This window comes from uncultured Arcobacter sp., assembly GCF_937982575.1.
GTDB lineage: Bacteria > Campylobacterota > Campylobacteria > Campylobacterales > Arcobacteraceae > Arcobacter.
In genome coordinates, this window is record NZ_CALJLR010000021.1 from 1 (window position 1) to 100664 (window position 100664).

General features: G+C 29.7%; 105 protein-coding genes and 6 tRNA genes. 45 read left to right on the plus strand and 66 right to left on the minus strand.

Annotated elements, in window-relative coordinates; translation table 11 throughout:
* Positions 1-404: 404 nt before the first annotated feature.
* The 4 genes from hisIE to Q0617_RS12165 all read right to left on the minus strand — a co-directional run bounded on the left by hisIE (position 405) and on the right by Q0617_RS12165 (position 3556).
* Positions 405-1088, minus strand: coding sequence for a bifunctional phosphoribosyl-AMP cyclohydrolase/phosphoribosyl-ATP diphosphatase HisIE (gene hisIE, locus Q0617_RS12150; protein ID WP_298753586.1), 684 nt, complete (start codon positions 1086-1088; stop codon positions 405-407).
* A gap of 9 nt (positions 1089-1097) precedes the next feature.
* Positions 1098-1403, minus strand: a complete 306-nt coding sequence (locus Q0617_RS12155; protein WP_298753587.1) for a hypothetical protein — start codon at positions 1401-1403, stop codon at positions 1098-1100.
* Positions 1404-1446: 43 nt separating this feature from the next.
* Positions 1447-2529, minus strand: coding sequence for a prohibitin family protein (locus Q0617_RS12160; protein ID WP_298753588.1), 1083 nt, complete (start codon positions 2527-2529; stop codon positions 1447-1449).
* 106 nt (positions 2530-2635) lie between these two features.
* Positions 2636-3556: a branched-chain amino acid transaminase gene (locus tag Q0617_RS12165; protein WP_298753589.1), complete on the minus strand. Its 921-nt coding sequence runs from the start codon at positions 3554-3556 to the stop codon at positions 2636-2638.
* Between the two features lie 154 nt (positions 3557-3710).
* Between Q0617_RS12165 and Q0617_RS12170 the strand changes: the two genes are divergently transcribed.
* Both Q0617_RS12170 and metH read left to right on the plus strand, forming a co-directional pair.
* Entirely contained in the window at positions 3711-4313 is a 603-nt protein-coding gene (locus Q0617_RS12170; protein WP_298753590.1) for a methyltransferase domain-containing protein, read from the plus strand.
* 80 nt (positions 4314-4393) lie between these two features.
* Positions 4394-7867 carry a methionine synthase gene (metH, locus tag Q0617_RS12175; protein WP_298753592.1) on the plus strand — a complete coding sequence of 1158 codons (3474 nt, stop codon included), beginning with the start codon at positions 4394-4396 and terminating at the stop codon, positions 7865-7867.
* Positions 7868-8462: 595 nt separating this feature from the next.
* On the opposite strand, the gene Q0617_RS12180 is transcribed toward metH, so the two are convergent.
* A complete protein-coding gene (locus Q0617_RS12180; protein WP_298753593.1) occupies positions 8463-9473 on the minus strand; it encodes a glutamine synthetase beta-grasp domain-containing protein in 1011 nt (336 codons plus the stop codon).
* Positions 9474-9607: 134 nt separating this feature from the next.
* Here Q0617_RS12180 and Q0617_RS12185 point away from each other — a divergent pair, with 134 nt between their 5' ends.
* From Q0617_RS12185 to Q0617_RS12195, 3 genes are all read left to right on the plus strand, one after another.
* A complete protein-coding gene (locus Q0617_RS12185; protein ID WP_298753594.1) occupies positions 9608-10417 on the plus strand; it encodes an AraC family transcriptional regulator in 810 nt (269 codons plus the stop codon).
* Between the two features lie 51 nt (positions 10418-10468).
* On the plus strand, positions 10469-11065 hold the full coding sequence (locus Q0617_RS12190; RefSeq protein WP_298753595.1) for a LysE family translocator: 597 nt from the start codon (positions 10469-10471) through the stop codon (positions 11063-11065).
* 74 nt (positions 11066-11139) lie between these two features.
* On the plus strand, positions 11140-11619 hold the full coding sequence (locus Q0617_RS12195; RefSeq protein ID WP_298753596.1) for a hypothetical protein: 480 nt from the start codon (positions 11140-11142) through the stop codon (positions 11617-11619).
* Between the two features lies 1 nt (position 11620).
* Here Q0617_RS12195 and Q0617_RS12200 read toward each other — a convergent pair whose 3' ends face one another.
* The 6 genes from Q0617_RS12200 to Q0617_RS12225 form a co-directional block, all read right to left on the minus strand.
* Positions 11621-12421 (minus strand): hemerythrin domain-containing protein, encoded by an 801-nt coding sequence (locus Q0617_RS12200; RefSeq protein WP_298753699.1) that lies wholly within the window; start codon positions 12419-12421, stop codon positions 11621-11623.
* Between the two features lie 86 nt (positions 12422-12507).
* Positions 12508-13365, minus strand: a complete 858-nt coding sequence (locus Q0617_RS12205) for a hypothetical protein (protein WP_298753597.1) — start codon at positions 13363-13365, stop codon at positions 12508-12510.
* The gene (locus tag Q0617_RS12210) at positions 13358-14089 is read right to left on the minus strand and encodes an MnmC family methyltransferase (protein WP_298753598.1); all 732 of its coding nucleotides are present in this window, start codon (positions 14087-14089) and stop codon (positions 13358-13360) included. Before Q0617_RS12210 ends, Q0617_RS12205 begins: the two co-directional genes overlap by 8 nt.
* 43 nt (positions 14090-14132) lie before the next feature.
* The gene (luxS, locus tag Q0617_RS12215; RefSeq protein WP_298753599.1) at positions 14133-14648 is read right to left on the minus strand and encodes an S-ribosylhomocysteine lyase; all 516 of its coding nucleotides are present in this window, start codon (positions 14646-14648) and stop codon (positions 14133-14135) included.
* A 72-nt stretch (positions 14649-14720) separates the two neighbouring features.
* Entirely contained in the window at positions 14721-15071 is a 351-nt protein-coding gene (locus tag Q0617_RS12220; protein WP_298753601.1) for a hypothetical protein, read from the minus strand.
* A 9-nt stretch (positions 15072-15080) separates the two neighbouring features.
* Positions 15081-15644 carry a hypothetical protein gene (locus tag Q0617_RS12225; RefSeq protein WP_298753602.1) on the minus strand — a complete coding sequence of 188 codons (564 nt, stop codon included), beginning with the start codon at positions 15642-15644 and terminating at the stop codon, positions 15081-15083.
* A 140-nt stretch (positions 15645-15784) separates the two neighbouring features.
* Between Q0617_RS12225 and Q0617_RS12230 the strand changes: the two genes are divergently transcribed.
* Genes Q0617_RS12230 through Q0617_RS12245 form a run of 4 tightly spaced genes read left to right on the plus strand, consistent with a single transcriptional unit; the run spans position 15785 to position 19122 of the window.
* Positions 15785-16891 carry an ABC transporter permease gene (locus tag Q0617_RS12230; protein WP_298753603.1) on the plus strand — a complete coding sequence of 369 codons (1107 nt, stop codon included), beginning with the start codon at positions 15785-15787 and terminating at the stop codon, positions 16889-16891.
* Positions 16891-17625, plus strand: coding sequence for an ATP-binding cassette domain-containing protein (locus Q0617_RS12235; protein WP_298753604.1), 735 nt, complete (start codon positions 16891-16893; stop codon positions 17623-17625). The genes Q0617_RS12230 and Q0617_RS12235 overlap by 1 nt, the downstream gene beginning before the upstream one ends.
* Entirely contained in the window at positions 17625-18539 is a 915-nt protein-coding gene (locus Q0617_RS12240; protein ID WP_298753605.1) for an MlaD family protein, read from the plus strand. The genes Q0617_RS12235 and Q0617_RS12240 overlap by 1 nt, the downstream gene beginning before the upstream one ends.
* Positions 18529-19122 (plus strand): ABC-type transport auxiliary lipoprotein family protein, encoded by a 594-nt coding sequence (locus Q0617_RS12245; RefSeq protein ID WP_298753606.1) that lies wholly within the window; start codon positions 18529-18531, stop codon positions 19120-19122. Before Q0617_RS12240 ends, Q0617_RS12245 begins: the two co-directional genes overlap by 11 nt.
* A 7-nt stretch (positions 19123-19129) precedes the next feature.
* Here the strand turns inward: Q0617_RS12245 and Q0617_RS12250 are convergent, their stop codons facing one another.
* From Q0617_RS12250 to Q0617_RS12270, 5 genes are read right to left on the minus strand one after another with little or no spacing between them, the layout of a single operon-like run.
* On the minus strand, positions 19130-19831 hold the full coding sequence (locus Q0617_RS12250; RefSeq protein WP_298753607.1) for a hypothetical protein: 702 nt from the start codon (positions 19829-19831) through the stop codon (positions 19130-19132).
* A complete protein-coding gene (locus Q0617_RS12255; protein WP_298753609.1) occupies positions 19803-21029 on the minus strand; it encodes a VWA-like domain-containing protein in 1227 nt (408 codons plus the stop codon). Before Q0617_RS12255 ends, Q0617_RS12250 begins: the two co-directional genes overlap by 29 nt.
* Positions 21010-22017: a MoxR family ATPase gene (locus Q0617_RS12260; protein WP_298753610.1), complete on the minus strand. Its 1008-nt coding sequence runs from the start codon at positions 22015-22017 to the stop codon at positions 21010-21012. Before Q0617_RS12260 ends, Q0617_RS12255 begins: the two co-directional genes overlap by 20 nt.
* Positions 22018-22025: 8 nt before the next feature.
* Positions 22026-22214 (minus strand): hypothetical protein, encoded by a 189-nt coding sequence (locus Q0617_RS12265; RefSeq protein WP_298753611.1) that lies wholly within the window; start codon positions 22212-22214, stop codon positions 22026-22028.
* Positions 22215-22228: 14 nt separating this feature from the next.
* Positions 22229-22630, minus strand: a complete 402-nt coding sequence (locus tag Q0617_RS12270) for a hemerythrin domain-containing protein (protein ID WP_298753612.1) — start codon at positions 22628-22630, stop codon at positions 22229-22231.
* A gap of 143 nt (positions 22631-22773) precedes the next feature.
* On the opposite strand from Q0617_RS12270, the gene Q0617_RS12275 reads away from it, so the two are divergent.
* Entirely contained in the window at positions 22774-23664 is an 891-nt protein-coding gene (locus tag Q0617_RS12275; protein ID WP_298753613.1) for a formate dehydrogenase subunit gamma, read from the plus strand.
* A gap of 61 nt (positions 23665-23725) precedes the next feature.
* Positions 23726-24412: a DNA/RNA nuclease SfsA gene (sfsA, locus tag Q0617_RS12280; RefSeq protein ID WP_298753614.1), complete on the plus strand. Its 687-nt coding sequence runs from the start codon at positions 23726-23728 to the stop codon at positions 24410-24412.
* A gap of 47 nt (positions 24413-24459) precedes the next feature.
* On the opposite strand, the gene Q0617_RS12285 is transcribed toward sfsA, so the two are convergent.
* The gene (locus Q0617_RS12285) at positions 24460-24927 is read right to left on the minus strand and encodes a ferritin family protein (RefSeq protein ID WP_298753615.1); all 468 of its coding nucleotides are present in this window, start codon (positions 24925-24927) and stop codon (positions 24460-24462) included.
* A gap of 818 nt (positions 24928-25745) precedes the next feature.
* Between Q0617_RS12285 and Q0617_RS12290 the strand changes: the two genes are divergently transcribed.
* Positions 25746-27581 (plus strand): AAA family ATPase, encoded by a 1836-nt coding sequence (locus Q0617_RS12290; RefSeq protein ID WP_298753616.1) that lies wholly within the window; start codon positions 25746-25748, stop codon positions 27579-27581.
* A gap of 140 nt (positions 27582-27721) precedes the next feature.
* On the opposite strand, the gene Q0617_RS12295 is transcribed toward Q0617_RS12290, so the two are convergent.
* The 20 genes from Q0617_RS12295 to rpsT all read right to left on the minus strand — a co-directional run bounded on the left by Q0617_RS12295 (position 27722) and on the right by rpsT (position 48789).
* A complete protein-coding gene (locus Q0617_RS12295) occupies positions 27722-28678 on the minus strand; it encodes a thiamine pyrophosphate-dependent enzyme (RefSeq protein ID WP_298753618.1) in 957 nt (318 codons plus the stop codon).
* 9 nt (positions 28679-28687) lie between these two features.
* Positions 28688-29917, minus strand: a complete 1230-nt coding sequence (locus tag Q0617_RS12300; RefSeq protein ID WP_298753619.1) for a 2-oxoacid:ferredoxin oxidoreductase subunit alpha — start codon at positions 29915-29917, stop codon at positions 28688-28690.
* Positions 29917-30330, minus strand: coding sequence for a 4Fe-4S binding protein (locus Q0617_RS12305; RefSeq protein ID WP_298753620.1), 414 nt, complete (start codon positions 30328-30330; stop codon positions 29917-29919). Before Q0617_RS12305 ends, Q0617_RS12300 begins: the two co-directional genes overlap by 1 nt.
* Before the next feature lie 10 nt (positions 30331-30340).
* Positions 30341-30904, minus strand: coding sequence for a pyruvate flavodoxin oxidoreductase subunit gamma (locus Q0617_RS12310; protein WP_298753621.1), 564 nt, complete (start codon positions 30902-30904; stop codon positions 30341-30343).
* A gap of 563 nt (positions 30905-31467) precedes the next feature.
* Positions 31468-35025, minus strand: a complete 3558-nt coding sequence (gene nifJ, locus Q0617_RS12315; RefSeq protein ID WP_298753622.1) for a pyruvate:ferredoxin (flavodoxin) oxidoreductase — start codon at positions 35023-35025, stop codon at positions 31468-31470.
* Positions 35026-35149: 124 nt separating this feature from the next.
* Positions 35150-35815 (minus strand): HAD family hydrolase, encoded by a 666-nt coding sequence (locus Q0617_RS12320; RefSeq protein WP_298753623.1) that lies wholly within the window; start codon positions 35813-35815, stop codon positions 35150-35152.
* A 12-nt stretch (positions 35816-35827) separates the two neighbouring features.
* On the minus strand, positions 35828-37345 hold the full coding sequence (locus tag Q0617_RS12325; RefSeq protein WP_298753625.1) for a peptide-binding protein: 1518 nt from the start codon (positions 37343-37345) through the stop codon (positions 35828-35830).
* A gap of 85 nt (positions 37346-37430) precedes the next feature.
* Positions 37431-37820, minus strand: a complete 390-nt coding sequence (rpsI, locus tag Q0617_RS12330) for a 30S ribosomal protein S9 (protein WP_298753626.1) — start codon at positions 37818-37820, stop codon at positions 37431-37433.
* Positions 37821-37825: 5 nt separating this feature from the next.
* Positions 37826-38245, minus strand: a complete 420-nt coding sequence (gene rplM / locus Q0617_RS12335) for a 50S ribosomal protein L13 (protein ID WP_298753627.1) — start codon at positions 38243-38245, stop codon at positions 37826-37828.
* 76 nt (positions 38246-38321) lie between these two features.
* Positions 38322-39698: an ATP-binding protein gene (locus tag Q0617_RS12340; protein WP_298753628.1), complete on the minus strand. Its 1377-nt coding sequence runs from the start codon at positions 39696-39698 to the stop codon at positions 38322-38324.
* Positions 39692-40366 carry a response regulator transcription factor gene (locus Q0617_RS12345; protein WP_298753629.1) on the minus strand — a complete coding sequence of 225 codons (675 nt, stop codon included), beginning with the start codon at positions 40364-40366 and terminating at the stop codon, positions 39692-39694. The genes Q0617_RS12340 and Q0617_RS12345 overlap by 7 nt, the downstream gene beginning before the upstream one ends.
* On the minus strand, positions 40359-40754 hold the full coding sequence (locus Q0617_RS12350) for a phosphate-starvation-inducible PsiE family protein (RefSeq protein WP_298753630.1): 396 nt from the start codon (positions 40752-40754) through the stop codon (positions 40359-40361). Before Q0617_RS12350 ends, Q0617_RS12345 begins: the two co-directional genes overlap by 8 nt.
* Positions 40755-40777: 23 nt before the next feature.
* Positions 40778-41446 carry a PhoU domain-containing protein gene (locus tag Q0617_RS12355; protein ID WP_298753631.1) on the minus strand — a complete coding sequence of 223 codons (669 nt, stop codon included), beginning with the start codon at positions 41444-41446 and terminating at the stop codon, positions 40778-40780.
* Positions 41446-42219 (minus strand): phosphate ABC transporter ATP-binding protein PstB, encoded by a 774-nt coding sequence (pstB, locus tag Q0617_RS12360; RefSeq protein WP_298753632.1) that lies wholly within the window; start codon positions 42217-42219, stop codon positions 41446-41448. Before pstB ends, Q0617_RS12355 begins: the two co-directional genes overlap by 1 nt.
* 11 nt (positions 42220-42230) lie before the next feature.
* On the minus strand, positions 42231-43415 hold the full coding sequence (pstA, locus tag Q0617_RS12365; RefSeq protein WP_298753633.1) for a phosphate ABC transporter permease PstA: 1185 nt from the start codon (positions 43413-43415) through the stop codon (positions 42231-42233).
* Positions 43416-43417: 2 nt separating this feature from the next.
* Complete coding sequence (gene pstC / locus Q0617_RS12370; RefSeq protein ID WP_298753634.1) at positions 43418-44347, minus strand: phosphate ABC transporter permease subunit PstC; 930 nt, start codon at positions 44345-44347, stop codon at positions 43418-43420.
* A gap of 64 nt (positions 44348-44411) precedes the next feature.
* Positions 44412-46142 carry a GGDEF domain-containing protein gene (locus tag Q0617_RS12375; RefSeq protein WP_298753635.1) on the minus strand — a complete coding sequence of 577 codons (1731 nt, stop codon included), beginning with the start codon at positions 46140-46142 and terminating at the stop codon, positions 44412-44414.
* 95 nt (positions 46143-46237) lie between these two features.
* On the minus strand, positions 46238-47293 hold the full coding sequence (locus Q0617_RS12380) for a substrate-binding domain-containing protein (protein ID WP_298753636.1): 1056 nt from the start codon (positions 47291-47293) through the stop codon (positions 46238-46240).
* 98 nt (positions 47294-47391) lie between these two features.
* The gene (gene prfA / locus Q0617_RS12385; RefSeq protein ID WP_298753637.1) at positions 47392-48459 is read right to left on the minus strand and encodes a peptide chain release factor 1; all 1068 of its coding nucleotides are present in this window, start codon (positions 48457-48459) and stop codon (positions 47392-47394) included.
* 69 nt (positions 48460-48528) lie between these two features.
* Positions 48529-48789, minus strand: a complete 261-nt coding sequence (gene rpsT, locus Q0617_RS12390; protein ID WP_298753638.1) for a 30S ribosomal protein S20 — start codon at positions 48787-48789, stop codon at positions 48529-48531.
* 91 nt (positions 48790-48880) lie between these two features.
* Here rpsT and glmM point away from each other — a divergent pair, with 91 nt between their 5' ends.
* The 8 genes from glmM (at position 48881) to Q0617_RS12430 (ending at position 57223) form a co-directional block, all read left to right on the plus strand.
* The gene (gene glmM / locus Q0617_RS12395) at positions 48881-50215 is read left to right on the plus strand and encodes a phosphoglucosamine mutase (protein WP_298753639.1); all 1335 of its coding nucleotides are present in this window, start codon (positions 48881-48883) and stop codon (positions 50213-50215) included.
* Positions 50212-50673 carry a signal peptidase II gene (gene lspA, locus Q0617_RS12400; RefSeq protein WP_298753640.1) on the plus strand — a complete coding sequence of 154 codons (462 nt, stop codon included), beginning with the start codon at positions 50212-50214 and terminating at the stop codon, positions 50671-50673. Before glmM ends, lspA begins: the two co-directional genes overlap by 4 nt.
* A gap of 77 nt (positions 50674-50750) precedes the next feature.
* Positions 50751-52031: a 3-isopropylmalate dehydratase large subunit gene (locus tag Q0617_RS12405; protein WP_298753641.1), complete on the plus strand. Its 1281-nt coding sequence runs from the start codon at positions 50751-50753 to the stop codon at positions 52029-52031.
* Positions 52032-52631: a molybdenum cofactor guanylyltransferase MobA gene (mobA, locus tag Q0617_RS12410; RefSeq protein ID WP_298753642.1), complete on the plus strand. Its 600-nt coding sequence runs from the start codon at positions 52032-52034 to the stop codon at positions 52629-52631.
* Between the two features lie 97 nt (positions 52632-52728).
* The gene (locus Q0617_RS12415; RefSeq protein WP_298753643.1) at positions 52729-54186 is read left to right on the plus strand and encodes an FAD/NAD(P)-binding oxidoreductase; all 1458 of its coding nucleotides are present in this window, start codon (positions 52729-52731) and stop codon (positions 54184-54186) included.
* Between the two features lie 42 nt (positions 54187-54228).
* On the plus strand, positions 54229-54450 hold the full coding sequence (locus Q0617_RS12420; protein WP_298753644.1) for a hypothetical protein: 222 nt from the start codon (positions 54229-54231) through the stop codon (positions 54448-54450).
* Positions 54451-54564: 114 nt separating this feature from the next.
* Positions 54565-56022: an FAD/NAD(P)-binding oxidoreductase gene (locus Q0617_RS12425; protein ID WP_298753645.1), complete on the plus strand. Its 1458-nt coding sequence runs from the start codon at positions 54565-54567 to the stop codon at positions 56020-56022.
* A gap of 16 nt (positions 56023-56038) precedes the next feature.
* Positions 56039-57223 (plus strand): rhodanese-like domain-containing protein, encoded by a 1185-nt coding sequence (locus tag Q0617_RS12430; protein WP_298753646.1) that lies wholly within the window; start codon positions 56039-56041, stop codon positions 57221-57223.
* 72 nt (positions 57224-57295) lie between these two features.
* Here the strand turns inward: Q0617_RS12430 and rplT are convergent, their stop codons facing one another.
* From rplT to thrS, 4 genes are all read right to left on the minus strand, one after another.
* Positions 57296-57655, minus strand: a complete 360-nt coding sequence (rplT, locus tag Q0617_RS12435; RefSeq protein WP_298753647.1) for a 50S ribosomal protein L20 — start codon at positions 57653-57655, stop codon at positions 57296-57298.
* A gap of 101 nt (positions 57656-57756) precedes the next feature.
* Positions 57757-57954, minus strand: a complete 198-nt coding sequence (gene rpmI / locus Q0617_RS12440) for a 50S ribosomal protein L35 (RefSeq protein WP_298753648.1) — start codon at positions 57952-57954, stop codon at positions 57757-57759.
* Positions 57955-58091: 137 nt separating this feature from the next.
* A complete protein-coding gene (gene infC / locus Q0617_RS12445; RefSeq protein ID WP_298753700.1) occupies positions 58092-58586 on the minus strand; it encodes a translation initiation factor IF-3 in 495 nt (164 codons plus the stop codon).
* Between the two features lie 29 nt (positions 58587-58615).
* On the minus strand, positions 58616-60403 hold the full coding sequence (thrS, locus tag Q0617_RS12450) for a threonine--tRNA ligase (RefSeq protein WP_298753702.1): 1788 nt from the start codon (positions 60401-60403) through the stop codon (positions 58616-58618).
* A 129-nt stretch (positions 60404-60532) separates the two neighbouring features.
* On the opposite strand from thrS, the gene Q0617_RS12455 reads away from it, so the two are divergent.
* Positions 60533-61045 (plus strand): hypothetical protein, encoded by a 513-nt coding sequence (locus Q0617_RS12455; RefSeq protein ID WP_298753649.1) that lies wholly within the window; start codon positions 60533-60535, stop codon positions 61043-61045.
* Between the two features lie 25 nt (positions 61046-61070).
* Here the strand turns inward: Q0617_RS12455 and Q0617_RS12460 are convergent, their stop codons facing one another.
* Positions 61071-62585 (minus strand): DUF3373 family protein, encoded by a 1515-nt coding sequence (locus tag Q0617_RS12460; protein WP_298753650.1) that lies wholly within the window; start codon positions 62583-62585, stop codon positions 61071-61073.
* A 162-nt stretch (positions 62586-62747) separates the two neighbouring features.
* Positions 62748-63071, minus strand: coding sequence for a cytochrome C (locus tag Q0617_RS12465; protein ID WP_298753651.1), 324 nt, complete (start codon positions 63069-63071; stop codon positions 62748-62750).
* Positions 63072-63194: 123 nt separating this feature from the next.
* Between Q0617_RS12465 and Q0617_RS12470 the strand changes: the two genes are divergently transcribed.
* From Q0617_RS12470 to Q0617_RS12565, 20 genes are all read left to right on the plus strand, one after another.
* Positions 63195-64523 carry an NFACT RNA binding domain-containing protein gene (locus tag Q0617_RS12470; protein WP_298753652.1) on the plus strand — a complete coding sequence of 443 codons (1329 nt, stop codon included), beginning with the start codon at positions 63195-63197 and terminating at the stop codon, positions 64521-64523.
* Positions 64524-64532: 9 nt separating this feature from the next.
* Entirely contained in the window at positions 64533-65120 is a 588-nt protein-coding gene (traT, locus tag Q0617_RS12475; RefSeq protein WP_298753653.1) for a complement resistance protein TraT, read from the plus strand.
* Positions 65121-65182: 62 nt separating this feature from the next.
* Positions 65183-65941 (plus strand): phosphatidate cytidylyltransferase, encoded by a 759-nt coding sequence (locus Q0617_RS12480; RefSeq protein WP_298753654.1) that lies wholly within the window; start codon positions 65183-65185, stop codon positions 65939-65941.
* Positions 65938-67005, plus strand: a complete 1068-nt coding sequence (gene dxr / locus Q0617_RS12485) for a 1-deoxy-D-xylulose-5-phosphate reductoisomerase (protein ID WP_298753656.1) — start codon at positions 65938-65940, stop codon at positions 67003-67005. Before Q0617_RS12480 ends, dxr begins: the two co-directional genes overlap by 4 nt.
* The gene (locus Q0617_RS12490; protein ID WP_298753657.1) at positions 66995-67279 is read left to right on the plus strand and encodes a hypothetical protein; all 285 of its coding nucleotides are present in this window, start codon (positions 66995-66997) and stop codon (positions 67277-67279) included. The genes dxr and Q0617_RS12490 overlap by 11 nt, the downstream gene beginning before the upstream one ends.
* The gene (locus Q0617_RS12495; RefSeq protein WP_298753658.1) at positions 67276-67707 is read left to right on the plus strand and encodes a DUF1566 domain-containing protein; all 432 of its coding nucleotides are present in this window, start codon (positions 67276-67278) and stop codon (positions 67705-67707) included. The genes Q0617_RS12490 and Q0617_RS12495 overlap by 4 nt, the downstream gene beginning before the upstream one ends.
* A gap of 2 nt (positions 67708-67709) precedes the next feature.
* Complete coding sequence (locus Q0617_RS12500) at positions 67710-68267, plus strand: alpha/beta hydrolase (protein WP_298753659.1); 558 nt, start codon at positions 67710-67712, stop codon at positions 68265-68267.
* A complete protein-coding gene (gene tsaD, locus Q0617_RS12505; protein ID WP_298753660.1) occupies positions 68264-69253 on the plus strand; it encodes a tRNA (adenosine(37)-N6)-threonylcarbamoyltransferase complex transferase subunit TsaD in 990 nt (329 codons plus the stop codon). The genes Q0617_RS12500 and tsaD overlap by 4 nt, the downstream gene beginning before the upstream one ends.
* An 11-nt stretch (positions 69254-69264) precedes the next feature.
* Positions 69265-69591: a translation initiation factor SUI1 gene (locus tag Q0617_RS12510; protein WP_298753661.1), complete on the plus strand. Its 327-nt coding sequence runs from the start codon at positions 69265-69267 to the stop codon at positions 69589-69591.
* Positions 69592-69602: 11 nt separating this feature from the next.
* Positions 69603-70988 carry an NAD(P)H-hydrate dehydratase gene (locus tag Q0617_RS12515; protein ID WP_298753662.1) on the plus strand — a complete coding sequence of 462 codons (1386 nt, stop codon included), beginning with the start codon at positions 69603-69605 and terminating at the stop codon, positions 70986-70988.
* Positions 70985-71296 (plus strand): divalent-cation tolerance protein CutA, encoded by a 312-nt coding sequence (gene cutA, locus Q0617_RS12520; protein ID WP_298753663.1) that lies wholly within the window; start codon positions 70985-70987, stop codon positions 71294-71296. Before Q0617_RS12515 ends, cutA begins: the two co-directional genes overlap by 4 nt.
* Positions 71293-72072, plus strand: coding sequence for a thiazole synthase (locus tag Q0617_RS12525; protein ID WP_298753665.1), 780 nt, complete (start codon positions 71293-71295; stop codon positions 72070-72072). The genes cutA and Q0617_RS12525 overlap by 4 nt, the downstream gene beginning before the upstream one ends.
* A 120-nt stretch (positions 72073-72192) precedes the next feature.
* Positions 72193-72270 (plus strand) — tRNA-Pro (locus Q0617_RS12530).
* Positions 72271-72298: 28 nt separating this feature from the next.
* Positions 72299-72375 (plus strand) — tRNA-His (locus Q0617_RS12535).
* A gap of 15 nt (positions 72376-72390) precedes the next feature.
* Positions 72391-72467 (plus strand) — tRNA-Arg (locus Q0617_RS12540).
* 30 nt (positions 72468-72497) lie between these two features.
* Positions 72498-72582, plus strand: a tRNA-Leu gene (locus tag Q0617_RS12545).
* Positions 72583-72701: 119 nt separating this feature from the next.
* Positions 72702-72778 (plus strand) — tRNA-Met (locus Q0617_RS12550).
* A 73-nt stretch (positions 72779-72851) separates the two neighbouring features.
* Positions 72852-72992 carry a hypothetical protein gene (locus Q0617_RS12555; protein ID WP_298753666.1) on the plus strand — a complete coding sequence of 47 codons (141 nt, stop codon included), beginning with the start codon at positions 72852-72854 and terminating at the stop codon, positions 72990-72992.
* 115 nt (positions 72993-73107) lie between these two features.
* Positions 73108-73195, plus strand: a tRNA-Ser gene (locus Q0617_RS12560).
* Between the two features lie 172 nt (positions 73196-73367).
* Positions 73368-75494 carry a PAS domain-containing sensor histidine kinase gene (locus Q0617_RS12565; RefSeq protein WP_298753667.1) on the plus strand — a complete coding sequence of 709 codons (2127 nt, stop codon included), beginning with the start codon at positions 73368-73370 and terminating at the stop codon, positions 75492-75494.
* 62 nt (positions 75495-75556) lie between these two features.
* On the opposite strand, the gene Q0617_RS12570 is transcribed toward Q0617_RS12565, so the two are convergent.
* From Q0617_RS12570 to Q0617_RS12655, 18 genes are all read right to left on the minus strand, one after another.
* Positions 75557-75823: an acylphosphatase gene (locus Q0617_RS12570; protein ID WP_298753668.1), complete on the minus strand. Its 267-nt coding sequence runs from the start codon at positions 75821-75823 to the stop codon at positions 75557-75559.
* 83 nt (positions 75824-75906) lie between these two features.
* Positions 75907-76266 (minus strand): hypothetical protein, encoded by a 360-nt coding sequence (locus Q0617_RS12575; RefSeq protein ID WP_298753669.1) that lies wholly within the window; start codon positions 76264-76266, stop codon positions 75907-75909.
* 60 nt (positions 76267-76326) lie between these two features.
* Complete coding sequence (locus tag Q0617_RS12580; RefSeq protein ID WP_298753670.1) at positions 76327-77046, minus strand: MBL fold metallo-hydrolase; 720 nt, start codon at positions 77044-77046, stop codon at positions 76327-76329.
* Positions 77036-78265, minus strand: coding sequence for an MFS transporter (locus Q0617_RS12585; protein ID WP_298753671.1), 1230 nt, complete (start codon positions 78263-78265; stop codon positions 77036-77038). Before Q0617_RS12585 ends, Q0617_RS12580 begins: the two co-directional genes overlap by 11 nt.
* Positions 78249-78941, minus strand: coding sequence for an endonuclease/exonuclease/phosphatase family protein (locus tag Q0617_RS12590; protein ID WP_298753672.1), 693 nt, complete (start codon positions 78939-78941; stop codon positions 78249-78251). The genes Q0617_RS12585 and Q0617_RS12590 overlap by 17 nt, the downstream gene beginning before the upstream one ends.
* Positions 78925-79455, minus strand: a complete 531-nt coding sequence (locus Q0617_RS12595; RefSeq protein ID WP_298753674.1) for an AAA family ATPase — start codon at positions 79453-79455, stop codon at positions 78925-78927. The genes Q0617_RS12590 and Q0617_RS12595 overlap by 17 nt, the downstream gene beginning before the upstream one ends.
* On the minus strand, positions 79452-80090 hold the full coding sequence (locus Q0617_RS12600; protein ID WP_298753675.1) for an acetyltransferase: 639 nt from the start codon (positions 80088-80090) through the stop codon (positions 79452-79454). Before Q0617_RS12600 ends, Q0617_RS12595 begins: the two co-directional genes overlap by 4 nt.
* On the minus strand, positions 80090-81235 hold the full coding sequence (locus Q0617_RS12605) for an alpha-D-ribose 1-methylphosphonate 5-triphosphate diphosphatase (RefSeq protein WP_298753676.1): 1146 nt from the start codon (positions 81233-81235) through the stop codon (positions 80090-80092). The genes Q0617_RS12600 and Q0617_RS12605 overlap by 1 nt, the downstream gene beginning before the upstream one ends.
* On the minus strand, positions 81219-81923 hold the full coding sequence (gene phnL / locus Q0617_RS12610; protein WP_298753677.1) for a phosphonate C-P lyase system protein PhnL: 705 nt from the start codon (positions 81921-81923) through the stop codon (positions 81219-81221). Before phnL ends, Q0617_RS12605 begins: the two co-directional genes overlap by 17 nt.
* Before the next feature lie 9 nt (positions 81924-81932).
* Positions 81933-82769, minus strand: coding sequence for an ATP-binding cassette domain-containing protein (locus Q0617_RS12615; RefSeq protein ID WP_298753678.1), 837 nt, complete (start codon positions 82767-82769; stop codon positions 81933-81935).
* A complete protein-coding gene (locus tag Q0617_RS12620) occupies positions 82769-83596 on the minus strand; it encodes an alpha-D-ribose 1-methylphosphonate 5-phosphate C-P-lyase PhnJ (protein WP_298753679.1) in 828 nt (275 codons plus the stop codon). Before Q0617_RS12620 ends, Q0617_RS12615 begins: the two co-directional genes overlap by 1 nt.
* Entirely contained in the window at positions 83593-84642 is a 1050-nt protein-coding gene (locus Q0617_RS12625) for a carbon-phosphorus lyase complex subunit PhnI (protein WP_298753681.1), read from the minus strand. The genes Q0617_RS12620 and Q0617_RS12625 overlap by 4 nt, the downstream gene beginning before the upstream one ends.
* Positions 84642-85178, minus strand: a complete 537-nt coding sequence (locus tag Q0617_RS12630) for a phosphonate C-P lyase system protein PhnH (protein WP_298753682.1) — start codon at positions 85176-85178, stop codon at positions 84642-84644. The genes Q0617_RS12625 and Q0617_RS12630 overlap by 1 nt, the downstream gene beginning before the upstream one ends.
* 3 nt (positions 85179-85181) lie before the next feature.
* Complete coding sequence (locus Q0617_RS12635) at positions 85182-85607, minus strand: phosphonate C-P lyase system protein PhnG (RefSeq protein ID WP_298753683.1); 426 nt, start codon at positions 85605-85607, stop codon at positions 85182-85184.
* Positions 85607-86464, minus strand: coding sequence for a phosphonate ABC transporter, permease protein PhnE (phnE, locus tag Q0617_RS12640; RefSeq protein WP_298753684.1), 858 nt, complete (start codon positions 86462-86464; stop codon positions 85607-85609). The genes Q0617_RS12635 and phnE overlap by 1 nt, the downstream gene beginning before the upstream one ends.
* Before the next feature lie 122 nt (positions 86465-86586).
* A complete protein-coding gene (phnD, locus tag Q0617_RS12645; protein WP_298753686.1) occupies positions 86587-87462 on the minus strand; it encodes a phosphonate ABC transporter substrate-binding protein in 876 nt (291 codons plus the stop codon).
* A 155-nt stretch (positions 87463-87617) separates the two neighbouring features.
* A complete protein-coding gene (gene phnC / locus Q0617_RS12650) occupies positions 87618-88373 on the minus strand; it encodes a phosphonate ABC transporter ATP-binding protein (RefSeq protein ID WP_298753687.1) in 756 nt (251 codons plus the stop codon).
* On the minus strand, positions 88366-89091 hold the full coding sequence (locus tag Q0617_RS12655) for a GntR family transcriptional regulator (RefSeq protein ID WP_298753688.1): 726 nt from the start codon (positions 89089-89091) through the stop codon (positions 88366-88368). The genes phnC and Q0617_RS12655 overlap by 8 nt, the downstream gene beginning before the upstream one ends.
* A gap of 135 nt (positions 89092-89226) precedes the next feature.
* On the opposite strand from Q0617_RS12655, the gene Q0617_RS12660 reads away from it, so the two are divergent.
* The 4 genes from Q0617_RS12660 to Q0617_RS12675 are packed head-to-tail and all read left to right on the plus strand — an operon-like array spanning position 89227 to position 95072.
* Positions 89227-90222 carry an aldo/keto reductase gene (locus Q0617_RS12660; protein ID WP_298753689.1) on the plus strand — a complete coding sequence of 332 codons (996 nt, stop codon included), beginning with the start codon at positions 89227-89229 and terminating at the stop codon, positions 90220-90222.
* A 45-nt stretch (positions 90223-90267) separates the two neighbouring features.
* Positions 90268-91113, plus strand: coding sequence for a UTP--glucose-1-phosphate uridylyltransferase GalU (gene galU, locus Q0617_RS12665; protein ID WP_298753690.1), 846 nt, complete (start codon positions 90268-90270; stop codon positions 91111-91113).
* Positions 91103-92299 (plus strand): glucose-6-phosphate isomerase, encoded by a 1197-nt coding sequence (locus tag Q0617_RS12670; RefSeq protein WP_298753691.1) that lies wholly within the window; start codon positions 91103-91105, stop codon positions 92297-92299. The genes galU and Q0617_RS12670 overlap by 11 nt, the downstream gene beginning before the upstream one ends.
* Before the next feature lies 1 nt (position 92300).
* Positions 92301-95072 carry a DEAD/DEAH box helicase gene (locus Q0617_RS12675; RefSeq protein WP_298753692.1) on the plus strand — a complete coding sequence of 924 codons (2772 nt, stop codon included), beginning with the start codon at positions 92301-92303 and terminating at the stop codon, positions 95070-95072.
* Between the two features lie 5 nt (positions 95073-95077).
* On the opposite strand, the gene Q0617_RS12680 is transcribed toward Q0617_RS12675, so the two are convergent.
* Genes Q0617_RS12680 through Q0617_RS12700 form a run of 5 tightly spaced genes read right to left on the minus strand, consistent with a single transcriptional unit; the run spans position 95078 to position 100599 of the window.
* On the minus strand, positions 95078-96193 hold the full coding sequence (locus Q0617_RS12680; protein WP_298753694.1) for a cytochrome c peroxidase: 1116 nt from the start codon (positions 96191-96193) through the stop codon (positions 95078-95080).
* Entirely contained in the window at positions 96168-97094 is a 927-nt protein-coding gene (locus Q0617_RS12685; RefSeq protein WP_298753695.1) for a sterol desaturase family protein, read from the minus strand. The genes Q0617_RS12680 and Q0617_RS12685 overlap by 26 nt, the downstream gene beginning before the upstream one ends.
* A gap of 1 nt (position 97095) precedes the next feature.
* Entirely contained in the window at positions 97096-97983 is an 888-nt protein-coding gene (locus tag Q0617_RS12690; protein ID WP_298753696.1) for an imelysin family protein, read from the minus strand.
* Positions 97983-99266 (minus strand): di-heme oxidoredictase family protein, encoded by a 1284-nt coding sequence (locus Q0617_RS12695; RefSeq protein ID WP_298753697.1) that lies wholly within the window; start codon positions 99264-99266, stop codon positions 97983-97985. The genes Q0617_RS12690 and Q0617_RS12695 overlap by 1 nt, the downstream gene beginning before the upstream one ends.
* Entirely contained in the window at positions 99250-100599 is a 1350-nt protein-coding gene (locus Q0617_RS12700; protein WP_298753698.1) for an imelysin family protein, read from the minus strand. Before Q0617_RS12700 ends, Q0617_RS12695 begins: the two co-directional genes overlap by 17 nt.
* Positions 100600-100664 lie beyond the last annotated feature (65 nt).

Consider the following 100664-nt stretch of genomic DNA (forward strand, 5'->3'; position numbering starts at 1 on the left):
CTGCAGGGTCCCCTTGTGGAAACGTAAGTCGTCGCCAACTCTTGAGTATTTTTAAGCCTTTATCCAACTACTAGTTTCTAGTATTTAGATAGAGGCTTTTTTTTAGCCCTTTTTTTATGTCTATATAATACTTCAAACAAATCTTCACAATTGTTAAAAATGAATGCAAAGCCATCAATTTTGTCTAAAATTGTTACTAATAAAGATGCTTATAAAAGTGTTTAATAAATAAAGTTTATACAATAAGATTGATTTTTTTGATTTGTTGTAATATAATTTTAGTATTAATAAAAGGGGTATATTATGTTTTTAGATAAAATTGCAATTATAGTGGGAATTGGGTTAGTTATATTTATGGTTTTGAGTTTTATAGTAAAACAGTTTATTCGGAATAAAGAGTAAAATTACTCTTCTATTCTTGAATTTTTTTCATCAATTCCAGACATTCCAAATCTTCTAGCAAGTTCTTGTTTAATTCTATCAGGAGATATGTTTTTACTAGCAAGAGCAACCATACAATGGTAAACTAAGTCTGCACCCTCATAAACTATCTCTTCTGTATCATTGTCTTTAACAGCAAAGGTAAATTCACCTGCTTCTTCAACAATCTTTTTAAGCATAGAGTTCTCTTTCCCGTTTAAAAGCTTTGATGTATAAGATTTTTTTGGGTCATCATTTTTTCTGTCTTGGATAGTGTGATATAGATTATCTAATACTGAATATGAATTTGTTGTATTAACTTCAACATCACTAACAATATCATTTGTTTCTAAGTTAGTAAAAAAGCATGATTTTCTACCTGTATGACAAGCTACACCTTCTTGAATTACTTTTATCAATATAGTGTCATTGTCGCAGTCTAATAAAATCTCAACAATTTTTTGTGTGTGACCTGATTCTTCACCTTTTTTCCAAATTCTTTGTTTGCTTCTTGAAAAGTAATGGGCATATTTAGTAGAGATTGTTAAATTTAAAGCTTCTTTATTCATATATGCAAGCATTAAAACTTCATTAGTAGTTGAATCTTGAGTGATTACTGGAATTAAACCATCCATCTTTTCCCATGCAATATTTTCTAATTTATTCATATTATTACCTTAAAAATTTTTACCTAAATTGATTTTAACATTTTCTATTTCTTTTCTATCTTTATTGAAATCTACTGTACCATCAAAATCTACATCATTTTTATTTTTTGATTTTAAATATTCTTCTTTTTTTAAAGGTTCATTCAATAAGTTATCTTTCTTTTTATAATCTGCTTTTGTCTTTTGTTTTGATTCTAGTTCTAAATTTAGTGATTTGATATTACTTATATCAATCTCTTTTACCTTATTTTTGGCACTAAGAATAGTGGTATAACTTAACAAAATGATGATGAATATAAATAGGTTATTTAACATGTTGATTAAATATATAAAGAGTAGAAAACTACTCTTTATAAAATTATTTATTTATTGAAGAATCTCTAGATTTGTCTTTAGTATCTACCCAAATATTTGGAGTAGAACCACCAGGTGTTAAGAATATTTTTGCATCTTTATTTTCTCTAAGTGCATCATTAAACTTACCTTGAACTTCAATTTGTTGCATATGTAAAAGGTTTGTAGTTAAAGATTTTGCAATTGCCATATTAGCTGCTGCTTGCGCTTTTGCTTCAATAGTTACAGCATCTGCTCTACCTTTTGCTTCAATTCTATTTGCTTCTGCATCACCAGTAGCTTTTGCAGCTCTTTTTTCAGCTTCTTGTTTAGTTCTTAAAACTTCGTATCTAACTCTTTCAGATTCTTGATTTGCAATTTGAACTCTTTCAATTTGCTCTTTAATCTTAGTAGGTAATACGATTTCTCTTAACTGAACTGATTGTAATATAACAGGCTGTCCTTCAAGTGAAACAACCTCTTTTTGAATTCCATCTTGAATTTTAACAGCAATTTCATTTCTTTTTGTTGGTAATTCTTCTGCTGTATATACACCTACAACATTTCTTACAATATCTCTAACAACAGGATTTATGATTTTATCTTCCCATGAAAGTCCCCAGTTAGCTATTGTAGTTGGAGCACCATCTGCTGTTAATCTATATTGAACAGTTAATTCTATAGATACAGGTAATCCTCTAGCATCTAAAATATTAATTGCAGGATTTGCTCTTATACCTTCATCAAATCCACCACCCATTGTTTCAACTGAAGCATAGTTCATTAGTCTTACTTTCGTATCAACTAAGATAACCTTTTGGAATACTGGAATATAGAAGTGAAAACCTGGTCTTAATGGCTCTTCTGTATATTTACCTGTAGTAACTTTAATCCCTACTTGTCCAGACTCTACAATTACAAATGGTTTAAAAACAAATATCATAACAACTACTATAATAGCTGCATAAATGAAACCTGCTTTTTTACCAAAGTTTTTGAAAAATTCAGGTGGCTCAAAAGGTGGTTGATAACCACCACCCCCATTTGAACCTCCACCATTGCTTTTGTTTTGTTGTCTATTTTTAAAATAATCATTATCTATTGGCATTAATATCCTTAAATATCTTTAAATTTTTGTGTTCCATTTTGTTGAAACACAAAAGATAAAATAATCTATTTTATCTTTTCTATTTCAACTAAGTAGGAAAATCTACTTAGTTAATATATGTTAAATGCTTAGCATATTTTTCATTTCTACCTTGAACAATATCAAAATAGCCACTTTGAAGTTTCTCTGTTATAGGACCTCTCTCGCCTGCACCAATAACTCTACAATCAACTTCTCTGATTGGAGTTACTTCAACAGCAGTTCCTGTAAAGAAAGCTTCATCAGCAATATATATCTCTTCTCTTGTAATTCTTCTTCTTTCTACAATATAACCTAAGTCTTTTGCTAAGTCAATAACTGTTGCTTGAGTAATAGATTCTAGTGAGTTATCATTTGGAGGAGTTACAATCACGCCATCTCTAACGATGAAAAAACAAGCTCCAGATGCTTCTGCAATATAACCTTGATCATCTCTTAAAAGTGCTTCATCATAGCCAGCTTCTACTGCTTCAAACTTTGCCATTTGAGAGTTTAGGTAGTTTGCAACTGCTTTTGCTTTTCCCATACCTGAGGTATTTGGTGTTCTTGTCATTGATGCAATTTTTACTCTTACACCTTTTTTCATACCCTCTTCACCTAGATATGCTCCCCATTCCCAAGCAGAAATTGAAACATTTACTGGTGCTTCTTTATGGTATAGCCCCATAACGCCATAACCTAAATAAACAAGAGGTCTAATATATGCACCCTCATTAAGCTCATTTTTTTGTAATAATTCTACTTGAGCATCGCATAATTCTTTTTCTGTAAAAGGCACTTCTATAAGTGTCATTTTAGAAGAGTTTATTAATCTTTTTGTATGTTCTTTTAACTTGAAAATAGCACATCTTCCATCATGAGTTTTGTATGCTTTTGTACCTTCAATTGCACCATTTCCATAATGTAAAGTATGGCTTAATACATGAACTTTAGCATCATGCCAATCAACAAATTTACCATCCATCCAGATGAGTTTTGCTTCTGTCATCCTATTTTTCCTATTATAAATTTTTGATAAATAGTCTATCGAAGTTTTGATTAAAGAAAAGTGAATTGTTTATTATAAAAATTATCTATAATATTAAATAAGTTTAATTATGTTTAAATATGGTTTTTAAAATAAATTTTACTAAGAGAAAATAATGAATCAACAAGAATTCTGGAATAAAAAATTTTCAAGAGATGGATATCTATATGGAACTAAACCAAATCAATTTATAAAAAATAGCTACGATAACTTTAAAAAAAATGAAAAGGTGTTGTGCCTAGGAGAAGGGGAAGGGCGAAATGCAATTTTTCTTGCAAAAGAAGGCTTTGATGTTGAAGCTATAGATGCCTCTGATGTGGGACTAAATAAGCTTTTTGAACAAAGTATATTGGAAAATGTTAAAGTAAAAACGAACTGTATCGATATAAATAACTGGCAAGCTGACAAAAAATATGGAGCTATTCTTTTTACTTTTATGCACTTACAAATTGAAGAGTTAAAAAGTTTATTAGAAAAAATAGAGACTGCTTTAAAAGATAAAGGATTTTTGATTGTAGAGGTTTTTGCTAAAAGTCAGATTGAAAAAAACAGTGGAGGGCCCAAAGACTTAGAGTTATTATATAGTATGAATGACTTTAGAGATAATATAAAAAGCCTAAAAATCCATAAACTAGAAGAAGTAACTGTGGAACTTGATGAAGGTAAAGGTCATCAAGGAGAGGCTAGTGTTATAAGGCTAATAGCTCAGAAAGTTTAAGCTTTAACGCACTTTTAACCACTTTTTTAGTAGACTCAGACTCAAAATATATAGAAATTAATTAAGAGATTATAAATATAATGAAAAACAAAATAGATGAAATAATAAAAAACAAAGTATTGATAATAGATGGTGCAATGGGTACTCAGTTGCAAAATGCAGATATAAAAGCTGAATCTTGGATATATGAAGAGCAAGATTTAGAAGGTTGTAATGAACTTCTAAATGAAACAGCACCAGAGATTTTAGAACATATTCATGATGCCTATGCAAAAGCTGGAGCTAATTTAATTTCAACAAATACTTTTGGAACAACGCCTTGGGTTTTAGATGAGTATGGAATCTCTTCTAAAGCTTATGAGTTATCAAAATTAGGTGCTCAACTTGTAAAAAAATCTTGTGAAAAATATGAAACAGCCGATGAACCTAGATTTTGTTTAGGTTCTATTGGACCAGGAACTAAACTTCCATCACTAGGTCATATTAGATATGATGAGATGTATGAAGGGTATAAAGAAGTTGCAAATGGACTTGCTGATGGTGGGTGTGATATATATTTACTTGAAACTTGTCAAGATCCACTTCAAATAAAAGCAGCACTACATGCTTTAACAGATACTCATCCAGAAATTCCTGTGATGGTATCTGTAACTATTGAGTTATCTGGAACTATGTTAATTGGAACAGATGCTATGACAATAGCTGCTATTATGAGTCCTTTTAATATTTTATCTTTAGGATTTAACTGTGGTACTGGACCAAAACAAGTTCATAAACATGTAAAAACGTTAAGTGAAGTTTGTAAATTCCCAATTTCTGTTCATGCAAATGCAGGACTTCCTCAAAATAAAGGTGGAGTTTCATTTTATCCAATGGGACCAGATGAATTTACCCAACTACAAAATAGCTTTTTAGATATAAATGGAGTAGCATTTTTAGGTGGTTGTTGTGGAACAACACCTGAGCATATTGAAGCTTTAGCTAATAAAGTACGAGATACAAAACCAAAAGCACCAAGTGGCTTTTTAAAGGCTTCTTTAGCCTCACTATTTAATACAGTTCCTCTTAAACAGGACCCAGCACCCTTATTAATAGGGGAGAGAAGTAATGCAACTGGTTCAAAAGCTTTTAGGGAATTATTAAAAGATAATAATTATGAAGGAACACTCTCTGTTGGACAACAACAAGTGCGAGCAGGGGCACATATTATTGATGTAAGTGTTGGATTTGCAGGGCGAGATGAGACAGGAGATATGGATAAAGTTGTTGAACTTTATTCTCAAAAAGTTTCACTTCCTTTGATGCCAGATTCAACTCAAATAAAAGCCCTAGAAGCAGCACTTAAGCAAATCGGTGGAAGATGTATCATCAACTCTGTAAACCTTGAAGATGGGGAAGAGAAGTTTGATGCTGTGTGTAAACTTGCTAAGAAATTTGGGGCAGCACTTGTTTGTTTGGTTATTGATGAAGTTGGAATGGCTAAAACAAAAGAAGACAAAATAAGAATTGCTGAACGTATTTATGATTTATGTGTAAATAGACATGGATTTAATCCAGAAGATTTAGTATTTGATATGCTTACCTTTACTATTGGTTCTGGAGATGATGAATATAGAACTGCAGGAATTGAGACTATGGAAGCAATTAGAGAGTTTCAAATACTTCACCCCGAAGTAGGAACTACTTTAGGGCTTTCAAATATCTCATTTGGACTTGACATAAAAGCTAGAGTTTATCTGAATTCTATCTATCTAGACCATTGTGTAAAAGCTGGACTTACTAGTGCCATTGTAAATGTAAAACATATCTTACCACTAAATAAAATCACAGAAGAAGACAGAAAAGCTTGTGATGATTTGATATTTAATAATCAAGAAGATGGTGACCCTTTATTTAAATTTATTGATCACTTTTCAAATGTTGAAGCTCAAGAAGATCAAAGTGATGAAGAGTATTTAAAAATGGAGCCAATAGATAAAGTTAAAAAGCTTTTATTAGATGGTGACAAAGATAGACTTATTCCTTTGGTTGATGAATTAAGACATAATATAAAACCTGAAACCATAGTAAATGAATGGCTAATTGATGGAATGAAAATCATCGGTGAACTTTTTGGTTCTGGTCAGATGCAGTTACCTTTCGTACTTCAAAGTGCGGAAACTATGAAAGCAACTGTTGATGCTCTTAATCCATATTTACCAAAAGAAGAAAAAGCTAGTGAAACAGTCCTAGTAATAGGAACAGTTAAAGGTGATGTTCATGATGTTGGTAAAAACTTGGTTGATATTATTTTAAGTAATAATGGATTTAAAGTAATAAACATAGGTATCAAAGCAGATATCAATGACTTTATTATTGCAGTACAAAAACATAAAGCCCAAGCAATAGGTATGAGTGGATTACTTGTAAAATCAACTGCTGTGATGAAAGAAAATCTAGAAGAACTTAAAAGACAAGGTATAGATGTACCAGTACTTTTAGGAGGGGCAGCACTTACAAAATCTTTTGTAAATGAGTATTGTAGACCTTTATATGAAGGTCCTATTTTTTACTGTAGAGATGCCTTTGATGGAGTAATATCTATGCAAAGAATAGAATCAGGCGACTCTTTCAATACAAAACTTGCAGCCGATTTGATAAAAGATGAAGATGATATTAAAAAAGAGAAAAAAGAGGTAATTATTCCTGCTTATGAAGAGATTGAATTACCTCCAAAAGCTGAATTTACTTTTCCACCACTTTGGGGGAGAGTTACTCAAAATAAAACTTTATTAAATAAAGACTTGATTTTTTCTTGGATAAATCATAGGGTACTATTTAGACAAAGATGGGGATATAAAAAAGGTGCTATGAAAGCTGATGAGTTTTTAGCCCATGAGGAAGATGTAGTAAAACCACTTTATGAGAAATATAAAGAAGAGTTTTTTGAAAAAGACATCTTTGACCCAATAGCTATTTATGGATATTACCCTTGTATTTCCCATGATAATAAACTTTATATCTTTGATAAAGAGTATACTTTCAATAGTTTAAAAGAGGCACAAAATGTTCCATCACTAGAAAAAGCAATAAAAGTCTTTGAATTTCCAAGACAAACAAAAGCACCTCACAGATGTATAGCTGACTTTTTTGCAAATGATAGATTAGATGTGGTTGCTTTTACACTTGCTAGTTCAGGATTAAAAATAACTTCTTATGAGAGTGAATTATATCAAAATAGTGAGTTCTCAAAATATCATCAAATTCATGGATTAGGTGTTGAACTTGCAGAAGCTTTAGCTGAGGTAATTCACAAACAAATTAGACTAGACTTAGATATAGTACCAAAAGAGGGGCATACTTTATTTGATGTTCAAATGAAACAGTATGTTGGGTGTAGATACTCTCCTGGATATGCTGCGTGTCCTGATTTGGAGCAAAGTAGAGATATCTTTGATTTATTAAATCCTGAAGAGTTTGGAATAACACTAAGTGAGACTTTCCAAATAGATCCAGAGCAATCTACATGTGCCATAGTGGTGCCACACAATAAAGCATCATATTATAATATTTAACTTTAAGTAGGAATAGCCACTTTTGGCTGATTTCTGCGTTGGAGCTGTAAATTTATAAACTCACTTACTTCTAGTAAGCTCCTTTATAAATTTACAACTCCGCCTTGAACTAAACCAAAATTTACTATTCTGTAAATTCAATCCAAAAAAGGTTTAATTAAAAAAAAATAAATAGTGTATATACCAACAGATATTCCAATAGCATATAAGAAGAATAAATGTAGCATAGATTCCTTTTTTTCTTTTATTGGAAGGATAAAAGTAAATATTATTAATAATAAATAAAAGGAAATAAGAGTTAATAAAAAGCTTATTATTAAATTGAAATATATTGTAAAAAAATTAATAAAGATTAAGAGAAGTAATAATTGAATTTCAAAGCTATAAATAAAAATAGTTAGTGGTATAAAATATAAAATTAAACTGAGTTCCCTTTTACAGCTTAAACACGATAAATCACCAGAAAATATTGTACTAAATCTTATTTTTGCTTCTTTTTCTCTACAAAAAGGGCATTTTCTTTTAAACAAAATATATCCTATTTTTAAAGTCAATATTAGTATATAATATTTAGACTTGTATTTTTAATTATTTATTATAATTTCAAAGCCTCTTTAACAGTTTTAATAATAATCGCTGCTACATCATATGGATTTGCATTTGAAGCCGGTCTTCTATCTTCTAATCTACCTTTCCAACCATTTTGAACTGTTGCAATAGGGATTCTAATAGAGGCACCTCTATCTGATACTCCATATGAAAAAGAGTTTATATCTTGAGTTTCATGTTTTCCTGTAAGTCTATCTTCATTGTGGTCACCATAAACTGCTATATGTTCTTTGTGTGTATGTTTGAAGCCTTCACATATTTTATCTATTATATTTTTGTCTCCAGATTCTCTTAATACACCATTTGAAAAGTTTGCATGCATTCCTGCGCCATTCCAATCCCCTTTGACTGGTTTTGGACCCCACTCAACTTTTACATTATATTGTTCGGTAATTCTTTCTAAAAAGTATCTTGATGCCCAAATTTGGTCACAGGCTTCTGTGGCATTTTTTGAGAATATTTGGTATTCCCATTGTCCCATCATAACTTCTGAGTTTATTCCTTCTATATTTAATCCCGCTTCAATACATGTATCTAAGTGCTCTTCAATTATTTGTCGGCCAATTGCATTTGTTGCTCCAACTGAACAATAGTATTGACCTTGAGGTGCTGGGTAGCCATTTACTGGAAATCCTATTGGTCTATTTGTTTCTAAATCTATTAAGGTATATTCTTGTTCAAAGCCAAACCAAAAATCATTATCTTCATCTATAGTTGCTCTTTTATTTGAAGGATGTATTGTTTCATCGGAATTTAGAACTTCACATAAGACAATGTAAGCATCTATTCTACCTGGGTCTGGATAAAGAGCAATTGGCTTTAAAAGACAGTCAGAGTTATTTCCAATAGCTTGCTTAGTAGAAGAACCATCAAAGCTCCAAACTCCACAATCTTCTAGTTTGCCACTAAAATTGTTTACAATCATAGTTTTACTTCTAAGACCTTGTGTTGGTTCATATCCGTCTAGCCAAATATATTCTAATTTAGTTTTATTCATCAAATTCTCCTGCATAGATTTTATTAAGTACAATAGTCTAATGATTTATTGTTACGGTGAGATTACATTTAGTATGTAAAATATTATATCACTTTAAATGTGCATTAACAAACTTTTGATAAAATCTTCAAACTATGAAAAAAACATTTACTAAACTATTTAAAGATAAGAAACTTCCATATTTGCTACTTAGGTACTCCAATTCAAATAAGCATTATAAAAAACACTTTCATGATACTTTTTCCCTTGGTATAAATGAACAAGGAGTTAGTATTTATACTAACAATGATAAATCTTATACTTTAGATAAAAATATGCTTAGTGTTGTAAATCCACTTGCAGTACATTCGTGTAATTCATGTACAGATGTATTAAATATATATTATATGCTTTATTTAGATACTTCTTGGTGTAGAGATATACAAAAAAGTATTGATGATAGTATCGTAGAGTTTGTAAATATTCCTGTTGATATTTTAGAAGATAAAAATCTTTATGATGAATATTTAGATTTATGTAAATTTCTTTTTTCTGATAATTATATTTTAGATAAAGAGGATATGATAATCGATTTTTTTGTAAAGTTTTTTTCCCTTTATTTAGATAAAAGTGAAGTTCCAACTGTAAGTAAAGAGTTTGATGAGATAGTCTCTTATTTAAAAGATAATTACAAAGAAAATATTTCTATAGAAGAGTTATCAAAACTTTTTAATCTAAATATTTTTTATATAATCAGGCTTTTTAAATCAAAGATAAATCTAACACCACATGCCTATATGTTAAATCTAAAAATAAATAAAGCAAAAGAGCTATTGCAAAATGGTTACTCAATAGTTGATACTGCTTTGGAGTGTGGATTTTTTGACCAAAGTCATTTCCATAAGAACTTCACAAAAATAGTTGCTACAACTCCCAAAGAGTACAGACTCAATTTTGTACAATAAATTATTTTAAAAAACATATATACTTTTTCTAAATTTAATTTAGGAAAATATATGAGTTTTACAATTTTTTTGACAATGTTCTCTTTTGCTTTAGTGATGTCTATCTCTCCAGGTCCTGTAAATATGATGATAATAACTTCAAGTATAAACAATGGATTTGCAAAAACTTTTAGTTTTATATCAGGGGCTACAATTGGATTTATACTTTTATTACTGTGTATTGGGCTTGGATTATCTAAAATCATAAATCTTTATCCAGATATTTTATTGTATGTAGAAATCTTTGGATTTTCATTTATTATATATTTGGGGATAAAGATTCTAAGTTCAAAGGCAAGTTTGTCAATAAATACAAAAGATAAAGTAAATCTAAAATTTTATGAGGGTTTTTTGCTTCAGTGGTTAAATCCAAAGGCATGGATAGCTTGTATTTCTGTTATTTCTATGTATTCATCAGCAGAGTTATTTACTATATTTGTAATTATATATTTTATTGTTTGTTATATGTCCCTATCTTTTTGGGGAATTTTAGGAAGTAAAGTAACAAAATTTTTTGATACAGATTTAAAGTTGCAGGTATTTAATATGACTATGGGATTGGTACTTATTTTTTGTGCTATAGCAATGATTCTTGTAAATCTTTTTTAATAAGTGAGCAATTTAAATATGTATTAGTAAATTTTAGATAAAATCAACAGCAAATATAATCATTAGGAAAGAACTTGTTAGAAAAAATTTTAAATTTTTGTTTTAGTACTTCAAAACAACCGGTTTTATTAAAAGATTTATTAGTAGCAAATGTTCAACACAATGAAAAAATGCATGTAGATGCAGCAAAATTGGGATTTAGATTAAGTATTGGAAAGGCTTATATTGTATATATTATGCTTGTTTCTGTTTTTGTAATCCCTTTAGCTCTAGTGGCTCATGCACTTTTTGCAAAAATTGATGCACATGCTTCTATTGTAGTTTCTATTATCTTCACGGCAATAATTTTTATCTGGTTTAATTTTTTTAGAATTTGGATAAAAGATAAAATGGCAAATAGAGTTATCCGAAAAGCATGGATGATACATTTTCCATATTTTCCCTATGAAGAGTATAGATATAAGATCGAAGAGATTTTTCATAAAGCAATGAAAGAAGAAATCCCTAAAAAAGATTTGGAAAGATATATCCTAGATAATTTAGTTCAAAACTAAATTATTTAGTACTTTTTTTAAAGTTTACAATTTTTCTATCTTCATATAAGATATGGCCGATTAGCCATATATCAATATATTCTATTAGTTTTCTTTCAAAATCAACAACTGCTAGTTTTGGTAACTCTTTTAAGAATAGATGCAAGCCTTTTATTATTCCTTGATGTATTTCTTTGTGCTCAGTAAGTTCTGGGTAAGCAATTTTTTCCATAAACTCTTCTTCATGTGTAAAATGCGTTTTCATATATTCGTATAGTTCTTTAATAGTTATTTTAATGTGAGAGTTAATATCTGTGTTGTTGTAATCTAAGGCTTTCAATGCAATATCAAAAAGTACTTTGTGCTCTTCATCAATAGCATTTTCATGTAGTTTATAATCAGAGTGCCATTTAAAACTTGCCTTTAACTCTTCTCTATTTTTTATTTTGTGATGAAATTTTTTATCTTCAATTAAAATATGTTGAACAATACTTTTATTAATAAGTGTATAGAGTTTAGCGATTATCTCTTCGATACTTAGCTTAGTCATCTCTTTTATAGTGTTATTTAGTGTTTTTACAATATCTTTATGGAGACTTTGGTGGTAATCAAAGTCATCATATCCAATAGATTTCATAAATTTCTCTTCGTTGTTAAAGTGAAATTGTGTATATTCAGCAAGCTCTTTTATTATTTCAATAATTTTTCTTGAATCATTTTTATATTTTAAAAGTTTTGCTCCTATTTCAAAAAGCTTTTTGTGTTCAGCATCAATCTTTTCATGTCCAATTGTGTATGATTTTTCCCATTTTATTGCAATCATTTCCAAAATAGTTCCTAGTAAATAAGTAATTTATTTGATTATAATTAAAAGATATTAAATAATCAACGTTTTTGTGTGAAATAAGCCTATTTCTCTAAATTGATGTCATAATGAGTCATCATAAACTCAATGATAGATTTTACAAGGTCTTTTGCAAACTTTTTTCTGTTTTCTTCTGTATCTCTAAATCCTACTCTTGGAAGTTCTATTTGAACACCATTAATATTGCCACCATAGTATGAACCATATCTTTTTGTATTGTAGGCTCCTTTAAAATATTTGTCATCTAAGGCATAAGGGATATTTTTACTAGGGATTGTTTTATATCCTTTTTTTGACATGATTCCTGATAGGCTATTTTTACCTTTTAACTGCTCTATAAATGACTCTTTAGAAATATTTGATAAGTTTTTAATACTTGATACATCTTGATACTTTTTTATTTCACTATTGGGAAGTTTTAAAATATCATTGCTTAAGAGGTAACCAAATTCAATATAATTATTTGGATGGGAGTGACCATGTAGGTCGATATACAAACCTTGTTTGAATTTTTGATTAACTTCTTCAATAGAGTTTTGAATAGTAGAATGAAAGGTATTATAAATTTTTATTGCTTCTTGATTTTCTTGTGCTGCTTCTTTTATTTCTCTATTTGCATCAAGTTTTTTTCTTGCTAGCTCTAAAATTATGATGTATGGGTATTTACCTGTTTGTTTATGAAACTCTAAGGCAATATCTTGTGCTAAAAGATTGGTATTTCTATCTCTTCCTTTTTTCCCATATGTTCTATTGGGAATATTATCAGGTTGGATTGTCCCACCATGTGGTGCTGAAATAATAATTGGTAAAGTTCCTTGTAAATATTTTACATAGTTAGAATTTGTATACTCAAGACTTGCACTTAAAATAAAAGGAATAATAAGCAATAATAGTTTAATCATAAAATGCTTGTGCCTCTTTATTTCGAGATTTTTTAAGTTCCATGTCAATATATTTTGCATCTATTGTTTTTTGACTTTTCAAAGCTATTGTTTGTTTTCTATTTCCACTTGGATTTATTTCATATATAAAAAAACCAGCTTCATACATAGAGAGTCTTACATTTGTAGAGATAGAATAGGTAGTCATAAGAGCATCACTTTTACAAAGTTTATAAATATCTTTAAAATATTCTACGCTCCAAAGTTCTTTGTTAACATCGCTTGAAAAAGCATCTTGATATACAATGTCTATATTGCTTAGTGTTTTTATATATTCTCTTGCATCACCTATAAAAACTTTTATTTTTATTTTTTCATCTTCATAAGAGAGTTTTTTTGCAATAGAATCAATTATATGTTTTATTTTTTCAAACTCTTTTGGGAATTTAAACTCACCTAAACTTCTTACTAACTCTTCATCTAACTCCGGGGAATAAATCTCTACAGAGATATCTAAATTATTTTCTAAAATATAATAAATAGTAGAAAAAGTGTTATACCCTATACCAAAACAGATATCTAAAATCCTCAATACTTTTGCATCTTTTTTTAATGTTATTGCAGGAATAACATGTTTATTTAAAGACTCTTTAATAGCACCTGTTTTTAAATCATGAAAATGTTGATTATATTTATTTGAAAATAGAGTGTTTGATCCATCTATTGTTTGAATGGGATTATTCATAGGAGTTTTAAGAGATATGAAAATATCTCTTAAATTTACTTTTTTAGTTTCCTAAAGATGCTAGTTTATCATCAGATAAATAAAGCTCTTCATTTGACATTACACCGATTTTATGTGATAAAATATCTTTTGCAATAGCTTTTGCTTCTTCTAGGGAATGCATACTACATGTACCACATTGGAAAATATTTAATTCTGGAATATCTTCTTGTTTTTCAACTTTTAAAACATCTTCCATAGCAGCTTTCCATGCAGAAGCAACTGTCTCTTCTTTTGGGCTTCCAAGAAGACTCATATAAAAACCAGTTCTACAACCCATAGGTGATACATCAATAATTTCCACTGTGTCTGAATTTAAATGTTCTCTAATAAATCCTGCAAACAGGTGCTCTAAAGTATGAATTCCTTTTTCACTCATCATATCTTCATTTGGAACATAAAATCTTAAATCAAATACAGAAATAATATCACCAGATGGTGACTTCATTGTTTTTGCAACTCTAACTGCTGGTGCTGGCATAATTGTATGGTCAACTTTAAAACTATCTAATAATGGCATATAATATCCTTCAATTTTGTAATAAAAAAGATTTTAGCTTAAAGTTAATAAATTGATGATTATAGATAAAAATTAATAAATATTTTCTCTAACCATTTTTTTATAAGCTTTCATATGGACTTTAAGCATGTTTGGTATGATATCCTCTTTACAAGCATGAACAATATTTGCGAACTCTGGTTTAGAGTATATTGTTGTTCTATCCCGTGCAAGAAGAATTAATCTATTCATATCATCATCTAAAATAATATCTTCTCTATCTGTTATGGCATCATACACATAAAAGAACATCATTCTCTCTTCACTTGACATTTGACATGAATCATCTAGCATCTTAAGTGCTAACTTTCCTGCATATTCTATCTCTATTGGTGTAAACTCATATGTATATGCCCAATCATAGGCTTTTTTAAGTATATCCATTTTATCTCCTTAATCCATATATGGAATGTCTAAATTTGCATCCCTATCATTTGCACTAAAATCAAAACTATCATCTACGATTAGTTTTGATAGGTTTTTTTCTATTACTTTTATTTGTAGTTTATGGTAGTTGTTATTTTCTATATTTCTTTCAATCTCATTTTTATAAAAGTTTAAAATTATAGGGTGTAGTTTGGTTTGATTATTCAGTAAATTGCTTAAAAATTTATTTAACAAAGAGATATCAAACTCATCTATTTTTTCTAGTTTTCTAACTAAGTTTCTTACAAACTGTTTTTGGTGGTAACCTTCACTTAGTTCCAAAAGTTTTGAAGCAGCAAAGATATCAGCTTCTTGGGCTGAATAATTATATAAATATCTAAAATGATCACAAACTATTTCAATATACTTAGGATAATACTTTAAAACAAAAACCAACTCTTTTAAATCTCCATCAATAAGAACTTGAAAAAGTGTTGCTGTTCTTTTTTCTATCTTATCCCAATGTGAGCCATGCTCTTTAAACTCACCTAAAAAATGTTCATAATTTTCTATTTTATAATTTTCTTCCATGGGTTTTATATGCAAGATTTATACCGTTATAATATTATATTTTTGGGAATAATTTAAATGTAATCATATAATTTCTTTTTTATATAAAATTTAAATATAATACATACTAGCTAGTATTAGCAAAGGAATAATTAGTTGTTATGGAAGATTATAATTTTAAAATAAATAAAGCAGATAATAATACTCTTGAACTTTTATTAATAAATAGTTGGAAAAAAGAGACTCTTTTAAAAGATATACAAGCACTACAAAAAGCCAATATACCTAAAGACCAAGAGCTTATTGTAAACTTTGAAAGCTTAAAAGAGTGTGATTCTTGTTCTATTATTTATTTAATCTCATTTTTTAAAACTTTTAAAAATATAAATATAAAAAATCTAAACTCCTATGAAAAGATTTATAATTTTTACGAAAAACATTATCAAGACAATACCTTTAAATATGAAGAAAAAAATCAAACAATTAAAAATATTGGGAAAAAAGCTTATGAAATTTATCTATCTAGTATAAAGTTCACAGAGTTTGTGGGAAAAGTAGTTTATTTTTTTATCTACTCTTTAATGAACCCACGAAAAATGAGATTAAAGGCTATGTTTAAATACATAGATACCTCTGCTGTAAATGCTTTGTTTATAGTGGGAATCACCTCTTTTCTAATAGGAGTAGTTATTGCCTATCAAGGAGCTGTTCAGCTAGAAAAGTTTGGTGCAAATATTTTTATTGTGGAGATGATTTCTATAACTATGCTTAGGGAAATAGCTCCACTTGTAACAGCAATCGTAATTGCAGGAAGAAGTGCTAGTTCATATACAGCAGAAATAGGTGCCATGAAAATAACCGAAGAGATAGATGCCATGCATACTATGAATTTTGAGCCTACACTATTTTTAACTCTTCCTCGTATTTTTGCTCTTGTAATATCTTTGCCTCTTTTGGTATTTTTTGCAGATATTATAGGAATATTTGGTGGAATGGTTATTTCATATATTGATTTAAATATCTCTTTTTGGGAGTTTATTAATAGACTTGGACAAGAAATACCCTTAAAACATTTCTTAATAGGGATTTTTAAATCAATATTTTTTGGAATAGCCATTGCTCTTATTGGCTGTTATAGAGGTTTTCAAGTTCAAAATAACACTACAAGTATAGGTAGATTTACTACTATTAGTGTTGTAAATGCTATATTTGTAGTGATTGCATTAAATGCTGTATTTTCAGTGATATTTACAGAGATTGGAATATAATGGAAATAATTAAAGTAGATAACTTATCAACACAGTTTGGAGATAATGTTGTTCATGACAATATTTCTTTTAAAGTAAATGAAAAAGAGATATTTGGAATAATAGGTGGAAGTGGTGCTGGAAAATCTGTACTTGTAAAACAAATAGTGATGCTAAATAGGATTCAAAAGGGAAGTATCAAGGTTCTTGGCAAAGAGATATCAAACATAAGTTTAGATGAGAGTCAGATGATTAAACAGCAGTTTGCTTATCTTTTTCAATTTGGAGCTTTGTACTCTTTTTTAAATGTGATTGAAAATATTAGTGTGATGTTAAATGAGTATACAGATTTACCTAAAGATTTAATTGAAAAGATTGCTTATACAAACTTAGAAATAGTAGGACTTCCAAAGAGTAGTGCCTTATTGTATCCTTCAGAACTTAGTGGTGGGATGAAAAAAAGAGTTGCCTTAGCAAGAGCTATTGCTATGCAACCTAAGATTTTATTTTTAGATGAACCAACAAGTGGTTTGGATCCATCAAGTACAGAAAAAATAAATGAGTTAATAAGATATTTAAAAGATATTTTAGACATGACAATTATAATAATAACACACGATTTAGGAACTATAAAAAGAGTTTTAGATAGATTTATAATACTTAAAAAAGAGATTATATTTGATGGAAACATAGAAGAAGCATTTAAGTCAAATAATGAATTTACAAAAGAATTTTTAAGAAGGAAAGGTGACTAATGGATACCAAAATTAATTTTTTTAAAATAGGGCTTTTTATTGTAGTTTCAACTGCACTTCTTTTAGGCGTAGTCTTTTGGCTAGGGAAATATGGTTTTGAAGATAAAAAGTTTGATAAATATGCAATATATTTTAAAGAGTCTATTTCTGGATTAAATGTTGGCTCAACTGTTAAGTATAGGGGTTTTGAAGTTGGAAGTGTAGAAGAGATAAAAATAAATCCTAACAATTCAGAAGAGATACAACTTGATATTATAATTAAAAAAGAAGTACCAATAAAAGCTGATATTTATGCAGTATTGGGAAACCTTGGAATTACAGGATTAAAATATATTGAGTTAAAAGGTGGAAGTAATAGCTCAGAACTTTTAAAACCAAATGAATCAGGTCTAAGAGTTATCCCTTCCAAAACTTCAATGTTAGCCTCACTAGAGGAGTCAACTGCAGGTATTACAAGTGAATTGTTACTGGTTTTAGTACAAATTAAAAAAGCACTAAATGATGAAAATATAAATAACTTCTCTCAAACTATGGGAAATATAGAACAAATCTCTTCACATCTAAATGACAATCAAAAGATTTTTGATGAACTGTTTATAAATATGAATAAGTTTGTAAAAACAGGTAGTGAATCTTTTGAAACAATGAGTAGTTCAGCAACTACAGTAAAAGCATCGGCAGCTCAATTCCAAGAGTTATCGAAAAAACTTATGGATAATCTTGAAGATGGTTCTTTTGATATAAAACAGTTATCCCAAGAGAGTTTTGAAAAGTTAAATATTGTTTTGGATAGTTTGGAAAATACTATGGAAAAGAGTCAAAGATTAATTGATAATTTAAATCAAAGTCCAAGTGATATTATTTTTAAACAAAAAGATATTAAATATGGACCAGGAGAATCAAATGAGAAGTAACATAAACTTTCTTTTTTTTATACTTATAGGAGTGTTATTTACAGCTTGTAGTTTTAAACAAAATAGTTTAGAGATAAACCGTTATGCTATTGATTTTAAATCAACTGTGAATACTTTTGAAAATAGTTCAAAATCAATATATATCGAAACTCCTGATATGAATAAAAGTTTTAATACAAATTCGATACTTTATACTCTAAAGCCTCATTTATTTGAAGAGTATGCAAAAAATAGATGGATAAATTTGCCAAGTAATATGATTCATAACTATTTAGTTGAAGCTGTGGAAAGTAGCAATATTTATAAAGTTGTTTTACAAAAAAGGTCAAACATTGCATATGACTATACCTTGAAAACAAATGTCCTTAATCTTTATCATGATGTTGAAGATGTTAATTCATATGCAGTTTTAAAAATAAGATTTGATTTAGTATCAAATAAAGAACTTCTAAAAACTTACAGTTATGATAAAAGAGTTAAATGTGAAACTACCAATGCCTATGGTTTTGTAATGGCTATAAATAAAGCTTTGGATGAGGTTAGTTCTGATTTGTTAGTTCAACTTAATAAAGAGGTAAAATAAACTTCTTTTAGATTAACTTATTGGCAAGTTTTTCTAAACCTTTTTTTTGCAAAATATGTAAACTTGAATTTTGTGTCCACTTGTAGGTTTGTTCTTTGTAGTAGTTTAGAATTATCTCATCTATCTCTACTTTTATCTTTATAGTATTTTCCAATAACTCTTTAATCTCACTACTATCAAGTTCTTCAAAGTTGACAAGTTTTATATATAAGGCACTTAGAAGTTCTTCATCTAAAAACTCTTTTGCTTTTTGTATGAATTTTGTCACTTCTTTTTCACTAGCAATCATATCATTCCATTTTCTTCCATTTTTTAGCTGATCTATTGCCACAGGTAAATATACTGGAACTAAATCCAAGACTTTATTTAACTCTACAAAATCATCATCAACTAAACTTCTAAAAAGCATCCTTGCTCTATTTCTTATTTTAACTCTTAGGTTCTCATTTTCTATAACATCAATATGCAAAAGTTGAAATCTTTTTAGTGCAGAAAGTTTTGAGTGATTAAAGGCCATAATAGATACTAAAGGATTCTTATCTGCAATTTGTTCAGCCCTTGAACCATTTGGTCTACAAAATGCCCAGTAAAGCCTAGCTTCCATATCTTCATGGTTTAGATATTTTTCATCACCTAAGCTTTCAAAGTCAGGTTCATCTTTTAGTATTTCTACTTCATCTTTATAGGTTAAATTGAATAACTCTTCCATATCTCTCAAACTTCTTTATATTTTTTTTATCACTAATTATAAACATAGTATTACTAACTAAAGACTCACTTATATCAAACTCCCCATCGCTTAGTACCATAAGTAAATTATCACTTCTTATTTCACTTGATTTTTTAAGATATCTTAACACTTCATCAAAATCAGTACCTCCATCACTTTTAGGAATAAATAGTTCCTCTTGATTTAGTGGATTAAAACTATCAAACTTTATGATGTGTTCTTCTTTTACTTTTAAATCAAAGGGCAAGACGCTTACCTTGTATTCATAAAAACCATCACATACCTCTTTTACTACACCCAAAAACTTTTTATACTCATCTAAACTTACACTTGAAGAGCTATCAAGGGCTATATATACTTCTATGAGTTCATCACTTTTTTTATTTCCAGGAAGATATAAACCACTATGGATAAATCGTCTATTTGGTCTATTGTAAGTGCTGGTTTTTTCAAAAAGTGAAGCTATAAGATACTCTTTTAGGCTATCTTGCAGGGAAATCTCTGGTTTTATTAAGGTATCAATCTCAACTTGTAAACCAACATACTCTTTTGAAGTTTTTTTAGCGATAGACAAAGCCTGGATAATAATACCATCAAGTTTTTCCCTATCCCCTTGATTGGTTTTGTCATCATTTACCTCTTCAATATCTAATTTTGAGTCATCATAAATGTATGATTTAAGCTTACCTTTTTCATCTGGTTTTGTTTTTATCTCTTCATCTTCTTTTTTCTCTTGGTTGGAAGACTCACTATCTTTTTCTTGTTCTTCGTATAAAATCTCATAAACCTCTTCCACACACTTATTTTCTAAATCAAGGTCAAGAATCTCATTTTTTGGCATCTCTCCTACATTTGAAAACTTTGACATAACTAGATTGATAACTAAATCACAAGCTTGATTCCAAAGTCTTTTTTCTCTAGTTTTTTGGCGGTAAGGGTGTTTAAGAACTATATGTAAAAGGGTATGAGTATAAAGATAAGTAATCTCTTCATCACTATAAATTGAGAGTTTTTCAAGGTCCACTCCTATTTTCATACCATTTGTTTGAAAGGCACTAAACTCATTTTGAGTATAGTTTGTAGGAATAGAAAGGGCTAAGACTGATAAAAAAGGGTGATTAAATAAAAAATTTATTCGTATTTTTTGAAAAGTCTCATCATATAATGTATTGTCCATATTTCTCCATCCATGAATCAAAGGCTTCAAGTTCAGCTATATCTTCATCTTTGATGATTAAATCTTTTATTAGCATAACATTAAATTCAACTGGCAATTTACTACAATAAGTAAAAAGATTTGTAGCTTGAGCTGTCTCTTTGTATTTTTCAATGATAGCTGCACATAGGGCATATAAAGCACTTGGTTCTTCTGGCACAACATCAGATTCTCCTGCTAAAATCGCATCAATATCAGGCAAGGTTTTATAAACTTTTACAAAAGAGATAAACTCAATGCCAGCACCATAACCAACACTTCCGTAAATGATTGGATTGATTGTTTTAATATCTTTACTTTTTTTTATGATATTTGATAACATATCCCACGCTCTTGGAGTACAAAAAGCAGGATTGGTTTCAGTTGAATCTGGCACTTCACTGCTAAGTAAATCTGGCCTAAATCCTAAAAAACCAATAATAAAAGGGTGGACTTCATTTTTAATAGCCCAAATTTTAAAATCCTCATATTTTGCTTCAAGTACGATATGTACCATTCTATTTATCAAAGGACTTGGAAGTTTAAAAACGATACCTTTATCATCTATTTTATTACCAGCACAAACTATCCTCCAGCCTTTTGGCATGCTATATTCACCTATTTTTCTATCAAGAACAAGTTGATAAATAGCAGCTTGGACAGATAGTGGAGCAGAGTTTAACTCATCTAAAAAGAGTATTCCTTTAGAGTTCTCATCAGAAGGTAAAAATACAGGTGGCATCCACTTTGTTTGCTCATTTGAAATAGTTGGAATCCCTCTTAAATCTATGGCATCAAGTTGTGATAATCGTACATCAATAATCTCCAAATCATTTTGTTTTGCTATATCATTTACAATATATGATTTTCCAATACCTGGACTTCCATGGATAAATACAGGAATATCAGTATCAATCAAAGTTTGTAGTTGCTTGTATAATTCTTGGGTACCAATTGCAGGGGTTATCATTTTTATTCCTATGAGAGTTTTATATCTTTAATCAGTGTGTTTAAATCAGAGTTTAATGAAGATATCTTTTCTAAGATTTGTTGTTTTTGCTGGGCATTTAACTTAAACTTATTATCAATAGTTTCATACATCTTTAGACTATCTGCAAAAATATTTTGCATGATTTCTTGTTTTATCGCATCTTCAAAAAGTCCCATTATATTATCCTTGTCTATTTTATAGAGTTATTTAGGTGATAGACTAAATCACTATCCATACTTGTCAAATGCAAATCAAACCATTCTGGTAGCTTCTCAACATAATAAGCCTTTAACATTTTTTTTCCAAAGAGGGAGTGTGCATTTTTAATAAAATACTCCATTTCAGCAAGTACTTTATAGTGCTCATCTTTATGTTCTCTTATTGTGGGATAGTTATACTTTTCCATTAAAGTCTCTTCTTCAAAAAAATGTTTTCTACTATGTTCAAGTAGCTCTTTTGACTTTGCAAGGATACTCTCCCCTGAGTTTGTATCTACACTATTATAAATATCTAAAAACTCTTTGTGTAAAGTGTCCATTTGAACAAAATTAAGTAAATGTTTTTCATCATCGAATACCAGAGTTTTTTGCATGAATTCTTCTTTATTAAATATTATTATGACTATGCAAAATCTATACCCCGTAATTTTAGTAAAAATTTTTTTACCAAAAAGGCAAAATGCCATACTAATGACAGATATAAATCCTAAAATTAGACTCTTTAAAAGGAGACGATATGTCAAGAATATTTTTTTTATTAGTAGCTATTTTTAGCTTGGACTCATTTGCAACTGTTATAAGTGATGAAAATCAAGATCTTATTTACAATATTTTACATTATGGTAAAACAGGTTCATTAGGATTGGGATATATTTTTACGAAACTTCAATCTGAGTATTTTTCTAATTTATTTTTAGCAATTGTTGTTGCTGTGCCACTTGCTTTTTTTATTCATTATAAAATCATTGGACCAAAAATCTTTTCCCATGATAAGAAAAAACTCTATTTGTTTACTATTTTTAATAGAACTATTCATGCTATAGCTGCATTTTCATTTTTATTAATAATCCCAACTGGTCTTGTAATGATATTTGGGTCATTTTTTCATGGAGGAGCATTTGTTAGAATTTGTCAAGATATTCATGTGATTGTAACACCTCTGTTTCTTATAAGTGTTATACCTATGTTTTTAATGTGGGCAAAAGATATGCTTTTTACAAATGATGATATCAAATGGATGAAGATATTAGGTGGTTACCTCTCAAAGGAGAAAAAACCTATTCCAGCAGGAAAGTTTAACGCAGGACAAAAAATGTGGTTTTGGGTTTGTACTTTAGGTGGAATACTTATGATTATAACTGGAGCATTTTTATATTTTCAAGATGTACCAGTAGGATTGTTAGCTACTTTAGGGCTTACTAAAATAGCATTTTTAAGAATTTGCATAATAATGCACAATGTTTTAGGGATGATGGTGACAGCTCTTTTTATTACCCATGTTTATATGTCTATGTTTGCAATTAAAGGTGCCGTTCATAGTATTATAACTGGATATAAAGAAGAGGAAGAGCTTGAGATTTTACATAGTTCATTTTATAAAGAATTAAAAGATAATAAAAAAATCTAAATAAATAGTTTTAATCTTACTTCTGTATAATAATTTATAGCCAATAAATTTAGGAAGTAAGATGAAATTCCCAGACTTAATACGTGGAAAACTAATAAAAAGATACAAAAGATTTTTAGCTGATATTATTTTAGAAAATGGTGAAGAGATAACTGCCCATGTGCCAAATAGTGGAGCGATGACCTCTTGTATAGAAGAGAACTGCCCTGTGTGGGTTAGTTTTCATGATAACCCAAAAAGAAAACTAAAATATACTTTGGAATTAACCCAAATGGCTGACATCTTGATTTGTACAAATACAGGGGTGGCAAATAAAATAGCAATAGAAGCTATAGAAAATGCAACTATAAAAGAGCTTCAAGGTTACACTTCTTTAAAGCCTGAACAAAAGTATGGAGTAAATTCACGAATAGATATTTTATTAGAAAATGAAAATGAAAAATGTTATGTGGAAGTAAAAAGTGTAAGTTTAAAAATAGATGACACTTTGGCTTTTCCAGATGCGGTTACCACTAGAGGTAAAAAACACTTAGACGAACTAGTATCTATGGTGGAAGAAGGACATAGGGCAGTTATGCTGTATGTTATTCAAAGAAGTGATAATTTGCCATTTAGAATTGCAAAGGAGATAGATAAAATGTATGATGAAACATTAAAAGAGTCTATGAAAAAAGGTGTTGAAGTAATAGTATATCAATCAGATATATCCCATGAAGAGATAAGCATAAAAAACAAAGTGGAGTTTTAGACAAAAAAGAGGCTAAGTTGCCTCTTTTTTAGAATATTAAATAATAATTAGAACTCTGCGCTTGCAACCCAGTCAGCTGGCTCTTCTAAGAAAGTAACTATCTCTTCTAAAACCTTCTTATGTTTTACTTCTTCTGCTGCAATTTGTAAAAAGATTGACTTTTCAGTTACACTTTCTAGTTCTTCTGCTTTTTGTGCATAAAAGTTTTTAGAGTTCTCTTCTCTTGTTATCGCATCTTTATAGAATTGAACTTGTTCTTTGTCTAAATCAATATTGTCTTTTTCTTGAGTTAGTGTTTGAAAAATTGTTTTAGTATCAGTTATCAAATCTAATTTTTCTAAATCAATATCCTCTTTTTTCATCATATTTTTAAATATATTGTAATGTTTTACCTCTTCATCTGCCAACATAGTAAAAATTCTTTTTAAACCTGGATTTTGAGCTTTTGATACCATCTCTCGATAATAAGCTTCACCTTCTTTTTCAACCTTCATCGCATATTCATACACATTCATACTCGCCCCTTATAAATAAATATATCTTAAATAGTAACATAAGCATTTATAATTTGTTCTTATATTGAATTTGCATTTGACTTTTTAATTAAATGACTAATTATTTTGTTAAGAGTAAGGGTTATTTTGAGTTTTTATCTGATTTTTAATAGAGCAAAAAAAAAGAGGCTTCGCGGGCCTCTTTTTTAGGAGAACAAATGAAGACGTTCGTATTCGTCTTATAAGAAAATTATAACAGCTGATGATAAATGAATAAACAACCAAAGGTTAACAAAAAGACAACCCGATAAGAAATTGATAAATTTATATAAAATGAGAGATTTTTAGGCAAAAAAAAAGAGGCTTCGCGGACCTCTTTCTTTTTAGGAGTAAATGAAAAAAAAGACGTTCGTATTCGCCTTGTAAAGAAAGTATAACAAGTGATGATAAATGGATAAATAATCAATTGTTAATGGATGGATAACTGGTATATGAATCTTGCTCTTGAACACCTAAAGGTTTCCGCTCTTTACTTTCTTTTGTTGAAAAGAAAGTAACAAAGAAAGCAACTGCCGAGTTGATGAAGGCGAAGCTTCCCTCGCTTATTGATTTACTCTTTTCTGCCCTGTAAAACTCGCTAAAGAGTGCATTTAGCACTCTTCTTACGCTCAGACAGTTTCGGGCTTGTTTCGAAAAGAGTAAATCAAACGCTCGGCTTCATCAAAGGGAGAAGCAAAGTCTATAATATATATTATAATTTAGTGACACAAATATGTCTATAATTATTAGTTTTAAATTATTTTAATGTAATATATAAAATAAAAGATTAAGGTGTTTAAATGATAATCACATCAATAAAAATTCAAAATTATAGAGGAATAAATGATGAACAAATTATTCCTTTATCAAGTTTCTCTTCTATTATTGGGAAAAATGACTCTGGAAAATCTATTGTATTAAATGCAATAGCTAGTTTTTTAGATATTAAATCTTTTCAAATAACAAATTCTGATTTTTATGACGAGTCAAAATCTATAAAATTTGAAATTGAATTTACAGATGATGACTTATATAGGAAGATAGAATCTAAAGTAAAAACAAAGATTAAAAAAAATGATGGATTAGACTATTTTCTTAATGATATTATTCAAGATAATAAAATATGTATAAAAAAAGAAATAAAAAATGTTGGAAAGACATTTTCTAGTATAGAATTATTAGTGAATGATTATGAAGGAGATTTTTCTTTTTTATATGAAAAAATGGATGAAGAACTAAATCAAATTATTTCAAAACATTCAATTGAAATTCCAGTAGATGGCAAAGGTAGAAATTCAAAATTAGAAAAAATTGAATACATTAAGAAGTACTGTGAAAGTAATAACATTAAAAGAAAGTTAATTTATATTGAGGATATTTATAAAATTGATTCTCTTTTACCTGCAGTTGAATTGTTCGTATCAGATTATGGATTAGAAGCTGATACTAAATTTAAAACTAATTCTGTATCTGAAATAGAAGATTTTTTTGCTATTGAAACTGCAAGCAATGAAAGTAGATTGAAAAAAATAGAATTAGATATTCAAACAGAAATGAACAAAGAAGCTGAATCAATTAAAAGTTATATGTCTGATTATACTTCTAGTTTGAATAAAGTCCAAATTCAGCCTACTATTAGTTGGAAAGATTCTATTAAAAGTGTTGATGTTAGTTTTCAATTTGATGGAGATTCGAAACCAATTCCAATGTCTCACAAAGGAACGGGATATAGAAGACTTTTTATGGTTGCAAGGTTTAGATATTTAGCTGAAAAAAACAAAGGGCATGATGTAATTTATTTAATTGAAGAGCCAGAAACATTTTTACACCCGTCTGCTCAAGAAGATTTACTTTTATCTTTGTTAAATTTATCATTAGAAAATCAAATAATAATAACTACACATTCTCCTGTCTTTGTAGGCCATACAGATGTTAGTTCTGTAATTTTATGTCAAAAAAATGACACTTCAACTTATTCCAGTTCTAATGTTTTTAAATCAAAAGAAGAAGAGTTTATAGTTAAGATTATAGAAGATATTGGTATTAAACCTTACTATAATCTTGTTGATAAATTTGAAAAAATTGTTTTTGTAGAAGGTCCAGGAGATGCAAATTTTATTGATTCTTTATCTAGGGGACTATTTGGAAAAAAGTTAAAAGATAATGAAAAAATATTAATCTTACCTGGTGGTGGTACAAGTATTGAAAATTTTATAAATATAGATTACTTTAAAAAATCTAATAGGGAATTATATTTAATTTTAGATAGTGATAAGCAAAACTCAAAAGCAAAAGAAGAAGAACAAAATGAAATAATAGAAAAATTTAAAGGTAGTGATAAGTGTTTTGCATATCTTTTGAATAAAAGATGTATTGAAAATTATTATCATCCACGAACTATAGAAAGAATTTATGAAATAGAATCAGGAATTTTAGATTTTTTCGGTGAGGGAGATGATGTAAAAAAGATAATTAATGACTTTAAAATATCATATAAAGAAAGTACTGGAAGACAATTACAATTTCCTACAAAAAATAATATGGATATTTTTAATAATATGAGAGAAGATGAGTGGAATGAGGTTATAGAAAATGATTTAGTTGATTTTATAAAGAAATTACATAACTTTAATTAGAGGTTTTAGATTAAATAAGAAAAGCTAAAGTTTTGTTTTTAGGCAAGGCGAAGAGTGATTTTAAATTCAAGGAGCATAGTAAACTATGTGACTGATTTAAAATCGCTATTCAACGCAGTATAAAAGCAAAAATTTTGCTTTTATACTCTGGCTTCTTCTCTTTTTTGTAGGTATAGCCATTTTTCGTCTACTCTTTTTTGCCATTCTTCTATGATATGCTCATTTTCTGGTTTAAACAAGTGTTTAAATCTTGGTTGGAAACCTAAGTAATCTCTTACAGGCACTATATTTTTTGGTCTATATGTGATATTTAACTCTGTTCCATCTATGATTTCATATAGTGGGAAAACTAGTGAATCAACTGCTAAATCAGATGCTTCGATAGTTTCATGTGGTTGGAACTTCCACTCTGTTGTACATGCAGACATTGCATTGATAAATACTGGTCCTTTTGTTGCAAATCCTGTTTGGATTTTTTTAACCATATCTTTCCATTTGTTTGGTGCCACTTGTGCTACATATGGAGAACCATGCGCTGCCATGATTGAAAGCATATCTTTTTTGTTTCTTTTTTCACCATATGAATCACTTCCTGCTGGTGCTGTTGTTGTAGATGAACCAATAGGAGTTGAAGATGATCTTTGACCTCCTGTATTTGCATAAACTTCGTTGTCTAAACAAACATACATCATGTCATGACCTCTTTCAAAACATCCAGAAATCCATTGAAAACCAATATCATAAGTTGCACCATCTCCACCAAATGCTACAAATTTTGGTTCAGGAGTTGATGGGTCGATTCTTCCTTTTTTTCTTAACACTTTGTTCATAGTCTCAGCACCTGCGATTGCAGTTGAGGCATTTTCAAAGCCAATATGAATCCAAGAACAGTCCCATGACGTATGTGGATAAATAGCAGTACAAACTTCTAAACATCCTGTTGCTGCTGATACAACTAAGTTGTCATTTGTTGCATTTAATACTTCTCTTACAATAATTGAGTGTGCACAACCTGGACATAAAACGTGAGAACCCTCAAATCTTTCAGCCGCAGTTGAAAACGTTTTTAAGTTTTTGATTACTTTTTGATTACTCATATTTTTTCCTTAGTGTTCATAAAAACTTAATTCAGGACCTCTAACACCATGAAGTGTTTGAATTTTCCCATTAAGTTTTCCATTTTTTGCTTCTTCATTTAAAGAAACGAAGATATCTTTTAATTCATTTACAATAATATCTCTTCCACCTAAACCATAAACTAAGTTTTTAAGAACTGGTCTTGCTGGTGTATTAAACAAGGCTCCCGCAACTTCGTTGTATAAAGTTCCAACAGTTCCACCAGGTGCACTTCTATCCATACATGCTATAGCTTTTACATTTTGTAATTTTGAAGCTAATTGAGTAAGTGGAAATGGTCTAAATAGTCTTGGTGCAATAACACCAGCTTTTATACCAGTCTCTTCTCTAATTGCATCAACTGCAATCATAGCTGTCTCATAAGTTGTACCTAAACATACAATCACAACATCAGCATCGTCTACTTTATATGTTTCAACGATATTATATTTTCTACCACTTACTTTTTCAAACTCTGCAAAAACCTCTTCAACAACTGGAAGTGAACCCATAAGTGCTGCGTGTTGTTTTGCTTTATGTTCAAAGTGCCAGTCATGTTCAGTTTGTACACCATGAGTAACTGGTTTTGTAAAATCAAGCATGGCATTTACTTGTACATAATCACCAACAAAATCATAAGCAACTTTATCTGATAAAGGTCTTACTGTTTGAGCTGTATGAGAAGTCAAAAATCCATCTTGGTTAGAGATAACTGGAAGTCTTACTTCTTTATGTTCTCCTATTCTAAAGGCACATAATGTTAAGTCATAAGCTTCTTGAGCATTAAATGAGTCTAACTGTATCCATCCACAGTCTCTTGTTAGATACATATCAGAGTGGTCACCATTTACATTTAGTGGTGCTGCTAAGGCTCTATTTACTAAACATAAAACAGCAGGAATTCTCATACCTGAACATTGGTATAAAACTTCAACCATAAGTGCACAACCTTGAGATGAAGTAGCAGTTGCAACTCTTCCTCCTGCAGCACCTGCACCTACACATCCTGACATAGCAGCATGTTCTGATTCAACCATAATGATTTCACCATCAACATAACCATTTGAATGTAAGGCAGCATAGTTTTCAACAGTATTAGTTGAAGGTGTAATAGGATATGCAGCAACTACATCAACAGCAGCTTGTCTAAATGCTTGTGCGTTACATGTATTTCCATCCCAAACTTCTACTTTGTTTAGTTCCATTTGTTTGCTATTCATTATTTCTCACCTTTTTCTTTTTTCTCTGGCCACTTTGTGAGTGCGATTTCATTTTTTTCTGTTTCATTAAACATAAGCAATGACTTTGGATTTGTTGGACATACTTCAACACAAATCCCACAACCTTTACAGTGGTCATAATCAACACCCTTCATCTCTTTATCTCGTGAGATAATAGCAGTATCAGGACAATACAACCAACAGTTTTGACAGTCAATACATAGTTCTGTATTCCATACAGGCTTGATCACTCTCCAGTCACCTACATAAGCATTTTTAGAGTTTGTCTCTGCATATGTTCTATCTTCTGGTTGTACTTCAGCAATCATTCCATCAACTGTTTGGTCAAATGAAAATAGTGCCGCCCCAGGTACTAATTCATCCCATCCCATATCTTTAATTGATTTACTCATTCTTTGCTCCTTAATGTACTTCGTTATATGCTCTCTCAATAGCAATCATATTTGCATCGACTACTTTTTGAGGAAGTTTTTTTAGTACTGATTTCATTGCATTTTGAAAATAGTCTAATTCAAACATACCACTTATTTTCATAAATGCACCAAGCATTGGAGTATTTGGAATAGGTCTTCCAATAGTCTCTTGAGAAATTTGTAAACAGTCTAATATAAATGTTCGCTCTTCTCTACCATGTAAAGCTGGAACTGATTCTATTAGTTCATCTTTATTTAGGTGTGTTGTAATTATGTATTTAGTATCTTCAGTTTCATTAGCTGTAAAGTCATCAGTAAATACTAATGCTGGGTCTAAAATAAATACAAAATTAGGTCTCATAAATTTTTCGTGATTTATGATTTGTTGATCATCAATTCTGTTATATGCTGTCATTGATGCACCTCTTTTTGCAGATCCATAAAATGCAAAAGCTTGTACTTCTTTTCCTGTTTCAGCTACAACAGAACCTAAACCTTTTGCCCCGGTTACTGCCCCTTGTCCCGCTCGGCTGTGCCATCTAATTTCTAGCATGTTTTAGCTCCTAATTATTAACTATACTTATATTTCATAAATGATATTTTTTCAATATCATTAAAATCACGAACATTCTAGCTGTATAAATCTTAGGTGAATTTTAAAGTAAAAATAGTAATCTTATAACTTTATTTTATATTAAGAATAGTATGGTTTAAGCTATGATTTTGTAGCTTTTCAAAAGGAGCAAATGACCATTAAGTGATAAATAAGATTATATTAATGTAAAAAACATAGCAAATCTGAATAAACATTTTAGCAAATCCCCTAAAAATCGTCTTTTTTTATAATAAAAAGTTGATTATTTACAAATTTTGAAAAAAAATTGATTTGAAAATAAAATTAAGCTTAAATTGACTCGATTTTTATAATATGCTATGTTTATGCTATGATAATTTAAAGAAATTAGCACCTTCAGACTACTTTAAATGTGATTTTTGTAAGAATTTCCTATAATTTTTTGATAAAAATGAAGAATAAATGAGTTATGTTTAGTAAATAAAGAAGATATAAAATTTAAGTTTTTGATAAGTTATATTAGTGGGAAATCCCACTAATATTTATACTAATTCATCTGAATAATCAGCTGCTGCGAATCTTGTTAATTGTCTATATCTATATTGTGCATCAGATTTATTTTTAGCTAATAATTCATCTGCAAATTTAGGGTTTAATTTCTTTAACGAGATATATCTATTCTCTTGCATTAAGAATTGCTCATATTTTTCCCAGTCTGGTTTTTTACCAGAAATTTTGATTGGGTTTTTACCTTCATCAATTTTTCTAGGGTCAAATGTATAGATTGGCCAGTAACCACAATCAGTAGCTAATTGTCCTTGGTCAACTGATTTCATCAATCCACCTTTAATACCATGTGCAATACAAGGAGAGTAGGCAATCACTAAAGAAGGACCATTATACTCTTCAGCCTCTTTCATAGCTTGTGCTGTCTGTTTTTGACTAGCTCTTGAGTTGATTTGTGCAACATAGATATTTCCATATGTCATAGAGATATATCCTAAATCTTTTTTAGCACTTGGTTTTCCATCATTTGTAAAGTCTGCAATAGAACCAGCACGAGCTGATTTTGAAGATTGTCCACCAGTATTTGAGTAAACTTCTGTATCAACTACAAGTACGTTTACATTTTCACCAGTTGCAAGTACATGGTCAAGTCCACCATATCCAATATCATATGCCCAACCATCTCCACCGATGATCCATTGTGATTTTCTTACAATATATTTTTTAAGAGATAATAAGTCAGCAACACCAGGAGCGTCAGGATTTTGTTCTAATTGAGGAACTAGTTTGTCTCTTATCTCTTGAGTTTTTTTACCATCATTTCTATTTTCAATCCACTCTTTATATAGAACTTTCAATGGATTAGAAACTTCTTCCATAGTATCTTCCATAATTCTTTGCATTCTATTTCTAATAGCTTCATTTGCATGGTGCATACCATATCCAAACTCAGCAGTATCTTCAAAAAGTGAGTTTGCCCATGCTGGACCTTCACCTTTTTCATTTTTAGTATATGGAGTTGATGGAGCAGAAGCAGAATAGATTGATGTACATCCTGTAGCATTTGCAATCATCATTCTATCCCCAAACATTTGAGTAGCTAGTTTGATATATGGAGTCTCACCACATCCTGGACATGCTGAATGGAACTCAAATAGAGGTTTAGCAAACTGCGAACCTTTTAATGAATCTTTAGATACTAAATAATCTTTGTATGTAACATCATTAAATAAATAATCTGCATTTTCTTGTTCTCCATCATCTGCTTCTTGATTAAATGGAACCATTTTAAGAGATTTTTCTGCAGTTGGACAAATATCAACACAAACATTACATCCTGTACAATCTAGAATAGATACTTGGATTTTGTATTTTAAGTCTTGGTCTTTTAAACCTTTACCTGTCGCATCAATTGAGTATTTTTTAACACCTTCAGGAGCATTTTCAAACTCATTTTCATCCATTAAGAATGGACGAATAACAGCATGTGGACACTCAAATGCACATTGGTTACACTGGATACAGGTCTCTTCGTTCCACTCAGGAACCATTGTAGCAATTCCTCTTTTTTCGTATTTAGTAGAACCATTTTCAAAAGTACCATCTTCTCTATTTGTGAAGATTGAAACAGGGAGAGTATCACCTTTTGCTGCATTTACAACTTTTGCAAAGTTTTCAACAAAATCTGAACCTTTATAATTAGAGTTAAGAACAAGTGGTCCTGCTTCAATAGATGACCAAGATGGATCAACAACAACTTCTTCAATTCCACCTTCTCCTGCGTCAATTGCTGCATAGTTCATCTTAACGATTTCTTCACCTTTGTTTCCATAGGCTTTTTCAGCATACTCTTTCATATACTCTTTTGCAGTTTCATAATCAATAACTTTTGCAAGTTTAAAGAATGCAGCTTGCATAATTGTATTTGTTCTATTTCCTAGTCCAATATCTCTTGCTAATTTAGTAGCATTGATTACATAGAATTTAACTTTTTTATCAGCTAATATTTTTTTAACTCTATCAGGTATTTTAGCAACTATATCTTTTGCACTATTGATTGAGTTAAGTAAGAATATTCCACCTTCTCTAATGTTGTCAATTACTTCATACTGCTCTAAATAAACCTCTTTTGAACAGGCAATAAATCCAGGTGTTGTTACAAGATATGTAGATCTAATAGGAGTTTTGCTAAATCTTAAATGTGATCTTGTGTATCCACCAGATTTTTTTGAATCATAGGCAAAATATGCTTGTGCATATAAATCAGTTTTATCACCAATAATTTTCACAGAGTTTTTATTTGCCCCAACTGTACCATCTGCACCTAATCCATAGAATAGACACTCATTTACATCTTCAACTACAGCAACATTTTTACCTACTTCAATAGATGTAAAAGTAACATCGTCATTAATCCCAACAGTGAAGTTATCTTTAGGATTTTGTGATGCCAAGTTATCATACAGTGCAATAATTTGTGCAGGAGGAACATCTTTAGAAGATAATCCATATCTTCCACCAATAATTTTTGGTTGTTTTTTCTCATTATAGAATACTGATTTAATATCTAAAAACAGTGGCTCACCTAAACTTCCTGGCTCTTTTGTTCTATCAATAACACAAATTCTTTCAACTGATTTTGGTAACACATTCATAAAATATTTAGTTGAGAATGGTCTATATAAATGAACTGTTAATAAACCAACTTTTCTTCCTTGTGTTGTTAAGTAATCAATAGTCTCTTTAATAGTCTCTGTAACAGAACCCATTGCAATAATAATATCAGTAGCATCATTAGCACCATAGTAAGTAAATGGAGCATAATCTCTTCCAGTAACTTTTGAGATTTCTTGCATATATTCATTTACAATATCTGGAACTTCATTGTAAAATTTATTTGATGCTTCTCTTCCTTGGAAGTAGATATCATCATTTTGTGCAGTACCTCTTGTAATTGGAGATTCTGGATTTAAAGAAGTGTCTCTAAATCTTTGAACTGCTTTTTTATCTAAAAGTTTGTCAAATACACTATAATCCATAACTTCAACTTTGTTGATTTCATGTGATGTTCTAAATCCATCAAAAAAGTGTAAAAATGGAACTCTTCCTTTAATTGCAGCTAAATGAGCAACTCCCCCTATATCCATAACTTCTTGAACTGAACCAGTTGCTAGCATAGCAAAACCAGTTGCTCTTGCACTCATAACATCTTGATGATCTCCAAATATTGAAAGCGCATGCGCTGCTAATGCTCTAGCACTTACATGAATAACACCTGGTAATAGTTGACCAGCAACTTTATACATATTTGGAATTTTTAATAATAAACCTTGTGATGCAGTATATGTAGTTGTTAATGCACCTGCTTGTAATGAACCATGAAATGTACCCGCTGCCCCCGCTTCACTTTGCATTTCAATTACTTTTGGAATTCCCCCAAATAAGTTCTTTTTACCTTGAGTCGCCCACTTCTCAGTATTATCCCCCATTTGAGAAGAAGGTGTAATTGGATAAACTCCAGCTACTTCAGTAAAAGCATATGATACATATGCTGCTGCTTCATTCCCATCCATCGTAGAAAATTTTTTTGACATTCAAACCCCTTAGTCTTTTTTATCATATTATCAATCTAAATTTAGATAATTATAAGCATAATTAATAATTATAACTAATTTATAGATATTAATTTATTTTAAGATTAAAGAATTTAAAACTATATTAATTGTGAAAGTTGTTTGCAGATACTTCTTCAATTAATTTTACTGCTTCTAGTGAGTTTTTTGATATAAAACTAGTAAGTTCTTTCAGGTCTTCTTCTTTGCCATAACCGCAGAGAACGGCCACAGAGTTGACACCTGCACTATTTGCACATAAGATATCTAAGTGAGTGTCACCTATCATCCAAATATTTGAGGTTTTACTTAAATTCATCTGCTCCAAAGTTTTTAAAATTGGTTCTGGGTGTGGTTTGGGATTTTCCACATGTTCTCGTCCTGTAACAATTTCAAAGTATTTAAGTATGCCAAAGTGTTCTAATAAAGGAATAGTATATTTACCAGTTTTTGTAGTAACAATAGATAATCTTGCAAATTTACTTGCAACTTCTAAAGCCTCTATTGCATTTTCTAATAATAAAGTTTTTGTTGTAGATATTGTTTTATATCTTTGCTTATAAGTATCAACAAAATCCCAAGCAAGTTCTTGTTCAACACCTAGTTCCATAAACATGATTTCTAAGGGATATCCAATAAGTGATTTTATATCCTCATCATTTCCTTGAAAATCAAAATTCATTTTTTCAAATGAGTGATGAAAAGTTGATACAATTGCATCTGTTGAGTCTATAAGTGTACCATCCAAATCAAATAGTATTATGTTCTCCAATATTTTTCCTTTTTAATCATCTTCTTTTATCCAATCATTTTGATTATGCATAATACCCAAAAATGATGGTTCTATATTTTGTATTTTTTTACTAACTGATGTAATTGAGTTAGGAATATATAAAAATAGATATGGAGTATCATTTGCTATGATATTAAATATTTTTCTATATATTTTACCCAATTCTTCTTTGTCAACTGTTGTTGAACCTTTAACAATAAGTTCATCAACTTCTTTATTTGAATAGCCTACTAAATTAAAAGCACCAGTTTTTCTAGAGTCGCTGTGCCATAGAGGATAAGCATCTGGCATAACTGCTAAATTCCAACCTAAAACAATGGCTTCAAAGTTTCTTGGATGAACAACAGTATTTAAAAAAGCTTGCCACTCCATAACTCGTATTTTCATTTTTACACCAATTTTTGCAAGCTGATATTGAATGATTTGAGTAGCATTTAGTCTAGTTTCATTTCCTGTATTTGTTATAACTTCAAAACTTAAAGGATTGTTCTCATCATATCCTGCAAGTTTGAGTAGACGTTTTGCCTGCTTTAAATCTTGTTTTATAACTTTTATATCTTTATCATAAGCAAAAGTTCCTGGTAAGAATGGACCATTACAAACTTGCCCATGTCCAAAGAATAAGATATCAACAATCTCTTTTCTGTTTATGGCTAAAGAGAGAGCTTTTCTTACATTTAAATCTTTAAACTTTTTATTGTTTAAATTAAATCCAAGATATGCATAAGCAAAAGCAGGGCGTTCTATTAATTGGAAGTCATCTAAGAACTCTTTATCTATTTGTCTATCAACTTGCAGGGGAGTTAATCCTCCCACATCAAGTCTGTTTTGTTTTAAAAACAAAAATGAAGTCGTGGGGTCTGGCAAAAACTTATAATTTATCTCATCAATTTTAGGTCTGCCTTCAAAGTACTTGTCAAAAGCAAATAGCCTAATATCACTTCCAACTTTAAAACTATCTAGTTTATATGCACCAGTTCCAATTGGCTGCTTATTAAAATCACTTTTCATCAAATCTTCTTCATCTTTTAATAGATGTTTTGGCAATATTCCTGTCATCCATATCTCTAATGCTTTAAAGTATGGTTTTTTATAAATAATTTCTAAAGTAAAATCATTAATTTTTGAGATACTTTCTACCTCTTTATAATTGGATTTAATAGCAGTGAAAACTTTTGGGTCATGGATTTTGTTATATGTAAAAATAACATCATCTGCACTGAATTTTTCTCCATCATGCCATAATACATCATCTCTTAGATTTATGATTAGATGAGTTTTTGAAATAAACTTATATGAAGAGGCTAGTTCAGGGACTATATTTCCATTTTTATCATATTTGAAAAGTCCATTAAAAAGCCATTGAGTTATCTCACTACTTGCACTATCACTTGCTAAAATTGGATTTATTCTACTTGGACTTGATGAAATTGATAAGTTTAGTGTACTTGCATTTAAACAAGTGAATAATGAACAGTGAATAATGAATAATAGAAGAAATTTTTTCATTGAGTATTGTAATATTTTTTTATAAAAAAGTGCATAAAAAAAGGAGCAACAAAAGTCGCTCCTTTGAATATAGTAAAAATACCAATTATCTTTTCGAGAATTGAGTAGATTTTCTTGCTTTTTTCTTTCCGTATTTTTTTCTCTCTACAGATCTTGCATCTCTAGTTAGTAATCCATAAGGTTTTAAAACAGCTCTGAATTGCTCATCAAAAGCAACTAAAGCTCTTGAAATACCATGTTTTGCAGCGTCAGCTTGTGCAGAGTAACCTCCACCTAAAGTTTTAACGATAACATTTACAGAAGTTTCTTGTTTTGATACTTCTAAAGGTCTCATTACTCTTTTTTTAATAGCTTCGTGTCCACCTAACCATGCATCTAAAGATTGACCATTAATAATAAGTTGCCCGTTACCAGCTTCTAACCATACTTTTGCGATAGAAGATTTTCTTCTTCCAGTTGCGTATACTTTTGCCATTAGTCTTATCCTTTAATTTGCGCAGTGTGAGGGTGTTCGCTACCTGCGTATACTTTTAATTTTTTTAACATTGATTTACCAAGTTTTGTTTTTGGTAACATACCTCTTGTAGCCAATTTGTATAGCTTCTCAGGGTTTTGTTCAAACATATCAGACATTTTGTGAGTTTTTGTACTACCAAAATAACCTGAGTGTGTATAGTAATTTTTAGTTTCTAGTTTAGTACCAGAAAATTTTGCTTTTGTTGCATTTATGATAATTACGTTATCTCCACAGTCAACATGAGGAGTATAATTAGTCTTATTTTTACCTCTTAAGATTGTAGCAACTTCAGTAATGATTCTACCAAATACTTTATCAGTTGCATCTATAATAACCCAATCTCTTTCGATTTCATTGGCTTTTGCCATTTGAGTGAATTTCATCTACGTTCTCCGATTTAATTAATGAGCTGGAATAATAGTGTAGTAATACTTATGTATAGCTTAAATTAAGTATTTTTTAATATTTAATGATAAATTCAGAACCTTTACCATAAATAGAGCTTATTTGAAGTTTGAAATTATGAAGATTTAGAATAGAGTTTACTATAAATAATCCTAGTCCCAATGAATTGTTCCAGCCATTTTGTGATACTCTATAAAACTTTCTTGTGATTTTTAAAAGGTCAGTCTCACTTATACCAATACCTGTATCTATAACTTTTAAGTATTCCTGTGAAATTTCAACTCTTACTACACCTTCTGAGTATTTTAAAGCATTTTCAATTAGATTTGATATTGCCATACTTATTAAAGTATCATCCCCTTGAATACTCTTATTCTCTCCACTTATTTCTATGGTTCTATTTGGATATTTATCTTTTAAATCTATTGCTATAATTTCACATAAACTTTTTAAATCCAACTCTCTTTTTTCAATATTTTCTCTACCCTCTTCAAGCTTTAGTGCAAGTCTTAGTTTATCAATTATTTGAGTCATCTTGTTTGCATTTGAATCAATTTTTGTAAGAAATTTATCTCTCATTTGTATTGGTAAATCTTTATCATTTTGTAAAGTTTGTACATATCCTGTAATAATAGCAATAGGGTTTTTAAATTCATGGGAAATGGCACTTATAATTTCATCTTTTTGTTTATTTGCAAGCTTTAGTTTTGCAGTATGTTTAGCTTTTGATTTCTCTTTCTTTTGAAGTTTTATTGCTACTTTATTTAGTAGTTTATTTATTGTAAAAAACTCTTGGGTATAAAATGACGACATATTTGTAGGTTCTTTTTTCTTTGTTAAATTAATTAAAAAGTTCAATATATTATCAGTCTCATGACGAATTTTATCAGAGATATAATATGAAACAATAAATGCTAAAAGTAAAAATATAGAAAATATCCCTATAAGTTGTAGGGTTAATTTTATAAAATACTCTTTTATTGTAGTTATTTCACTTGACATTCTAATATAGTAGACTTTATCATCAATAGTAACTTCTTTTGCAATATATAAAAGGTCTTTATTTAAGGTATCTGAGTGTCTAGCTATCTCTCCATAGGTTTTATATTTTGCTGCAATAATCTCTTCTCTATTTCCATGGTTTTCCATTAAACTTTTATCTTCATCACTCTCTGCAACAACTACACCATCTGTATCTATTATGGTAACCCTTAGATTAGTAGCTCTTTTTATCTCTAATACTTTTTGGTCTATATTTTTTAAATTTGGTAGGGAAATGGAAAGAGTATCTATGTTTGATAAAATATTTTTTTCAATTTGATCAAGATATATTGATTTTGACCAAAAATAGACTACTATAGAGATAAGTAAAAGTATTGATAAAAAGATAAATATAAAACTTCGAAGAAAAAGCTGATGGATTTTTAACAAAACATGTAACCTTCACCACGTACAGATTTTATATATTTTTTATCTCCTTTAGAGTCTATTTTACTCTTTAATCTTTTCACTGCAACATTAACAGTTTTTAATTTTTTTTCAAAAGAGTCTTCCCATACAGTGTTTAGTAGATGTTCTCTACTTAAAAGGATATCTTTATTTTTGAAAAACTCTAAAAGTAAATCGTGTTCTAAAGTTGTAAGTTCAATTTTGCAATCTTCTATATAAAAACTTTTACTAGATCTTTTATATGTAATATCTTTTATTTTTTCTACTTCTACATCTTTTTTAGTTCTTTTTATAACTGCTTTTACCCTTGCGGTTAACTCTTTTAGATTAAAGGGTTTAGTTATATAATCATCTGCATGTTTATCAAAGCCTTCTAAGATATCTTCATCTTTATCTTTTGCACTAACATAAATCACAGGTATAGTGTAACCTTTTGATTTTATATCATTGATAAAAGTTGTACCTTCCATTCCTGGCAAGTTTCTATCCATAAGTATTAAATCTATCTCTTCTTCATCTAAAACTTCATAGGCTTTTTTTGATACAGTTAAAAAGCCAATAGTCTCAAATCCCTCTTTTTGTAAGGTATATTCTAAAAGTTCTAGAATATCAACTTCATCTTCAATTATTAGTAGGGTATGATTATTCACTTGAATTATTACCTTTGTCTTTTAATTTACTACTTCCTGGAGAGTATTTTATTGACATTATCCTAAAAATAAAAAATACAAATATAACAATTAGTAAAAATGATATGTCAAAATAGTCTATATTTTTGTGTGAAGCTTGAATAATAACATCTCGAATAAGAAATATAATAAAGATATCAATAACAAATCGAAGTCTTAACTTCTCTTTTTTTATAAAGTCAGAAATCATTTTTACAACTTCCATAATAACTATAAACTCAAGCATGTAGATTATGGCTTTGAAGAATTCTAAACCTGAAATAATAATAGCAATGAATAGAACCATTGCTATTAGAACCTCATAATTGTATTCGAAGTATTTTCGTATTTTAAGTAGGGCTTTTCTCATAAGTTAAATTATATCATAAAGAGTTATTTTCTCTCTAATTCTCCGCCTTTATCTGCAAAAAGTAGTAAATGTGCAATAGCAACTGATCTATCTGATATTTTTTCTAATTTTCTCAATGAAGTTAAAATATTAAAATACTCTTTTGATAAGTCTAAGTTTTTAGAGATAAGTTTTAAAATATTTTTTTCAATCATTGCATATAAATCATCAGTTTTACTCTCTTCTACTACAACTCTTTGGTATTTCTCTTCAACATGCTGTGAATTATCATCTTTTATTATAGATATTGCAGTTTGAAGAGAAAGAATAGTTGATTTTAATAAAGGAATTGCAAATTCTAATATTGTTTTTGTATTTAAATCATCAGTATATGAAGTTCTAAAAATTTTAATAAAATCCTTTGTATTTCCCCCAGCTCTTACTAACTCATTTGTAATTTTTAAATAAGATACCAATTCTCTTAAGTCTTTTGCTTCTGGCTGATATAAAGCAAGGGCAGTTACAATAGAGTTATCAATATCATTTGACTTACTTGTAAGTTTTTTTAGTGATAAATCTGCATCTTTAAGTGATTTAATATCATCATCTTTTAACGCTTTTAAAGAAGCATTTAATGATTCAACTACAACATCTCCTATTTCTAATAATTCATTTTGAATTAATTCTCTTTTTGTATCGTATACTTTTAACATTAACCAAACCTTCCTGTAATATAATCTTCTGTTTTTTTGTTACCTGGATTTACAAATATGATATCTGTTTTATCATATTCTATTAGCTTTCCAAGGTGAAAGAATGCCGTATAGTCAGCAACTCTTGCTGCTTGTTGCATATTGTGTGTTACTGTTACAATTGTATAATCATTTTTAAGTTCTAGCATTAAAGCTTCGATTTTTTCTGTACTAATAGGATCAAGGGCACTTGTTGGCTCATCCATTAAAATAACTTCAGGTTTAATAGCGATGGTTCTTGCAATACATAATCTTTGTTGTTGTCCCCCTGAAAGTGATGTCCCTGGCTGTCCCAATTTATCTTTTACTTCATCCCATAGACCAGCTTTAATTAGTGAAGACTCTACTAACTCATTACACTCTTTACCTTTTTTTGTTATACCATGTTTTAGTGGGGCATAAGCAACATTATCATAAATAGTTTTTGGAAAAGGGTTTGGTTGTTGAAATACCATTCCTACTCTTTTTCTAACACTCACTTCATCAACATCTTTGTCATAAATATTTTTATTATCAATAATTATTTCACCGTCAATTCTTACAGAGTTAATTAGGTCATTCATTCTATTTACACATCTTAAAAATGTAGATTTTCCACAACCAGAAGGTCCTATTAGGGCTGTAATTTTATTTTCAAATAAATCAACACTTATATTATGTAAGGCATGATTGTCCCCATACCAAAGGTTAAGGTCTTCAACTTTTACTTTTGTTTTATTTTCTGTATTACTCATAATTTTCCTTGTTACCATTTAACTTCGAATTTTTTTCTTAAATAAATTGCTATAGCATTTAGTGAAATAAGTACTGAAAGTAGTACCATAATACCAGCAGCAGTCTTTTCAATATACATTCTCTCTGGCATTCCAGCCCATGTAAAAAGTTGTGCAGGCATAACTGTTGCTGCATCTGTTACCATAGATGGTGCATCTGGAATAAATGCAATCATCCCTATAATAATTAAAGGTGCTGTTTCCCCCATAGCTTGTGCTAGTCCAATAATAGAACCTGTTAAAACACCTGGGAATGCCAATGGTAAAACGTGGTCTTTTGTTACTTCAATTTTATTTAAACCCAAACCATATGCCGCTTGTCTAATTGTATCTGGTACTGCTCTTAATGCTGCTCTTGAACTAACAATAATAATTGGCAAGGTCATAAGTGCTAAAGTTAAACCACCAACTAGGGGTGAAGAACGAGGAAGTCCAAAAAGATTAATAAATATAGATAGACCTAAAAGCCCAAATAGGATTGAAGGAATAGCTGCAAGGTTGTTAATATTTACTTCAATAAATCTTGTAAATTTGTTATCATCTGCAAACTCTTCAAGATAAATTGCTGTCATAACACCAATTGGAAATGCTACAAGCATAGTAACAATTAGAGTTAAAATTGAACCAATTATTGCTGAATAAATACCTGCATACTCTGGGATTTTTGAGTCACCATTTGTAAAAAATATTGTATTAAATTTCATCTCTATTTTATTTTGTGCGATTAATTCATCTACTAAATGTCTATCTTTTCTTTTTAACTTATAGTGATGTTCTTTCATATACTGATCAACTTGATCATCTGCTAAAACCCATTGAGTTTGTGTTGTATTCATAAGTGCAGGATTTTCTCTAACTAGATTTGGGATATCTCTTAACCATGCTCTTGATACAATTCCTTTATACTCTCTTGGAACAGCTTTTCTAGAATCCCTAATTGTTTGTTCATTATATACTACTTCTGTTTGTACATAAGCAACTTTAAATGCTGGAAGTCCTTTTAAAGTAATATCAACTAAAAAGAATGCCAAAAATGCAATTGAAAATATCAAAGATGTTAGTGTAAATCTTTTAAATCTTCTTGAACTTGCATGTCTTTTAGTAAGTGTTGGATCATAAAAAGGATTGTGTTTTTTTTCTTTTTTTCTTTTTCTCATAATCATAATGTATTCACTTTATATTTTTCTTTGAATTTTCTAATTAAACTTAATGAAATCATATTTAAAATCAATGTGATAACAAAAAGAACTAAACCTAAGGCAAATGCAGAAAGTGTTTCCGGAGAGTTAAACTCAAAATCACCTACTAAAGAGTTTACGATGGTAACTGTAACAGTTGTCATATCTTCTAGTGGATTCCATGATAAGTTTGGACGAAGCCCTGCAGCCATAACAACAATCATTGTCTCTCCCAAAGCTTTTGAAAGTCCCAAAAGAGATGCTGAAATGATACCTGGCAGGGCAGATGGTAAAACAATATTTTTAATAATCTCACCATGAGTCATACCAAGTCCAAATGCAGCTTTTCTTTGAGAATCAGGAACTGCTCGAATAACATCATCTGAAAGTGATGAAATTACAGGAATAATCATTATCCCCATAACAACACCTGAAGCAAGAGCTGAGTTAAAAGTAGCTTCTAAGCCAACAGCATCTGCCATCTTTACAATAAGTGGAGCTACTGTAATTGCAGCAAAGAAACCATAAACAACAGTTGGAATACCTGCAAGTATTTCTAACATAGGTTTTAGATAATCTCTTAATTTTGGACTGGCATACTCACTCATATAAACAGCACTACCTAATCCAATAGGAATAGCTACTGCTAGTGCTATAAGCGTGATAACAAAAGTCCCTGAGAAAATTGGTAAAGCACCAAATTTACTTCCAATTACACCAGGTGACCATACTGTTCCTGTTAAAAAATACCAAAAACTTCTTAGCTTGAAAAATTCTATTGATTCAAATAGTATTGAAAATAGGATTCCAAATGTTGTAAGAATAGAAATTGTTGCAGCTAAAATCAATAAAAATTTAATTAATTTTTCTATTAATAAAGCTTTTTTACTTTTAGATTCAAATGTATTCAAATTTAACCTTCCTATTTTTTATTGGGAATTATATGTAAGAAAAATTACAAGATGATTACATAATTTAAAAAGAGGCACAAATGGGTACTTCTAAATCTTTAGAGTATTTTTTCATGATGTTTAGAGTGTGGTCAAAATTAGATTTTTTTGAGTTTGAAGATATCTCAATAATTGCACAAGAGCATGAGAGTAATTTAAATACTCTTTCTTCTCCAAATCTATCTTTTCCTTCAATATAACCATTTTGTTTATCTTCTTCTTTGTAAAGATTTTTTGCAGACTCTTTAAATTCACATAAGGCTTCATTTGTTATGTCATAAACTTTTTCAATAGAACTATTTTTTATTCCAATAAAAAAGTCATCTCCTCCAATATGTGCTACAAAAGAGTCATTTGGATATTTTTTTTGTAATAATTCAGAGAAAAGCAGTATTGCTCTATCCCCCTGTCTAAAGCCATAGTGATCATTAAATGGTTTAAAGTTATCAAAATCAAAATATAAAATATGAGAGGTATATTTCTCTCTGTTTTTAAGACTTTTATAAATAAACAGTTCAATTTGTTTATTTCCTGGAAGTCTTGTAAGTGGGTTTTGATTCTCTGCAATCTCCAAATTTCTTTTGTGAGAGAGTTGTAAAAGTGAACGAAGGTCAATAAAACCGGCATATTTATTCGCTTTTGTAATAAAAATACCTGATGAGTTGGGATCATGATTAAATATTTCTAAGGCTTTATCAATACCCCAAGATGATTCTACTGAAATAACTGGTTTTACGTATTTGCTTATTTTTGAGTTGTATGATTTATTTTGTGCTAAAGATAATCCATATTGTGAATATGAAATTTGTTTGATATCAACTTCATAAATTACACCCATAAAATTATCATAATCATCAACAATTGGGACAAAGTTATTATGTCTGTAATCTTTAAAATATAAAAATAAAGAGTGAAGTGAAGACTTAATATTTAAAGGAATAATATCTTGAATAAATTCTTGTTCTATTGGAGTTGCATCATCAGCTCTTTTTTCATTGATAAGGTTTTTAACAATATCTTTATAAATATGTTTAAGTTCTTGTACCTTTATTGTAGGTTTTTGAACAAAATAACCTTGTATAAAATCTGCACCAATATTTTTGCAAGTATAAAACTCATTTAAGGTTTCAACTCCTTCTGCTACTACTTTCATCCCCATTATATGAGCCATGTTTATAATTGAAGAACAAAAAAGTCTTTTTTTAGAGTCGCTATCTATACTATCTATAAAAAATCTATCTATTTTAATTATATTTGCTTGTGAAAAATATAAAAGTTTTAGTCCTGAAACTCCTACCCCAAAATCATCAATGGCAATACAGTAATCACTGTTCTTATAAGTTTTAATCATTTCAACTAAGGCATTTTGTTCAATTAGAGTGCCTCTTTCACTCAATTCATAACAAATAACATTTTTATCAAAATTATATTTACTTAAGATTTTTTTTGTATTACCTTTTGAGTAATTTTTTGTATGAATTATTCTGTTATCTAAGTTATAAAAAAGCTGAAGATTTTCAATATCTATTTGGGCAAATTTTTCAATTGCTTTATCTCGTAAAAGCAAGTCTAGTTGATATAGATAATCTTCTTTATATGCTAAATCAAATAAATCATGAATTTGTTCTAGATTAGGTATTTTTTCTACATTTCTTATTAGTGCTTCAACTGCAAAAATCTTACCTGAATGTGAGTGTATAATAGGCTGAAAAGCGTAATCGAGTTTTTCAACTATAGAGAGCCATTTTATTTTCATATTTAATCCTATTTATAGCCCTTTATCTCTTCGTTCGCGTACAACAGATAAAGAGCTATAACTAGAATCAAAAAGAGGAATAACCTCTTTTTAATTTAGTGTTTTTTACTTAATTCTGCTAAAGTGATTTTAGTTCTTTTAGCAACACTTGATCTGATTGCATTTCTATCAGCATCTGGAAGTGGAATTAATCCAATTTCACCTAATATACTATCTTTACCAATCATTTTTTCACTCATGAATAATTCAACATATTTACTTATAGCTGGAACTTCTTTTGAATGAGAGTTTTTGATATAGAAGAATAATGATCTAGATACTGGATATTTCCCTGAAGAAATTGTATCTGGAGTTGGTTCAACTTTGTTGATTGTAGCACCTTGGATTACATCATCATTTTCAACTAAGAAAGAGAATCCAAATACACCAAATGCATCTGTATTTTTAGTTAATTTTTGAACGATTAAGTTATCATTTTCACCTGATTCTACATAAACACCATCTGTTCTAATTACAGAATATTTTTTATATTTTTTGTTAGCTTTTTTGTCAGCTTTGTAAAGATTTGTATATAGATCCATTTTTTTGAAAGTAGATTGCATAACTAATTCTTCAAAAGCATCTCTTGTACCTGAAGATTTTGGTGGTCCGTAAACAATGATTTCTCTATTTGGTAAAGATGCATCAATGTCTGACCATTTTTTATATGGGTTAGCAATTAGTGATTTACCATCTTTTGAAGGAACTTCTTTAGCAACTGCTAAAGCTAAGTGTTCTTTTGAAATATCAAATTTAGCGTTTGATTTTGCTTGTGCAAATGCAATACCATCATAACCAATTACAGCTTCAGTGATATCAGTAACACCATTTTTTTCACATAGTTTAAACTCTTTAGTTTTCATTCTTCTTGAAGCATTTGTGATATCTGGAGTATTCATATCATTTCCAGCACAGAATAATTTCATTCCACCACCTGAACCAGTTGATTCAACAACAGGAGTTGGGAATTTAGTTGTAGCTCCTAATTCTTCAGCAACAGAAGATGAGAAAGGATAAACAGTAGAAGAACCAACTATTTTGATTTGGTCTCTAGCACTTAGTGTAACAGTTAAAGCAGCAGATGCTAATAACGCGATTGCAGTTTTTTTCATATTTTTTTCTCCAATATTTTTTTTGACGAAGAAATTATAATTGCAAACGATTACATTTTGGTTACTAATGTGAGTTAATGTAGAGTAAAGCTAATGGATTATAATCCATTAGCCTCAATTGCTTTTGATTGAGCATCAGCGATTAATGGGTCAATGATTTCATCAAAAACACCATCATTCATTACTGCTTCAAGTCTGTATAATGTAAGGTTAATTCTATGGTCACTTATTCGACCTTGTGGATAATTATATGTTCTAATTCTTCCACTTCGATCTCCAGTTCCAACTTGTTCTTTTCTGCTGGCACCTTCTGAGTCCATTTTTTCTTGCATCTGAATGTCATAAAGTCTAGCTTTTAAAACTTTCATTGCTTTATCTTTATTTTTATGTTGAGACTTTTGGTCTTGGTTTGTTACAACAAGCCCTGAAGGAATATGTGTAATCCTAACTGCAGAGTCAGTAGTATTTACTGATTGTCCACCATTTCCACTAGCTCTCATAACATCAATTTTTAAATCACCCGGATCGATTTCAACTTCTACATCATCAACTTCTGGCATAACTGCAACAGTAATAGCTGATGTATGAACTCTCCCTTGTGATTCAGTCGCTGGAACTCTTTGAACCCTGTGTGTTCCGCTTTCATATTTTAGTCTTGAATAAACCTGTTCACCTTTAAATAAAGCAACGATCTCTTTGTATCCGCCTGCTTCATTCTCATTTTGGTTCATTATCTCAACTTTCCACCCTTTTTGTTCCGCATATCTTAAATATGCCCTAAATAGGTTTCCTACAAATATTCCTGCTTCATCACCACCTGCACCAGCTCTTAGTTCTATAAATATATTTTTATCATCATTAGGATCTTTAGGAATCATAAGAACTTTTATCTCTTCTTCAATAGCAGGTTTTCTAACCTCTAAATCTTTAAGTTCATCTTTTGCCAGTTCACCTAAATCTGGATCGTCAAGTAACATTTTGTTATCTTGAATATCATTTAATACACTTATATATTCTTTAGCTTTATTTACGATTGGTTCAATCGATGACTGCTCTTTTGAAAGTGTAGTCATTCTTTTTATGTCTGAAGAGATATCTGGAGAAGCTAATAATCCATTAATCTCCTCATATCTATCAATAAATAGTTGTAATTTATCTTGTAACATATTTTGTAGTATTTATAAGCAAATAAATAAAATTAACTACCATATTATTGATATGATAGTAAATTTTAATTATAGAGCGTTAACTTTTACTTGTAGTCTACTAACTTTTCTAGCTGCAGTTCCTTTTTTAAGGATACCTTTTGCAATACAGTGGTGCACGTATTTATTTGCAGTTTTCATTGCAGCAGCTGCTTTTTCTTTATCATTAGCTTCAACTGCTGATAATACATCTTTCGTTACGTTCTTAATTCTTGTTTTGTAAAATCTGTTTCTCTCAGTTTTTACTATCGTTTGTTTAGCTCTTTTAGCCGAAGATTTATGGTTTGCCATTTTTAACCTCTTTATAATTTTTTTAAGGCTAGAATACTAGCCAATTAACTTTAAAGTAAGTTTAAATTAAGTTTAATTTTAGGATTTTTCAATGAAACTATTTGGTACAGATGGTGTAAGAGGTCAAGCTGGCTCATTTTTAGACGCTATGACGGTGATGAAGCTAGCAATGGCTGCAGGAATTTATTTTAGAAAACATTCATATACAAACAAGATTTTAGTAGGAAAAGATACTAGAAGAAGTGGATATATGATTGAAAATGCATTAGTTTCAGGATTGACTGCTGTTGGATATGATGTTATTCAAATAGGTCCAATGCCAACTCCTGCTATTGCATTTTTAACTGAATCAATGAGATGTGATGCTGGAATTATGATATCAGCTTCTCATAATCCTTTTGAAGATAATGGAATAAAATTCTTTGATCAACATGGAAATAAATTGGGAAGTGATTGTGAAAAAGCAATAGAAGAACTCTTTTTTGATGAAGAGGCTAGAACAAATGGACAAAAAACTGGCAAAGAGATAGGTTCATCAAAAAGAATAGATGATGTTATTGGAAGATATATTGTATCAATCAAGAGCTCTTTTCCAAAAGAATTAACACTAAATGGGCTTAGGATTGTACTTGATTGTGCAAATGGTGCTGCTTATAAAGTTGCTCCAACAATCCTTGAAGAACTTGGTGCTGAAGTATTTACAATAAATGCAAAACCAAATGGATTTAATATCAATGAAAACAGTGGAGCAATGCATCCTGAAAATGTTGCTAAAGTAGTAAGAGAAGTAAGAGCAGATATTGGACTAGCTCTTGATGGAGATGCTGATAGACTTGTAGTAATAGATGAAAATGGTGATACTGTAGATGGAGATAAACTTTTAGGTGCCTTATGCGTATACTTAAGTGAGAAGGGCATATTAAAAGGTGAGGCTTGTGTTGCTACAGTTATGAGTAATAAAGCCTTAGAGGACTATCTAGACTCTTTTGATTTAAAGTTAAATCGAACTGATGTTGGTGATAAGCATGTTTTAGAAAATATGAAGAGTAACAATATAAACTTTGGAGGAGAACAAAGTGGACATGTTATCTTCTCTGATGTTTCAAAAACAGGAGATGGACTTGCAACTGCCTTACAAGTCTTATCTTATTTAATAGAGAGTGGTAAAAAAGCAAGTAAAGCTTTAAATGGTTTTGAACTCTATCCACAAGTTTTAAAAAATATAAAAGTAAGTGAAAAAATTCCACTTGATGAAATTGAAGGATTAAAAGAGCTTCAAGAAGAGATTAAATCTAAAGGTATGAGAGATTTAATTAGATATTCTGGAACAGAAAATAAGCTAAGAGTATTGATTGAAGGTCGTGATAAAAAATTAGTAAATGAGTACATGGACAGATTAGTAGAGTTTTTAACAAAAACACTATGAACCAAAAATTAACTATTTCAGTAGTACTATTTTTATTGCTAGTTATTATTGACCAGTATATAAAATATGGTTTTGTATTTTTAAAGTATGGTTTTGAAAGTGACTGTATTTCTTTAGTTCTTGCATATAATTATGGTGTTGCCTTTTCTATGTTTGAATTTTTAAAAGAGTATTTAAAGTTTATACAATTAGCATTAATAGTAGCTATTTTTGTATATTTATATTTTAATAAAGAGGTCTTTTTAAAATATTATATCCCAATTTCTATGCTTCTAGCAGGTGGATTGTCTAATATTTTGGATAGATTTACTTATGGGGCAGTCGTTGATTATGTCTATTGGCATTGTGGATTTGATTTTGCTATATTCAATTTTGCGGATGTAATTATTGATATATCAATTGTACTAATTCTTTATATGCAATATAAACAATATAAAGAGGATAAAAAAAGAGTCTAGACTCTTTTTGAAAGCTAAACAGATTTTAGCTATAATCGGGCAAATTAAAAAAGATAAGTTAAATAAAGAGAGAAAATATGGGTCAAACTATTACAGAAAAAATTTTTAGTGAACATGTAGGAAGAGAAGTTTACGCAGGTGAGATTGTAAGAAGTCCAATAGATATGGTTATTGGAAATGATATTACAACTCCTATTTCAATTAGAGCATTTGAAGAGGGTGGTTTTGAAAAACTTGCAAATCCTGAAGGTTTTGCAATTGTACTTGATCACTTTATTCCTGCAAAAGATATTGCATCTGCTAACCAAGCAAAAATCTCAAGAGATTTTGCAGCAAAACATGACTTAAAATACTTTTTTGATGAAAAAGATATGGGAATTGAGCATGCACTTTTACCAGAAAAAGGTTTAGTATTACCAGGTGATGTTATTATAGGTGCAGATTCACATACCTGTACTCATGGCGGATTAGGTGCATTTTCTACTGGTATGGGTTCAACAGATATCTCATTTGGTATGATTACTGGTGGAAACTGGTTTAAAGTTCCTGAAGCTATTAAAGTTGTATTCAAAGGTAAACCAGCATATCAAATCACTGGTAAAGATTTAATTCTTGAAATCATTAGAATTTTAGGTGTTGATGGTGCTTTATATAAAACTTTAGAGTTTACTGGTGAAGCAATTCAATACTTATCTATGGATGATAGATTCTCTTTATGTAATATGGCTATTGAAGCGGGTGCTAAAAATGGTATTGTTGCTTATGATGATGTTACAAAAGAGTTCTTAGAGCAAACAGCAGAATTAAATGGTGGATTAAGAGCAGAACCAAAAATTCATTATTCAGATGATGATGCTGTTTATACTCAAGTAATTGAAATTGATACAGATAAATTAGAGCCTGTAATTGCATATCCTTTTTTACCATCAAATGGTCATAGTGTTTCTCAAGCAGTTGAAGATAATATAAAAGTTGACCAAATATTTATTGGTTCTTGTACAAATGGAAGATTATCTGATTTTAAAGTAGCTGCTGAAATTTTAGAAGGTAAAAAAGTTGCACGTCATGCAAGACTTATTTTAACTCCTGGAACACAAAAAATATTAAGAGATGCTACAAAAGCAGGATATATTGATATCTTAGTTGATGCAGGTGCAGTTGTTTCAAATCCAACTTGTGGAGCATGTTTAGGTGGATATATGGGGATTTTAGGTGATGGAGAGGTTTGTATCTCTACAACTAATAGAAACTTTGTAGGACGAATGGGTTCAAGAAGCTCGAAAATTTATTTAGCTAATAGTGCAGTAGCAGCTGCTAGTGCAATTAGTGGATATATTACGGATCCAAGAAGCCTGTAAATGCTCAAGCCACAATTTGATATACCTTGTGTAATCCTTTGTGGTGGCAAAAGCTCACGAATGGGAGAAGATAAAGCTCTTCTTCCATTTTCTAACTATAACTCCCTTGCACAATACCAATATGAAAGATTGAAACCTTACTTTAAAGAAATCTATTTATCTTCAAAAACAAACAAATTTGATTTTCTCAAAGAGAGTGAGAATCAAAAGAATGCAAATATTATTTATGACAATATTAATGATGAAAGCTCACCTTTAATTGCGTTAAAAAGTATCCTTGAATCTATTAACTTAAATAAAGCTTTTATTATAACAGTAGATACTCCTTTTGTAAAAATACCCACTATTGAGAAATTAATAATAAACTCAAATATAAGTAATATTACTATTGCAACTACAGCAAGAGAACATAATTTGTGTGGAGTATATGATAAGTCTTGCTTATCTTTAATAGATAAAATGATATCAGATAATAACCATAAAATAGGATTTTTAATTAATAATATGACTTCTAATAAAATCAAATTTTATGATGAAAATGAATTTTTAAATTTGAACAAAATTGAAGATTATAAAAAAGCACTTTCTATTATAAGTTAAACTAATATTTATTATAAAATAATTTAAGTTATATTTAAGTTTTATATTACTTCAACTTTGATATTCTTCATGAAAGAAAATTTGAAAAGGTAATTTTATGAATGAAGAATTAAAAAATTCTCTTGAAGTTTTAGATAGAGAATTAAAGAAACAAGGTCTTTCAAGAAGAGATGCACTTAAATTAGCAGGTCTAAGTTCTGCTGCATTTTTAATGAATCCAAGTGAAGCTGATGCTGCAACAACTGTGAATGCAAGTGAAGCAAAGGGTAAAATTGTAATAGTGGGTGGAGGATTAGCAGGTATGTCAACTGCTGCAAGACTTACTAACTCTTTATCAAATCCTGATATTACAGTAATCGAACCTAACTCTGTTTCAGTTTCATATCAACCAGGACAAACTTTAGTTGCGTCTGGTATTTGGGAAAAAGAAGATATTGTTTACAATACAGAAGATTTTTTACCAAAAGGTGTAAAATTAATCAATGATAAGGTAGTTGAATTTGACCCTGATAATAATAAAGTAGTAACTAAAGGTGGAGAAACTATTTCTTATGATTTCTTAGTTATTGCAGCTGGACTTGCTCTTAATTATGGTGCAATAAAAGGATTAGAGGGAGTAGGGTATTCATCAGAGGCTAATTCTGAAGTATCAAATAAAATTGGTAAAAATGGTACTCACTCTATATATTATGCTGATGGTGCAGTTAATACTTGGAAAGGTATGCAAGAGCTAATTTCAGAAGCTAAAAGTGGTAAAAAGTTAAAGGCTTTGTTTACACATCCGAACACTTCTATTAAATGTGGTGGAGCTCCTAAAAAAATCATGTATCTTACTAATGCTAGATTAAAAGAAGCAGGAGTTAGAGATAATGTTGAGATGACTTTCTATCCAAATGGTGGAGCTATGTTTGGAGTTAAAGAGTACCATGATGCAATTGTTAAGCAGTTTGAAGCTAGAGATATGAAATGGGAATACCGTAATAATCTAGTTGAAATTGATGTAGATGCAAAAAAAGCTACATTTGAAAATTCATGGGAAGAAAAAGGTCCTTGGGATGCTGATTTAGAAGAGTATTCAGTTGTTAAAAAAAGTAAAATGATAGAAAGAGATTATGATTTTATTCATATCACTCCTCCTATGAAAGCACCTGATGAAATTGGAAATTCTGCTGTTGGGTCTGAAAAAGGTTGGGTTCCAGTTAATAAAGAGACTTTACAACATGTAAAATATGCAAACATTTTCTCTTTGGGTGATATTGCTGCTGTTCCTATGGGAAAAACAGGTGGAAGTGCAAGAAAACAATATAAAGTAGTAGTTGATAATATAATTGCTGCAATGGAAGGTAAAGAACTAACTTCTAAATATGCAGGGTATACTGTTTGTCCTTTGATTACTGATATTGGAAAAGTAATGCTTGCAGAATTTAACTGGAGTAAAAAGCCAACACCATCATTTCCTTTAGATCCAACACAAGAGAGATATGTATGGTGGTTACTTAAAGTATATCTACTTAAACCTATGACAATGTATGGAATGCTATCTGGAAAAGCATAATTTAAAATCTAAGCACTTAGCTTAGATTTTTTAGGAAAAGAAATGAAAAAAGAACTAATCATATTTTTATTTATACTAATAATACTTTCATTATTTTCACATTTTGATAAATTTATTACTCATCCAATTTCACATATTCAATCCTTACCTCAAAGTACTGCATATGGTCTTGGTTTTTTACACCCCATACTTATAACTTTGGTAGTATATTTACTGCTTTATCTTCCAAGATTTATTATAAAATTTATAAAAAACAAATCATAATAACTTATATACATACTAAGTAATATATTATTATTTTATAATATTTATTCATTGAATATTATAGTTAATTGTTATATACTTTAAATAAGAGATAGACTATTAAAGGAGACTCTTATGTATGATGATATGATAAATGAGATGGAAAAAGAGCTAAAAAAAAGCGGAATATCTAGAAGGGATGCTTTAAAACTTTTAGGTGTTGGGGGAGCGTTTTTTTTAACAAAAGATGAGTTAAATGCTGCTAGTAAATTACAAGCTAGTGATGTTAAAGCAAAGATTGTGATTGTCGGGGGTGGACTAGCAGGAATCTCTACTGCTGCAAGACTTACAAGTAGCTTGTCAAGTCCAGACATTACTATAATAGAACCAAATTCAAAATCTGTAACTTATCAACCAGGTAATACTTTTATTGGTGCTGGTATTTACTCTAAAGAGGATGTTATATATGAAACTAAGAATTTTATTCCAAGTGGGGTAAATTTTATAGCTGACAAAGCAGTAGATTTTGATCCAATAAATAACAACTTAACTATATCAAGTGGCGAAAAAATATCTTATGATTATTTGATTGTAACTGCAGGTGTTGTTTTAGACTTTGCAAAAATAAAGGGCTTGGAAGAAATAGGGGATATTTATACAGCTAAAGATAGTGCAAAGTTAAATCAAATATTTAAAAATAGTGGAGCAAGTTCAATTTATAATGTCGATGGGGCAGTTATTACTTGGGAAAATATGCAAAAAACAATGGAAAATGCAAAAAATGGCCAAAAACAAAATGCAATATTCTCTCATCCAGATACTGCTATAAAATGTGGAGGAGCTCCAAAAAAAATTATGTATTTAATGAATGCAAGATTAAATGAAGTTTCAAAAAAAGCTAGAGAAAATGTAGATATGACATTTTATGCAAACAGTTCAAAAATGTTTTCTGTTAAAGAGTATGAAGAGGCAATTATAAAACAATATAAAGAAAGAAATATGAATTATAATTTAAATCATAATCTAATAGAAGTAAATTTGAAAGAAAAAACTGCTACTTTTGATAAATTTTGGGATGTAAAAGGTGAGTATGACCCTGATATCGAAGAGTATACTATGATAAAAAAACATAAATTTGTAGAAGTTCCTTATGATTTTTTACATATATCTCCTCCTATGAAAGCGGCACCTGAAATTGGAGATTCAGAAATTGGATCAGCAAGGGGTTGGGTTCCTGTAAATAAAGAGACTCTGCAACATGTTAAATATCCAAATATCTTCTCTCTTGGAGATATTGCAGCTGTTCCTCTTGGCAAAACAGGCGGAAGTGTAAGAAAACAGTATAAAGTTGTTGTAGAAAATATTATTTCACTTATGGAAGGAAAAGAGTTAGAGGCAAAATATGGGGGATATACAGTTTGTCCAATAATTACAGATATAGGAAAAGTAATGTTGGCAGAGTTTGATTACACAATGAAACCAACGCCATCTTTTCCATTAGATCCTACACAAGAGAGATATATTTGGTGGCTTTTAAAATACTATATTTTAAAACCAATGACCCAGTACGGTATGTTGTCTGGTAAAGCTTAATAAAAAAGGAAAAAAAATGAATAAAAAAACTTTAATCTCAATTATAATTACAGGTTCAATGCTATTTAGTGTTAATTCATATGCCCAAGAAAACTTAACGAAACCAAGTGCAAAAGTTCAATCAATGATTGATAAGTATAAGTTGGAAATAGTTGATTATAACTATGCAAAATCAAAAGTAGCAAAAGGGACTAGAAATGGTGCAAAAGCACTCTTTATTGATGCAAGACCAAACAAAAAATATAAAGCAGGAACTATTCCTTCTTCATTAAATATTCCAGATACAGAGTATTCACAATATATTGGACAATTAAAAGATGTAGCAAAAGATAAAGAGATAATTGTATTTTGTGGTGGATGGAAATGTGGAAAATCTCCAAAAGTTGCAAATATGCTTAAAAAAGATGGTTTTACAAATGTAAAACTTTATCAAGCAGGTGAGCCTGAGTGGACAAAGTATAACTATAGTGAAGTTGATATTGCAGTTGTAAAAGGTGCACAAGCTAAAAATGCAGCATTTATCATAGATGCACGACCATATAAAATGTATTTAAAAGAGACTATTCCTGGAGCCATTTCAATTCCTGATACGCAAATGAGTGAATTAAAAGGTAGGTTTCCAGTACATCAAGGTGAAAAAATCATCACTTTTTGTGGGGGGTATAAATGTGGAAAATCACATAAACTTGCAAAAAAACTTGTAGCTTTAGGATATAGAAATGTTTCTGTATTTGCAGCTGGTATGCCAGAATGGGTTGATGCAGGATTAGCAACAACAAAAAGTGCTTCAAAAGTTATTGTTCCTGTAGCAAAAAAACAAACTATGAGTAAAAATGGTGCTAAATTAGGAAGTGATGAAGGTAGTATTGATGGTGAGTGGTTAAATGCCTTTATTAAAAAAGATAATGTACCTTCATTTATCCAAATTGTTGATGTAACAGCTCCAGATGAGTATAAATTAGGACACATTAAAGGTGCTATAAATATTGAAGCTGAAAAATTAAGTGCAAAAGAGTTATATTCAAAACTACCAAAAGATAAAACAGTAGTATTTAATTGTACTGCAGGAGGAAGATCTATTGAAGCGTGGGCAAAATTAAAAGATGCAGGTATAGATATATCTGAAATATTCTATTTTGATGCAAATGTAGATTGTAAAGGGACTGATTGTAAAATAGAGGTTAATGAGCCTATTGAGTAGGATATTATAATAAGTTCATAAAAAAAGGGGTTTGAAATTAATCAAACCCCTTTTTTATTTGCAAATTTAAAATTACTTTGCTAATGCTGCTTTAGCTGCTGTTACAACTGAAGTAAATGCTGCTGCATCATTCATTGCCATATCAGCTAATATTTTTCTATCTAGTTCAATTCCAGCTAATTTTACACCGTTCATGAATCTTGAATAGTTGATATCATTTAATCTACAAGCTGCATTAATTCTGATAATCCATAGCTTTCTAATATCTCTTTTTTTCTGTCTTCTATCTCTGTATGCGTATACTAAAGATCTTTCTAATTGTTCTTTTGCTTTTCTAAAGTGTTTGCTTCTACCTGCGAAGAAACCTCTAGCGGCTTTTAAGACCTTTTTATGTCTTCTTCTTCTAACTATACCAGTTTTAACTCTAGGCATTTTATTCCTTTCTTAACCATATATTTGTTTAAATATTGGTGTCGGCTATTGCCGAACTTGTCCACATATTTGTGGAGGGACTTGTAATTAAATTTCTTTAATTACGCTTTACACAACATTCTTTTAACTCTTGTAGCATCAGTGCTATCAACAGTTTGAGGTCCTCTTAATGCCACTTTTCTTTTTCTTGACATTTTTGTTAAGATGTGACTTCTAAATGCAGAACCACATTTAATTGAACCATTCTTTTTCACTTTAAATCTCTTTAAAGCTCCACTTACTGATTTCATTTTAGGCATGGATTTCTCCTTTCTTAAATTTGCATTCTTCTTCGATATTAGAAAAAGTCTGTGATTATATTTAAAAAAAGCTTTGAATAAGTTTAAGTTGTTTTAAAGTAAAAGAGAATAACTCTTTTACTTAAGTGTAGTGTAGGTTAGTCTTTTTTAGGAAGAACCATCATGTTTACAAATCTTCCTTCTAGTTTAGGTTCAGCATCTCTTTCTCCATACTCTTCAAGCATTGGCCAAACTCTTTCTAAAACAGCAGCTCCAGCTTCTGGATGTGCCATTTCTCTACCTTTTAGGAAAACTCTACATTTAACATGATAACCTTTTTCAAGGAATTCAATTGCATGTTTTACTTTATAGTTAATATCATTATCAGCAATTTTAACAGAAAATTTAACTTCTTTTAGAACAATCACTTTTTGATTTTTTCTAGCTTCTTTTTTCTTTTTTTCTTGTTGATACTTGAATTTACTATAATCCATGATTTTTGCAACAGGTGGTTTACCATCTGGCGCAATAAGAACTAAGTCTAAACCTTGTTCATCTGCAGTTTTTAAAGCATCTGCTGTTGAGATGATACCATAGTTAGTACCATCATCACCCATACATCTAACTTCTCTAGCTGTGATGTCTTCATTCATTATTACGTCGTCTTTTTTATTACCTCGACTCAAATTTCACTTCCTTTTTTGATTTCGTTTAACATTTGGATAAATTCATCTTTACCCATATTTGATTGTTCTCTATTTCTTCTATCTCTTAATGCTACAGTTTTATTTGCAACTTCTTCATCTCCAATTACTACAATCATTGGAACTCTTTGTTTCTCTGCCATTCTAATTCTTTTATTTAAACTCTCGTTCATATTAAAAATTTTAGAATCCATTTCATTTTGTAAAAGTTCTTTTTGTAACTCTTTTGCATACTCATTGTGAGTATCTGCAATAGGTACTAAAATAACTTGTGTTGGTGCAATTGCAAATGGAAACTCACCAGCACAGTGTTCTGTTAATATACCAATAAATCTCTCAAATGAACCTAAAATAGCTCTATGAATCATAACTGGCTGTTCTTTTTCACCTTTTTCATTGATAAATTCTGCATTAAATCTAGAAGGTAAGTTCATATCAACTTGTACAGTTCCACATTGCCATTTTCTTCCAATAGCATCTAGAATTTTAATATCAATTTTTGGACCATAAAAAGCTCCACCACCTTCATCAATACCATAAGAGATATTGTTTTCATCAAGTGCATCCATGATACCTTTTGTTGTTTTTTCCCAAAACTCATCATCCCCAATTGCTTTTTCTGGTTTTGTAGAAACTTCGATTTCATATTTAAAATCAAATAGTTTTAATAGAGCTTCAACAAATTCTAAAACCTCAAAGATCACTTCTTTTATTTGATTTTGTGTACAGAAAATATGTGCATCATCTTGAGTAAACTCTCTAACTCTAAACAAGCCATGCATAGCTCCACTCATTTCATGTCTATGAACAACACCATATTCAAAAAGTTTTTTTGGTAAATCTTTGTATGAAACCATTGAACTTTTAAATATTTGAATATGTCCAACACAGTTCATAGGTTTGATACCATACTCTTGTTCATCAATTGTTGTAAAGTACATATTCTCTTTATAGTTAGCATAATGACCAGAAATTTTCCACATTTCAGATTTTAAGATTTCTGGACCACGAACTGGCTCATAACCTCTTATTCTATGTGCTTTGTATAAAATATGCTCTAATTTTGATCTAAGTCTTGCTCCATTTGGAAGCCACATAGGAAGTCCTGCTCCTAAATCATCACTAAAAGTAAATAGTTCTAATTCAGTTCCAAGTTTTCTGTGATCTCTTTTTTTAGCCTCTTCAATCATTCTAACATAGTCAAAAAGTTCTTGTTTATCAAAAAATGCGATACCATAAATTCTAGTAATCATCTCATTTTTTTCATCCCCACCAAGATAAGCTCCTGCCACACGTGTGAGTTTATAACTTCTGATCATTCTAGTGTTTGGTAAGTGAGGACCTCTACATAAATCTTCAAAATCACCTTGTTTGTAGATAGTTAAAGTATCATCTGTAATTCTTGATAAAACGGCTTGTTTTAACTCATCATCTTTAAATTTATTTAGAATCTCTTCTCTTGAGGTTTCATATCTTTCAATAGGAAGTTTAGCATTAGCTAACTCTTTCATTTTCTTTTCAATTTTAGGTAAGTCTTCATCTGTAATTTTTGATTCAACTTTGAAGTCATAATAAAAACCTTCACTTACTACAGGTCCTACAAAAAATTTAGCTTCTGGATATAACTCTTTGATAGCTTGTGCCATAAGATGTGCACATGAGTGTCGTAAAATCTCTAAAGATTCTTTAGAGTTATCGGCTTTTATCACCTCTCCTTGAATATTTAAAGCTTCTGCAGTTTGAAGGTCGAAAATCTGACCGTCCATAAATACACCAATTGGTTCCAATAATTTCCTTTTTCTGGGTTTTTTATAAAAATTTGTATATTTTAACTTAATTAGACTTAAAAAACTTTAGAGTTATGCTTATTTAGAATTGTTTGGATAAAATTAGTCATGATTATAAACCTATCTAAAATAAAGACTGAAGCCTTATTACTTTTATGTAAAGATCTTATTTCATCATATGAAAATAGTGAAGATATAGATTTTTCAATAGATAAAAATATAAAAGATTATATAGATGAAATCTCAAAAGATATTTTAAAAGAGTTAAAAAAAGTAACAAGAGATAATGACTTTTATATAAAAAATAAAAGCTCTTCTAGGATTAAGTCAATACTTAAGGCATACAATTTTATAAATAAAGAGTTGTCTCTTGAGTTTCAAGATAGTGTAGAGTTTAATCCTTCTATGCTTTATATCTCACTACTTGCTATGTGGTTTAAAGAGTTAGAAAAAGAGTCCAAATCAAAAGAGTATATTTATTTTTTGATTTACCCTTACTCAAATGTTTATGATAAATTACTTCTCAATATTAAAGATGAAAAGTTTAGAAATTTGAATATTAAGATGATAGATATAGCTGAAAGAGTAATTTTAAAATATGATAAATATTTATTAAAATAAAAAGAGGAGTTTTTCCTCTTTTTATTTAGAATCTATATCTTATATTTGCTGTTATATTTTGAGCTTGGGTTACATATGGAGTTACTGAACCTAAATTAGGGTTCCCATCATATCCAAAGAAACCATTACTTCCATAATAATCATAATTGATTTTTGTATATCTCAAAGACCAACTCAATGCATTATTAATTTTAGAATTTCTATAAACTTCCCAAGCAGTACCACGTGTTGCTATTTTAGAGCCAACCATAGTATCTTCTCCATAGGTCATAGATCTCCAATATTTACTACCTTTATTCCACTCGATTCCAATTCTTGAATCTTCTGTATCAATAGGACATGGAGCATTAACTCCTAACCAAATAGAACTACCAGTTTTAGATTCAGTTGAACCTAACATTCCTAAAGAGTTTGGATGTGTTTTAGATGCTGCAAAAGAAGCAAAGGCTATAGTATTATCAAGATAGTCAGAAATCTCTTCTCCAATACCATCTGCTTTAAACATGATTGTTGCAAGTTCTAAATCACCAAAATCTTTAAAGGTATTATTTGAATTATTTCCATCAAACATATCAGTTTGCGTAAATCCAATCATATTCCATGCTTTTGCATAGTTTGTGTGAATTGAGTATTGTCCATTATCATATGGAACAAAAATAAATCCTGCCATATCTATGTTTGGATTTTTTGTATCATCATTTGCATAATCAAGTCCATCTGAACTAAATCTTGGTTTTGCATTAGTTAGACCACGACCTGCACAAAATTTCCACCACATACCTTGAACACCTGTGATTTTATCTAAATCAAATTTTGCAGAAAGACCATCAAACTCTACATTAACAGTATGAGAAAGTGCAGATTTTCTTGCTTGGTCAACTCTTAGGTTTATACCTAAACCATCAGTTGATGGACGACGTCCTACTGAAACTGCCCATGGTAAATCTTTATTACCCATAAATGAGTCGTCTTTATATAACCAGTACGCTTCTTTTACTTTTAAAGTATTATCATTTGCATTTTCATTTGTAACCCAGTCAAAGTTTGCATATCCAGGACTTGTATTAGCTTGAGAGTGATTTGCAGAATCTCCATATGCTTTGTTGTAAGCTAGTGTACCTTTAAATATAGTATTGTCATTTGGCATATAAGCCATACCTAGCCACAACCTATTTGTCATAAGTGCACTATTTTTAGCTTTTGTACCATTTGATAATTTATAGTTGATATTATCAACTTGTGTTCTAAAGTCAATATCCCATTTGATATTGTCATTAGCATCATGAGTTTTAACATCATTGATTTTTGTATAGTTTTTTGCTACTTTTTTCTCAACTGTTGATAATCTTTTTTCTGTATCAGCAGGGAGTTTTAACTCTGTAGTTTTTTTTGTAGCTTCATTTACTTTTGCTTCAAGTAAAGAAAGTTGTGCTTTTAAAGCTTCAATTTGTGCTTGAAGTTCATCATTAGTTAGTTTTGCCCCAAATGATGATGTACTTAAAGCTACTACTAAAGATAAAGCAATACTTGTTTTCTTCATTAAGTTCTCCTTATAATTATTGTCTCCACAATTGGATGAAGTTTACACTTTAAAGGGTTAATAGATACTTAATGTAATATAATTTTTTCTTATGATTAGTTGGGCTAAAAGTAATATATAAAGGGAGTAGTAAAGAGGAAGGCTCTCCTCTTTACTTAAAAATTAACAAGATGGAACATTTCCTGAATCACTTGCATATTCATGAGAGAAATCATAAATATGTTCTATCCAAGAATCTTTTATTTTACTAAGATCTGCATTTGGACAGATTTTTCCAATCTCTTCTTTAAACATTCCATTTCCATTTATTTTTGCCCACTCATCTTGAGTATGTTTTTTAGCAAACTCTGCACCATTAAAACCACAATCATTTTTTAACTTTTTAATAAAAAGTTTTTGCCCTTTTACTGGGTCTGCAGATACGCTTGTTGACGCAACACCTAACACTAAAGCAGAAGCTAAAGCAATTTTTAGTAATTTATTCATTATATGTCTCCTTAAATTTAATACAATTATAACTTATAAAATTAAAAACTTTATTAAAATAGTAATAGATTGTATGATGAAAATAGAAAATATAGTATAAAAAAAACTTATAATTGGAAAAAGATGAAATATTATGCAATAAAAAATATTGTTAACTATCTAAATGAAAATTGTCATACCATTAGAAATATAAAAAGAGTAGAAAATAATACGATATTTATGGAGTTTAATGAAAGAAATGTTATCTATTTTGATATGTCAAAAAGTAATAGCCTTATTTATAAAAAAGAGGAGAAAGCTTCTTTAAAAAAAGATTTTATTGCACCCTTTGACACCATATTACAAAAAAGATTTAATAATTCAAAAATAAAAAATATAACAATGCACAATGACGATAAGATTATAAGATTTTATGTTAATTCTAAATCTTCATATAAAGAATTAACCACAATTTTGCAATTAGAGTTTACAGGAAAGCATACAAATATCATAATCTTGGATGAAAAAGAGATAATTTTAGAAGCCTTAAGACATGTGGATGAATTTAGTTCCTCTAGAGTTGTAAAGGTTGGTGAAAAATTAGATGAAATTCCAAAACAGACTTTTATTCCCAAAATGGAAGAGATATCTGACACAGAAATTTTCTTATTGAACAACTATCTTCAAAAAGAAGAGAGCCTATTAGCAAGCATAAAAAAACAAAAAATCTCACAAATAGAAAAAAATCGTAATAAATTAATAAAGGTATTAAAAAGCTTACCACAAAAAGATGACTTAGAAAAAGAGTCAATTATTTTATATGAAAAAGCAAATTTGATTTTAAGTAATTTACATCTAATCAAGCCATATGATAAAAGTGCAAAATTAACAAACTATGACGGAACAGTTATTGATATAGATTTAAGCGAGTGTAGCAGTCCCTCTATTTATGCCAATGAACTTTTTAAAAAAGCAAAAAAACTTAAACAAAAAAGTCTATATATCTCAATTGAAAAAGATAATTTAGAAAAAAAGTCAGAATTTTTAAATAGAATGGTATCAAACATAAAGCTTTGTAACTCTATAGATGAAGTTGAGTTTTTACTTCCTAAAAAACAAAAAAACCAAACAAAAACAAAAAAACAAGAGCCCTATGAAAGCTTCTTTTTTGATGGCTATAGAATATTACTTGGAACTGATGAACGCTCAAATATATATCTACTTCAAAACTCAAAAGCCAGTGATTTTTGGTTTCATATGCAAAGTACTAACTCTTCACATGTAATAGTGCAAAATACAAAAAAGAGTCTGCCAATTGATGTAATATATAAAGCAGCAGAATTGTGTGTGAAGTTTTCAACAGATTTTGCTGGCAAATATCTAGTTGATTTTACCCAAAGAAGAAATGTAAAAGTTCAAAATGGTGCAAATGTTTTGTATAATCCATATGATACAATTGATGTACATATCTAAGGAGATATTTTGAAAACTCTATTTTTATCTATTTTTATAATATTTATGCTCTCTTCATGTAGTTCAAAAAATATTTCAAAAGTTGAAATTACTAATGAAATAGTGGTAAGTAAAAGTGAAAATAAAACAATTTCAATATTGTATAACAATATTACAGATAAAGAAATCCAAATTTATGAAAAACTTAGTGTCGAGTTAAAAAAACATGGTTATACCGTAGTTTCAAATGAGTATGCAAGAGAATATTCTTTGGATATAAATACTATTTTTGCCAATGAAATAGGTAAAAAAAGTACAACTAAAGATATTTTGAGTAATACAAATTTAAATATTACCATAGGACAAGTTTTTGGCAATGTAGGAGTTAGTGGAACTATTGGCTCAAAAATCGGTTCTATCTTAGGAGATAGTTTAGATACAAAATCTTATCAAATAATTATGGATATAACAATCAGAGAATTTAAAGATAATATTATAACAAATGAGACTATTACTCAAGTAGTTGCAGAGTCTACAATTATCGATGAATCTAGTGAAATAACGATAGATATTTTAGAAAATAAAATAGCAGAAAAAGTAGCAAGAATATTCCCCTAAAACTCTATTTACAAAATAGAAAGAAAACTTAAGATAAAATATCAAAAAATCAAAGGTTATTTATGAATGAGTTACTCACCTCAAGTTCAACAAGAATAAAAACAGCACTTGCCTTATTTGCACTATTTATAGTAGTTAGTTATATTGATACATTATTTGTAACTTGGATATTTCTTGGTGTTTTTATGATTGTAGGTGTTCATGAAGCAATGAATTTATTTAAAGTAGAGGATTCAAGAGTATACCAATATGCACTAATTTCCTGGATTATTGCATACTTTTATCCAAATCCAGAAGTATTAGTTTTAGTAGCACTTGTAATTTTTGCTGGAAATTTAGCTTATAAAAGAGATATGGACAAAAAAATATTTTTACCACTTCTTTATCCCTTAGTTTCATTTTTGACTCTTTTAGCTTTATACACAGAGTATGGAATAGAAGTTTTTTGGTGGATGTTATTTGTTGTAGCATCTGCGGATGTTGGGGCTTATTATGTAGGTCGAGCCTTTGGTAAAACTAAATTTTGTGAAACAAGTCCAAATAAGACTTTAGAAGGTGTTGCGGGTGGTATTGTATTAGCTGCAATTTTAGGACCTATTTTTGCTATTGATGGGATAACATATTGGGGTACTTTAGTTATCTCTATAATTGTTGCAATTGCCTCTATTTTTGGTGATTTGTTTGAAAGTTATCTTAAAAGAGAAGCTGATGTAAAAGATAGTGGAGATATTTTGCCAGGACATGGTGGAGTATTGGATAGAACTGATGGATTTTTATTCGCATCAATTATAATGCTAGTTTTATTAAGAGCTATAATTTGATAATTTTAGGAAGTACGGGCTCTATTGGGGTTAATACTCTTAATATTGCAAAAAAATTTAATCTAAATATTGATGTTTTAGTTGCTGGAAGAAGTATAGAATTACTTAATTCTCAAATAAAACAGTTCAATCCTAAAAAAGTAGTAATAGCTTTAAAAGAGGATGTCTCAAAAGTAAATCATACTAATGTATCTTATGGTGAAGAGGCAATTTTAAAAGCAATTGAAGAATCAGATGCTAAAACTGTAGTGAATTCTCTTGTAGGATTTTTAGGACTAAAACCAACACTAAAAGCCATAGAGTGTGGCAAAAAAGTAGCTTTAGCAAATAAGGAGTCCTTGGTTGTTGCAGGGGCTTTTATAGATCAAAAGAATCTTATGCCAATAGATAGTGAACACTTTGGACTTTGGTATTTACTCCAAGATAAAAAAATAGACTCTATGACAATAACTGCTAGTGGTGGTTCTTTTAGAGATTATCCTTTGGAAAAACTAAAAAATGTATCTATAAAAGAGGCACTTAATCACCCTAATTGGTCAATGGGAAATAAAATCACAATAGATAGTGCAACCATGACAAATAAACTTTTTGAACTTTTAGAAGCAAAATGGCTTTTTGATACAACAAAACTTGATGCCATAATTGAGACAAAATCACTAATTCATGCACTTGTTAATTTTACTGATGGAAGTACAACAGCTCATATAGCAAGTGCAAATATGCAGTTGCCAATTTCCTATGCAGTTTTAGGAAAAGTTGATGAAAACATACTTAAACATATAGATTTAGTAGAAGTTGGAAGTTTAGAGTTTAAGAAAATAGAAGAAGAGAGATATCCTATTTGGAAAATAAAAGATGAAATTTTAAAAAACCCAAATTTAGGAGTTGTTGTAAATGCTGCAAATGAAGTTGCCGTTGCAAAGTTTTTAAATGAAAAAATAGGATTTTTAGATATCTCAAAAATAACACTTGATGCAGTAAATCATTTCCATAATGTAAATCCGAGTTCACTAGAAGAGATTTTTGCTTGGGATAAAGAAGTAAGGGCTTATTGTGAGTCTTGATTTACTTATTCCTTTTGGAATATTGCTTGTTTTAGTAATATATCTAATAGCAAGTAGAACTAACTTTGAAAAGCAAACAGTAAAAGAGTTTGAAGAGAAGTTTGAAAATTGGAAAGTTCATGCAAAGCCAGAAGAAAAAGAAGTTAAAGAAACAAAAAAAGAGTTAGTTGGACTTGTGTTTAAAAAAAATGGTAAAATAGATATAGAACTTTTTGATGAGTTTAGTAGTGACAGAATTCAAAAAGGAAAATTTAATTCAAAGATAAGACAATGAGATATTTAATACTAATTATATCGTTAGTCGCAATTTTAAATGCCGCCTCTTTTCAAAGAGATAATCAATTACAAATCGTAATTGACACTGAACATTCTCTTGTTTGGATGGATAGTGAAGCTAATATAAAACTATATTTTACCCATGAAGAAGCTGATAAGTATTGTGAAGATTTACTTCATGGAACATATAGCAATTGGCGTTTGCCAGAGATTGAAGAATTAGAATTAATAGTAGATAAAGATAATCCCCCACGAAATATATATAGAGTTTTTAGATATAGCTTAAATGAAGGATATTGGGCTAGTACAGCTCATTGGAGAACATTATGGTTTTATGCTGATTATATGCATTTTGTAAGTGGGACACCTTATTTTGATAGTAGACATAAGAAAAAATTAGTTAGATGTGTAAGAACAGGAAAGTAAAAGTGAATAAAAGAGTTTTAATATTACATGGTTTAGGTGGAAGTGATTTTCCTCATTGGCAAGCTCATTTGGCAAGGGATTTGATAAAAGAGAACTATATTGTCTCTTTTCCAGCTTTTCCAAAAAGAGAAAATCCTGATTTAAATGAGTGGAAAGAGTTTTTAAAAAAAGAGTTAAAACACTTCAATCCTGATATTGTAGTTTGTCACTCTTTAGCAAATATTCTTTGGTTTCATACTTGTGATGAACTTGATATCAAGCTTGATAAACTGATGTTAGTAGCACCAGTTAGTAGAAATAGAGTTGTAAAAGAGGCTCAAAGCTTTTATCCATATCCAATTGCAAAAGATTTAAAAGCAAAAGAGATAATAATGGCAGCTTCAACCAATGACCCATATATGGAAATCGAGGAAGCAATTGAACTTCAATCAAAACTTAATGTGGGAATGAAAATCATGGAAGATGCAGGGCATATAAATGCAGCCTCTGGATTTGGAAAACTTGATTGTGCCTTGGATTGGATAAAAAGAGAAGAAGAGTGTGAGGAAAATGCTAAATGATACTTAGTATCGAATCTTCTTGTGATGATAGTTCTATTGCCATTACTAAAATTGATACAAACGAATTAGTTTATCACAAAAAAATATCCCAAGAACTTCAACATAGTGTTTATGGTGGAGTGGTTCCAGAACTTGCTGCAAGACTTCATGTGGAAGCTTTACCTAAAATACTTGAAGAGTGTAAAGAGTATTTCCCACAACTAAAAGCAATAGCAGTTACAAATGCACCCGGACTTTCTGTTACACTAATGGAAGGTGTCACTATGGCAAAAGCTTTATCTCTGTCATTAGGTATTCCACTTATTGCTGTAAATCATTTAAAAGGGCATATTTACTCTTTATTTATAGAATCAGAGGCAATCTTACCTTTAACAGTTCTTTTGGTTTCTGGTGGACATACGCAAATAATAGAAGTAAACTCTTTAAGTGATATGAAAATAATAGCAAGTACTATGGATGATAGTTTTGGTGAGAGTTTTGATAAAGTTGCAAAGATGTTGGAACTTGGTTATCCAGGGGGTCCTATTATTCAAGAACTATCTTCAAAAGGGGATAATGAAAAGTTTGATTTTCCAGTGCCACTTAGACAAAGTCCTAAAATAGAGTTTTCATATTCAGGCTTAAAAAATGCAGTTAGGCTTGAAATAGAAAAGCAAGAGACTCTAAGTGAGAGAACAAAAGCAGATATTTGTGCCTCATTTCAAAAAACAGCAGTTGAACATATCATGCAAAAATTAAAAAAATTGTTTAAACAGCATGCTCCTAAAAACTTCGCAATAGTAGGAGGAGCAAGTGCAAATACTTGCTTAAGAGGTGAGATTGAAAATCTTTGTGAAAAGTATGGAACAGCTTTAATGCTAAGTGAACTTAAATATTGTAGTGACAATGCAGCTATGATAGGAAGAGTTGCAGTTGAGCAGTATAAAGTGAGTGATTTTATAGACATAGATGAACTTGATGTTCAAACAAGAGTGAAGGTATTTTAAAAGGTGAGACAATGATATTTGAAATGGGTGCAAAATTAGATGGCGATAGTTTTGATACAAAAAAAGATGATAAGAAAAAAAAGCCATCAAATAAAATAGAGCCAAAAAACTCACATCAGCTAGTATTTACCTATGAGAAAAGAAAAGGTAAGCCAGTTACTTTAGTGGGTAGATTTAATGTAAGTGATGATGAAAAAAAAGAGGTATTAAAACTTCTAAAGAAAAAGCTTGCCTGTGGTGGAGCTATCAAAGAAGAGTGGATAGAGTTACAAGGTGATGTAAAACAAAAAATAATAGAAATCTTATCAAAAGATGGATGGAAATTTAAAAACAAATAAAGAAGTATGCCATGAAAAAAGTATTTGATGAAGTTGGAACTTTAGATAGAAGATGTTATGAAGAGTTTGCCTTAAGTGAAGATATACTTATGGAGCATGCTGCATCAAGCATGGCAAAATTTTGTGAAGATAAGTTTGAAGAAAAAAGTGTAGTTCTTATTGTTTGTGGTTTGGGAAACAATGGAGCTGATGGTATAGCATTAGCTAGACTTTTATATAAAAAGTTTGATGTGAAACTCTATATTCCTTTTGGAGTAAAGTCGCAAATGGCACAACTTCAACTAAAAAGAGTAAAACTTTTAGGAATAGAAGAGATAAACTTTGTTTGTAGTTGTGATGTTGTTGTAGATTGTCTTTTTGGAAGTGGTTTAAATAAAGATTTAGATGAAAGTTCAATAGAGCTTTTAAAAAGAGTGAATTATTTAGATGCTTATAAAATAGCTTGTGATATTCCAAGTGGAATTAATATCTTAGGACAAATTCATAGTGTGGCGTTTAAAGCCCATACAACTATTACAATGGGAGCATATAAGAACTCTTTATTTAGTGATAGTGCTAAAAACTATGTAGGTGAAATAATAGTTGCAGACCTAGGAGTTCAAAGAGATGTTTATGAAAGTAGTAGTAATACTTTTCTTTTAGAAAAGTCTGATATGAACCTTCCTTTTAGAAAAGATAAGAATTCACACAAAGGAACTTTTGGTCATGTGAGTATTATTATGGGAGAGAAGTGTGGAGCAGGTAGGATTGCCTGTGATGCAGCTTTTAAATTTGGAGCTGGTTTGGTAACAGCTGTTTGTCATAAGGAATTAAATTTACCATATCATATTATGCAAAGCCATTTTATACCAGATAATTGTACCTCTATTGCTATTGGAATGGGACTTGGCAATTATGAGATTGAAGAGATTAAGAATATCTTAGCTCTTAAAATACCAAAGGTAATAGATGCTGATCTGTTTTATGAAGAGTTAATATTGGAGACTTTAAATAAAGAGTTTGTATTAACTCCTCATCCAAAAGAGTTTTGTTCACTTTTAAAGCTTTGCGATATTGCAGATATTAATGTGCAGACTTTACAAAATGATAGGTTTAAGTATCTTGAGATGTTTACAAATAAATATCCAAATGTAACTTTGCTTTTAAAAGGTGCAAATACAATTATTGCAAAGGCAGAAAAAAGATATATAAATAATCATGGCACACCAAATTTAAGTAAAGGTGGAAGTGGGGATGTTTTATCTGGGCTTATAGCTTCTCTTTTAGCACAAGGATATAACTCTTTAGATGCAACTATTACAGCCTCCCTAGCACATAGTTTTGCAGCAGCTAATTTTAGTAAAAACTCTTATTCCCTATCTCCACAAGATATTATTGATGAGGTAACAAAATTATGAAACTAGTTATTGTCCAAACCACATGTGAAGATATAAATGAAGCTAAAAAAATAGCAAATATTTTACTTGATGAAAAACTTGCAGCTTGTATACAAATTTCAGATGTGCAGTCTTTGTATATATGGAAAGACAAACTTTGTAATGATAATGAAAAGCTTCTCTCAATCAAAACTAAAAAGAAAAACTTTAAAAAAATACAAAGGAAAATCAAAGAAAATCATAGCTATGATTTGCCTGAAATTATATTAATAGATATTGAAGATGCTAGTAAAGAATATAAAAAATTTATAGGAGAAAATGCAAAATGAGTGATATTTTAAAAGTTGGTAATTATGAGTTTAATAGTAGATTAATAGTAGGAAGTGGTAAATATAAAGATTTTCAAACTACAAAAGAAGCAACACTAGTAAGTGGAAGTGAGCTTATAACAGTTGCAATTAGAAGAGTAAATATTACAAACCCAAATGAAGAGAATTTATTAGATTATTTTAAAGATACAAATGTAAAACTTCTTCCAAATAGTGCAGGGTGTTTCACAGCAGAAGAAGCAATTACAACATTTAGACTAATGAGAGAAGCTACAGGAATAGATTTGATTAAACTTGAAGTTATTGGTGATGCTCATAAAACTTTATATCCAGATGTAATAGAGACAATTAAAGCTTGTGAAATTCTAAAAAAAGAGGGTTTTACAATTATGGCATATACAAATGATGACCCAATCATTGCAAAAAGATTAGAAGATGCTGGTGCAGATGCTATAATGCCACTAGCTGCACCAATAGGAAGTGGTCTAGGAATTCAAAACAGATATAACGTAGCTTTTATTAAAGATGCAGTAAAAGTTCCTGTAATCGTTGATGCAGGTGTTGGGTGTGCTAGTGATGCAGCTATTGCAATGGAACTTGGAGCAGAAGCTGTTTTAACAAATACTGCAATTGCACAAGCTCAAGATCCAATAGCAATGGCAGAGGCTATGAAGTATGCAGTAATAGCTGGAAGAATGGGTTATAAAGCTGGAAGAATTCCTAAAAAACCCTATGCAACAGCTAGTTCACCAATTGATGGATTAATTCAGTTTTAGGAGAGTAAACTAAAATTTAGCTAAAATTGGAGAATTTATATATCTTTTCCAATTTTACCCTTGACAAATAGTAAAAAACTTAATATAATTCCGTCCACTTTTCGTAAGATTAGTATGTTTCGGGGCGTAGCGCAGTCTGGTTAGCGCACCTGGTTTGGGACCAGGGGGCCGGAGGTTCGAATCCTCTCGCCCCGACCATTTTTTTAAAGTATAAAAAAATATGATGGTAGGATTAGCTCAGTCGGTTAGAGCGTCTGGTTGTGGTTCAGAAGGTCGTGGGTTCGATTCCCATATCTTACCCCATTTTTATTTTTAAGTGCTTCCTTAGCTCAGCTGGATAGAGCAACGCCCTTCTAAGGCGTAGGTCAATGGTTCGAATCCATTAGGGAGTACCACTTTTTTGTCTTATTTTAAGACTCGTATACGCGGATGTGGTGAAATTGGTATACACGCCAGACTTAGGATCTGGTGCCGCAAGGTGTGAAGGTTCAAGTCCTTTCATCCGCACCATCTACATTATTATAAAATCGGTATTTATAACCTTTTTGTTCTCTTTAATTGTCCCTTTGGATATTCAAGTTTACTTCAATTTTATTCTTATTTAATTTGTAGATAATAAAAACTCAGAACGCGGAATAGAGCAGTACGGTAGCTCGTCGGGCTCATAACCCGAAGGTCACAGGTTCAAATCCTGTTTCCGCAACCAATTACTACAATATGAATTTATTTACTCCTCAATTTAAATGATTATCCTAGGTAGAAAAAAAGAAAGGATATATATGTCAATTACAAATATTAAATTAACAGATAAAGTTGAAGTATTTATTAGATTAATTCAAAATAATGAAAATCTAAAAGATGCTTGTAGCAAAGCTGGAATAAAAATATCTACAAAATCAATTTGTACTGCTAAACAATAGCAATAGTTAGAAGTCTCTTCTAATTATGGCATCTTAACTCAAATATAAGTCCATAAGAATCAATTTAAAACTTTATTAATCTTTTTAAAAGTATACTTGCGACTTACTAATACATAGACAGGTGTCTGAGAGGTCGAAGGTACTTCGTTGGAAGCGAAGTGTAGGTCAAACTACCGTGGGTTCGAATCCCATCCTGTCTGCCAGATTAACTCCTTATTTTATGGTCTTGTATAACTTTTATATAAATAATAATTAAACTCTAAAATTCTTTACTTAACACCTCAAAATGCATGCTAACTTGTAATTGAAATTATGTAGTTGAAATGCTATACTTTAATTGTATAATTTTTTTATATTAAAATTAAAGAGAAAATAATGATAAAGAATTTCCTATTTGATAAAAATCATCAATCAAAATTTATTCTATTTTTATACTCAATCGTTATTATTGCTACTTTTATATTTATTGATAGAATATTCTTTAGTATAAATATGAAAAATGCAATATTGAATAGGGGTCTTGAACAAATAACAGAAAGAGAAAAAGTATTAAAAAGCTTTATTAAAAAAGCTGAGCTTACATTGGAAAGTATTAGAGATAATGAAGTATTTAATAAGTATGTAAATAATCCTAATCAAAAAGATTTATTATATTTAGAAAAACAACTTCTGCTTATCTCTCAAATCAATACAGACTTTATGCAACTAAGATATCTTGATAAAAATGGTATGGAATTAGTTAGAATTGATAGGGATAAAGAGTTCGAAAAACCTTATATAGTAAATAAATTACAAAATAAAAGCAATAGATATTATTTCAATGATTCAATAAATAAAGAAGCTAATAAAGTTTGGTTTTCACCACTAGATTTAAATATAGAAAATGGAAAAGTTCAAAAGCCATATAATCCAACAATAAGAGCTATATTACCTATAAATAAGAATGATAAGTTTGATGGTATCCTTATAATCAACTACTTTATGAATGATTTTTTAAATAAGTTTATTGATATAACATTGTATAAAATGATATTGGTAGATATTGATGGAAATACATTACTTCATTATGACAATGATAAAAGTTGGGGATTATTTAAAAAAGAAAAATATAATATACTAAATGAATACACTGATTCTAAAAATATTTTTAAAACAGATATTTTTAAAACAGACAATTTTATTTCAAAAAAACTTGATATTCCCATTGCAAATAAACCAATTATAATCTTAGAACCAAAAGATGATTATTTAGAAAAAGAGATTAAAAGTCATTATATCCAATATGGATATGTTGTTTTTATAATACTTATTTTAACTTTTGTAGCAAGTTATTTTGTATCAAAAATATTGGGTAATACATTAAGAGAATTAGATACTACTAAAAAACTCAATAAAAAATTAGAAAGTTTACAAAATAGACTTTCTTCAATACTTAATACAACGCATGACATTATTATTGTATTGAATAATAAAAAAGAAATAGAGTTTGTAAATCATGAAGGAGTTCAAACAACTCTTTATAAAGAAGATGAACTTTTAAATAAAAGTATAGATTTACTTATAAAAGGCAATAAAGAGTTTATAGAAATATTTGAACAAGTCTTAAACAACAATGAAAAGAGTATATTTGAAATTAGCTGTTTTAATAAAGATGGCAAAAAGATTGCCCTTTTAATTTCATTAATAAAAATAAAAGATAAAGATAATGTTTTATTTATTGGAAGAAATATAACTGAACTAAAGAAAAAAGAAATAGAGTTACTAGAAAAAGATGAAATACTTTTACAACAAAGCAAAATTGCTACGATGGGGGAGATGCTAGAAAATATAGCTCATCAATGGAGACAACCATTATCTATTATCTCTACTTCAGCAAGTGGATTACAATTAAATTTAGAAATGAAGAATTTTGATGAAAAAATTTTAGATGAAGGATTAGATAATATTATTCATACAACTAACTATTTATCTCAAACAATAGAAGATTTTAGAAATTTCTTTAGTAATAAAAAACTTGTTGAATTGTTTGATGTATCTTCAGTAATTGATAAAACTTTATATTTAATGACTTCAAGGTTTACAAGTAGTGAAATTAATATTCAAATCAATAAAGAAAAGAGTTCAAATGTTAAAGGCGTAAAAAATGAATTGATTCAGTGTTTAATGAATGTTTTTTCTAACACAAGAGATGAGTTTGAGAAAAAAGTATCAATAAACCATATAAAACTACTTGTGATAAATATATATAATGATAAGGATAATGTAATCATAGAAATTCTTGATAATGCAGGAGGAATTCCTGATAATATTATCTCAAAAGTATTTGATGCTTACTTTACAACAAAAGAAAAAAGTGGAACAGGAATAGGACTTTTTATGACTAAAAAGATTATTGAAAAAAGTTTCAATGGAAAAATTGAAGTAAAAAATAAAGAGTTTGATTATGCTAATAAAACATATATAGGAGCAAGCTTTAGAATTATGATACCTATGGGAGAATAGTCAAGGTTACTCAATAAGAGGTTTATACACAGTATCACAAGTATTTAGTACTATTAAGATTATTATCTTACTTCAAATCCATTATTGTGTAAAGAGCCTAAAGAAGACTGTTTTATATCACTTACTTTACTAGTTGGACTACCACTTTTTAATATAGTAATAAAATCATTTAATCTTTTTTCATGACAGGTTACTACTGCTTCTACTTTACCATCTGGCAAATTTTTAATATATCCACTAAGTTTTGCTCTATTTGCATTGTCGGCTATGCTTTTTCTATAGCTAACACCTTGTACTTTTCCACTAATTATAAATTTATAGCTTTTCATTATTAATATTCACTTTATGTAAGGTTAAGATTTATCTTTTATATTATTCTACCATATCCATAAGCATTTTAGTGATTTTATGCTTATTTAATAAATCTTTTCTCTATATCTTCATTAGTTAATTCTATATTTTCTTCATTTATAAAACCATAATAGTAAGTATCATCTTTATCAGATACCTCAATTACTAGAATATTTTCATCAGAGTGATTTTTTACAAACTTATCTACTGCTTCTAGTGCTGAATCTTTCCAATACTTTTCAATTTCATCATTATTTCCTGCGTCAAAAAAAAGACAATCTTCACACAATGAAAACAGGTAGTTTCCTGCACCTTCATATATTTCAAAAGAGTTATTATCATTATCAAGTTTTTCATTTGTAAAAGGGCAATATAGACTAAACTTTTTCATCTCTTTAGGTTTTAAGGTAACTTTGTTCATTAGAAATCCTATTTTATTAATTTTTCAAATTATACAATTTGATTCTTAGAAATAAAATAATTAAATATAAAATGGATACTTTAATTCTATATTGTTTATTTTCAAATAACTTAAAGTGTGATGAGAAGCATGTATTAGATATGACTTTCTTGCATTGATAATATCTAAGAGTTTTGTTGCCTCTTCATAGTTTAGGTGATTTCCATTATTTAAATTTGGTGCAAGTCCAGCATCTATATAACACTCATCAATCTCTTTTGATAATAAAAAGTCCATTGATTCTTTTGATATACCCCCACAATCAGTCAAATAAGCAATAGTTTTATCTCTACTCTCTATTAGGTAACCAGAAGTATTTTTTGAGTGTTTAAGGGGTATGGGAGTGAAACTAAGCTCATTTACTTTTATTGGTGCAAATAGAGTGTTTTCAATATATCTTATTGCTTTTGTATGTTTAAAAAGATCAGCAAAACCTTTCTCATCTTTTGGATGATAACAGTCAATATTATCAGCGCTATATCTAAGGCGTAAAAGTCCTAGAGTATGATCTGGATGAAAATGTGTTAGAAATATAGCTTTGATTTTTCTCTTATCAAATATTGTTGCAATATTTTCGATTCCTGCATCAAGTAAAATGATTTCACCATTTTCACACTCAATGTAGGCACTTGTAGAAAGATTAACTTTATTTTTACTTCGATACTCTTGACAAATAATACACTTGCAATTATGTGTTGGAATTCCTCCACTATCTGCTGTTCCTAAGAAGTTAATTTTCATCTAAAACTACCTTTGTCTTTTGGATTAAAATATATAATAATATGAGTGAGATAAATGATATTACTATTAGCATGAATACAGCACTTTTAGCACCAATGCTATCCATAACTAATGCAAAACCAAATGGTACAGTTGCAACAATTGTATTTCTAAATAAGTTAATATCTCCTGTAATTTTACCATAACCAGTTCTGCCAAATAAATATAAAGGTATAGAACCTCTAATTATGGCTAAAAGTCCTTGTCCTGTACCATATAAGATTATAAAAAGAAGTGCAAAATAATAGCTATATCCACTAAAAATAAGAAATATCAAACCAATACAAACCACTAAAATAGAGTAAAAACCTGATTGTAATGGGGTAATCTTTTTTGCAATAATTATCTCAAATATTCTTGCGACAACTTGTGCAGGACCAATGATTGCGCCTAAGATTACCGCACTTGCAATCTCAAATCCAAATTCAGCTAGTAAGCCCATAAAATGTGTTTGCATAACAGTTACTGGAATTGCAATTAATGAAAAAACAAGAATCAAAAAGATTTTAGCTTCTTTTTGATTTTTCCCTTTTATATTTAAAGTATCTGGTAAATGCTTTATTGATTTATCTTTACTTGCATTATCTATTAATAAATTGGGTTTTAGAACAAAATAGTGTATTGGCATAGCAATAAAAATATGAAATAGTCCAAGAGTAACATATACCTCTCTCCAGTTCATAGTGGTAAGAAGATAACTAATTAGTGGCCAAAAAATAGTTGAGGCAAATCCTGCAATAAGTGTGATTTGAGTTATGGGCGTTCTTGCTTTATCTCCTGCTAACTGGGAAAAAGCTACAAATGCAGATTCATATAAAACAAGAGTTGATACAACTTCTAAAAATAGTATTGATATTATATAGTGCCACTCATTTTGAATAAAAGAGATAGAGTATAATCCTAAAAAACATAAAAAAGAGCCTATTGTCATAATAATTCGTGCACCATGGTGATCAAGTAGTTTTCCTACAGTTGGAGCTAGAAAACCTCCAAGTAAAATCCCTAAAGAGAATATTCCAAATATAAAAGATTTACTCCATTCAAATTCATTTTGAATTTGCGTAGACATTATAGTAAAAGAGTAAAAAAGTGTTCCATATCCAATAGTTGTAGTAATACCCAAACCAAGAACAGATTTAATTGTTCCTGCTACAAAAAAGTTACTACTTATTTCTTTCATTTATCCAGCTAAAACTATTTTCTAAGCAGTAATGATCACTTAAATTTTTAATACTTATTTTTGATTCTACCTCTAGGTTAAAATTACTTTTATAAAAAATATAATCAAGTACTAAGTCCTCTTCATATGTGGCTAATTCATTTACAGAGCTATATCCACATCTCTTAATCTTTTTTATCTCTTTTGAGTTGGCATTTGAATTCATATCTCCACAGATTATTGTCATATCACTATTATAGTTTTCAAGTTTATATCTAATAATCTCTATTTGATTCATTCTTCCTTGGTGACTCAAATTTGTTAGATGAGTATTTATAATGAGTAGTTTTTTGTTATTGATTTCAATTTGAATAAATTGAGCTCCTCTCTCATCTTCTTCACCTTTATTAAAGTAGATATCTTCAAGGTGAGATAGTTTATATTTGGACAAAATTGTAAGATTTGAACTTGATTTTTTTCCATTTCTTTTTTTTGCACGTAAAGGTAAAGTGATTTTATAAAATCCTAATGATTCATTTATATTAGCACTACTTGAGAAGTTTGTATCTTCATAATCTTCTTGTAAACAAATACAATCAAGGTTTTCTAGTTTTCGTCCAATATCATGGATTCTTTTTGGAAATTTCCCACAGTTCTTCCAGAGGTTATAAGTTGCTATATTAAAAAACTGTTTCATTTTTAATTCTTTTTAATAAAGTGATAAAATTAGCACAAGAGAGTTCTATTGAATTTGAATTATCAAATTGTATGATATTTGTAGCTTCGATTTTTTCATATACTCTAGCTAGTCTTTTTTGTATCTCTTCTTCATTTTCTCTAGCTCTATTTTTTAATCTTTTATATAAAACATCTTTTGGAAGAGTTATCTCTATAGTGATTACATTTTCAAACTTCTCTTCAAAATCTTTTATTGCACCTCTTGAAATAGAGATTATATTAAGCCCCTCAATAATCTGGTTTTTAGCTATACCATATTTATTTGTATGAGCTTCCCATGTAGAGATGAAAAAACCATCTTTTTGTAATCTTTGGAAGGCTTCTGTATCAATATAATAGTTCTCTTCATTACTATCAGGTTTTCTTGTAATGTATCTTTTTACAAAGTTAACTTCTACTTTATTTTGAATACTTCTTAAAAGTGTATCTTTGCCAACTCCACTTGCCCCAACAATCAAAATTATCTGTTTCATTTTTTATACTTTTCTATAAATAGTTCAATGCTTTTAAAATCATCAATACTATTTTTAATTTTTTCATAATCCCAATCCCACCATGCAATAGTTTTTAAAGCTTCGATTGTCTTTTCATCAAATCTATATCTAATAATGCGAGCTGGATTACCAACAACTATTGCAAATGGTGGTATATCTTTTGTCACAACAGAACTACTTCCAATACCAGCACCGTCTCCAACTGTGACATCACCCATGATTACAACATTATGTCCTATCCAGACATCATTTCCTACTTCAACTCTTCGCTCTTTTCTCCAATCAAAAAAACTCTCATCATCAATCCCAAATCCAAACATCTCTTTTCGGTATTGCATATGATGTTGACTTGCCCATGACATAGGATGTTGACTTGGATTTAGTCTTACATAAGAAGCTATATTAACAAACTTTTTGATTGTACTATGAATGATTTGGCAGTGTTCACTTGTATATGAGTAGTCATCAATTACTGTATCTTGAATATTATTGTTAGAGGCAATTTCTATATACTCTCCAAAACTACAATCTTTTATTGTAGATGTTGAATCAATATTTGGCTCTTTTGTTAATACCTTTTTTTCTTTTATATTAAGGGACTCTATTTTATACATTATATTTTGAAACCTCTAATTCCATTGTAAACAATTTCTCCATTTTTTAGTGTAAGTACCACTTTAGGAAAATGAGATTCATCGATTACTACAATATCTGCAATTTTTCCCTCTTGTATCTCCCCTCTATCATTTAGGTTAGCTAATCTTGCAGGAGTTGAACTAATCATTGCAAAACCTTTTTCAAGCTCTAAATCAACATCTTCTTTTAGTCTGTAAGGGCTTAACAGCAGTGATGCAGGATGATAGTCACTGCAAAGGTAATCACATACACCTTTTTTGATTAATTCACGAGCAGCGATATTGCCACTTTGGCTTCCACCTCTTACTACATTTGGTGCACCCATTCCTGTACTAATACCTAACTCTTTTGCTTTTTGTGCAACTTCAACACTTAAAGGAAATTCAGAAAAAGTAACACCTAAAGCCTTCAAAGTATTTAACTTATCTTCACAATCATCATCATGACTAAGCACTGCAATATTGTTATCTAAGCCAAACTTTACTAAATCTTCTACAATTCCAACTTTGTCTTTTGCTAATTTTTTTTCAATATACTCTTCAACATCTTCATCATCAATTGTATATGCACTTAAGTGATACTTTTTCCATGATTCTAAGGTTTTAAATTGTCCTTGTCCAGGGCTGTGATCCATAATAGATAACATATCAACTTTTTTGCTAGAGATTAGATTTTTTATAGTTTCAAGGGAACTTTCACTTGTGATTTCAAATCTTGCGTGTATTAAATTATCAACACCAAGATGAGCCTTATTTGCTTCATAAATCTCTTCAATAAGTTCTTTAGAACGTTCTGTTCCTCTTCCTTTACTTAGCTCTTCATCATTAAAACCAATAGCATGGTACATAGAAGTAACACCTGCCATTGAGAGTTTCTTATCTAGTTCTATTACTGCCATTTTTGTAGGAAATCTTGCCCCTGGTCTTGGTTCTAATTCTTTTTCAATAGCATCACCGTGTAAATCCACAAACCCTGGTACAATTCTTCTCTCACCTAAATCAATAGCAATATCTACACTTTTGTAAGGACAAACAGCTGTTATTTTATCTCCTTGAATTACAACATCAGCCCCTTGAAATTTGCCATCAATTAGTACATTTGTACTTCTAATGATTGTTTGCATATCTTTTTTCCTTCATATCAAAAATCTTATCACTAATTCTTTTCATGCAATCCATATCATGGAAAATCCCAATCATGGTTACCCCTTCTTTTTTTATTTCCAATAACTTGTCAATAACTTTATTGGTATTATTTTTATCTAAAGAGGCTGTTGGTTCATCAAGTAAAAGTACCGATTTTGGTGCGATGATTCCTTTTGCAATATTTACACGCTGTTGTTCTCCACCACTAAAAGTCAAAGGTGAGATGTCAAAAAGTTCTTCTTTAATATTTAAAAAACTCAACATCTCTTTTGCTTTATTTTTTGCTTTATCTTCACTTTCACCTTTTTCAATCAAGGGTTGTGCCACAATATCTACTGCACTGATTCTTGGTAGTACTTGTAAAAACTGAGAGACATAACCTAAGTGTTCTTTTCGTAAATTTAATATTTCACTTTCACACGCTTTTGCAATATCTAACGAGCTTCCATCATCATAATTAAATAAAATCTCACCACTCGTTGTTGTATAGGTTCTATATAAGGCTTTTAAAACAGAAGATTTTCCTAATCCACTTGGTCCATATAGTGATAAAAACTCACCTTTATTTAGTTCAAAAGTTATATCATAGTAACCATTGATTTTAAGTCCACCTCTTGTATGTACTGTAAACTCTTTATGTAAATTTCTTATTTTTAATTTTTGCATTTTTAAACCTTACAATATACTAGATACAAGAAGTTGAGTATATGGATGTTGTGGGTCTTCTAAGATTTGATCTGTAAGACCTTTTTCAACGATTTGTCCATTTTTCATTACAACTGTTATATCTGTGAGATGTTTTATAACACCCAAATCATGAGATACGATTACCATAGAAAAGCCAATCTCTTTTTGAAGTACCTTTATCAAATCTAAAATCTTAGCTTGAACTGATAAATCAAGTCCAGTGGTTGGCTCATCCAAAAGCAGAAGTTTTGGATTACTTGATAGGGCTTTTGATATTTGGATTCTTTGCTGTTGACCTCCACTAAATCTATCTGGATAATCATCTATTCTACTTACTGGTATCTCTGTTTTATCTAAAAAGTATTTAGCGATATTTCTTATCTCATCATACTTTTTATTTCCACCCATGATAACCTTTTCAGCAATATTCCCACCAGCACTAAATCTATAGTTTAGTCCTAATCTTGGGTTTTGATAAATCATTGACATTAAAGTATTTCTTAGATAATTCATGTCATTTAAACTAGCTTTATTGATATCTTTTTTATTACCATTTTTATCTGTGAAGTTTTCTATAAAAACTTCACCCCTTGAGGCTTTTTGGTCTTGATAAATAAGTTGTAAAAGGGTAGATTTTCCACTTCCACTCTCTCCCACTATTCCTAAAACCTCACCTTTTTTTAACTCTAGGTTTACGTTGTTTACTCCAACAACTGCATTACAATGTGGACAAATAGATGAGTTAGTTTGAGCTCCTGTATCTTCTAAACACTTAGGACAAGAAACTCCAAATATTTTTGATAAATCTTTTATTTGTAGTACCATTATTTGCCTTTTTTCTCTAATGTTTTATCACAATATGAAGTGTCACTACAGTAGTAGTTTACTTTTCCCTCTTTATCATATACTTGGTCTAAAAAGACTCCACTATTTCCACATCTTTTACAAGACTTATCCTCAAAAGTTTCTACTTTAAACTCTCTATCTTCGAACTTTAATGGTTGGACATCACTATATGGAGGAATAGCATATATTTTTTTCTCTCGTCCTGCTCCAAAAAGTTGTAGTGCTTTTGAGTTACCTAATTTTGTTGTGTCATATTTAGGAATTGGACTTGGATCCATAGCATATCTATTTTCTACAATTACTGGATATCTATTTGAAATACGACTATCTCCAAAAAGTGAAGTATCTTCATATAAAAGTACCCACAGTTTTGAATAATCAGCATTTGCATGCATTACTCTTGCTTTATAAGTATCTGGTTCAACTGTCTCTAAAATATCAGGCATAGGCACTTGAAATACTAGTATTTGTCCTTCACTTAAAGGCTCTTCTGGAATTCTGTGTCTTGTTTGAATCAGCGTTGCTTTTAATGTATCTGTTGTGGTCTCATTATGTGTAACAGAAGTCACAAAGTTTCTAATGTTTACTGCATTTACACTACCATCACAACCTTGGTCAATAACTTTTAAAGTATCATCTTCTTTTATAAGTGAAAGAGTTAGTTGAATCCCACCTGTTCCCCATCCTCTTGCTATTGGCATCTCTCTACTTGCAAAAGATACAATATATCCAGGAATGGCTACTGCTTTTAGAGTTGCACGTCTTATCTCTTTTTTTGCATCTTCATCTAAAAAGGCATATCTCATTTTTTATCCTTTGCAAAATCAGCAGCATTTGAAAATACTTGTAAATCTGATTGAAATGTAACATAATGTGGAAGTTTGAAGTGGTTTGTAAATCCCATGGAGTCAACTCCATCAATGTGATGAATAATCATCTCCACATCACTTGCAAACTCTTTTTCTCCAACACTAAATTTGGCACTATAAATACTTAAATCTAAAATACTCATGCTGATTGCTTTTGTTTCATTAAAACCAAAACAAAAACCAAAGCCAGTAGTAAGTTTAACTTCACCATTTTCTTGTTTTTCAAATGTTCCTGCACTCTCACAAGCTGTAACATCTAAAGTGGCTACCTTTACCTCTTTTTTTGTAAAAGGGTGTGTAAATTTAACGGTACTTGTCCCTGTTCTAATATCTCCAATAGTTGGATGAACGTCCCCATAACCTCGAATAGATGTATACGCAAAACCTAACATCGAACCAGCTTCTCCCCTAGCCATCGTCTGCATAACTGCACTTCTTGGATATGGAGGTTCTGGAAAAACTCTTGTAATATCAGAAGTTTCTTCATCAGTTTTTAATTTTTTAACTAAATTTTTTGCTCTTAGTGGCTCTAGGGCACTTTTTATAATATTGTCTTCACTACTATAGTGTTCCCATTTTTTTGTTTGGTGAATATTGTTTAGGATAAGTTTTACTTCATAGTCATTTGAAGCCCCTAAAATCTGTCCACCTTGGATATCTTTAAAAGCTGATGATATTCTTCTTTGAATATGCATCTCATTTACATCTATAGTTTTTGCTATTCCTATTCTTTGGCAAGAACTTCTGTGAGCTCTTAGGAAAAATGCAGCATTAAGTAAATCACCAGCACTTTTTTTGATGGCAACTGAAGCTAGCTTTTTACTATAAAGTGAGCCTTCACTCATAACCTTATCAACTGCAAATCTCAAACCTGTAGTTACATCTTCTGTTTGAATCTTATTTGAGTTTTGAAGAGTCTCTTCATAAAAATTCAAAGAGTTTTCAATGGCCTCTTCTCCGCCTTTAATGGCAACATATCCCATTATGCAATCTCCAGTTTTGTTGTTCTACATAAAGACTTGATTTGTCCATTGTTTTTATTTAAAAATACTATTTCATTTCCTAATGGATAAGAGATATTGTTATTATTAAACTCTTCTATAAACTTTTTATTTACAGGATAGTTTGTATCTTTTTGTACATCTATTCCAGGACCTTTTAAAGTAATTGTCTCTCCATCAAAAGAGTCGCAAATATAAATAATGGTACACGAATAATCAGGGTTTAAATGGGTACCTTTTTTAACTACATTTAAAATATCTGTCAAACTATCACAAAAGAGATAATCTGTATTTTTTATAGTGTCTACTTTTGAGTTTGTTATTGCATCAATAACTGAAAAATCCTCTTTTGTATTATTTAAATAAGATACTTCTGAATATAAAAGTACACTTGCAATTGCTAAAGTGTAAGAGTCAAAGAGTTTGTTTATAGTTTTTACTGTTCCTGGCATTGAAAAGGTATCTAGTAAATATCTAAAATTTTCTCTATTATTTTGTTCTATGTCTGTTGTATTCATCTCTTATCCTTCCATCAAATCAAAGCTAACTTTTGTTGAATTAACCTTTTTATTTAACATACTTTTTTGTTCTTCTATATATTTGTTTGTATCTGTACATAGGGTAATAATCTCATTTTTAAAAATCTCTTCTTCAAAAACAGCATCAAAAGTTGCAATATAAAGGGATAACTGTTCATTTTCATCTTGAACCATCGACCAACCTTTGTTTTTATTTATCTCTACAATAGTACTGGTTACAAGAACTTCTCCCGCATAAAACTCTCCACCACTAATAGGGTCTTTTACTGGTACAAGTAGGGTTTGGCTTGAAGGTTGGCTCAATACCGTAACTCCTAGTTTTGCATCAATCTTTTTATAAAGTTCTTCTAACTTTTTAAGTGGTGCTTGCTGTAAGATATAATTTAAATCTTCTCTTTGAAATTCCATTAAATAAACCTTTTTCTAATCATAGCACTTAATTTGTCAAGTCCCCAAACTGTTACAATAATAAAGATGAGGATAGTACAAACATCCCCATTTTCAAAACCTCTTAATTTGTCAAATAGGTAATACCCAATACCACCAGCCCCAACAAACCCTAAGATAGAAGCACTTCTTACATCACTTTCAAATCGATATAAAACCATTGATACAAAGTGAGGCATAGTTTGTGGAATAACTGCATAAGTTAAGATCTTGATAAATCCTGCACCACTGCTTGCTAAGGCTTCAACGGGACCTGGGTCAATGGATTCATTTCCTTCACTTAAGAGTTTACTCAATACTCCTGCTGTATGAATACCAAGTGCCAAAATACCTGCCATTGGTCCAAGACCTACAGCACTTACAAATATCAAGGCCCATACTAATTCATTTACAGAACGGCAAACATTGGCAATAAATGTACCTATTGCATAAAGACTTTTTCTTAAAAGTTCATGCCACCAAGTCTTTCCAGGTATTAAAATTAAAAGTATATTTCTAGATGTAATATATGATAAAGGAATAGCTAAAATAATAGAAATAATGAGTGCAATAATTGCCATTTGTACAGTTTCTAGCATGGCCCAAAAATAGACAATCAAATCTTCACTATATGTGTTTGGTGGAAAGTATGAGCTTCCTTCTATCTCTGGATTTCCTTGCATATATGAGAGCATGTATCCCCATCCATCAACAAGTCCCATAAAGCTCATCTCAGTATCAACCCAGCTTTGAGCTACTATAAACATAAATATGAAGAGTAAAACTACATTAAACAGCTTAAAAGGGTTTGACTCTTTTTTTAATTGGTCAATTGACATTATATTTCCTTATAAAATTAAATTTAAAAAAGGCAATACAAGGGTATTGCATTTTTTAAATTAATGGTTTGATATGAAAATCAGCTGAGTTATTCAGCTGATTTTGTTCTATTTTTGTGTGCTTATTTTTTCTTTTTTAGTTCTTTTTTAAGTTTGATTAATTCTCTTACAGAATCATAATCACTGTCTTTAGCAGGTGCAAAACCTTTAAGTTTTAATTTTTTAAGACCTTCTTTATCGTTATATGATAAAAACGCACCCATTACTGCCATTTTAAATGACTCTGGTAAATCTGATCTAACTGTCATAGGAGAACCTGGAATAATGTCTGATTTCCAAATAACATTAAAATCATCTGCTGTCCAGTTTCTTCCAAGACCTCTGTTATAATCAAGATTGTTTGTAGATGCAGCATCAATTTTTCCTGCTTTTATAGAAAGAATAGAAGCTTCATGTCCACCTGAGTATAATACTTTTGAAAAATATTCTTGTGGATTGATTCCTTTTTTAGAGAACATTACAGTTGGAACTAATGTACCACTTGTAGAGTGTGAAGATGTAAATGCCCATGTTTTACCTTTAATATCTTCTAAAGATTTAAGACCACTTCCTTTTTTTGTAAGAATCATTCCATAATAACCTGGTAATCCAGTCTCTTCACCAACCTCCACTGCAACGGCTTGTGCTTTTGCTCTTTTTTGAGCCTCTACATAAGATTTTGGTCCAAAGTAAGCTATCTGTACGTGATTGTGTTGCATAGCAGTAATAACACCTGCATAATCACCAGCAGTTTGTAGATTTACTTTAATACCTAGCTTTTTTTCTAAATATGTTGACAATCCACCAAATGTATCTTTCATAGAAGTTGCACCTGCAACAGGAATAACACCAAAGTTAACCTCTTTTGGCCAATTTTCTGGGTTTGCACTTAAAGTAGATGCACTTAATGTTAATGCTAATGAAGCAAGTCCAAGTTTTTTTAAGAAGTCTCTTCTCATAGTTTATACCTTTTAAATTTGAAATTAGGTACACTACAAATTCTATTTTGTAGTGTAATTGTTCAATTATTTTGCAATAATTCACCAAAGTAGCTGTGCGATTAGCTCTTGCTTCATGATTCGCCAAAATTCTCAAGTAAGAGCTATTAAATAAATCAGTCTGTGTCGTTTTCTTCTGCTTCACCTTCATAGATTTTTTCTAAAATTTTTTCATTTAATTCATTTGCTTTTCCATCAAAAATTACTCTACCACTATTTATTCCGATAATTCTTGTACAATATTTTTCTGCAACCTCAAGGTGATGTAAGTTTGCTATGATGGTTACTTTTATTTCTTTATTGATTTTTTCTAATATTTCCATGACTTTTTTTGCACTTTTTTGGTCAAGTGCTGAAATAGGTTCATCTGCAAGTATTATTTTAGGTTCACTTGCAAGGGCCCGTGCTATAGCTACCCTTTGTCGCTGACCTCCGCTAAGTTCATCACATCTTCTTGAAGAGTGTTTTTGGATATCCACTATTTCGAGGAGTTTTTGTACTTTTGTTAACTCTTTTTCTTTATAATATTTAATAACAGCTCTTGCCATTGGAATATCTTTTAACATTCCACTAATTACATTATCAAGTACGCTTAATCTATCCACTAAGTTATATCCTTGAAAGATGATTCCTATTTGTTCTCTTAATTTCACCAAATCTTTTTTCTTGATATTGTCCATGTTATAGTTTAATACTTCAAACTCACCATTAAATACTTTTATACCACCAACAACAGACATAAGAAGAGTTGACTTTCCTGCTCCACTAGGTCCTATAATCCCAACAAATTCACCCTCTTTTATTTTTAGGTTTAACTTGTCTAATATTTTCTCTTTTTTATAACCTAAGGTTAGGTTCTTCATTTTAATCATTTAATTTGTCCTTATAATCAACTACAATTTTTGCCATGTCACTTCTAAAATAAGAGTAACAATAATCAATAGTTTGATTTGTTTTTTTATCAGTAGTTTTTGTAGAAATTTTAATTATCGGTAAATCATTTTGTACATTAAAAATCTGTTTTGATATATAGTTTGTAGAAGTTATATCAATATCTGAACTCTCTCTTTGAGGATTTAGTTTATAAATATCTTTATATAGTTTTGAAATTGACTTTGTTGTAGGAATAATGCTTTCTATATCTTTTAATAGTGATTTATTCATATAATATTCTGCAAATAAAAATGGTACATCATCAACGAATCTCATATTTTTTATATATAAAACTTCTTCTGCTTCTCTAATGTTTAATTTTTTTGCAACTTCTTCATCTGCTTTAATTGTTTTCATTTCTAAAAGTTTGATAGAGGGAACTTTTTTTAGTTTTAATATCTCATTTGTAAAGGTTGTATTTGAAGAGATTGTGTAAGTTATTTTTTTAGGATTTACAAAGTTTCCACTACCTCTTTTTGAATATAAGTAGCCTTCATTTTTAAGTTTATTAATCCCTTGTCTTACAGTTAATCTAGATAGAGAAAATTTTTCACATAAAGTGTTTTCAGAAGGTATTTTATTATGTTCTTCTAGTTCGTTATTTATCAAATTTAATAAATAGTTATAAACTAATTCATAATCAAATATTTTTGACATCTTCACTATCCTTTCTCAAGTTTTGTAGTGAAAGTATAGGTCTGAAAAGTTACAGGGAAATTACAACTTGTATATACAAGTTGTAATTTCTTTGTAATATAATATGATTAATATTTCATAAATAAAGGATTAAAAATGAAGTACAATCAACTTGGAACAACAGGGTTAAAAGTCTCTAATATAAGTTTAGGGACAATGACTTTTGGAGCTGAAGCAGATAAAAAAGAATCAATAAAGATGTTTAATATTTGTAAAGATAGTGGAATCAATCTTTTTGATTGTGCAAATAAGTATGCCAATGGAGAGTCTGAGATAATATTAGGAGAGTGCATTAGCAGTTGTCGAGATGAAGTTATAATAACAACAAAAGCTGGAAGTAGAGTTACAGATGAAATAAATAGTTTAGGAACTTCAAGAAAACATCTAATGCTTGAACTTGAAAAGAGTCTAAAGAGATTAAACACAGACTATATAGATATATATTTTTTACACTATTTTGACTCGTATACTTCCATTGAAGATAGTATGAGGTTTTTAGATGAAGCAATAAAACAAGGGAAAATTTTATATAGCGGAGTTAGTAATTGGGCTGCATGGCAAATAATGAAAAGTATTCATATCTCTAAAAGTAACTTACTTAACAAAATTGATTGTATTCAGCCAATGTATAGCCTTATAAAAAGGCAAGCCGAAGTAGAAATTTTCCCTTTAGCCCAAGACCAACAACTAGGTGTTATGACATATAGTCCTATTGGTTCAGGCTTATTAACTGGAAAGTATGAAGAGATTGATAAAAATAGTAGTGCAAGATTATATGACAAAAAATATTATAATCAGAGATACTCTAGTGAAACTTATTATGATACTGCAAGAAAATTTTGTAAATTTGCAAAAGAAAATGATTATGAGCCATCTGCATTGGCAATAAGTTGGGCAGCAAGTAATGAAGCTGTTAGTTCATCAATTATTGGAGCAAGAAATTGCGCTCAACTTAGCCCTAATCTTGAAAGTATAAAAATAGATATGACAAAAGAGTTAAGAGATGAGATATCAAGTTTATCAATAGAACCTACTCCTGCAAATGATAGATTAGAAGAGATTGTTGATGAAAAAAATAAATTAAGATTTTAATGCTTTTTTGTTACAATCTCTTAAATTTATAAAACGAGATAATCAATGAAACAAAAACTTATAAAAAAGTGTCTTTTCCCCGCAGCAGGTTACGGGACAAGATTTTTACCTGCTACAAAAGCAACACCTAAAGAGATGTTACCAATTTTAACTAAACCACTTATTCAATATGGTGTAGAAGAGGCAATTGCTGCTGGAATGAGTACCATGGCTATAGTAACAGGACGAGGGAAAAGAGCTATTGAGGACCATTTTGATATATCTTATGAACTAGAACATCAAATAAAAGGTACAAGTAAAGAGCACTATTTAACTGAAATTAGAAGTGTAATAGAAAAATGTACTTTTTCTTATACTAGACAAGTGGAGATGAAAGGTTTAGGCCATGCTATTTTAACTGGCGGTGAAACTCTAATAGGAGATGAGCCCTTTGCTGTGATACTTGCAGATGATTTGTGTGACCATGAAGGAAGTGGAGTTTTATCTCAAATGGTAGAGCTATATGAAAAGTATAAGTGTTCAATCGTAGCTATTGAAGAAGTACCTAAAGATGAAACATATAAGTATGGAGTAATAGAAGGTAAAGAGATAGAAGAGGGTATTTATATGATAAGTAATATGGTTGAAAAACCAGACCCAAAAGATGCTCCCTCAAATCTTGCAATTATTGGAAGATACATTTTAACACCTGATATTTATGAGATAATAAAAAACACAAAGCCAGGTAAAAATGGTGAGCTTCAAATCACTGATTCACTTATGATACAAGCAAAAGAGAATATGGTAATAGGATATAAATTTAAGGGTAAAAGGTTTGATTGTGGAAGCATAGATGGGTTTGTTGAAGCTACAAACCACTTTTATAATAAAGTAAAAGCAAATGAAATATAATAAGAATTTTTATCAAATCAAATCAAATCAAGAGATATTTGAAAGAATAAAAAAAGAGAAAAGCTACATAGGTTATTATAACCTTCCTTATCAAGATACAAGTGAGATAAAAGAGTTTGCTAAAACTGTAACTCAAAAAGATATAGTAGTAGTTGGTATTGGTGGAAGTTCTTTAGGAACTTTTGCTATTCATAAGTTCTTACAACACAAAGAAAATGAAAAAAAACTTCACTTCTTAGAATCTACTGACCCTTTAGACTTACAAAGAAGAATTAGTAAAATAAATCTAAATGATGCACTATTTATAATCATAAGTAAATCAGGAACTACAGTTGAGACGGTTAGTATCCTAAAATATTTACACACTCTCACAACTATTGATTCATCAAACACCATATGCATAACAGAAAATGATAGTAAACTAAATAGTTTTGCAAAAGTAAGAGATATAAAAACTTTTGACATACCTAAAGATGTTGGTGGTAGATTTTCTGTATTTTCTGCAGTTGGATTAGTGCCACTAGCTATTATGGGTTTGGATATAGATGAGTTATTAAGAGGTTGTAAAGAGGTAAGTAATAGCTTTTTCTCACAAGATGAATATTATGCTTTACTTATGGAAAAGGCTAGATTTTTAGTTGAAAACAAAAATAGATTTAATATAAATGTTGTATTTTCATATTCACTTTTACTTGAAGGTTTTAATAAGTGGTATGTTCAACTTTGGGGAGAGAGTCTTGGTAAAATAAACATAAATGGCACAAAGCAAGCCCTTACTCCTATTGGCTTGGTAGGACCAATTGACCAACACTCTTTTTTACAACTAATAGTTGAGGGTAAAAGAGATAAGACGGTTACCTTTATAAAAATAGAAGACTTCCAAGATGAGATGACCATTCCTGATTTATCCCTAGAAGGTTTAGAAGAGTTGGATTATTTAAATGATATTAAATTTAAAGATTTGATAAATAAACAGGCAGATGCGACTATTGAAGCAATAGAGGGCTTAGATGATATACCATGTGATGTGATAACTATCCAAGCTCAAGATGAATACAACATAGGTAAACTAATGTTTTCGTATGAGTTATTAACTTCTATTGTAGGAAAATTTGTACAGATAAATACCTATGACCAACCAGGTGTTGAAACGGGTAAAATCATCTTAAAAGAAAAACTAAAATAAAGTGAACTCTCTTATTACAAATGGGTCCAATAGTAATTTTTATACCCATTTAACAAAACTTTTAAGAGAATGTAAAAGCTACTATTTTTCTGTAGCTTTTATAAACTTCTCAGGAGTTCAACTTTTACTTGATAGTCTAGAATTTTGCCAAGAGAATGGAATAAAGGGTAAAATACTTACATCTACATATTTAAACTTCACCCAACCAAAAGCCTTAGAAAAACTACTTGAATATGAAAATATTGAGCTAAAAATTTATGATACAAATCACTTCCAAAAAGGCTTTCATACAAAAGCATATATCTTTGAGTTTGAAGATGATTATAAGATACTTCTTGGTTCTTCAAATATAACTGCAAGTGCTTTTAAAAGCAGTGTGGAATGGAATATAAAAACAGTCTCAAAAAAAGATGATATTTTTGCAAATGAGATATTAAGGGAATTTGATATTTTATTTAAACAAAGTTTTGAAGTTGATAGTGGATTTCTAAATGAGTATGAAAACTTTTATCATAAAAACAAAATAGAAGAGTTTTCATATAAAAGTAGTTTTACCCTAAATAGTATGCAAGGAGAAGCTTTAAATAACTTGCAACATCTAAGAGATAAAAAACAGACTAAAGCCTTAGTTCTTGCAGCAACAGGTACAGGAAAAACATATCTTGCAGCCTTTGATGTGAAAGCCTTTGAGCCTAAAAGAATTCTGTTTATAGTTCATAGGGAAAATATCTTAATAAAAGCAAAAAATAGTTTTGAGAAGATTATTTTAAATAAAACTATGGGTTTATATACAGGAAATAAAAAAGAGATTGATAAAGAGTATCTATTTACTACTATTCAAACTATAAGTTCAAATTATGAAAACTTTTTAAAAGAGGAGTTTGATTATATAATAGTGGATGAAGCTCACCATATTACAAGTCCTAGTTATGAAAAAGTTTGTGATTATTTTAAAGCTAAATTTTTACTAGGACTTACTGCCACTCCAAATAGAAGTGATGAAGGGAATATTTATGAAGTATTTGATGAAAATATTGCTTGCGATATAAGACTTAATGATGCCTTGGAGCATAGTTTAATCTCACCTTTTCATTATTATGGAATATGCGATATTGAATCAATTGATTATGAAAATATTGATATTTTAAATATATCACAGCTATCCAAAGCTTTGATGGTTAATAAAAGGGTTGATTATATTATTGAAAAGATGGATTTTTATTCCTTTGATGGTAAAAAAAGAAAAGCCTTAGCCTTTTGTGCTTCAAAAGAACATGCAAACTTTATGGCAAAAGAGTTTAGTAAGAAAGGTATAAAATCTCTTGCTTTAACAAGTGGTGACTCCATAGAAAAAAGAGAAGAGTATATTAAAAACCTAGAAGATGATAATCATGATTTGGAAGTGATTTGTAGTGTTGATATTTTTAATGAAGGAATTGATATTCCTTCAATTAATAGTGTACTTTTTTTAAGACCAACAAACTCTTCAATAGTTTTTGTGCAACAATTGGGTAGGGGGTTGAGAAAACATAAAAACAAAGAGTTTGTCACTATTTTAGATTTTATTGGTAATCATAACAGAGCTTATATGGTGGCCTTTGGATTATTGGGTGATAAGATTATAGATAAAGAGAGTTTGAAAATTGCACTTTCAAATAATTTTGCAAATATTGCTCATGCTTTTATTAGCATGGATGAGATATCTAAAAAAAGAGTATTAGAACAAATAGAAAAAGAGAATTTTCATTCGATGAGGTATTTAAAACAAAAATACTATGAATTTAAATCTTTACTTTCAAATAAAATTCCTATGCTAGAAGATTATATTGCTTTTAGTGAGCACATTAGTCCTCTTGATTTTATCTCTGAGTCAAAATCATATATTGAGTTTTTACAAAAAGTTGAAGATAGAAGTGAAATTAAAACTTTATGCCAAGATGAAAACTTTATAAAAGCAATAAGATTTTGTGAGTTTTTATTACCTATAAAAAGAGTTTATGAGTTTGTTATATTAAAATATTTATTGACTCATAGTTCTTGTACGCAAAAACAGATTTTTGATTTACTAAATAAAGAGTTAGATTTTGTCTGTAAAGATACTATAAAGCACTCTTTTCGTTACCTAAATCAAGAGTTCTTTGATAAGTTACAAGTGCAAAGATATCTAAAACTTGTGGATTTAAAAGAAAACAAACTATTTATTACAAAAGAGTTTGAAAAAGTATTGGAAAAAGATGAAGCAAAAATTTTTATGGAACATAGTTTAAATTATGGAATCATAACTTATAAACAAACTTTTAAAGAAGAAGATTATGGCTTACCATTTTTAAAACTTTATGAAAACTACAATATGCTAAATATCGCCTTAGTATGCAATCTTGATAAAATACATACTTCCTTTAGGGGAAGTGGTTTTCTAAAGCATAGGGATGATTTTTTCTTATTTATAACCCTACAAAAAGACAAGATATCTAAGTCATCAAAATATAAAAACAATTTCTTAGATAAAAACTTAATTACCTATGTTAGTAAACCAAATATGAGTAGTGATAAAAGTGATGGATTAAGACTCTGTGAAAATATCAAATACAAAACAAGACTGCATCTATTTGTAAGAAAGATTTCCCATGAAGATAAAAAGGTTCAGCCTTTTATTTATCTTGGACTTTGTAATAGTAAATCTTATGAGGGAAATAAACCTATAAATATCATACTAGAACTTGAAAATGAAGTTTGGGATGAGCTTTATGAAGAGTTCACAAAGCTTCCCTAAAAAGATTACTCTTTAATTAAATGTTCATACTTTTTATCAGTAAGAAGTTTCATAAAAGCCACAAGTGCTTCAACTTTTCTATCTGTTAATTTTTTGGCTTTTAACTCTTCTTTTGAAATTGTATCTTCAATCTCAGGTTCTGCCCATTTTTTACCAGTTTCTGGGTTTATTGAACGTTGCGTGTTATTATATTTATCATAAAACTCAACAACAGTTTTTAAATCACTAAAAACACCATTATGCATATATGGACCTGTGACTGCTACATTTCTAAGTGTTGGAACTTTATATTTTCCTCTTTGTGTTTTATCTGTAACAGCAGGATTTGCTAATAGACCATCATCAAGTCTCTTTGCACCATTTTTTGTTCGTAAATCTTTATTTACAGGTGTTCCTATATTATGATATTGGTAATTTGTAAATGTCTCACCCTCTTTATCTTCACCTTTTAAAACGTGACAAGATGAACAAGAGTTATTATTGTTTGAGAAAAATAGTGCTTTACCTAAGTCTTCTAATGCTGTTAAGTCATATTCATCTCTTAAAAATCTATCGTATTTAGAATCAAAAGGTGATACTTCATCACTTCTTTCAAAACTTGCAATAGATTTTGTCAGGGCTTCAAAGGCTTTTTCAGGATTATTAAATATCTCATTTCCATATAGTTTTTTGAAACTGCTTACATAATATAGGTTTTCTAATAATCTATTTACAACTTCTTTTTTTCCCATCATTCCCATTTCATCTGGGTTTAAAGGAGGTCCTCCTGCTTGGTCTTCTAGTGTACTAGCTCTTCCATCCCAAAACTGTCCACCCACATAGGCTTTTTCTTTTTTGTCATAATGAAATAGAGGCGAAAACTTTGCATAAGATGCAGTTGGTGCACTTCTATCTCCAATGGAAGTACCATTATCTCCCATAGAGGCCATTTTTGCTACGCCATTATCTCTATCATCGATAAATCCACTATCAGGATTGTGGCAAGTTGCACAGGCCTGTGTTCTATTTTGAGATAAGTTTTTATCAAAAAATAGAGTTTTCCCTAGAATCTGTTCTTGTGTTAACTGGTTTGCATAGATGTTTACAAAAAGTAAACTAGCTATCATAATTATTTTTGTCATATTGTCTCCTATTAAATATTTTTTTGAAAGGAAAAATTAAAAGAGATAAAATAGTCTTATACTCTTTCATTTGTTCCTCTCTTAGTCCAAACTTTAAAACTTTTACATCCTTTGAAAGTTTTAAACTTCCAAAAAGATAATCCCATACTGCTAAGTAACCACCATAGTTTTTATCGAAATGTTTTTTGCTATGATGTATTTGATGCTGTTTTGGTGAAATAAATATTTTTTCTAGATACTTTCCATATGAAAATGGAATATGGCTATGTCTCAGGTTTGATCCAAATATAGAAAAAACTACTATAAAAATATTTGCACCAAAGACCATATATATATCAATCATTGCACCAAAAAAGTACAAAAATATTCCCGTAATAAAACCAATACTTAGACTATATCTTAGACCAAATAGTATGTTTTCAACTGGGTGAACCCTATAAAAAGTGAGTGGATTTAAAACTTTTGCACTGTGGTGAACCTTATGAAACTCCCATAAAAAAGGTACTTCATGTAAAATTCTATGTAAAATATATCTTGTAAAATCACTAAAAATAAAAAGTGATAAAGTATATAAAAACAAAATTTCTTTATATGAAAATATACTATTTTCAATCATTCCAAAATGTAAATACAAAAACTTAGTGATGCTATAAGCTATAGTTTTTGCACTAATTATTAATGGTATTAGTAAAAATGCATTTATCATATATCCTAAAAAAAAGTAAGAGTAATCAAGCTTTGCACTAGGGTGTAACCAGAGCTTTGAAGAAAATATAACCCTATGACTTTTTTTAGTATATAAAAAATATAAAAATGCTAAAAATATAGATGAAATAATATAAATCCAAAAGACTCTTTTGTTTGGATTTATAAAATATTCAAATACCATTAAATCGTTCAAATTAATCTCCGTCAGCGTCTAATATTTTTGCTGTGATACTTAATTGCTCAATTAAAGATAAGAAATAAGAAACATGAAGCTTATTTACAGCTTTATATAAATCTTTTGGGTTGTTTTTTAAAGATTCAATTGCATTATTTAATAAAGTTTGTGCTTGCACAGTCTCTTTTTTTGCACCACTTTTTTTAGCCATATTTGCAAAGTTATAATAACTTTGATTTCCAATTATCTCTTTGTTTGCTTCCAAAATAGCCTCAATTGCAAAATAGGTATTATCACTTAAAATATACTCTTGCTCTTTTTTAGCTACTTTTATTCTCCACTCTTTTAATTTATAAGTACTAGAAATAAGAGCATTCATGATTAAGCCATTTTCCCATTGCTCATCTTTTTTATCACGACTTAAATACTCTTCGTAAGCACTTTTTATATCTTCTAAATTAGAGATAATAGTATTTGTAATTACATTTGCTAACTCTTTTTCTCTTTTTGTGATTGTGTTATCATTGAATAAAACATATTCTAAGGCATTTACTGTTTTAAATGAGTGTTTAAAAAGTGCAATTTGAGGCTCATCTTTAGAGTCTATAACCCGTTGCATCTGTTCATTTAAATTCTCTTTTAAGTTGTGAAAAACATCGATATATCTTGGTGTATCAAGATAGTTTTCATCTATATCTCCTGCAAAATAAAATGCTTCAACTTTTTTCCATGAGATAATGAAGTTTTTGAAATTTTTTGCATTGTAATTTTTTTGTAAAATCTGAGCATTTTTAATTGTGTCATTTACATTTACAATTGAAACATTTTTTAGTATAGAATCTAAAAGAGTCTCTTTTGCAAATAGTGTCATAACACTTAAGCTAACTAGTAAGATGATTTTTTTCATTATAATCCTTTTAAAAACTCTATTAGAAGTTTTTTATCTTTTTTATTTAAAGCTATATAATTCTCTTTTGCACGGTTAGCTTCTCCACCATGCCACAAAATTGCTTCTTCAAAAGTTTTAGCTCTACCATCATGTAGAAGTCTATACTCTTTTTTTTCTGTTTTAAATCCCCACAATGGTGCTGTTCTAAATTCATTTCTTTGCGCTTGAAACTCAACTCTTCCATCACTTAAACCTTTTCCCATATCGTGCAATAAAAGATCTGAGAAAGTATAAATATTTTTGCCTTTTTTACTTTTTAGTGAAGGTACATGACAAGAAGTACAAGCAGTCTGTGAAAAGATTTTAATTCCCTTATCAAAAGATTTACTTTTTGTAGGCTCATAGCTTGGAAGATTTTTTAAATAATATGTAATAGCATCAAGTCTTTCATCAGTAATATCAATCTCATCTCTAGCCTTTGGTGCTTCATTACACTCTATTTGAAACTCTGTACAGTTTTCACCTTGGTTTAAAGAAGTTGATAAACCCATATCGTTAAATGCTGCATTTGCAACTTGCTCTTTTAAAAAGGCAACACTAGCTTTATATGTATATCTCCCTAACTCTTTTTTTTGAGTTATTTTAGAGTAAACAAAATTTGCTTTTCCACTTATTCCATCATTATTTGAGTCATTTTCATCTACATTTTCAAGTATAGAATTTTCATCTATTTCATCAATTAAGCCCATGCCATAAAGTGTTGGAGCAAGTCTATATGTGATATTTGTAGTTTTATGAAGGCTTCCATAGTTTAGATTAGTTAAAGTATATTTTGGTTTATAAATAAAGTGTTCTTCATCATCAAAATAGAGTTTGATTTTTTCAAAATCAATATTAACTTTTGCCTCATATGGAACATCATTAATACTACTTATTGCAATTTGTTCTCCATAGATTGGTTCTGGGATTAAACCTTGATTTTCTAAAATACTTTGATGTAAATTTGTATTGTTTGAGTCAATAGAGAGTTTTGGGATTAGTGATTTTGAAGCACGGTTTGATTTGCTGTATAGAGTTCCTCTAGCATTATTAGGGTGACAGCCAATACAGGTATTTGCATTAAATAGTGGTCCAAGACCATCCCTTGCAGTTGTGGCACTAGGTGCCTCAACCCAAGGAATTGTAAAGAAACTTCTACCTAACATAAATTTATCATATTCTTCATTATTCATCTTTTGTGATGAATATAGATTTATTGCAAAGAATAGAATTAAAATTAAGAAATTAAAGTTTTGTTTCATCTGCGTCAGTAACATCCTCTGTTGTTAAATTTATTCCATTTGAAACAGCAACAGGAACCATCATATCTCCAAGTTTTCTCATCTCATTTTTAAGCTTGACAATAACTTTTGACATAGGACTTGTTGGTCTTATTTGATAATCAAAATGTTCTTTTGTTTTTGCAGTTGTATCTATTAAAGCAATTTTTTCTTCAATAGAAGTCATAAGTTTTTCTATTTTTGCTTTAGATGTTGCATCAACTTTGTCTAATAAAGAAGGACCATATTTTTTTCCATCATAAGTTGAAGTTAAAATATTTTTGAACCCTTGATAGTTTGTTGCAATATCTCTATGTGTATTATCCGAGAAACAAGAGTGCTCATCTTCTTCTGATGGTGTTAAAACAGCAACTGCGATTCTTTCATTTGCAAGTTCTGATTTTATAAATACACCAAGACCAGAAATGATTTGTTTAAGAGCTTCATCTTTTCCTATATTTTTTGATGCATTATCACCTGATAATTTACCTAATAGTGCAGCATTATAAAGACCTGCTGTTCCTTTTACCTCTTTTTGCCAAGCTAATGTTACAGTTTCTAAATCATTTACGATTTTTTCTGCTGCTGCTTTTAAATAAGCAAATCTTCTTGGAGCATTTACTTCACTTGTAAAATCACTTAATGGTCTTTGACCTGCAGTCATAGGTCCATTTGTAATTGAATCTTTTAGGAAGTTAGAATAATCCTGATCTTGCCCCCATAATAAAAACTCAATTGCATGGTATCCACTAGCAACATTGGCATCTCCACCGTTTTCATTTAAATCTGAGATTGCTTCAGGAGTGATTTTAGTTACATCAACAACTTTTGGATCTTCTCCACCTGGATTAAATTTTCCAACTGTATCAATGATATTTCCAGATGTTTTAGCACCATTTGCATCAATTGTATAGTCAATCATATTTTCATCTAATGGCCAAGCATTAATTTGTCCTTCTAATGCTCCATAAGTTTCAGAAACCCAACCTTCTTCTGCATCAATTGGACCATTTGATAATCTAAATGCTTCTGTTTGTCCATAAGATTCTCTTGAAACTCGCCAAGCGTCTTTTGCTTTTTCTAAAGTACTTTCAGTAGGATTAGCTGCAAATTTTTCAATTGCTTTAGTTAAATCATTTGCATCATTTAGTGCAGTAGAATAACTATCAAGTGCAATATTTGAATATGCTTCTAATATAGTTTTTGATTGAGCAACTTCTTGTTTTGTTGCAGTGTTTGATTCCATAACACAACCAGTTAATGCAATTGCAGTAACAACAGAAAGTGAGATTAGTAGTTTTTTAGTATTTTTCATTGTAGTCCTTTATTAAAATGCGTAAGTAACACTAGCAAATAGTTTGTCATAATCATTAGCAGTAG

What these genes read in the sequence shown, in the direction of transcription:
- hisIE (WP_298753586.1), bottom strand. Translation starts at nt 1,088, where the DNA reads ATGAATAAATTAGAAAATATTGCATGGGAAAAGATGGATGGTTTAATT.
- Q0617_RS12155 (WP_298753587.1), bottom strand. Translation starts at nt 1,403, where the DNA reads ATGTTAAATAACCTATTTATATTCATCATCATTTTGTTAAGTTATACC.
- Q0617_RS12160 (WP_298753588.1), bottom strand. Translation starts at nt 2,529, where the DNA reads ATGCCAATAGATAATGATTATTTTAAAAATAGACAACAAAACAAAAGC.
- Q0617_RS12165 (WP_298753589.1), bottom strand. Translation starts at nt 3,556, where the DNA reads ATGACAGAAGCAAAACTCATCTGGATGGATGGTAAATTTGTTGATTGG.
- Q0617_RS12170 (WP_298753590.1), top strand. Translation starts at nt 3,711, where the DNA reads ATGAATCAACAAGAATTCTGGAATAAAAAATTTTCAAGAGATGGATAT.
- metH (WP_298753592.1), top strand. Translation starts at nt 4,394, where the DNA reads ATGAAAAACAAAATAGATGAAATAATAAAAAACAAAGTATTGATAATA.
- Q0617_RS12180 (WP_298753593.1), bottom strand. Translation starts at nt 9,473, where the DNA reads ATGAATAAAACTAAATTAGAATATATTTGGCTAGACGGATATGAACCA.
- Q0617_RS12185 (WP_298753594.1), top strand. Translation starts at nt 9,608, where the DNA reads ATGAAAAAAACATTTACTAAACTATTTAAAGATAAGAAACTTCCATAT.
- Q0617_RS12190 (WP_298753595.1), top strand. Translation starts at nt 10,469, where the DNA reads ATGAGTTTTACAATTTTTTTGACAATGTTCTCTTTTGCTTTAGTGATG.
- Q0617_RS12200 (WP_298753699.1), bottom strand. Translation starts at nt 12,421, where the DNA reads ATGATTGCAATAAAATGGGAAAAATCATACACAATTGGACATGAAAAG.
- Q0617_RS12205 (WP_298753597.1), bottom strand. Translation starts at nt 13,365, where the DNA reads ATGATTAAACTATTATTGCTTATTATTCCTTTTATTTTAAGTGCAAGT.
- Q0617_RS12210 (WP_298753598.1), bottom strand. Translation starts at nt 14,089, where the DNA reads ATGAATAATCCCATTCAAACAATAGATGGATCAAACACTCTATTTTCA.
- luxS (WP_298753599.1), bottom strand. Translation starts at nt 14,648, where the DNA reads ATGCCATTATTAGATAGTTTTAAAGTTGACCATACAATTATGCCAGCA.
- Q0617_RS12220 (WP_298753601.1), bottom strand. Translation starts at nt 15,071, where the DNA reads ATGGATATACTTAAAAAAGCCTATGATTGGGCATATACATATGAGTTT.
- Q0617_RS12225 (WP_298753602.1), bottom strand. Translation starts at nt 15,644, where the DNA reads ATGGAAGAAAATTATAAAATAGAAAATTATGAACATTTTTTAGGTGAG.
- Q0617_RS12230 (WP_298753603.1), top strand. Translation starts at nt 15,785, where the DNA reads ATGGAAGATTATAATTTTAAAATAAATAAAGCAGATAATAATACTCTT.
- Q0617_RS12235 (WP_298753604.1), top strand. Translation starts at nt 16,891, where the DNA reads ATGGAAATAATTAAAGTAGATAACTTATCAACACAGTTTGGAGATAAT.
- Q0617_RS12240 (WP_298753605.1), top strand. Translation starts at nt 17,625, where the DNA reads ATGGATACCAAAATTAATTTTTTTAAAATAGGGCTTTTTATTGTAGTT.
- Q0617_RS12245 (WP_298753606.1), top strand. Translation starts at nt 18,529, where the DNA reads ATGAGAAGTAACATAAACTTTCTTTTTTTTATACTTATAGGAGTGTTA.
- Q0617_RS12250 (WP_298753607.1), bottom strand. Translation starts at nt 19,831, where the DNA reads ATGGAAGAGTTATTCAATTTAACCTATAAAGATGAAGTAGAAATACTA.
- Q0617_RS12255 (WP_298753609.1), bottom strand. Translation starts at nt 21,029, where the DNA reads ATGGACAATACATTATATGATGAGACTTTTCAAAAAATACGAATAAAT.
- Q0617_RS12260 (WP_298753610.1), bottom strand. Translation starts at nt 22,017, where the DNA reads ATGATAACCCCTGCAATTGGTACCCAAGAATTATACAAGCAACTACAA.
- Q0617_RS12265 (WP_298753611.1), bottom strand. Translation starts at nt 22,214, where the DNA reads ATGGGACTTTTTGAAGATGCGATAAAACAAGAAATCATGCAAAATATT.
- Q0617_RS12270 (WP_298753612.1), bottom strand. Translation starts at nt 22,630, where the DNA reads ATGCAAAAAACTCTGGTATTCGATGATGAAAAACATTTACTTAATTTT.
- Q0617_RS12275 (WP_298753613.1), top strand. Translation starts at nt 22,774, where the DNA reads ATGTCAAGAATATTTTTTTTATTAGTAGCTATTTTTAGCTTGGACTCA.
- sfsA (WP_298753614.1), top strand. Translation starts at nt 23,726, where the DNA reads ATGAAATTCCCAGACTTAATACGTGGAAAACTAATAAAAAGATACAAA.
- Q0617_RS12285 (WP_298753615.1), bottom strand. Translation starts at nt 24,927, where the DNA reads ATGAATGTGTATGAATATGCGATGAAGGTTGAAAAAGAAGGTGAAGCT.
- Q0617_RS12290 (WP_298753616.1), top strand. Translation starts at nt 25,746, where the DNA reads ATGATAATCACATCAATAAAAATTCAAAATTATAGAGGAATAAATGAT.
- Q0617_RS12295 (WP_298753618.1), bottom strand. Translation starts at nt 28,678, where the DNA reads ATGAGTAATCAAAAAGTAATCAAAAACTTAAAAACGTTTTCAACTGCG.
- Q0617_RS12300 (WP_298753619.1), bottom strand. Translation starts at nt 29,917, where the DNA reads ATGAATAGCAAACAAATGGAACTAAACAAAGTAGAAGTTTGGGATGGA.
- Q0617_RS12305 (WP_298753620.1), bottom strand. Translation starts at nt 30,330, where the DNA reads ATGAGTAAATCAATTAAAGATATGGGATGGGATGAATTAGTACCTGGG.
- Q0617_RS12310 (WP_298753621.1), bottom strand. Translation starts at nt 30,904, where the DNA reads ATGCTAGAAATTAGATGGCACAGCCGAGCGGGACAAGGGGCAGTAACC.
- nifJ (WP_298753622.1), bottom strand. Translation starts at nt 35,025, where the DNA reads ATGTCAAAAAAATTTTCTACGATGGATGGGAATGAAGCAGCAGCATAT.
- Q0617_RS12325 (WP_298753625.1), bottom strand. Translation starts at nt 37,345, where the DNA reads ATGAAAAAATTTCTTCTATTATTCATTATTCACTGTTCATTATTCACT.
- rpsI (WP_298753626.1), bottom strand. Translation starts at nt 37,820, where the DNA reads ATGGCAAAAGTATACGCAACTGGAAGAAGAAAATCTTCTATCGCAAAA.
- rplM (WP_298753627.1), bottom strand. Translation starts at nt 38,245, where the DNA reads ATGAAATTCACTCAAATGGCAAAAGCCAATGAAATCGAAAGAGATTGG.
- Q0617_RS12350 (WP_298753630.1), bottom strand. Translation starts at nt 40,754, where the DNA reads ATGAGAAAAGCCCTACTTAAAATACGAAAATACTTCGAATACAATTAT.
- Q0617_RS12355 (WP_298753631.1), bottom strand. Translation starts at nt 41,446, where the DNA reads ATGTTAAAAGTATACGATACAAAAAGAGAATTAATTCAAAATGAATTA.
- pstB (WP_298753632.1), bottom strand. Translation starts at nt 42,219, where the DNA reads ATGAGTAATACAGAAAATAAAACAAAAGTAAAAGTTGAAGACCTTAAC.
- pstA (WP_298753633.1), bottom strand. Translation starts at nt 43,415, where the DNA reads ATGAGAAAAAGAAAAAAAGAAAAAAAACACAATCCTTTTTATGATCCA.
- Q0617_RS12375 (WP_298753635.1), bottom strand. Translation starts at nt 46,142, where the DNA reads ATGAAAATAAAATGGCTCTCTATAGTTGAAAAACTCGATTACGCTTTT.
- Q0617_RS12380 (WP_298753636.1), bottom strand. Translation starts at nt 47,293, where the DNA reads ATGAAAAAAACTGCAATCGCGTTATTAGCATCTGCTGCTTTAACTGTT.
- prfA (WP_298753637.1), bottom strand. Translation starts at nt 48,459, where the DNA reads ATGTTACAAGATAAATTACAACTATTTATTGATAGATATGAGGAGATT.
- rpsT (WP_298753638.1), bottom strand. Translation starts at nt 48,789, where the DNA reads ATGGCAAACCATAAATCTTCGGCTAAAAGAGCTAAACAAACGATAGTA.
- glmM (WP_298753639.1), top strand. Translation starts at nt 48,881, where the DNA reads ATGAAACTATTTGGTACAGATGGTGTAAGAGGTCAAGCTGGCTCATTT.
- lspA (WP_298753640.1), top strand. Translation starts at nt 50,212, where the DNA reads ATGAACCAAAAATTAACTATTTCAGTAGTACTATTTTTATTGCTAGTT.
- Q0617_RS12405 (WP_298753641.1), top strand. Translation starts at nt 50,751, where the DNA reads ATGGGTCAAACTATTACAGAAAAAATTTTTAGTGAACATGTAGGAAGA.
- mobA (WP_298753642.1), top strand. Translation starts at nt 52,032, where the DNA reads ATGCTCAAGCCACAATTTGATATACCTTGTGTAATCCTTTGTGGTGGC.
- Q0617_RS12415 (WP_298753643.1), top strand. Translation starts at nt 52,729, where the DNA reads ATGAATGAAGAATTAAAAAATTCTCTTGAAGTTTTAGATAGAGAATTA.
- Q0617_RS12420 (WP_298753644.1), top strand. Translation starts at nt 54,229, where the DNA reads ATGAAAAAAGAACTAATCATATTTTTATTTATACTAATAATACTTTCA.
- Q0617_RS12425 (WP_298753645.1), top strand. Translation starts at nt 54,565, where the DNA reads ATGTATGATGATATGATAAATGAGATGGAAAAAGAGCTAAAAAAAAGC.
- Q0617_RS12430 (WP_298753646.1), top strand. Translation starts at nt 56,039, where the DNA reads ATGAATAAAAAAACTTTAATCTCAATTATAATTACAGGTTCAATGCTA.
- rplT (WP_298753647.1), bottom strand. Translation starts at nt 57,655, where the DNA reads ATGCCTAGAGTTAAAACTGGTATAGTTAGAAGAAGAAGACATAAAAAG.
- rpmI (WP_298753648.1), bottom strand. Translation starts at nt 57,954, where the DNA reads ATGCCTAAAATGAAATCAGTAAGTGGAGCTTTAAAGAGATTTAAAGTG.
- infC (WP_298753700.1), bottom strand. Translation starts at nt 58,586, where the DNA reads ATGAATGAAGACATCACAGCTAGAGAAGTTAGATGTATGGGTGATGAT.
- thrS (WP_298753702.1), bottom strand. Translation starts at nt 60,403, where the DNA reads ATGGACGGTCAGATTTTCGACCTTCAAACTGCAGAAGCTTTAAATATT.
- Q0617_RS12455 (WP_298753649.1), top strand. Translation starts at nt 60,533, where the DNA reads ATGATTATAAACCTATCTAAAATAAAGACTGAAGCCTTATTACTTTTA.
- Q0617_RS12460 (WP_298753650.1), bottom strand. Translation starts at nt 62,585, where the DNA reads ATGAAGAAAACAAGTATTGCTTTATCTTTAGTAGTAGCTTTAAGTACA.
- Q0617_RS12465 (WP_298753651.1), bottom strand. Translation starts at nt 63,071, where the DNA reads ATGAATAAATTACTAAAAATTGCTTTAGCTTCTGCTTTAGTGTTAGGT.
- Q0617_RS12470 (WP_298753652.1), top strand. Translation starts at nt 63,195, where the DNA reads ATGAAATATTATGCAATAAAAAATATTGTTAACTATCTAAATGAAAAT.
- Q0617_RS12480 (WP_298753654.1), top strand. Translation starts at nt 65,183, where the DNA reads ATGAATGAGTTACTCACCTCAAGTTCAACAAGAATAAAAACAGCACTT.
- Q0617_RS12495 (WP_298753658.1), top strand. Translation starts at nt 67,276, where the DNA reads ATGAGATATTTAATACTAATTATATCGTTAGTCGCAATTTTAAATGCC.
- tsaD (WP_298753660.1), top strand. Translation starts at nt 68,264, where the DNA reads ATGATACTTAGTATCGAATCTTCTTGTGATGATAGTTCTATTGCCATT.
- Q0617_RS12510 (WP_298753661.1), top strand. Translation starts at nt 69,265, where the DNA reads ATGATATTTGAAATGGGTGCAAAATTAGATGGCGATAGTTTTGATACA.
- Q0617_RS12515 (WP_298753662.1), top strand. Translation starts at nt 69,603, where the DNA reads ATGAAAAAAGTATTTGATGAAGTTGGAACTTTAGATAGAAGATGTTAT.
- cutA (WP_298753663.1), top strand. Translation starts at nt 70,985, where the DNA reads ATGAAACTAGTTATTGTCCAAACCACATGTGAAGATATAAATGAAGCT.
- Q0617_RS12525 (WP_298753665.1), top strand. Translation starts at nt 71,293, where the DNA reads ATGAGTGATATTTTAAAAGTTGGTAATTATGAGTTTAATAGTAGATTA.
- Q0617_RS12555 (WP_298753666.1), top strand. Translation starts at nt 72,852, where the DNA reads ATGTCAATTACAAATATTAAATTAACAGATAAAGTTGAAGTATTTATT.
- Q0617_RS12565 (WP_298753667.1), top strand. Translation starts at nt 73,368, where the DNA reads ATGATAAAGAATTTCCTATTTGATAAAAATCATCAATCAAAATTTATT.
- Q0617_RS12570 (WP_298753668.1), bottom strand. Translation starts at nt 75,823, where the DNA reads ATGAAAAGCTATAAATTTATAATTAGTGGAAAAGTACAAGGTGTTAGC.
- Q0617_RS12575 (WP_298753669.1), bottom strand. Translation starts at nt 76,266, where the DNA reads ATGAACAAAGTTACCTTAAAACCTAAAGAGATGAAAAAGTTTAGTCTA.
- Q0617_RS12580 (WP_298753670.1), bottom strand. Translation starts at nt 77,046, where the DNA reads ATGAAAATTAACTTCTTAGGAACAGCAGATAGTGGAGGAATTCCAACA.
- Q0617_RS12585 (WP_298753671.1), bottom strand. Translation starts at nt 78,265, where the DNA reads ATGAAAGAAATAAGTAGTAACTTTTTTGTAGCAGGAACAATTAAATCT.
- Q0617_RS12590 (WP_298753672.1), bottom strand. Translation starts at nt 78,941, where the DNA reads ATGAAACAGTTTTTTAATATAGCAACTTATAACCTCTGGAAGAACTGT.
- Q0617_RS12595 (WP_298753674.1), bottom strand. Translation starts at nt 79,455, where the DNA reads ATGAAACAGATAATTTTGATTGTTGGGGCAAGTGGAGTTGGCAAAGAT.
- Q0617_RS12600 (WP_298753675.1), bottom strand. Translation starts at nt 80,090, where the DNA reads ATGTATAAAATAGAGTCCCTTAATATAAAAGAAAAAAAGGTATTAACA.
- Q0617_RS12605 (WP_298753676.1), bottom strand. Translation starts at nt 81,235, where the DNA reads ATGCAAACAATCATTAGAAGTACAAATGTACTAATTGATGGCAAATTT.
- phnL (WP_298753677.1), bottom strand. Translation starts at nt 81,923, where the DNA reads ATGCAAAAATTAAAAATAAGAAATTTACATAAAGAGTTTACAGTACAT.
- Q0617_RS12615 (WP_298753678.1), bottom strand. Translation starts at nt 82,769, where the DNA reads ATGGTACTACAAATAAAAGATTTATCAAAAATATTTGGAGTTTCTTGT.
- Q0617_RS12620 (WP_298753679.1), bottom strand. Translation starts at nt 83,596, where the DNA reads ATGAGATATGCCTTTTTAGATGAAGATGCAAAAAAAGAGATAAGACGT.
- Q0617_RS12625 (WP_298753681.1), bottom strand. Translation starts at nt 84,642, where the DNA reads ATGGGATATGTTGCCATTAAAGGCGGAGAAGAGGCCATTGAAAACTCT.
- Q0617_RS12630 (WP_298753682.1), bottom strand. Translation starts at nt 85,178, where the DNA reads ATGAATACAACAGACATAGAACAAAATAATAGAGAAAATTTTAGATAT.
- Q0617_RS12635 (WP_298753683.1), bottom strand. Translation starts at nt 85,607, where the DNA reads ATGGAATTTCAAAGAGAAGATTTAAATTATATCTTACAGCAAGCACCA.
- phnE (WP_298753684.1), bottom strand. Translation starts at nt 86,464, where the DNA reads ATGTCAATTGACCAATTAAAAAAAGAGTCAAACCCTTTTAAGCTGTTT.
- phnD (WP_298753686.1), bottom strand. Translation starts at nt 87,462, where the DNA reads ATGAGAAGAGACTTCTTAAAAAAACTTGGACTTGCTTCATTAGCATTA.
- phnC (WP_298753687.1), bottom strand. Translation starts at nt 88,373, where the DNA reads ATGATTAAAATGAAGAACCTAACCTTAGGTTATAAAAAAGAGAAAATA.
- Q0617_RS12655 (WP_298753688.1), bottom strand. Translation starts at nt 89,091, where the DNA reads ATGTCAAAAATATTTGATTATGAATTAGTTTATAACTATTTATTAAAT.
- Q0617_RS12660 (WP_298753689.1), top strand. Translation starts at nt 89,227, where the DNA reads ATGAAGTACAATCAACTTGGAACAACAGGGTTAAAAGTCTCTAATATA.
- galU (WP_298753690.1), top strand. Translation starts at nt 90,268, where the DNA reads ATGAAACAAAAACTTATAAAAAAGTGTCTTTTCCCCGCAGCAGGTTAC.
- Q0617_RS12670 (WP_298753691.1), top strand. Translation starts at nt 91,103, where the DNA reads ATGAAATATAATAAGAATTTTTATCAAATCAAATCAAATCAAGAGATA.
- Q0617_RS12680 (WP_298753694.1), bottom strand. Translation starts at nt 96,193, where the DNA reads ATGACAAAAATAATTATGATAGCTAGTTTACTTTTTGTAAACATCTAT.
- Q0617_RS12690 (WP_298753696.1), bottom strand. Translation starts at nt 97,983, where the DNA reads ATGAAAAAAATCATCTTACTAGTTAGCTTAAGTGTTATGACACTATTT.
- Q0617_RS12695 (WP_298753697.1), bottom strand. Translation starts at nt 99,266, where the DNA reads ATGAAACAAAACTTTAATTTCTTAATTTTAATTCTATTCTTTGCAATA.
- Q0617_RS12700 (WP_298753698.1), bottom strand. Translation starts at nt 100,599, where the DNA reads ATGAAAAATACTAAAAAACTACTAATCTCACTTTCTGTTGTTACTGCA.